Origin of the sequence: Micromonospora sp. NPDC005194, assembly GCF_040608335.1 — a bacterium.
In the GTDB taxonomy this organism is placed as follows: domain Bacteria; phylum Actinomycetota; class Actinomycetes; order Mycobacteriales; family Micromonosporaceae; genus Micromonospora.
Genome location: NZ_JBEXIA010000023.1, coordinates 1 through 111,236, shown reverse-complemented (window position 1 = coordinate 111,236; position 111,236 = coordinate 1). Strand labels below are relative to the sequence as shown.

The window sequence follows — 111,236 nt, the reverse complement described above, 5'->3', positions numbered from 1 at the left end:
CAGCCGCCTGACATCGTTGATCATGAAGTTACTGCCACGACACGCCGTGCGCGGTGGCAATAACTTCATGATCGACGCGGTGCTCCGACCGGCCGGCCCCGTTTGGCGCCGGAGTGGGGTGGGGGCTGGGCCGGGCAGGTGGATAGGGTTGGTGGGGAAGGGAGTCTGCTGGTGAGGGTTTTGGCGGCGATGTCGGGCGGGGTGGACTCGGCCGTGGCGGCGGCACGGGCGGTGGCGGCGGGGCATGACGTGACAGGCGTGCACCTGGCGCTGGCCCGAAACCCGCAGACGTACCGGACCGGGGCGCGCGGCTGCTGCACCCTGGAGGACTCCCGGGACGCCCGCCGGGCCGCCGACGTGATCGGCATCCCGTTCTACGTGTGGGACATGGCCGACCGTTTCCACGAGGACGTGGTCGACGACTTCGTGGCCGAGTACGCCGCGGGTCGTACGCCGAATCCGTGCCTGCGCTGCAACGAGAAGATCAAGTTCGCGGCGGTGCTGGACCGGGCGGTGGCCCTGGGCTTCGACGCGGTGGTCACCGGCCACCACGCCCGGCTCGGCCCGGACGGGCTGCTGCGCCGCAGCGTCGACGTGGCCAAGGACCAGTCGTACGTGCTGGCGGTCCTCACCCGCGAGCAGCTGGACCGGTCGATGTTCCCGCTCGGCGACTCGACGAAGGCGCAGGTCCGCGCGGAGGCCGCCGAGCGTGGCCTGGCGGTGGCCGACAAGCCGGACTCCCACGACATCTGCTTCATCGCCGACGGCGACACCCGCGGCTTCCTCGCCGGCCGGCTCGGCGAGGCGCCCGGCGACGTCGTCGACGCGAGCACCGGCGCGGTGGTCGGCAGTCACACCGGCGCGTACGCCTACACGGTGGGGCAGCGTCGCGGTCTGCACCTGGACCGACCCGCCCCGGACGGTCGGCCGCGCTATGTGCTCTCCATCACGCCCAAGACCAACACGGTGACGGTCGGTCCGGCCGAGGCGCTGGAGGTGTCGACGGTGCGGGCCACCCGCCCGGTGTGGACCGGTGGCCCCCGTCCGGCCGCGCCGGTCGAGTGCGAGGTGCAGTTGCGCGCGCACGGTGACGTGGTGCCGGCGACCGTCGACCTCGACGGCGACACGCTGCACGCCGAGCTGCGTCGGCCGGTCCGCGGTGTGGCCGCCGGTCAGGCCGTGGTGGCGTACCGGCCGGACCCGGCCGGCGACATCGTCCTCGGCTCCGCGACCATCACCGGCTGACCGGGCGATCTGCGCGTGGTCGCCGAGCGGCCGGCGCGGCCAGCGGGATAGCCTTCGGCCGTGACAGATCAGGCATGGCCCTGGCCGGCCGGCGCGGCGACCGGTATCGGCTCGCTGCCCGGCACCGACATCGCCGAGGCCCAGCGGGTCGTCCTCGGTGAGCTTCCCGAGCTGCCGCACCTGCCCGAGCTGCCGGCACGCGGCCCCGGGGCCGACCTGATCGGCCGCAGCGCCGGGCTGCTGGTGGAGCTGCCCGTCGAGCTGTACGCCGGGCGTTGGCGGGTCGCCCCCCGCCCCGGCCGTGACCTGCGCCGGGCCCGGGACCTGATGGAACGCGACCTGGACCAGCTCGCCGAGCAGGCCGAGGGGTACGCCGGCCCGATCAAGGTGCAGGCCGCTGGCCCCCTCACCCTGGCCGCTTCGCTGGAACTGCCGATCGGCGGCCGGCTGCTGCGTGACCCCGGCGCGGTCCTCGACCTCACCGGCTCCCTCGCCGAAGGGCTGCGCGGGCACGTCGCGGCGGTCGCCCGGCGGCTGCCCGGGGCCTCGGTCCTGCTGCAACTCGACGAGCCGTCGCTGCCGACCGTGCTGGCCGGGCGGGTGCCCACCGAGAGCGGGCTGGGCGCGTACCGGGCGGTGGAGTCCGCGGACGCGGCAGCTCTGCTGCGTACGGTCGTCGACGCGGTGGGCGTACCCACTGTGGTGCACTGCTGCGCCCCGCAGGTGCCGCTGGAGCTGATCCGTTCCACCGGCGCCGTCGCGGTCGCCCTCGACCTCGACCTGGTCACCGACCTGGACCCGCTGGGCGAGGCCATCGACGCGGGCCTCGGGCTGCTGGCCGGCGCCGCGCCGACCCGGCAGCCGTCGGCCGGTGGCGCACCGACCTCCGCGCAGATCGCCGATCGGGTACGCCAGATCTGGGACCGCCTCGGCTTTCCCCGTCGGCAGCTCGCCGAGCAGGTGGTCGTCACCCCGGCGTGCGGCCTGGCCGGAGCCACTCCCCAGTACGCCCGGGCGGTGCTCGCGGCCTGCCGGGACGCCGGTCGCCGGTTCACCGAGGAGTGACGTTTTTCTGTCGTACCCGGTGGGCAGGATGACGGTCATGATTGGACAGCTACGTTCAGTGGTGATCGACTGCCCCGATCCGCGGGCGCTGGCCGCGTTCTACTCCGAGCTGCTCGGCATCCCCCTGGTCGAGGGTGAGGGCGAGCCCGATGACGAGTGGGTGGTGCTGGGCGGCCCGCCCGGGCACCAGCCCCGCCTGGCGTTCCAGCGGGCGCTCAACCTGCGTCCGCCGGCCTGGCCGGACCCGGAGCGTCCGCAGCAGTTCCACCTGGACGTGACGGTGGACGACATCGACAGCGCGGAGAAGGCGGCGCTCGCGCTCGGTGCCCGGCGGCTGCCCGGCGAGGGCGAGGGTTTCCGGGTCTACGCCGACCCGGCCGGCCACCCGTTCTGCCTCTGCTGGGACTGAGCATGGCGTGGGTTGCGGCGGCCCGGCATCATGGCCGCCGTGATCCACTCCTCTCCGCTGCGCGCCTCCGGTTCGCTCTTCGGCCTCGCCTACGGTGACGCCCTGGGCAAGCCCACCGAGTTCCTGACCGTCGCCGAGATCCAGCGCCGCTACGGCCCGACCGGCCCGCGTGAGCTGACCGGCGAGCCGGCGCTGGTCACGGACGACACCCAGATGGCGCTGGCGGTGGGCTGGGCGCTGCACGAGGCGCCGTCGCTGACTCCGGAGGTGGTGGAGCCGCTGCTGCGACGGCGTTTCGTGGCCTGGTCGGTCAGTCCGGACAACAACCGCGCCCCCGGGATGACCTGCCTGCGCGCCTGCGCCGACCTGGCCCGAGGGCTGCCCTGGCAGGAGGCGACGATCGCCGACTCGAAGGGCTGCGGCGCCAACATGCGCGTGACGCCGGTGGGGTTGCTGGACGCCGACCTCGACACGCTGGCCGGGCTGGCCCAGTTGCAGGCCGGACTGACCCACGGCCACCCGACCGGGTTGGCCGCCAGCGAACTCACCGCGTACGCGGTCTTCGCCGTGCGTGGGGGCGTCCCGCTGGCGGAGCTTCCCGCGATTCTCACCGAGCGGGCGCGGTCCCAGCACCGCGTCTACCGCCGCGAGTGGCTGGGCGATCTCTGGCAGCGCCCGGGGGTCGACACGCCGGAGGAGTTCATCGCCCGCGGCTGGGACGAATGCCTGGTGGCGCTGCGCCGGCTGACCGTCGCCCTCGGCGAGCCGGACGACGGCGGCGACCCGTGCCGGGCCACGGGGGAGGGCTGGGTGGCCGAGGAGGCGCTGGCCACCGCTCTGTTCTGCGCCGTGCGCCACGCCGACGACCCGGTCGCGGCGCTGGCCCGGGGCGCGACCACCGCCGGCGACTCCGACTCGATCGCCGCCCTGGCCGGCGCCTTCGTGGGCGCGGCCACCGGGATGGCGGCCTGGCCGCCTGGCTGGGCCGACCGCATCGAGTACGCCGACCAGCTCGCCACCCTCGGCGCAGCCTGGGACTGACCGGCCGGGCGTGGCCTGGCCTGGCGTGGCGTGGCGTGGCCTGGCATGGCGTGGCCTGGCCCGGCGTGGCCTGGCGTGGCCCGGCGTGGCGTGGCCTGGCGTGGCGTGGCGTGGCGTGGCCTGGTCTGGTCTGGCCTGGCCTGGTCTGGCGTGGCGTGGCGTGGCGTGGCCGGGCCCGGTCCAGCCTGCCAGCATGGCCCGGCCTGTCTGCGGTGATCGACTCGGGTTCCTGGAAGGTGGGGTGTTGCGGCGGCTCGGACACCCCGGATTCCTGGAACCCGAGTGGATCATGGCCGGGGGGCCGGGGGGCCGGGGGGCCGGGGGCCGGGGGCCGGGGGCCGGGGTGGCCTGCGGCCTGTGGGCCGGTGTCAGCTGGTGGGCAGGTGGCGCAGGCTGCGGACCTTCCGCCACAGGTCGGCGTCACAGCGGCCGGCGCGGTCGGCGAAGTCGGCCGAGCTGATCCGGATCGGCTCGGTCAGGCTCAGGTAGCTGTCGTGCTCGGCGCCGGGGTCCCAGTCCCGGGTGGGAATCCGGACGTGGTCGTCGCGGTCGCTCTTGTCCTGACTGGTGATCTTCAGGACGTCGGCGCCCCGGGAGTCGGCGCGCAGCACCAGGCAGGGCCGCACCTTCGAGCCGCTGCCGTCGACGTACGGCACGTCGGCCCACCAGATCTCGCCGGCCGCCGGAGTGCCGGCCGCCCGATCGGTGTCGCGGGAGCGCGGCCTGGTGGCCGGTCGGTCGGTGCCGCGTGGCCGCGGCGGGGCGGGACGACGACCACCCGCGCGGGTCGGTGCGCCGCGACCAGGTCGGTCGGCCGAGCGTCGGCTGTTCGCCCGGTGCCGCCAGCTGTTCCACGCCCAGCCGGCGGCCACCGCCAGCAGGATCGCCGCCGCCCAGAGCAGCGCCTCGGTCATCGCCACCTCCGCGTCAGGGCGGCACGCCGGCCGCTTCGTTCGGCGATCCTCGCACGTCGCCGCCCCTGCCGCCCGACGACGACATCGCAACCCGACGACATCGCAGCCCGACGACATCCCAGCACGCAGCCGCACGGCCGCTCCCCGCGCGGCTGCGTCGACCGGTCGGCGGCCGGTACGGCGTGGGCGCTCCCGTGAGTTGGGCCGACGACCGGGCCCCTGCTCGGTGATCCACTCCAGATCGCCGGTGTGGGGGCATCCGGGTGCGCGGACACCCCCGTGTCGGCGACCTGGAGTCGATCAACGGCCCGCGAGTCCCGGCGTGCTCCCGGGCGACGCCGATCTGTTCGTTCGGCGGCCTTTGTGCCCGGGTCGGCAGCCTCTCCTCGGTGCCACCGACCGCGGGGTCGGCGAGTCCGGCGTTGGTTGCCACGTCATCGGCGTTCAGCGGCGTCGATCGTCGCCTCATCGCCGTCCGGGGCGACGCGCGGCACGGGAACGGGCTGCGTGGGGCGTCACCGGTGGCGCAGGTGGGCATCGGATTGTCACCCCGGACCGATACCGTGCCTTAGTAGCGTGATCAGGGAGGTCGCAGGCGTGTCCGAAGGTGGCGGGGTGTCCGAGGAGCAGATCGGTCAACAGGTCAGCCCGGCTCAGGAGGCGGCGGCCGGCGCGGAGCCGACGCCGCAGGCGCGGGAGCGGCACGCCACCCTCAGCCGTGAGCTGACCGAGCATCAATACCGCTACTACGTGCTCGACTCGCCGATCATCACCGACGCCGAGTTCGACAAGCAGTTGCGCGAGCTGGAGGCGTTGGAGGACGAGTTCCCGGCGCTGCGGACGCCGGATTCGCCGACCCAGCGGGTGGGTGGCACGTTCTCCACCGAATTCACCCCGGTCACGCACGCCGAGCGGATGCTCTCGCTCGACAACGCCTTCGCCGACGAGGAGTTGGCGGCCTGGGCCGAGCGGGTCGAGCGGGACGCGGGCGGGCCGGTGCCCTACCTCTGCGAGTTGAAGGTCGACGGTCTGGCGATCAACCTGACCTACGAGGCCGGCCGGCTGGTCCGGGCGGCCACCCGTGGTGACGGCCGCACCGGCGAGGACGTCACCGCCAACGTGCGCAGCATTCGGGACGTGCCCAGCCAGCTCGCGCCGTCCGCCGAGTTCCCGACGGTGCCCGAGCTGCTGGAGGTCCGGGGCGAGATCTACTTCCCGGTGGCCGCGTTCGCCGACCTCAACGCGAGCCTGGTTGAGCAGGGGCGGGCGCCGTTCGCCAACCCGCGCAACGCCGCCGCCGGCAGCCTGCGGCAGAAGGACCCTCGGGTCACCGCCTCCCGACCGCTGCGTCTCGTCGTGCACGGCATCGGCGCCCGCCGCGGGTTCCAGCCCACCGCGCAGTCGGAGTCGTACTCCGCGCTGAAGGCGTGGGGGCTGCCGACGAGCGACCGGTGGCGGGTCGTCCCGGATCTGTCCGGCGTGGCGGAGTGCATCGCCTACTACGCCGAGCACCGGCACGACGTCGAGCATGAGATCGACGGTGTGGTGGTCAAGGTCGACCCGGTCTCCATCCAGGGTCGCCTGGGCTCGACCAGCCGTGCCCCACGCTGGGCGATCGCCTTCAAGTACCCGCCGGAGGAGGTCACCACCAAGCTGCTCGACATCGACGTCAACGTGGGGCGCACGGGTCGGGTCACCCCGTTCGCCGTCCTCGAACCGGTGCGGGTGGCCGGCTCCACCGTCGCGCTCGCCACCCTGCACAACGCCCGCGAGGTCGAGCGCAAGGGTGTGCTGATCGGCGACACGGTGGTGGTGCGCAAGGCCGGCGACGTGATTCCCGAGGTGCTCGGCCCGGTGGTCGACCTGCGGCCCGCCGACGCCCGCCCGTTCGTCATGCCGACCACCTGCCCGGCCTGCGGCACCCCGCTCGCGCCGTCCAAGGAGGGCGACGTCGACATCCGGTGCCCCAACACCCGCAGTTGCCCGGCCCAGCTGCGCGAGCGGGTGTTCCACCTCGCCGGTCGTGGCGCGTTCGACATCGAGGTGCTGGGCTACAAGGGCGCGGCGGCACTGCTGGACGCGGAGATCATCGCCGACGAGGGTGACCTCTTCCAGCTCGACGCCGAGCAGCTGTCCCGGTCACCGTTCTTCGTCAACAAGGACGGCAGCCTCGGCAGCAACGCGGTCAAGCTGCTCGACAATCTGGCCGTCGCCCGGGAACGTGACCTGTGGCGGGTGCTGGTGGCGCTCTCCATCCGGCACGTCGGCCCCACCGCCGCCCAGGCGCTGGCCCGGCACTTCCGCTCGATGGAGGCCATCGACGCCGCCAGCGAGGAGGAGCTGTCCTCGGTCGACGGGGTCGGGCCGACCATCGCGGCCAGCATCCGGGAGTGGTTCGCCGTGGACTGGCACCGCGAGGTGGTCCGCAAGTGGGCCGAGGCGGGCGTACGGATGGCCGAGGAGGCCGTCGACGAGGGCCCGCGCCCGCTGGAGGGGTTGACCGTCGTGGTGACCGGCACCCTCGCCGGCTTCTCGCGGGACCAGGCCGCCGAGGCCGTGCAGACCAGGGGCGGCAAGGTCAGCGGGTCAGTCTCCAAGAAGACGAGCTTCGTCGTCGTGGGGGACAACCCGGGCTCCAAGGCCGACAAGGCGGCCACCCTCAAGGTGCCGGTGCTCGACGAGGACGGGTTCCGGGTGCTGTTGGAGGCGGGTCCGGACGCCGCACGGGACGTCGCCCGGGTGGAGGGCTGACCGCAGCGGCGTGCCGACGTGGCGGCCCGTCGCGTATACCAACTTAATTACGACTACGACCGATTCGTGACTGTCATACCGGGAAACCCGGGGCTGAGGGCGTTTCATTGGGTCACAGCGTGCTCATCGGCACGTCGACCGTTCCTCGGGAGGTGTGATGGAGGTCGCCGACCCGCGCAACTCCGTCCCACCTGGGCGGGTGACGCCGTTCACCGCCTTCGTCGTCGGCATCCTGGTGGTCGCGGCGCTGACCGCCACGGGTCCACTCACGACGCTCCCCGACGAGCTGCCCCGCCTGCCGGTGGCGTTCTGGACGATGGCCGCCCTCGCGGTGGTCTGCGACGCGCGCCCGTTCGTCCCGCCGGGGCGACGGCAGACCTCGGCGGTCTTCCCGTCCACCTGTTTCACCTTCGCGATCCTGCTCGGTTGGGGGCTCGGCCCGGCGGTGGCGGTGCAGGCCGTCGGGGTGATCGTCTCGGGTTGGCGGATGCGCCACGCCGCCTGGCGGACCGCGTTCAACGTCGGCCAGTACGCCTGCGCCCTCGCCGCCGCGTACGGCGTCATCCAACTCGGGCCGGGCACCGTCTTCGACGGCGGTCGCCTGCACGCCACCGACGTGGCCGCCGTCGGCGGGGCGACGCTGGCCTGGTTCGTCGTGAACTACGGCCTGGTGAGCTGGGCGGTGCGGCTGCGCTTCGGCGGCCGCTGGTGGCCCACCGTCCGCCAGGGCGTCGGTTTCGAACTGCTCTCCACCGGCTCGCTGCTGCTGCTCGCTCCGGTGCTGGTCGCCGCCGCCCGTCTCAGCGCGGCGCTGATCCCGCTGGTGCTGGTACCGCTCTTCGCCGTCTACCGGATGGCCCGGCTGACCGTCGAGCAGCAGCACCTCGCCGCCGCCGACCCGCTGACCGGGTTGCCCAACCGCAAGGCTCTGCTGGCCGAGGTGGCGGAGCAGGTGCACCTGCACGCCGAGCGGACCGCCCGCGGCGAGCCCGGCGGGCACCTGGCGCTGCTGCTCATCGACCTGGACCGCTTCAAGAACGTCAACGACGCGCTCGGGCACGCGGTGGGCGACCGGCTGCTGGTCGAGGTCAGCGCCCGGCTCACCGACGTGGAGCCTCGGCCGCAGATGATCGCCCGGCTGGGTGGGGACGAGTTCGCCATCGTGATGACCGGGCTGACCGACGTCAGCCAGGCGCGTGAGCTGGCCGACCAGGTGGTCGGGGTGTTGGCCGAGCCGGTGCCGTTGGACGGGCTGCCGTTGGACGTCGGCGGCTCGATCGGGATCGCCCTCTTTCCGGAGCACGGCGAGGACTTCGCCACCCTGATGCGGCACGCCGACGTGGCGATGTACGACGCCAAGCACCGCAACGACACGGTCGCCGTGTACGCCCCGGAGTCGGACCACAACTCGGCCGAGCGTCTCGGACTCCTCGCCGACCTCCGCCGGGTGCTGGAATCCGGCCCGTCGGCCGCCGAGCCGGGTGAGTCCGAGCGGACGGCAGACGTACCCCTCGCTGTGGAGGCCGAGGTGCGCGGCGGTGACGGTGCGGCGCTGCCCACTCCGGCGGCGGCCAAGGCCACGCCGCATCCGGGCGGTGCGCCGGTGATCGCGCCGGCGTCGTCGGCGGCCGGGCGGTGGTGGGGCCGCAGGCGGCGGGCCGGCGCCGAGCTGGTGGACGCCGATGAGCTGATCAACCGGATCGCCACCGGCGCCGACCCGATCCGGGGCCGCAACAGCCGCGCGGCGATCCCCGGCACCCGTTCCGGCCCGTTGCGGGACCGGCGTGCCGGCGGCCACGGGCGGTGGTCGCCGAACGGCGGTGCGGTGCCGCCGCCGGGCAGGGACCGTCCGGCGCGCGACGGCGGGTCGGTTCCCGAGGCCCAGGCGATCGGGTCGACCGGGTGGGTACGCGACGGCGGCGAGCCGGCCGACGACGCCGGTGAGATCACCATGTACTACCAACCGCAGATCGCCATCGCGACCGGCGAGGTCGTCGGCGTCGAGGCCCTGCTGCGCTGGCGGCACCCGCGCCGGGGCATGGTCGACCCGGAGGAGTTGATCCGGGTCGCCGAGCAGAGCGCGGTGATGCGGCTGCTCACCAGGCGAGTGGTGGACGACGTGGTGGAGCAGCTCGCCAAGTGGTCGGCGGCCGGCATCGGGCTGCGTGCGGCGCTGAACGTCAGCGTGCGCGATCTGCACACCGGCGAGATCGCCGACCAGATCGCCGACCGGCTGGCCCGCTACGGGGTGCCGGCCGAGCGGCTGCAACTGGAGATCACCGAGGGCGCCCTGATGGCCGACCCGCGCCGGGTGTTGGCCACCATCTCCCGGCTGCACCGCATCGGGGTGGCCATCGCGCTGGACGACTTCGGCACCGGCTACTCGTCCCTGCAACATCTGCGCCGACTTCCGCTGTCCGAGGTGAAGGTGGACCGGTCGTTCGTGCTCGGCATGGCCGAGGACGCCGACGACGCGGCGATCGTCCGGTCGATGATCGAGTTGGCGGGCGCGCTGGGGCTGCGGGTGGTCGCCGAGGGCGTGGAGGACGAGCGGACCTGGCGGATGTTGTACGCCGCCGGCTGCGACGCCGCCCAGGGCTGGTTCTACGCCCGTCCGATGCCCGCCGAGGAGCTGGTCACCTGGCTGGCCCGCTACCGGCCGGTCCGCCCGGCGGGTGGCCCGGAGCCGGAGGTCGGCCGCCGGTCGACCCGCTGACCCACCCGAGCAGCCGGCGGAGGGGGCGGAACAATAGACTCGCTCCGGTCACCGCGCGTCACGCCGCACGCGTCGCGCGGCCGGCACACCGCCCGACCAGCAGGACATCAGAAGGGGGCACGGATGGCCGCCATCTCCCGCGAGGAGGTCGCGCACCTGGCGCGCCTGTCGCGGCTCGCCGTCACCGAGGAGGAGCTGGACACCTTCGCCGGCCAGCTCGACGTGATCCTCCAGGCGGTCGCCCAGGTCGGCGAGGTCACCGCCGCGGACATCCCGCCGACCTCGCACTCGGTGCCGCTGACCAACATCTTCCGCGAGGACGTCGTCACGCCGTGCCTGACCCCGCAGGAGGCGCTGTCGGGCGCGCCGGACGCCGAGGACCAGCGGTTCCGCGTACCGCGGATCCTGACCGAGGACGTGGCCTCATGAGCGGACGTGCACGGGCGACTGGCGTCGCGAAGCGGAGCGGAGTGACGGCATGAGCGATCTGACCAGAATGACCGCGACGGAGATCGCCGCGCTGGTCGCCGGCGGCGAGACCTCCGCCGTCGAGGTGACCCGGGCACACCTGGACCGGATCGCCGCGGTCGACGAGCAGGTGCACGCCTTCCTGCACGTCGACACCGACGGCGCGCTCGCCGCGGCCCGCGCGGTGGACGAGCGCCGGGCCGCCGGCGAGGAGTTGGGCCCCCTGGCCGGGGTGCCGGTCGCGGTGAAGGACGTGCTCGCCACCCGTGGCGTGCCGACCACCGTCGGCTCGAAGATCCTCGAAGGCTGGCGCCCGCCGTACGACGCGACGATCGTGCAGCGGTTGCGCGAGGCCGGCACGGTGATGCTCGGCAAGACGAACATGGACGAGTTCGCCATGGGCTCCTCCACGGAATATTCGGCGTACGGCCCGACGCACAACCCGTGGGACCTGAGCCGGATCCCGGGCGGCTCGGGCGGTGGCAGCGCCGCCGCGCTGGCCGCGTACGAGGCGCCGCTGGCGATCGGCTCGGACACCGGCGGCTCGATCCGCCAGCCCGGCGCGGTCACCGGCACCGTGGGCGCGAAGCCCACCTACGGCGGCACCTCCCGCTACGGGCTGGTCGCCTTCTCGTCGTCGCTGGACACGCCCGGCCCGTGCGCCCGTACGGTGCTCGACGCGGCCCTGCTGCACCAGGTGATCGCCGGGCACGACCCGCGTGACTCCACCTCGATCCCGCAGCCGGTGCCGGACGTGGTGGCGGCGGCGAAGCTCGGCGCGACCGGCGACCTGACCGGCGTGCGGCTCGGCATCGTCAGCGAGTTCGTCGGCGAGGGCGCCGAGCCGGGCGTGATGGCCGCGTTCCGCGAGTCGGTGGACGCGCTGACCAAGATGGGCGCCGAGGTCGTCGAGATGTCCTGCCCGACGTTCGCGTACGCGCTGCCGGCGTACTACCTGATCGCCCCGAGCGAGTGCTCCTCCAACCTGGCCCGGTTCGACGGCGTCCGGTTCGGCCTGCGGGTCGGCGACGACGGAAACCGGTCGCTGGAGGAGGTCATGTCGCTGACCCGTGAGGCCGGCTTCGGCCCCGAGGTCAAGCGCCGCATCATGGTCGGCACGTACGCGTTGTCGTCGGGTTACTACGACGCGTACTACGGGCAGGCGCAGAAGGTCCGGACGCTGATCACGCGCGACTTCACGGCCGCGTTCGATCGGGTCGACGCGCTGATCTCGCCGACCACCCCGTTCACGGCCTTCCCGATCGGCGCCCGCACCGCCGACCCGTACCAGATGTACCTGGCCGACCTGTTCACCATCCCGACCAACCTGTACGGCGGGCCGGGCATCTCGGTGCCCTGCGGCCTCTCCGAGGGGCTGCCCGTCGGCCTGCAGGTGATGGCCCCGACGATGGCCGACGACCGGATGTACCGGGTCGCCGCCGCGCTGGAGTCCGCGGTCGGCACGTTCACCCCACCGGCACTGTGAGGCAGGAGCCCAGATGACGACGACGCTTCCCGCGTACGACGAGGTCGTCGCACGCTACGAACCGGTGATCGGCCTGGAGACCCACGTCGAGCTGGGCACGAACACCAAGATGTTCTGCGGCTGCCCGACGGACTTCGGCGGCGAGCCGAACACCCGGGTCTGCCCGGTGTGCCTGGGGCTGCCCGGCTCGCTGCCGGTGGCCAACAAGGCGGCCATCGAGGCGATCATCCGGATCGGCCTGGCGTTGAACTGCTCCATCGCGCAGTGGTGCCGGTTCGCCCGGAAGAACTACTTCTACCCGGACATGCCGAAGAACTTCCAGATCAGCCAGTACGACGAGCCGATCTGCGTCGACGGCTACCTGGACGTCGAGGTGGGCGGCGAGACGGTGCGCATCGAGATCGAGCGGGTGCACCTGGAGGAGGACACCGGCAAGACGCTGCACGTCGGTGGCGCGACCGGCCGCATCCACGGTGCGACCGAGTCGCTTGTCGACTACAACCGGGCCGGCATTCCGCTCGTCGAGATCGTCACCAAGCCGATCCCGGGCACCGGCGCGCTCGCCCCAGAGGTGGCCAAGGCGTACGTCACCGAGCTGCGCGACGTGATCCGCACGCTCGGGGTCTCGGACGTGCGGATGGAGGAGGGTTCGCTGCGCTGTGACGTGAACACCTCGCTCAACCTGCCGGGTCAGGAGTGGGGCACCCGCACCGAGACCAAGAACGTCAACTCGCTGCGCTCGGTGGAGCGGGCGGTCCGCTCGGAGATGCTGCGGCAGGCGTCGGTGCTGGACGCGGGCGGCCGGATCACCCAGGAGACCCGGCACTTCCACGAGGACACCGGCGACACCACCCCGGGGCGCTCGAAGGAGACGGCCACCGACTACCGGTACTTCCCGGAGCCGGACCTGGTGCCGATCGCACCGGACCCGGCCTGGGTCGCCGAGCTGAAGGCCGCCCTGCCGGAGCTGCCCCGGGTGCACCGGCGTCGGCTTCAGCAGCAGTGGGGCCTGTCCGACCTGGACATGCAGTCGGTGCTCAACGCCGGCGCGGTCGAGCTGATCGAGGCCACCGTGGCCGCCGGCACCACCCCGGCGGCGGCCCGCAAGTGGTGGCTCGGCGAGCTGTCCCGGCGGGCCAACGAGAGCGGCGTGGAGCTGGCCGACATCGGCGCCACCCCCGCGCAGGTCGCTGAGCTGCAGGGCCTGGTCGACGCGGGCAAGCTCAACGACAAGATGGCTCGTACGGTGCTGGAGGGCGTGGTCGACGGTGAGGGCTCGCCCACCGAGATCATGACCAGCCGTGGCCTGGAGGTCGTCTCGGACACCGGCGCGCTCACCGCCGCCGTGGACGAGGCGATCGCCGCCAACCCCGGCATCGCCGACAAGATCCGTAGCGGCAAGGTCGCGGCGGCCGGCGCCCTCGTCGGCGCGGTCATGAAGACCACCCGTGGTCAGGCCGACGCGAAGACCGTCCGTGAGCTGATCCTGGAGCGCCTCGGCGTCCAGGGCTGATCCGCCCGATCGAACACCGCTGGCGCGTGCTGTGCCAGCGGTGTTCGCCGTGCACACCGCATCCCCTCGCGAGGGCGTCAACGGCGACGCCCGGATGGAGCCACCGTGAACCAGCACGACCTCGATGTCCTCGACGAGATCCAGCGGCGGGTGCTCTGGCTCGCCACCCGGATCGTGGACGCCGCCAACCACGACCGGGCCACTGGCGACGGGGTGAAGGTCGGCGGCCACCAGGCGTCCAGCGCGTCCCTCGTCACGGCGATGACCGCGCTGTGGTTCGCGCACCTGGACGCCGAGGACCGCGTCGCCGTCAAGCCGCACGCCTCGCCGGTGTTCCACGCCATCCAGTACCTGCTGGGCAACCTGGACCGCTCCTACCTGCCCCGGCTGCGGGCCCGGGGCGGCCTCCAGTCGTACCCGTCGCGCACCAAGGACCCCGACGAGGTGGACTTCTCCACCGGCTCGGTGGGTCTCGGCGCGGCGGCGCCGCTCTTCGCCGCCGCCACCCGCCGCTACGTCGACGCGCACTTCGGCGCCCGGCCGCGCTCCCGGTTCGTGGCGCTGATCGGTGACGCCGAGCTGGACGAGGGCAACATCTGGGAGGCCGTCGCCGACCCGGCCACCACCGGGCTCGGCAACGTCATGTGGCTTGTCGACTTCAACCGGCAGTCGCTGGACCGGGTGGTGCCCGGCATCCGGATCAAGCAGTGGCGCGGTCAGTTCGAGGCGGCCGGCTGGCACGTCGTGGAGGTCAAGTACGGCCGCCGGCTCGCCGAGGCGTACGCCCGGCCGGGTGGCGAGGCGCTGCGCGACTGGATCGACGCGATGCCCAACGAGCAGTACCAGTCGCTGTTCGGGTTGGCCGGCCCGGCCCTGCGCAAGCAGTTCCTGGACGGTGCGCCGGCCGAGGTGGGCGCGTTCGTGGAGGGCATCGACGACGAGGAGCTGCGTCCGCTCGTCACCGACCTGGGTGGGCACGACCTGTCCGCGATGCTCGACGCGTACGCCCAGTGCGACGCGGTCACCGACCGGCCCAGCGTCGTCTTCGCGTACACCGTGAAGGGTTGGGGGTTGCCCATCGCCGGCAACCCGCGCAACCACTCGGCGCTGCTCAGCACCGAGCAGGTCGACACGCTGCGGGCCGCGCAGGGGTTGACCTCCGAGACCGAGTGGGACCGTCTCGACCCGGCGTCACCGGCCGGGATCCGGGCCGGCGCCCGCCGGGAGGCGCTGTCCCGCGCGCCGCGCGAGCGCGCGCTGGGGGTCACCGTTCCGGAGAGCACGGGAGTACGCGCCAACAAGCCGATCTCCACGCAGGAGGTCTTCGGTCGGGTGCTGGTGGATCTGGCGCGGGACCGGGAGGTCGGCCGTTACCTGGTGACCACCGCCCCGGACGTGGCCACCTCCACCAACCTGGCCGGGTTCATCAACAAGACCGGGGTGTTCGCCCCCACCGAGCAGCGTTCCTGGACCGAGGACCGGATGCTGCGCTGGACCGAGAGCCCCGCCGGGCAGCACATCGAGCTGGGCATCTCGGAGATGAACCTGTTCCTGCTGCTGGGCCAGCTCGGCCTGTCCTGGGACCTGTCGGGGCAGCCGCTGCTGCCGGTGGGCACCGTCTACGACCCGTTCGTGCTGCGCGGCCTCGACGCGTTCCTGTACGGCACGTACTCCGGTTCGCGGTTCGTGGTGGCCGGCACCCCGTCGGGCATCACCCTCGCTCCCGAGGGCGGCGCCCACCAGTCCACGATCACCGCGTCGGTCGGCCTGGAGCTGCCCGGGGTGACGTTCCTCGAACCGGCGTACGCGGGCAGCCTCGACTGGCTGCTCTGCGACGCCCTCGGGCAGATCGCGGGCGGGGCGACCCCGGCCGCGACGGCAGCGCCGACCGAGGACGGCGCGTACTACTTCCGGCTGAGCACCCGACCGCTGGACCAGGCGCCGTTCGAGGCGGCCCGGGCCCGGCTCGGCGACGCGGTGCTGCGCCGGCAGGTGGTCGCCGGGGCGTACCGGCTCGTCGACGCGCACCAGGCGTACCCGCATCTGGTCGACGCCCCGGTCGTGCAGCTCGCCGCGTCCGGCGCGGTGCTGCCGGAGGTGCTGGCCGCCGCGGCGGAGCTGGCCGAGGAGGGCGTCGCCGCGCACGTGGTGGACGTGACCTCGCTGGACCGGCTCTACCGGGCGTGGCAGCGCACCCTGCGGCAGGGCGTACGGACCGCGACCGTGCCCAGCGTGCCGGGCGCCCTGCGGTCCGCGTTCGCCGATCGGGTGCCGGTGGTGACCGTGCACGACGCGGCGTCGCACGCGATGGCCTGGCTCGGGTCGGCGCTCGGCGCCCCGGCGGTGCCGCTGGGGGTGGACGAGTTCGGCCAGTCCGGCAGTGTGGCCGACCTGTACGAGCTGCACGACCTGATGCCCGGCAGCATCGTCAACGCCGCCCTGGCCGCGCTCGCCCTCCGCTGACCTTGCCCTCCGCTGACCTTGCCCTCCGCTGACCCTCGCCCTTCGCTGACCTTGCCCTCGAGGGGTGCGCTCCGCTCGCTTGCCTGCGTGCGCCGGATCGCGTGCGCCAGCCTTCGTGTCTCACTGCCGCCGCCACTGAGAGTGAGGAGCGTCCGCCTGTCGATGGGGTTCTCTTCGCCCTTTGCTCTGCTTCAATATGCGCAACACCTTGCTGAGCTGCAGAAATTCGGGTGCGCGCAGCTGAGCGGAGTGACCCGACGTAACTGTTGCGTCCGTTGAAGCAGAGCAAAGGCTGCGCAGGCACCGTCGGGCTCGGCTCGGCTCGGCTCGGCTCGGGCTCGGGCTCGGCTCCGGCTCCGGCTCGGAGGGCTTGGCTCGGCTCGGGCCGGGCTCCGGCTCGGGCTCCACAGGCGGGTGGGCACCGCCGAGTCGGCGGGTGGGTAGGGGGCAGCTCGCGCTCAGCGGGTCGGGGTGGGGGTGACCGAGGCGGGCGCGCCGGCGCTCGGGTTCTGCACGATGTGGCGTTCCAGGTTGACCTGGGCCTGGCCGGTGCCGCCGACGGTGATGTCGTCGTACGCCTGGAGCATCTTCTGCTGGTCGAAGTAGAGCACTGTCATCGACAGCGGGGTCGGCTTCTCACCCTCCAGGCCGCGCAGCCCGGCCCCGCCGGTCGAGCCCTCCACGAACAGGGCGGTGGGCTGCTGACCGGGTGCCTGCGGCAGCTTGGAGACCTGCCGGGCGTGGGTGTGCCCGGCCAGCACCAGCGGGCAGGTGCCGGCCAGCGGCCCGGCCGACGCCGGGTCGTGCACCAGCGCGATGTTGACCGGCCGGGGTGAGCTGCGCACCGTCGCAGCGAGCTGCGTACCGACCCCGATCACCTGGTTGGCCACCTCCTGGGTCAGCCCGCTGCCGGCCGGTGAGGTGTTCTTGTCCGGGGTGAAGCGCGGGTCGCCGATGCCGGCGATGGTCAGCCCGGCGACCGTGGTGGTCGAGTTGTTCAGCACGATCGCGTTCGGCTGGCGGGCCACCGCCGCGGCGGTCTTGCCCGAGTCGTGGTTGCCGCGGATGAACACGTACGGCTTCTTGAGCAGGCTGATCGAGCCGACGAAGGAGGCCTCCGGCTCGCTGCCCCAGTCGGTGATGTCCCCGGTGTCGATGACCACGTCGATGCCGAACTGCTCCACCACCGTGCGGATCAGCTGCCAGCCGGTCGGGTTGAGGTGCATGTCGGAGACGTGCAGGACCCGGGTGGTGCCGGGTGCCGGCTCCAACACCGGCAGCGCCGACACCGTCGTGTAGAGCTGGCTGACGTTGCCGACGATGCGTTGCAGCTGCTCGGCGTACTTGGTGTAGTCGTTGGCGATGCGGCGGGCGTCGCCGACGATGGCGGGGGCGTTGACCAGCAGGCCCTCGTAGCGCGGCTCCTCGATCGCCTGGGGGCGCAGGGTCGCCGCGGCGGTGCCGAGGCTGCCGGCGGTGACCAGCAGCGCCAACCCGCCCGCCCAGGCGGTACGCCGCACATCGCGGAAGATCAACCCGGCCAGGATGAGAGTGACCAGCACCGCCGACGCGAGGGTCCGCAGGCCCAGCCGCATCACCCCGGAGCGGACGTCCTCCACTGCGCTCTGGCTGGCTCGGTTGATGCTCGCCGGGTCGTCGAGCAGCGCCTCGGTGCGCCCCTGGTCCAGCGCGCCCAGCCGCACGGTGAGGTGGGTCGGCCCGCTGTGGCTGTCGAGCAGCAGGGCGCCGAGCGGTGGCACGTCGATGGTCGTCCCGCCCTCGCGGGCCGGGGAGAGGGTGAGGTTGGCCCGGAACGGCCCGATGTCGGTGTCCACCCGACCACCGGCCAGCACCCCGAGCACCGCCCCGGCCAGGGCCACCACGAGCACGGCGAGGATCACGCCCGTACGCCGTACCGGTCCACCGGGCCGGCCGATCCGCCGGCGCGACGGCCGCGACGGCTCGCCGCCGGTCACCGGGTCGCCCCGGTCCTCGGCGTCGTCGTGCTGCTCGTCGCGTTGCCCGTCCATGCTGAGATTCTGACCTGCCCGCCCAAAGATCTTGGCAAACCTGCGCGGAAGGTGACGCAGGTCAGCTGCGACCGCCGTCGCCGCCGGCGAAGACCACCCGCAGGAGGCGGTCGTCGTCGGCCGCCGGATCACCCCGCCCGTCGTGGTTGGAGGTGCTCACCCAGAGCGAACCGTCCGGCGCGGCGGCCACCGCGCGCAGCCGGCCGTACCGGTTGGTGAGCAGATCGCTGGGCTGCCCGAGCAGCGTGCCGGTGTCGGTCAACTCCATCACCCAGAGCCGCTTGCCGCGCAGGCAGCCGGTGACCAGCAGCCGGTCCGTCGCGGCCAGCCCGGAGCAGGACGCGTCGGACGTCGCCCACTGCGTGATCGGGTCGGTGAACCGCTTGTCGCCGGCCCGCCCCTCGACCTCCGGCCAGCCGTAGTTGCCGCCCTTGGTGATCTGGTTGATCTCGTCCCAGGTGTTCTGGCCGAACTCGACGGCGTACATCCGCTTGGCGTCGTCCCAGGCGAAACCCTGCACGTTGCGGTGACCCAGCGACCAGACCGGGGAACCGGGGTACGGATTGCCCGGCGCGGGCTTGCCATCGGCGGTGATCCGCAGGATCTTGCCGCCGAGGCTCTTCGTGTCCTGCGCGTTGGGGCGCTCGCCCGCGTCGCCCGTGCTGACGTAGAGCTGGCCGTCCGGGCCGAAGCCCAACCCGCCACCGTTGTGCACGTTCGCCTTCGGGATGCCGGTGAGGATCGGGCTGGGTTGCCCGCCGAGTTGCAGGCGGGCGACCCGGTTGTCCTGCTCGGCCGTGTAGTAGACGAAGACCGTCCGGTCCCGGGCGTAGCCGGGGGAGACGGCGATGCCGAGCAGGCCACCCTCGCCCGCCGCCGCCACGTCGCTGATCGTCTGCACGACCCGGACCCGCAGCCCGTCCGGGCCGGAGTCCGGGCCGACCTGGAGAATCCGGCCGCTGTCCCGTTCGGTGACCAGCGCGCCGCCGTCGGGCAGGAACGCGATGGCCCACGGCACCCGCAGCCCCTTGGCCAGGACGGTTGCCACCGCCTGCTGGCCCGCGCCGCCAGGGCTCGCCGGCGCCGACGGGGTCGGCAGGTTGGGCGGCTCACCGGCCGGGTCGGGCTCCGGCTCGCCGAAGCTGCAACCCGTGGCGAGCAGCAGCGTCGCGCAGGACGCCGCGAGGACCACCCGGAGGCGGCGGACGCGAGGGTACGGGAGACGGGCTCTCACCCGGCCCAGGGTAGCCCGCCGGACTGCCCGGCCGGGCCCGCGACACGTGGGCCTCGGCTCGTGCCGCAACCGCTCAGCGGGCCCGGACGGCCAGCAGCGCCGTGTCGTCCTCGCGGTGCTGGATCGAGGCGAGCAGCAGGTCACACAGGTCGTCGAGGGGGACGTTGTCGGTGCCGGTCAACCGGTGCACCAGCTCGGCGAGCCCGTCGTCGATGGACCGGTCCCGACGCTCGATCAGCCCGTCGGTGTAGAGCAGCAGCGTGTCGCCGGTGGCCAGGCTGGTCGAGTGGCTGGTCCGCGGCGTGGGCCGGGCCAGGCCGAGCAAGGGCTCCGGTGTCGCTTCGAGGACCTCCACCGCACCGCCGGCCCGCACCACCAGGGCCGGCGGGTGCCCGGCGTTGCACCAGGTCACCTCGCGGACGCCGGAGCGCCGGCCACAGATGCGCACCAGCGTCGCGGTGGCCGCGATGGGCAGCCGCAGGCCACGGATGGCGCTGTCCAGGTGGCTCATCAGCGCTCCGACCGCGTCCGGCCGGCCGAACGCGTTGCCACGCACCAGGTTGCGTAGCTGGCCCATGGTCGCCGCCGCCTCGATGTCGTGCCCGGCCACGTCCCCGATAGCCGCGATCAGGTCACCATCGGGTTGCACGAAGGCGTCGTACCAGTCGCCGCCCACCTCCACCCGGTCGGCCGCCGGCTGGTAGCGGGCCGTCAGCTCCAGCTCCGTCACGAGCGGCAGCCGCGGCAGCATGCTGTGTTGCAGCACCTCGGCGACGTGCCGCTGCTCCCCGTACATCGAGCTGTTGCCGACGGACTGCCCGGCCCGGCGGCCGATGTCCACGGCGGTGAGCAGGTCGCGGTCGTCGAACTGCTGACGGTCGGGGGCGTTGACCAGGGTGATCGCGCCCAGCACGGTGCCCCCGACGGCCCGCACCGGCACGCTGAGGTAGGAGGCGATGCCCAGCCGCTCGGCGATCGCCGACATCTCCGGATCGGTGGTGCCCCGGGCCACGTCGGTCAGCGACGCCACGCCGCCGAGCCGCGGTTGGCCGGTGCGCAGCACCGCCCGGATGATGGACTCCTGGCTCAGCCCCGTCCGCAGCAGCTCGGCGAAACGGTCGACGTCCGGCGTCCGGGCCGGGTCGCGGTGCACCGCGACCACCTCCCGGGGCTGTCCGGATGGCCCGACCAGCGTGAGCAGGCACCAGTCGGCGAGCAGCGGCACCATGGTGGCGGCGAGCCGGCGCAGCGACGTGCCCACGTCCAGCGTGCCGGCGAGCGTCTCGCTCACCCCGGCCAGCAGCTCCAGCCGTTCATGCGCCCGGACGACCCGCCGACGCGCCTCCTGCGCGCCGTCCAGCGCGATCCGCAGTCGCAGCTCCGACGAGCAGGCGGCGGCGAGGTCGGCAAGCGTCCGCAGCTGCCCGGCGGTCCACGCCCGGGGCTTGTTGTCGATGGCGCACAGCGAGCCGAGCACCCGGCCGGAGAGGTCGGTCAACGGCATCCCGGCGTACGCGACGACGCCGAGGTCGTCGATGGCCAGGTTGTCGCGTACGCGGGGGTAGAGCCGGGCGTCCGGCAACACCATCGGCACCTCGATGTCCACCACGTGCTGGCAGAACGAGTGGCTCAACGGGGTCTGCCGCCGCTGCGACCACGGCTCCGGCGGACCCACCGCGCCCGGGAAGAACTGCCGGTCGGCGGAGACCAGGGAGACCAGCGCGACCGGAACCTCCAGCAGGTCACTGACCAGCCGGGCGAACCGGTCGAACGCCTCGTCCGGTACGGCGTCCAGGCCCGTGTCGGCCAGCGCACGCAGCCGCGCCGCGTCGCCGAGCGCCGGGGGTGGGGCGGTCGAACGTCGCGGGCTGGCGGGGGAGCCGTCGGTCATCGAGCACCTGTCTGCCGGGGCGGGGGCCGACCGGCCCTCCGACCCTTGGTTATACCTCGTCATGGCCGGGACCGAACATCGGTGTGCCGAGTCTCGCCCGCCCCGCCGCCGCGCGCCATCCCCCGTGACGCCGGATCGCCGCCGTGCCCGCACCGGCCGTCGCGCCGGAGGCTATCGTCGGCGGACGTGAAGGTATGGATCCCGCATCCGGCCGGCCTGAACCTCGTCGGCGAGCTGCCCCCGGACGTGACGGTGGAGGTCGCCGAAACCGCCGACCGGTTGCCGTCCGCCCCGGCCGACGTCCGTTTCTGGGTACCGCCGTTCCTGAGCGGGTCGGACGCGACCGCGCTGCTGCACCAGCTCCCCGATCTGGAGGCGGTGCAGCTGCTCTCCGCCGGGGCGGACGCCTGGGTCGGCCGGATGCCGGAGGGGGTCACGCTCTGCGACGCCCGGGGGGTGCACGACCCGTCCACCGCCGAGTGGGTGGTCACCGCGATCCTCGCCCAGCTGCGGGCCTTCGGAGCCTTCGCCCGCGCGCAGGCCGAGCGGCGGTGGGCGTACGACGGCAACGCGCCGACCGACGAGCTGACCGGCAAGCGGGTGCTGATCGTCGGGGCCGGCTCGATCGGCACGGCGGTGCGGGACCGGCTCGCGCCGTTCGAGGTGAGCTTCACCCTGGTCGCCCGGACGGCCCGGCCCGAGCAGGGGGTGCACGCCGTCGCGGAGCTGCCCCGACTGCTGCCCGACGCCGACGTGGTGGTCGTGCTGGTGCCGCTCACCGACCAGACCCGCGGCCTGATCGACGAGGACTTCCTGGCCGCGATGCCCGACGGGGCGTTGCTCGTCAACGCGGCCCGCGGTCCGGTGGCCCGTACCGAGGCGCTCGTCGCCGAACTGGCCACCGGTCGGATCTCGGCCGCGCTGGACGTCACCGACCCGGAGCCGCTCCCCGCCGACTCCCCGCTGTGGACGATGCCGAACGTGCTGCTCACCCCGCACGTGGCCGGGTCGGTGCGAGGGCTGCTGCCGCGCGCGTACCGGCTGGTCGGCGACCAGGTGCGGCGGTTCGCCGCCGGTCAGCCGCTGATCAACACGGTGGTCGACGGCTACTGACCGGGCCGCGCGGTCCGGCCCGGGCTCACGGGCCGGGTGTTTCGGCGGCCTCGTCCCGCAGTGTCTGGCCGGTGGCCGAGACCAGTCGGGGCAGGTCGGTGCCGCGGACCGCCGGCAGACCGACCTGCTGGCCGTCGTCGAGGCGGGCGACGACCCGCCCGCGCGCGTCGGTGGCCAGCTCGACGACCCGGTCCCAGTCGATCCGACGTTGCCCGAACAGCGCCCGCAGGCGCAGTTCCCGGGAGTCGGCGTCGGTGCCGGCCCGCCAGGCCCACACCCCGACGGCGAGCGGGACGAGCAGCACCGGCAGCAGGTACGCCCGGGCGTTGGCCAGCGGCAGGGCGCCGATGAAGGCGATGACGGCGGCGGCCAGGATGGCTTGGTTGTACCGGAAGCGGACCGTGTCGGGCGTACTCACCCTGCGATGATCCCACCCCTGGTCGACGCGGGTCGCGGCGGGCGGCGCACGGAGCCCCGGACGCCGTACAGTGACACGGGTCACTGCTTCAGGCCGGTGACCGACGCGTAACCAATCTGGTCGCCGGTCGTTCCCCACTGTTGGGCAGCGGACCCGCAACGTCCGCCGCCCCGCACCGCCGCACCGCCCCGTGCCCCCTCACGAAGGCGACCGCCGTGCTCCTCGCGTACCCGTTCCATGTTCTCGTCTCCCGCCGGGCGACCCCGGAGGTCGCCGTGTCCACGGCCGTGGCGCTGCTCGTCCTCGTCGGGGCCGCCGATCTGGTCCCGACCCCGGTGGTGATCGCGTTGTCCGGCGGCGCGGGCGCCACCCTCGCCGGCGTACGACTCTCCCGGCTCGCCAGCCACCGATCCAGCGAGCCGCCGTCCACCGACCCCCCGTGGCGGGCGGCCGCCGTACTGCTCGACGCGGCGGTGGTGGCGGCCGGGTGCGTCGCCGCCGCGCTGCCGCTGGTCGACGCCGGGCACCGCGCTGCCGCGCTGCTCGGATCGCTGACCGTGGCGGTCCTGTCCGTGGCCGGGCTGCTTCGGCTTCCGGCTCGTCCGCCGGGGGCGGCGCGGCTGCGAGGGCTGGTCGAGGCGACCGGCCCGACGCTCGTTCTGACCCTCGCCGGCTGGTTGCTGCTCCCTTTCGACACCCTGCCGGCACCGGCCCGGCTGGTCGCGGCGCTGGCGCTCGGAGGGCTGGGCATGGCCGCGCTCAGCGCGTTCACCGGGTCCGGGCGGCGCTCGGGCGGCGCGGTCTGCCGGGGCGGAGTCCTGCTCACCCTGGTCGGGCTGGCGCTGCTGACGGTCCTGCCACCCGTCCCGACGGGCCGGGCGGCGCTGCTGGCGGTGCCGCCGCTGGTGCTCGGGATGCTGCTGACCGCACTCGGCGCGAAGTCCGCGGTGGCGACGGCCAGCGCGCAGCCGGTGACCGGCCCGCCCGCCGCGACCTGGCCACGGGTGGTGCTTCCGGCGTCGGTGCTGCTGCTGGCGGCGGGCCTGCAGGTTGTATCCGGCCGCACTCCGGACCGGACGAGTGTGCTGCTCGCCCTGGCGGCGGTGCCACCACTGGTCCTGCGGGAGCTGCTGCGCGGCGGCGACGCGGGCGCCGGGGAGCGACACGCCGCGCACCGCCGACGCGCCGACCACGCGGTCCGGCGCCGCCGGTCGGCGCAACCGCCCTTTCCCGGTACGACCGAGGGTGCGCCCGCGCACGACAGGTGCCCCGACGCCGCGCCGTGGCCGTCCGACGGGGGCGCGACCGCCATCTCCGGCGTCGACGAAGCCTGGCCCCCCGACGGTGGTGCCGCCGCGACGACCGGCCTCGACGCGGGTGTCGCCTGGTCGACGTTCGACCACCGGTCCGGATCGGCCGGGGAGCGGGCGGCGCTGCTGGACGCCCTCGCCGCCATCGGCGACGTGCCCGCGCCGGCCGGTGCGCTGCTGCTGGTGGAGCTGCACGGTGCGGACGGGCTCGGCCCGGTGGCGCGCGAGGACGTGCTGGCCGAGGCGGTCCTGCGGGCCCGCGCGGTCGTCGGGCCCGACGACCTGGTGACCGGCTGCACCGGCACCGGCTTCGCGGTGGTCACCGGCGCCGGGCCGGTGCTGGCGTACGCGCTGGGCACCCGGCTGCTGACCGCGCTCACGCCGCCGTACCAACCGGCCGGGTCGGTGCTGCGCGTGCAGGCGAGCATCGGGCTGGCCGAGGTGAGTGGATCCGGACCGGCCGACGTGCTCCGTCAGGCCGAGCTGGCCCGGCGGCGGGCGGTGCAGCTCGGCCGGGACCGGGTCGAGTGGTACGACGCGTTCCTGGAGGAGCAGTTGGTGCGCCGGCTCGACCTGGAACGTGAGCTGCCCGGCGCGGTGGCGCGGGGCGAGCTGGACCTGGTCTATCAGCCGGTGCTCGACCTGACCGACCGGCAGCCGGTGGGCGCCGAGGCGCTTCTGCGCTGGCGCAGCCCGGTGCTGGGCACTGTGCTTCCGGCCGAGTTGCTGCCGGTCGCCGAGGATCTGGATCTGGTCGGCGAGTTCGAGTGGTGGGTGCTGGACCGGGCCTGCCGGCAGTTGGCCGACTGGTCGGCGGGCCCCCGTGAGCTGTGGATGGCGGTCAACGTGACCACCCGGGAGCTGACCGTCCCCGACTTCGTGCAGCGCACCGCCGCGGTGCTGGCCGCGTACGGGGTGTCGCCGGAGCGGCTGGTGGTGGAGGTGGCCGAGCCGAGGATCGGCGCTGACCTGTCGACGGTGGTGGCCCGGCTGGCGGGGCTCCGGTCGCTGGGCGTCCGCACCGCGCTTGACGACTTCCGGGCCGAGCATGCGTCCCTGGCGCAGCTGCGCCGCCTGCCGATCGACCTGCTGAAGGTGGGCCCCGAGCTGGTGGGGGCGCAGCCGGCGGGGCAGCCGCCGCTGATCGACGTCGTGGTCAGCGTGGGCGAGCGGTTGGGTGTGGAGATCGTCGCCGAGGAGTTGGAGTCACCGACCCAGGTCGAGGGGGCGCGTCGGGCCGGCTGCCGCTACGGGCAGGGCTTCGCGCTGGCCCGTCCGGCCACCGCCGAACGGGTCGAGGCGTACTTCGAGGAGTTCCCCTCGGCGTCCCGCTGAGTCACTGAACCGGTTCACTTCCCGCGTGGCGGCGCCGTGCTGCCGCGCGGGGTCAGCTGGGGGCTCTCGTCCTGCACGCGCGTCGCCGGCTGCCCCCCGATGACGGCGAGCAGGTGGCGGGCGGCGTGCGCGCCGTACGCGGGGATGTCGCGGCCCAGCGCCGTCAGGGGCGGGTGCACCAGCCGGCACAGTGGCGAGTCGTCCCAGGCCACGATGGACAGGTCGTCCGGCACGGTGAGGCCCATCTCCTGGGCGACCGAGAGCCCGGCGACGGCCATCACGTCGTTGTCGTAGATGACCGCCGTGGGCCGCGCGGCGGAGCTGAGGAGTCGGCGGGTGACCCGCCCACCCTCCTCGCCGCTGTAGTCGGAGAAGACGGTGACCGCCTCGGCCAGGCCGAGGCGCTGGCACACCGCCGCGAAGGCGTCGGTACGGATCTCGGTGTGTCGCAGGTCGGGCAGGCCGCCGACGCGGGCGATGCGGCGGTGGCCGAGCGCCACCAGATACTCCACCGCCTCGGTCAGCGCGACCGCGTCATCGGACCAGAGGCTGGCCAGCTCGCCGGTGCCGCCCGGCCCGCCGATCACCACGGCCGGCAGTTGGAGCTGTTGCAGGGCGGCGATGCGGCGGTCGTCGGTGTGCAGGTCGCAGACGAGCACCCCGTCCACCCGGCGCTCGCCCCACCAGCGCCGGTACACCGCGATCTCGGCGTCGTGGTCGGCCACCACCTGCAGGGTCAGCGCGTACGAGCGGGCCGAGAGTTCGGCCTCCACGCCACTGATCAGCGCCATGAAGAACGGCTCGACGCCCAGCGTCCGGGCCGGCCGGCACAGGGCCAGACCGACGGCGCCGGCGGTGGCGGCGGAGAGCGCCCGCGCGGCGCTGCTCGGGCTGAATCCGATCTCGGTCGCGATGGCGAGGATGCGCTGCCGGGTGGCCTCCGACACCCCGGGCTGCCCGTTCAGCGCGTACGACACGGCACCCTTGGACACGCCCGCGCGACGGGCGACGTCGGCGATTGTCGGCCGCTTCACCGGCGTGCTCCTCCACTCTCGCCCCGGGTCGGGGGTCGGCTGACTGCCACGGCCGGGGCCGGCCCGTGGCCCCCGTTGGCGGCCTCAACCTAGCGCAGCCGGCGTCGGCGACCGACGGCGACCGCGCATCGTCCCGAAACGGCTGCGGCCGGCGGAAGCTTGCCCGGTTCAGCGTACCCGTGCGGGAGGGCGCTGGGCTGTCCCGAGCCCGCCGGAAACTGTGGGAGAACGCGCTCCACCACGCATGATCGCGCTCCCACACGCCGCATTGCGCATCCACGCTCGTCGCGGTTCACCACCCGTTGACACTCCTGGAACCGGACCGTACGGTGACGGAACTTATCCGGTTCAGTCAACGTCTCTCGATGTCGGGAGCGTTTCCATACCTTCGGAGGGATGACATGAAACGGTCCTGGACCCGGTGGGCCCGCACGGTCGCCGCAGGTGCCGTCGGCCTCGCCCTGGTCGCCGCGTGCAGCGGCAGGAGCGGGCAGGAATCCGACGCGGCCGACGGGCAGGTCACCCTGAAAATCAACTTCTGGGGTGACTTCGGCCTTCAGGACCTCAAGACGAAGTACGAGGCCGCCAACCCCAACGTCAAGATCCAGCTCAACTCCGGCGAGTACAACGCCCAGCACGAGGACCTGCAGAAGAAGCTCGTCGCCGGCTCCGGCGCACCGGACATCGCGGCCATCGACGAGGGCTTCATGGTCCAGTTCCGCGGCCAGTCGGACAAGTTCGTCAACCTGCTCGACAAGGGTGCCGGTTCGTACGAGAGCAAGTACCTGCCCTGGAAGTGGAAGCAGTCGCTGTCGGCCGACGGCAAGACCCAGATCGGCCTCGGCACCGATACCGGCGGCCTGGCCATGTGCTACCGCACCGACCTGTTCAAGGCCGCCGGCCTGCCCACCGACCGCGACCAGGTATCCGCCCTCTGGCCCACCTGGGACAGGTTCATCGAGGTCGGCCAGCAGTACACCGGAAAGACCAGGAAGAAGTTCATCGACGCCGGCACCAACCTGTTCAACCCGATCCTCGGCCAGCAGCCCGTCGGCTTCTACAACGAGCAGGACCAGCTCCAGATGGAGCAGGGCCCGAAGGTCGCGTTCGACTACACCACCAAGGCCATCGACGCCGGGCTCTCGGCCAACCTGGTCAGCTTCCAGGCCGACTGGGACAAGGGCTTCACCAGCGGCGCCTTCGCCGTCCTCGCCTGCCCCGCGTGGATGCTCGGCCACATCAAGGACACCGCTCCCGGCACCCAGGGCAAGTGGGACATCGCCGCGGTGCCCGGCGGTGGCGGCAACTGGGGCGGCTCGTTCCTGACCGTCCCCAAGCAGGGCAAGCACGTCGACGAGGCGTACAAGCTGGTGGAGTGGCTGGTCCAGCCGGAGCAGCAGATCGAGATCTTCAAGAAGGTCGGCAACCTGCCCTCGCAGCCGGCCCTCTACAGCGACCCGGCCATCGCCGAGTTCAAGAACCCGTTCTTCACCAACGCGCCGGTCGGGCAGATCTTCCCGAAGATGGCGCAGGGCCTGACCCCGCAGTACCTGGGCAGGAAGAACGGCCCGACCCGGGTCGCGGTGGAGAACGTGATCCGCCGGGTGGAGAACAAGTCCCTCAGGTCCGACGCCGCCTGGGCGGAGGCGGTCAAGGAGGCCGAGAAGGCCAGCAGCTCCTGAGCCCGCTGCGGAGGCGGGCCGGACACGGCCCGCCTCCGCCCAGTCGTACCCCTGTCTCTTCGGCCCTGGAGTGCCCCGATGTCCACGACCCGCGCCGCGCCCGAGCCGTCGGCCCGACCAGCCGCCGGGCGGCCCGGCCACGACACCGGCCCGGCCCGCCCCCGACTCGCCTGGCGCGACCGGCTGCACCGGTTCGACTCGCGCTACATGCCGTACGTGCTGATCGCGCCCTTCTTCCTGCTCTTCCTGGCGTTCGGGCTGTTCCCGCTGATCTTCAACGGCGTGGTGGCCCTCCGGAACTACCGGCTGGACGACCCCGACGCGACCGGCTGGGCGGGGCTGGGCAACTTCCAGCAGCTGCTCGGCGACGAGGACTTCTGGAACGCCCTCTACAACACCTTCGGCATCTTCCTGCTGTCCTCGGTGCCCCAGCTGCTGCTCGCGCTGATCGTGGCGTCCCTGCTCAACCGGCGGCTGCGGGCGCAGACCTGGTGGCGGGTGGGCGTGCTGCTGCCGTACGTCACACCGATCGTCGCCTCGACGATGGTGTTCAGCGTCTTCTTCTCCCGCGACTTCGGGATGGCCAACTGGGCGCTCGGCCTGTTCGGTGTCGGCGGTGACGACCCGATCGACTGGCGGGCCGACAAGGTGCACTCCTGGATCGCCATCGCCACGATGGTCAACTGGAAGTGGATCGGCTACAACGCGCTGCTCTACCTGGCCGCCATGCAGTCCATCCCGCGGGACGTCTACGAGGCCGCGGCGGTCGACGGCGCCGGCCCGTGGCGGCAGCTCTGGCGGATCACCGTGCCGATGATCCAGCCGGTCGTCGTGTTCACCGTCATCCTGTCCACCATCGGCGGGTTCCAGCTCTTCGTCGAGCCCATGCTGTTCGACCTCCAGGCGCAGGCCGCCACCGGCGGGCCGAACGGCGAGTGGCAGACCATCGCCCAGCTGATCTACAAGGTCGGCTGGAAGGACCTGAATCTCGGGTACGCGGCCGCGATGAGCTGGGCACTCTTCCTGATCATCCTGGTCGTGGCCGGGATCAACACCCTGCTGACCAACCGACTCTCCGGAGGGCGATCCAGGTGAGCGCCGTCGACACCGCACCGCCCCGCCCGACGGCCACGAAGAGCCGCCGGCGGGCCGCCCTGATGGGCCGCGCCCCGCAGGAGACCCCGGCCGGCCTCGGCACGTACCTGCTGCTCGCCACCACCATGCTGTTCGCGGCGTTCCCGCTGTACTGGATGTTCGTCATCGCCACCAGCGACGACGAGGCGCTGGCGCAGCTCCCGCCGACGGTGATCCCCGGTGACCGTTTCCTCGTCAACCTCGACGAGGTCTTCTCCCTGCAGGACGTGTACTTCGCCGCGTCGCTGGTCAACAGCGTCATCGTCGCGACCGTGGTGACCGCCTCGATGCTGTTCTTCTGCTCGCTCGCCGGGTTCGCGTTCGCCAAGCTGCGCTTCGCCGGGAGCCGGTGGCTGATGCTGTTCGTGGTGCTCACCCTCACCGTGCCCAATCAGCTCGGCGTCGTCGCGCTCTACATCGTCATGGGCAAGCTGGGCTGGAACGGCACCCTGCTGGCCGTGATCGCGCCGGGCCTGGTCACCGCCTTCGGCGTCTTCTACATGCGGCAGTTCATCCTCAACACCGTGCCCGACGAGCTGATCGAGTCGGCGCGGATGGACGGGGCCACCACCATGCGGGTCTACCGCTCCATCGTCCTGCCGGCGATCCGGCCGGCCCTCGCGGTGCTCGGCCTGCTCACCTTCGTGGCAACCTGGAACGACTTCCAGTGGCCGCTGATCACCCTGAGCGGCACCGACTTCCCGACCTCGATGGTGGCCATCTCCGACCTGGCCAGCGGCAACTACGTCATCTACCGTCGGGTGCTCGCCGGGGCGTTCGTGGCGACCATCCCCCTACTGATCATGCTGTTTCTCGGTGGACGACAGATCGTCCGCGGAATCATGGAAGGCGCGGTGAAGTCTTGAGTCGACAGGCACTCCACGACGGCTGGACCCTGCGGGCGGCACCCGGAGCGCAGGTGCCGGCCGCGATCGCCGGGCAGGCCGTGCCGGCGACCGTGCCCGGTTGCGTGCACACTGACCTGCTCGACGCCGGGCTGATCCCCGACCCGTACCTCGACGACAACGAGCTGTCCCTGGCCTGGATCGGGCGCACCGACTGGCACTACCGAACGACCTTCCGCCGCCCACCCGGCGACCACGACCGGGTCGACCTGGTCTGTGCCGGCCTGGACACGGTCGCCGCCATCAGCGTCAACGGGGTCGAGGTCGGCCGTACCGAGAACATGCACCGCGGCCACCGCTTCGACGTCTCCTCGCTGCTGCGCGACGGCGACAACGACCTGGCCGTCGCGTTCGACTCCGCCTACCGCTACGCCGAGGCGCAGCGTGACCGCCTCGGCGACCGCCCCAACGCGTATCCGGAGCCCTTCCAGTTCGTCCGCAAGATGGCCTGCAACTTCGGCTGGGACTGGGGGCCCACGCTGGTGACCGCCGGCATCTGGCAGGACATCGGCCTGCACGCCTGGTCCACCGCCCGGCTGGCCACCGTCCGCCCGCTGGTCACCCTCGCCGGCCGTGACGGCCGGGTCGACGTGCACGTCGAGGTCGAGCGGGTCGCGGCCGTCCCGCTGACCGTGCGCGCCGCCGTCGGAGGCGTCAGCGCCGAGGTGGTCGTCCCGGCCGGGCAGCGCACGGCCGTGCTGAGCCTCACCGTCCGCGAGCCCGCGCTGTGGTGGCCACGGGGGTACGGCGAACAGGCCCGCCACCTGCTGGAGGTGACCCTGCACGCGCCGGACGGCGAGACCCTGGATGGCTGGTCGCGGCGGGTCGGCTTCCGCTCGGTGCGACTGGACACCACACCCGACGAACACGGCACCCCGTTCGTGCTGTCGGTCAACGACGTTCCGGTCGTCGTGCGCGGCGTGAACTGGATCCCCGACGACGTGTTCCCCACCCGGATCACGCGGGATCGGCTGGCCGGGCGGTTCGACCAGGCGATCGGGGCCAACGTCAACCTGCTGCGCGTCTGGGGCGGCGGCCGGTACGAGTCGGAGGACTTCTACGACCTCGCCGACGAACGCGGGCTGCTCGTCCAGCAGGACTTTCTCTTCGCCTGCGCCGCGTACCCCGAGGAGGAGCCGTTCGCCAGCGAGGTCGCCGCCGAGGCCGCCGAGCAGGTGACCCGGCTGACGCCCCACCCGTCGCTGGTCCTGTGGACCGGCAACAACGAGAACATCTGGGGCTGGCACGACTGGGACTGGCAGGAACCCCTGGCGGGCCGCACCTGGGGACGCGGCTACTACCTCGACGTCCTGCCCCGCATCGTCGGCGAGCTGGACCCGACCCGCCCGTACTGGCCGGGCAGCCCCTGGTCGGGCACCGAGACGATCCACCCCAACGACCCGGCGCACGGCACCACCCACATCTGGGACGTGTGGAACACCGACGACTACACGAAATACCGGGAGTACGTCCCGCGCTTCGTCGCCGAGTTCGGCTATCAGGCCCCACCGGCGTACGCCACCCTGCGCCGGGCGCTGAGCGACGAACCCCTCGCCCCCGACTCGCCGGGCATGGCGCACCACCAGAAGGCCGCCGACGGTGACGCCAAGCTCCAGCGAGGCCTGGACGCGCACCTGCCCGCCCCGGTGGACTTCGACGACTGGCACTACCTGACCCAACTCAACCAGGCGCGGGCCATCCAACTGGGGGTCGAGCACTTCCGGTCGCACCGGGACGTCTGCGCGGGCACCATCGTCTGGCAACTCAACGACTGCTGGCCGGTCACCTCCTGGTCGGCCGTCGACGGCGACGGCCGCCGCAAACCCCTGTGGTACGCGCTGCGCCACGCGTACGCCGACCGGTTGCTCACCGTGCAGCCCCGCGACGGCGGCCTGGCCCTGGTCGCGGTGAACGAGACAGCCGAGGCATGGAGCGCGCCGGCCACGGTCACGCGCGCCACCCTCACCGGGGAGCCGAGGGCGAAGACCTCGGTCGACCTCGACGTCCCGGCGTACTCGGCGGTGGTGCTGGCGCTGCCGGCGGAGCTGGCGCGGCCGGACGAGAGCCGCCGTGAGCTGCTGGTCGCGGAGGCTGGCGACGCCGTGGAGCGGGCGCTGTGGTTCTTCGCCGAGGACCGGGACGTGGAGTGGCCGGCGCCGGCCTGGGACGCGACCGTCGAACCGGTCGACGGCGGTCAGCGGGTACGGGTGACGGCGGGTACGGTGCTGCGCGACCTGACCCTCTTCCCGGACCGGCTGGACCCCGCGGCCACTGTGGACGAGGCCCTGGTCACGCTGCTGCCCGGCGAGACGGTCACGTTCACCGTGCGGTCCGGGGCTCCGCTGGACACCGTTGCGTTGACGGCGCGCCCGGTGCTGCGCTGCGTCAACGACCTCGCGTCGGCACGGACCTAGCCTGACCTAGCCCGATCGGCGGAGGTCACCGCCCGTGACCTCGGCCGGGGCGGATACGTCACTGAGCGGTATACCTCAGGGGAATGAATATTCCTCTGAGGTATACCGCTCAATGTCACGGCGACCCAGCCGAACGCATGCTGGACCAGATGCCAGGGCCGCGACCGAACGTCGAGGGCTCCGAGCGCTGTCACTGTCGCCGGAGCGCCAGCGCCAGCCGCCAAACCGCGGTTGAGGGGTTTGCGCCAGGCGGAGAGGCAAGCGTCTGCGCTCGTTCGATTGCGGCGTCGATGCCGTTACGAAAGTCGTCGAAGTCAAGCCTAGTTTTGTCCCAGTTGGGGAGGTGGCTACATCCGCGAGTACTACTGACGGCCCCGCGCTCAGGGCGCGGGGCTAGAGGTACTCGGCGGCTGTCCGCTCCACGTCTGCCATGAACTCCTCCAACTGCGTCTCGTCGGGATTGCGGTCTTGAAGCAGCTTGCCGAGGAAGACGATCTGCATCTGGAGCGCTGTTTCTGGGCTGAGATTGTCGATGAAGCCGACTTCACCGAGAGCCGCGCGGACGAGTCCTTCCATCTCCAGCGTGGGAAGCGATTGGGCTCCGGGGAACTGGGCGAGAGTCTCGGTCACAAAACGAGTGACTTCGGTGGGAGAGCCGCCACCGGCGAAGCGGTCGTTCACCGCGATGGCGAACGCCGCGCCGATCACCTGGTTACCGCTCTGCCAACCGGAAGTCTCCAACCCGTCCAGGAGTTGGTCCACCGTGCCCCAGTCACGCCTCACCATCGCGCGGATCAGATCGCTGAACTCCGCCTTTGCCCTCAAGAGCAGCTCACACCCGGCTGGCCAGGTCTGCCGCCTCGGCGAGGAGCCCGTCCAGATCTTCGTCCGAAGTGCCGCCGTGACCCAAAATGCGCAAGATCACCAGACCCTGGACCCTCCCGGCCATCTCAGGATCGATGTCCGTCTCGATGTTCGGGTTCAGTGCGGCGCCGATCAGCCGCTCGGCCGCGTTGGCGTCGATCTCTGGTGCGCCGGCCGGTGTGCTCGCTCGCATGTCGGCGACAAATCGCATGATCTCACCAGGGGCGGTCTGCTCGTTGAAGCGTCGGTTGACCGCGAAGTAGAAGACAGCACCGAGCAGGGTTGGAAAACCATCCCAGCCAAGCTCGTCGAGGCGGGCCTCGATCCGATCGTTGGCCTCGTGGTCGCCTCTGATCATCGTCCGGATGTAGTCGACCATTTCAGGGCTGCTCATCAGATCGCTTCCTTTCGCGGCGCTTCTTTGCCATGTTCCAGGCCCCTCGAAGTCCTACGACGACCGCGCCAGCAGCCATGATGACTGATGTGACGGGGTGCTCCAACTGGGGCCGGTCAGCCGGCGCGCCGGGGTTGGCGGGGGTCGACGTCGTGCTACCAGTCGAGCCCGAACCCTTCAGACTCTTCTGTAACTCGCGAAGGCCAGTGGTGATCGATTGCTCCGTCTGCTTGAGGGTGTCCTCGGAGTCATCCGCTTTCTTGACGTGACGGCGGAGGAACGCCTCTGCTTTGCTGCTGCGGCCTTCGGCTTCCTCCACCAGCCGTTCGCCTGATGGTGATGCGGCATCGTCTGGCCCGGATGACGCGGCGCCGGGGGCGATGGTGTTGATGTACCGGGTGATGTGCCGGGCGGCGTCGGCCAAGAGGCGGGCGTAGCGCCCGGCTTTGTCACGGGCGACCTCGGCCTCGGTGGCGGCCTCCCGCAACTGTCGGTCGCTGCTACCCCGCCGGACATCGTTCAAGAGGGCCAGGGCATGCTCCGCGTCCGTGCGGGCGCGTAAGGCCCTGACGGCGGCGGCGTCGAGCTGTCCGCGTACGACGAGAAGCTGCGCGACGAGTTCGCCGATGCTGCCGCTCATCCGAGTTGATTGAGGTAGCGGGTTGCGCGTTCCGCAGTGTTGACGAATCGGCGGCGGGTCGGCTCAACCTCGGCACTCGCGGCGGCGAGTGCCTGCTGGACGGCTCTCACGTCCTCGTCTCGGCTGCCGTTCAGGGTGGCTTCTGCCGCTGCGCTCGCTGCCTTCGCCCCGGCGGATGCCCTATCGAAGACGTCCCTCCCGTGAAGAGCCGCTTCGATGGCGGCACGCAGGGCTACCTTGACCTCGCCGACGCTCATCGTGAAGGTTCGGTGGTCAGCCGAGTACGCCGATGTAGCGGCGTGCCGCCTCCGCGCTGCCCTGCACCAGGGTCATGGCCTCGGCCAGACGCTGTTTGCTCTGCTCGCCCCGGGCGATGGCATCGGCGATGGTCGGGTGTCCGGTGCCGGCGGCGATGGCACGTAGCCGGGTCAGCATCTGCTCGGTGTTCTCGGCGGCGGCTCGGATCTGGTTGGCCGACACATTGCCCTGCTCGGCGGCCTGCATCAGCGCCGCCTTGACTTCCTCGATGCTGGCCATTCCGCCTCCATCTGCCGATCGCGCAACGAGTTCACGTTTGCGTGGTCGGACGGACACTATCGGAGATGAAGGTGGGTTGCAGCCCCGCTGCTCACAGGTGCTCTGCGGCCGTCCACGCCTTCCATCTCCAGTGAGGAGAGCGATTGAGCGCCGGAGAACTGGGCGCGAGTCTCGTTGCGAACCGGACCACCTGAATGGGGAAGCTCCCTCGAAAGATCCGAGCAACATCAGGGTTGTTGCTGCCTCACGCGCGCCGCAGGCAGCAACAACAGGGAAGTTGCTCGGATCTTGGTTCGTCGAGATGCTGGGGGATCCCGATTGGTCCCGCTTCTCGGGGCGGGTGCCGCTGCGTGACTATGCACGCTTGCGAGGCTTCGGTGGGTGTCCGGGCGGCCCCGGAACACCCACCGAAGCCTCAGCGGAAGGTGCTGTTTGCCTGGACGAAGGTGGCCCAGGCGGCGGGAGCGAAGGTGAGGGCCGGGCCGTGTGGGTCCTTGCTGTCGCGTACGGCGACGACTCCGGGCAGGTTGTCGGCGACTTCGACACACTCGCCGCCGTTGCCGCCGCTGCGGGTGCTCTTCCGCCAGCGGGCGCCGGTCAGGTCAACCATGGTGAACCTCCCCGATGACCTTATTGATCAGATGGAACGATTGTCCCTCATCAAGGCTGCGGCCGAGCAGCCCCGCCCAGACCTTCTCGTAGGCGGCGAATTCGGCGGGCCGGTCAAGGTACAGCGAGCCCGTCCACGATTCGCTGTAGACCACGGGCGGCTCGGGAGTGCTTCGGTTGCCGAGCGGAAAGTCCAGAAGAACGAACTCGCCGCCCACCGCGCCGTAGTGAGGGCCGGCAGCGAGCGGCAAGATCCGAATCGACACGTTTGGCAACCTGGTCATCGCCAGTAGGTGGTGGAGTTGCCCGGCCATGGTCTCGGCGTCGCCCACCGGCCGGAGGAGCACCGATTCGCAGAGCACCACCTGCACCTGCGGAGCCCGGGGCAGACGACGCGTCAGAAGAGACTGGCGTTGCAGGCGAAGCTCGACCGCGCGCTCCCGGTCGTCGTCGCTCATGTCGGGCTGGTCGATGCGGTAGATGCCCCGGGCGTAGTCCCGGCTCTGAAGGATGCCGGGCACGAGACTGTTCTTGTAGAAGCGGAGTCTGGACGCGGCGGATTCGAGCCCCACGTACAGCTCGAACCATTCCGGGACGGCGTCGCCGTACGCGTGCCACCAGCCCTTCGCTTTCGTCTCGCTGGCCAGCGAGGTCAGCGCGTGGGTCAGCCCGCCCGTTGCCCCGTACAGCTCGCACATTGCCCGGACGTCGACGCCACGCACCGAGCCGAGGCCGCTCTCGATCCGCCACACCTTCTGGCGGCTGCACTCCAGCGCCTCGGCGACCGCGTCGAGGGTCGCCCCCGCCTCGGTGCGCAGGTCACGCAGCGCCCTGCCGAGCTGGCGTCGGGGCACCGTCGAGCCCATGTCATCGGCCACCCGGCTCTCCTTTCTGTGTTGAGTTTTGCAACATCCCGGGAGCCGTTCTGCAACAGGGGAATGTTGCGCACAATTATCGGAACAGTGTGAGTGGACATTCATTGAGATGGTGCTTCCGACCTTACAAGATTGGTCCGACAACGGCGATGGACGCGCAATTCCCACGTCGGTGTATGGCGAACAATTTGTGAGGAAGGGTGGTGCTGTTTCGTGCGCGCGTTTCTCCGTCATCTCTGGGCCGAGCCGCCCCGGCCGGTCGGCAGACGCCAGCGCAGCCGGCGGACCCGCGAGGATATGGCGGCCCGCCGGTGAGCGCCCGGTGGGTGGGCGCACCTGCCGTTCACCGCCGCCGACCTGCCGGCCGCCCAGCATCTCGCCGGCACCCTGGCCCGATCGTTGAGCTTCTTGTCCGAGGTGGACGCCGGTGAGACAACGGTGTCGGCCGAGGACTCCCAGGGCGTACGCCATCGGGTCTTCTGCGACCTGCCGCTCGACGGCGGCCGGCGGTGTGTGCGGCGGGTGGAGCACGACGGTGACTGCGCGTCCCGGCGGCGCCGGTGACCCCCGTCGTCGTCACCTGCCCCGACTCGACCTGGCCCTCGTCGTGGGCATGGACGACCTGCGGCACAACTCCGGCGACCCGCTGCTGGCCGACGGGCTGAACTGGCCGGTCGACGTGAAACCGTGCCACGCCCCCGTCCGACCCGACCACCTGCCCAACCGGAGAGCCTCGCCGCCGCGCTCGCCTGGTGCGCCGAGTGCCTGGCCGACGCCGTCGCCGGGCCGCCCTCACCGACGCCGCCCAGCACGCCGGGCAAGTGGTCACCGTCCGCTTCACCCGTGCCAACTGCGTTGTGCACCGGCACGACGACGGCGGCGTACGCCTCCTCGCCGAAGCTCCCGACCTACGCGACCTGCGGTGGGCGTGAGGCATGTCGGCGGCCTTGATCGACACGAGATCGCCGATGTGGCGGTATCCACTCGACGGGATACCGCGACATCGGCGAAGTCGTGTTGATCAAGCGCAGGCGCGGGGCCTTACTCGGGGACGCGTCGGTAGGCGCCGTCGCTGGCTGAGGTGGCCATCGAGGCGTACGCGCGCAGCGCCGCCGACACCGGCCGCTGCCGGTTTGTCGGGGTGTACGGCTTGTCGCGCTTCTCCTCGGCCACCCGTCGCGCCTCCAGCTCGTCCTCCGCCACGTTGAGGGAGATCGACCGGCCCGGGATGTCGATGACGATCTCGTCGCCCTCGCGGACCAGGGCGATCAGCCCTCCGGAGGCGGCCTCGGGGGAGGCGTGCCCGATGGAGAGGCCGGACGTGCCGCCGGAGAAGCGGCCGTCGGTGAGCAGCGCGCACGAGCGGCCCAGCCCGCGACCCTTGAGGAACGAGGTGGGGTAGAGCATCTCCTGCATGCCGGGGCCACCCTTCGGGCCCTCGTAGCGGATCACCACGACGTCGCCGGCGACGACCTCCTTGGCGAGGATCGCCGTCACCGCGTCGTCCTGCGACTCGTAGACCTTCGCCGGGCCGCGGAAGGTCAGACAGTCGTCCGGCACGCCGGCGGTCTTCACGACGCAGCCGTCCGGGGCCAGGTTGCCGTGCAGGATGGCGAGGCCGCCGTCGGCGGAGTACGCGTGCTCGCGGTCGCGGATGCAGCCCTCGGTCGCGTCGGTGTCCAGCGTCGACCAGCGGTTGGTGGTGGAGAAGGGCTCGACGGTGCGGACCCCGCCGGGTGCGGCGTGGAACAGCTCGACCGCCGTCGGCGTCGGCGAGCCGCCGCGCACGTCCCAGTCGGAGAGCCACTGCGCCAGCGAAGGGGAGTGCACGGCGTGCACGTTCCGGTTGAGCTGCCCGGCCCGGTCCAGCTCGCCGAGGATCGCCGGGATGCCACCGGCCCGGTGCACGTCCTCCATGTGGTACTTCGGCGAGTTCGGGGCGACCTTGGCCAGGCACGGAACCCGCCGGGAGATGGCGTCGATGTCGGCGACACCGAAGTCCAGTTCCGCCTCGCGGGCGGCGGCGAGCAGGTGCAGCACGGTGTTGGTGGAGCCGCCCATCGCCACGTCCAGGGCGACCGCGTTCTCGAAGGCGGCCTTGGAGGCGACCGTACGGGGGAGCACGGAGTCGTCGTCGCCGTCGTACCACCGCTGGGCGATGTCCACGACGGTGCGGCCGGCCTCGACGAAGAGCGACCGGCGCGCGGCGTGGGTGGCCAGCGTCGAGCCGTTGCCGGGCAGGGCGAGCCCGATGGCCTCGGTGAGGCAGTTCATCGAGTTGGCGGTGAACATCCCGGAGCAGGAGCCGCAGGTGGGGCAGGCGGAGCGCTCGATCTCGCCGAGCTGCTCGTCGGTGACCGCCTCGTTCGAGGAAGCGATCATCGCGTCGATCAGGTCGATCTTGCTGTGCACGACGCCCTCGATCGCCGTCGTCTTGCCGGCCTCCATCGGGCCGCCGGAGACGAAGACGGTCGGGATGTTGAGCCGCAGCGCGGCCAGCAGCATGCCCGGGGTGATCTTGTCGCAGTTCGAGATGCAGACCAGGGCGTCCGCGCAGTGCGCGTTGACCATGTACTCCACCGCGTCGGCGATCAACTCGCGGCTGGGCAGGGAATAGAGCATGCCGCCGTGGCCCATCGCGATGCCGTCGTCGACCGCGATCGTGTTGAACTCCCGCCCGACGCCTCCGGCCTCGGCCACCGCGTCGGCGACCAGACCGCCCATGTCCTTCAGGTGGACGTGACCGGGCACGAACTGGGTGAAACTGTTGGCGATGGCGACGATCGGCTTTCCGAAATCGTCGTCGGTCATCCCGGTGGCCCGCCAGAGGGCCCGGGCGCCGGCCATCGTCCGACCGTGTGTGGAAGTCCTCGATCGCAGCTCAGGCATGTGTACCAGCATGACACCGCCGCCGCGTCAGGCATCCGGAGTATCCGCCGTGTCCCAACAGATGCACATCCGGTCTCCCACGGCGTGCACTCATCCGGCACTCTTGATGGCGTGCATCTCCCCCCGGGCATGGTCGCCGTCGCGGCGCTGAGCGGCGTGGTCGCAGCCGCGGCCACCGTGCTGCTGACCATGGTCGCGCGGCGGCGCAGCGGGCCGCGCCGGCCGGCGCACCTGCTGCTCGCGGCAGCCGCCGGGACGTCCCTGGCCAGCCTGTTGGTCGGTCTGGTGGCCGTGCTCTCCACCAACGAGCACTGGGCCCACGAGCAGAGCCAGCGCACCGGCTGGGCCACCGTGGCGGCGATCGGCACGGCGGTGAGCGGGCTGGCCTTCGCGGCCGGGCTGCTCCGGCTGCCGGGGGTCGCCGCCACCGCCGCGGGGACCGCCCGGCTCGCCCTGGACGGTCTGACCATGGCGGCGGCGCTGTGGTTCGTCGGCTGGGTGCTCTTCTCCGAGCCGACCCGGCTGCTCGGCGCCGCCACGCCGATGGCCTGCCCGGCGATCCTGGTGGCGACGGTGAGCGCGGCGCTCGGCGCCGGCCTCGCCGTGATCGTCGTCTTCCGGGCCGCCGCCCCGCGTCAGCGGCTGGCCGTGCTCGCGGCCGGGATCAGCGCGGTGAGCTGCGGCGGGCTGGGCCTCAGCGCCGGGCTCTGCCAGGCGGGGCCGACCATGGCGCTCGCCGGCGCGGCGGTGCTGGCCGCCGGTCTGCTGACCGTCGCGCTCGCCGTCCACCAGGCCGACCGGCCCGGGCACGTCGAGCTGGACCTGATCGGTCGCGACGGCGAGTACGCCATCGCCCCGATGCTGGCCATGGCGGCCTCGGCGATGTACCACCTCCTGCAGGACGGGCGGTTCACGGCGCCCGGCATCGTCGCCGGCAGCGTCGAGGGCTTCGCCCTGGTGGCCCGGCAGTACCTCACCCTCAAGGACGTCCGGGACTACGCCGGCCGGCTGGCCGAGCGGGAGGCGCACTTCCGTGAGCTGGCGCACACCGACCCCCTGACGTCGCTGGCCAACCGGCGAGGGCTGCTGCGGGCGCTGCACGACGGCGCGGCGGCCGGCACCCCGTGCGTACTGCTCGGTCTGGATCTGGACGGCTTCAAGAACGTCAACGACATGCGGGGCCACGACGTGGGCGACGCCGTGTTGGCCGAGGTGGGCCGCCGGCTGCGCGGCAACCTGCGCCCGGGTGACGTGGCGGCCCGGCTCGGCGGCGACGAGTTCGCCGTACTCATGCCGGCCCGACCGACCGAGGCGGACCGGGTGGCCGAGCGGCTGCTCGGCGTGCTCAACCGGCCGTACGACCAGCCGGAGGGCCCGGTCTTCCTGTCCGTGAGCATCGGCGTGGCCGGGTGGGCCGGCGAACCCGACGTGGAGCTGCTGCTGCGCCACGCCGATCTGGCGCTGCGCTACGCCAAGCAACGCGGCAAGAACCGGATCGAGCGCTACGACGCCGCGTACGACCAGTTGCTGCGCCGCCGCACCACGCTGGAGCACGAGCTGCGGGGCGCGATCGAGCGCGACGAGCTGCGGCTGGCCTTCCAGCCGGTGGCCTCGCTGCCGTCGGTGCGGCCGGTCGGCGCCGAGGCGCTGCTGCGCTGGCACCACCCCGAGCTGGGCAACATCCGCCCGGACGAGTTCATCCCGCTCGCCGAGGAGTGCGGGATGATCGCCACACTCGGCGCCTGGGTGCTGCACCAGGCCTGCTACCAGCTCTCCCGTTGGCTGACCGACGGGCATGACGTCTGGGTCTCGGTGAACGTCTCGCCGCGCGAGCTGCACGCCCCGGAGTACGTGGTCCAGGTCGCCGAGGCCCTGCGCGCCCACCACGTGCCGCCGCAGCGGCTGGTGCTGGAGGTCACCGAGCACGCGGTCGCCACCGACCTGGACGAGCTGATCCGGCGGCTGACCGCGCTGCGGCTGACCGGCGTACGGATCGCGCTGGACGACTTCGGTGCCGGCTACTCGTCCCTGGGGCAGCTGCGCCGACTGCCGATCGACATTCTGAAGATCGACCACAGCCTGGTCGCCGAGCACGAGCCGGTCCGCCCGGTGGGCCAGGACGGTCCGGCGTTCGCGCCCATGGTCGACATCGTGATGCGGCTGGGCCACCAGTTGGGCCTGGAGGTCATCGCCGAGGGGGTCACCACGCCGACCGAGTTGGCCGCGGTGGTCGCCGCGGGCTGCCGGTTCGGGCAGGGCGCGCTGTTCGGCTGGGGAGTGCCGGCCGAGCACCTGGAGGCGATGCTGGAGGCGGCCACCTCGCCGGGTGCGCGGCCCTCCCCGCTGCCCGCTCCGCGCCGGGTTGCCGGCGGGTCCGGGCAGGTCACGCCGTCTGGTGGTGGCGCGGTGTCAGCCGACTCGCCGCCCTCCGTCAACCAACATGTGGGATCAGTTGACTCATCGCGTGAGATGCGTCAGGCTTAGCCGCATGTCGTCGTACCGGTCGCTGCGAGTACTTACCTGAGCGCACTCTCCCTCATCGAGAGTGCGCTGGCCCCGTGCATCTGCACGAGGGCCGTTTTTATTGCCGTCGGAACCTGTCGCGACGGGCCCACGCCCGCCTCGCATCGCTGAACAAGCCCCAGCCACTCCAGCCGAAGGCCAGAACCACCATGACGAGACCCACGCCCGAGACCCTCGCCCACACCGCCCGGCGGGCCCGCGCGACCGCCGACCCGGCCGGCACCGTCGACCCCGCCGCCGCGCGCGCCGCGGCCACCCCGGCTGTCCCGGCCGTACGGACAGCCGCCCCGGCCCAGGTCTCCGGCGCCAGCTCGCTGGTGCGGTCCCTGGAGGCGCTCGGCGTCGACGTCGTCTTCGGCATCCCGGGCGGCGCGATCCTGCCGGCGTACGACCCGCTCTACGACTCCACCGTCCGGCACATCCTGGTCCGCCACGAGCAGGGCGCCGGGCACGCGGCCACCGGCTACGCGCAGGCCACCGGCAAGGTCGGCGTCTGCATCGCGACCTCCGGCCCGGGTGCGACCAACCTGGTCACGCCGATCGCCGACGCGTACATGGACTCGGTGGCGATGGTGGCGATCACCGGCCAGGTGGCCCGCCCGTCGATCGGCACCGACGCCTTCCAGGAGGCGGACATCCAGGGCATCACGCTGCCGATCACCAAGCACAACTTCCTCGTGCAGACCGCCGAGGAGATCCCGCAGGTGCTGGCCGAGGCGTTCCACCTGGCCAGCACCGGCCGGCCCGGCCCGGTGCTGGTCGACATCCCCAAGGACGTGCTCCAGGCGTCGACCACCTTCTCCTGGCCGCCCACCCTGGACCTGCCCGGCTACCGGCCCACCCTGCACCCGCACGGTAAGCAGATCCGGGAGGCGGCGCGGTTGATGGCCGCGGCCCGGCGGCCGGTGCTCTACGTCGGCGGCGGGGTGCTCAAGGCCGGCGCCACCGACGGGCTGCGCCGGCTGGCCGAGCTGACCGGCATTCCGGTGGTCACCACGCTGATGGCGCTCGGCGCGTTCCCCGACTCGCATCAGCAGCACCTGGGGATGCCCGGCATGCACGGCACGGTCGCTGCGGTCTACGGCCTGCAGAAGGCGGATCTGATCGTCGCGCTGGGCGCACGCTTCGACGACCGGGTCACCGGCAAACTGGACTCGTTCGCCCCGGACGCGGCGGTGGTGCACGCGGACATCGACCCCGCCGAGATCGGGAAGAACCGGCACGTGGACGTGCCGATCGTCGGCGACGCCAAGCACGTCATCGACGAGCTGATCGCCGCGGTCACCGCTGAACGGTCGGCGGGGCACACCGCCGACCTCGGTGACTGGTGGACGCAGCTGGACGACCTGCGCAACCGTTACCCGCTGGGCTACGACGAGCCGGTCGACGGGACCCTGTCCCCGCAGTACGTGATCAAGCGGCTGGGCGAGATCGTCGGCTCGGACGCGATCTTCGTGGCCGGGGTGGGCCAGCACCAGATGTGGGCGTCGCAGTTCATCTCCTACGAGAAGCCGTACACCTGGTTGAATTCCGGCGGTCTCGGCACGATGGGCTACGCGGTTCCGGCGGCGATGGGCGCCAAGGTCGGCAAGCCGGACACGGTGGTCTGGGCAGTGGACGGGGACGGCTGCTTCCAGATGACCAACCAGGAGTTGGCCACCTGCGCGTTGGAGGGCATCCCGGTCAAGATCGCCGTCATCAACAACGGCAATCTCGGCATGGTCCGACAGTGGCAGACGCTCTTCTACAACGAGCGCTACTCCAACACCGAGCTCGGCACCCACAAGCACCGCATTCCGGACTTCGTGAAGCTCGCCGAGGCCCTGGGCTGCGTCGGGCTGCGGTGCGAGAGCGCGGCTGACGTGGACAAGACCATCGCCGCCGCCATGGAGATCAACGACGCGCCCGTGGTGATCGACTTCGTGGTCGGCAAGGACGCGATGGTCTGGCCGATGGTCGCCGCCGGCACCAGCAACGACGAGATCATGTTCGCCCGTGGCGTCCGCCCGGTCTTCGACGAGGATGACATTTAATGACGATGCACACCCTGTCCGTGCTGGTGGAGAACAAGCCCGGCGTGCTCGCCCGGGTCTCCGGCCTGTTCTCCCGGCGCGGGTTCAACATCGACAGCCTCGCCGTCGGCGAGACCGAGAACCCGGACGTCTCCCGGATCACCATCGTGGTCAACGCGGAGTCGTCCCCGCTGGAGCAGGTCACCAAGCAGCTGAACAAGCTGGTCAACGTACTCAAGATCGTTGAGCTGGATCCGCAGGTCTCGGTTGCCCGCGAGCTGCTGCTGGTGAAGGTTCGCGCCGACCGGTCCGCGCGGTCGCAGGTGCTGGAGACGGTCAACCTGTTCCGTGCCCGGGTGGTCGACGTCGCACCGGACACGCTGACCATCGAGGCCACCGGCACACCGGACAAGCTCGACGCGCTGCTGCGCGACCTCGAGGCCTTCGGCATCAAGGAAATGGTCCAGTCCGGGCTGGTGGCCATCGGGCGCGGCTCGCGTTCGATCACCGCCGGCCCCGCGCTGCGCGCCGCCTGACCCATCCGCACAGACCACGACGGGCCACTCAGGCCGTCGTACGAAAGGGAAGTTTCTCATGAGCGTTGAGGTGTACTACGACGATGATGCCGACCTCGGCCTGATCCAGGCCAGGAAGGTCGCGGTGATCGGCTACGGCAGCCAGGGTCACGCCCACGCGCTGTCGCTGCGGGACTCGGGCGTCGACGTGGTGATCGGTCTGCCGGAGGGCTCGAAGAGCCGTCCCAAGGCCGAGGAGCAGGGCCTGCGGGTGCTCACGCCGGCACAGGCCGCCGCCGAGGCCGACGTGATCATGGTGCTGGCGCCGGACACCGCCCAGCGCAAGCTCTACACCGAGTCGATCGAGCCGCACCTCGCCCCGGGCAAGGCGCTCTTCTTCGGTCACGGCTTCAACATCCGGTACGGCCTGATCAAGCCCCCGGCCGAGGTGGACGTGGCGATGGTCGCACCGAAGGGCCCGGGTCACCTGGTCCGCCGCCAGTACGCCGACGGCAAGGGCGTGCCCTGCCTCGTCGCCGTCGAGCAGGACGCCAGCGGCAACGCGCTCGCGCTCGCCCTCGCGTACGCCAAGGGGATCGGTGGCACCCGGGCCGGCGCGATCAAGACCACCTTCACCGAGGAGACCGAGACCGACCTCTTCGGCGAGCAGGCGGTGCTCTGCGGCGGTGCGGCGGCCCTGGTGCAGACCGGCTTCGAGGTGCTCACCGAGGCGGGTTACGCCCCCGAGGTGGCCTACTTCGAGTGCCTGCACGAGCTGAAGCTGATCGTCGACCTCATGTACGAGGGCGGCATCGCGAAGATGCGGTACAGCATCTCCGACACCGCCGAGTACGGCGACCTGTCCCGTGGCCCGCGCATCATCGACTCCCGGGTCAAGGACGAGATGCGCAAGATCCTGGGCGAGATCCAGTCCGGCGAGTTCGCTCGCGAGTGGGTCGCCGAGGACGAGGCCGGCCGGCCGAACTTCAAGAAGTGGCAGGCCGAGGGTGCGGCGCACCCGATCGAGGAGACCGGCAAGAAGCTGCGCGGCATGATGAGCTGGGTCGACCGCCCGATCACCGAGACCGCCTGATCGCTCGGCCAGACGACAGTCTCCGACGGCCCCGGGCCGCGCTCTCCCCAGCGCGACCCGGGGCCGTCGGCAATGCGCCGACGCCGGTAGCGGCCTCGGCACGTGCTCGGGTGGGAGTGTCGCTGGTGAGCCGTATACCTGGGAGTCATATTCATACCTCTGAGGTATGTCGCTCACCGCAGTGGTAAGCCCGACCCGTGCGCACGGCGCGCGACGGCGGTTTCGCTGTGGTGAACGGGTGATGTCCATCGCTCGACCGCGCGTGTGAGGGCACTCACCCTGAAGACCCGAACACGCCGGCCAGCGCGGCCCCTACGATCGCGGGTAGGTGCGCTGAGCCGGCACCTGACGGCCACGGCACGGATCAGCGTGGGGCGCAGTGCGGCGCCCCGCCGCCCGGGCCGATCGCAAACACGACCTCTACGAGGACCGATGAATCCTGTCGTACTGATCGCCGAAGAACTCGCCCCCGCCGCCATCGAGGTGCTCGCCCACGACTTCGACGTCCGGCACGTCGACGGCACCGACCGTCCGGCCCTGCTCTCGGCGCTCTCCGAGGCCGACGCCGTCATCGTGCGCAGCGCGACCCAGATCGACGCCGAGGCGATCGCCGCCGCGCCGCGACTCAAGGTGGTCGCCCGGGCCGGCGTCGGGCTGGACAACGTCGAGGTGCCGGCCGCCACCGCCCGGGGCGTCATGGTCGTCAACGCGCCCACCTCCAACATCGTGTCCGCCGCCGAGCAGGCCGTCGCACTGCTGCTCGCCGTGGCCCGTAACACCGCGAGCGCCAGCTCCGCGCTCAAGGCGGGGGAGTGGAAGCGGTCGAAGTACACCGGTGTCGAGGTGCAGGGCAAGACCGTCGGCGTGGTCGGGCTCGGTCGTATCGGGGTGCTCTTCGCGTCTCGCATCGCCGCCTTCGGCACCCGGCTGATCGCGTACGACCCCTACATCCAGCCGGCCCGCGCGGCGCAGCTCGGCGTCCGCCTGGTCGGGTTGGACGAGCTGCTGCGCGAGAGCGACTTCATCTCCATCCACCTGCCCAAGACGCCGGAGACGGTGGGCCTGATCGGTGAGAAGGAGCTGGCGATCGTCAAGCCCGGCGTCCGCATCGTGAACGCCGCCCGCGGTGGCCTGGTGGACGAGCAGGCGCTCGCGAACGCCATCGCCGAAGGCCGGGTCGCCGGCGCCGGCGTGGACGTGTACTCCAAGGAGCCCTGCACCTCCTCGCCGCTGTTCGCCTTCGACAACGTGGTGGCCACCCCGCACCTGGGGGCCTCGACGCACGAGGCGCAGGACAAGGCGGGCCTGGCGGTGGCCAAGAGCGTGAAGCTGGCGCTGCAGGGCGAGTTCGTCCCGGACGCGGTGAACGTCCAGGCCGGCGGCGTGGTCGCCGAGGACGTCCGGCCGCTGCTTCCGCTTGCCGAGAAGCTGGGCCGCGCGTTCACCGCCGTCGCTGGTGGGGTCGCCGCCAGCGTCGCCGTCGAGGTGCGCGGCGAGATCGTGGGCCACGACGTGTCGGTGCTCAAGCTCGCCGCGACGAAGGGCCTGTTCAGCTCCGTGGTCGAGGAGCAGGTCACCTACGTCAACGCCCCGCACCTGGCCGCCGAGCGCGGCGTCGAGGTCACGCTGGACAGCCTGGCCGAGACGGCCGACCAGCCCACCCTGGTGACGGTGCGCGGCGCTCTGCCGGACGGCCGGACGGTAAGCGTCTCCGGTACGGTCACCCACTCGGGCACCCGCGACGTCCCCCGGCTGACCGAGGTGGACGGTTTCGACGTGGAGATCGCCGCGGAGGGCATCCTGCTCTTCCTGCGTTACGCCGACCGGCCGGGCGTCGTCGGCACCGTCGGCACCCTGCTCGGCGAGTCGGGCATCAACATCGCCGCGATGCAGGTGGCCCGGCGTGAGGCGGGCGGCGAGACCCTGATGACGCTCACCGTCGACCAGGCGCTCGGCGCCGACCTGCTCACCTCGGCGGCCGACTCGATCGGCGCGACCGCCGCCAGCGCGGCGGACCTGCGCGACGAGTAGTCGGCGGTCACGCCACCGGCCGCGCACGACCGGCCGTGGCGGCACAGACGGCAGCACCACGGGGGGCCCGGCGACGCGCCGGGCCCCTCTGTCGTACCCCGGGGGCGGGGGGATGCCCGGCCCTCGGGGCGCCCCGCGGCCGGCATGCCCGGCCCGCCCCGCCCGGGGGTCAGTGGGGCAGTCGGGCCGGGGGCGGGTAGACCGAGCCGTCCTGCGGGTCGAAGAGCATCAGCCCGTGCTCCCCGGCCAGTCGCTCGATGTCCAGCAGCACCTGGTCCGCGCAGGTCGGGTGCAGGTTCAGCTCGACGTGGTCGTGGGCGGCGTGCAGCGGCGCCACGGCCCACGGGCTGTCCGGACCGGGGTGCCGGTCCGGATAGGACGCGGTGATCGCCCGGTAGAAGCCGACAACGCGCGGGTCCGGGTAACGGTCCACGTGCCGCCCCTGCCGGCAACCGTCGACCGCTGCCCGCACGTCCTCGGGCGTCGCCCCGTCCTCCAGGGCCCACACACTCAGATCGAAACTCACGGCGGACAGCGTGCCATCCGTCGTTCACCATGTCGAAACTGCCTCGCCGCAGGCCAATCGCCGACCCGCCGCTTTCCGGTCGGGAGAGTCCGCTGTGGAGACTCTTGCGTCGAGTTGCGTCGATTCGCTAGCGTACGACTGCGGTTACTGGCCGCAGGTCGCGACGCCGGCCCGTCTTCGGGTGGCGCGGCCGACGTCCGGCCCGACCGGTCCGCACCCCTCGATTGTGCGAGCCACGCGCACTCGTCGCTGATCGGCCCCCACGGCCGTTGCCGAGGCCGTGGGGGCCGATCGCAGCGGCCCGACCAGCCGACCATCCGGGCGGCCGAGGTGCGAATCGAGCCGGAGTTCCGTGCGACGGGTTCAGCGCCGGTGGGCGAAGAGCGCGCGATAGTCGGAGCCGCCACGGAACCAGGCCAGGCCGGTGGGCCCGGCAGCGTAGAGCGCGGTGGCGTACGCGTCGGCGACCGTCAGGTCCGGGCCGACGACCGTCGCGGCGACGAGCTGGTTGGCCGGCTCGCCGGTGTGCGGGTCGACCACGTGCCCCTGACGCCCGGTCACCCCAGAGGTGCCGACGGCCCCCGCGGTCATCTCCAGCACCAGTGGCGCGCGCTCGGGTGCCGTCGGGTGGTGCACCGCCACCCGCCACGGCCCGCCGTGCGGCGCCCGGCCGCGGACCACCAGGTCGGCGCCGGCGAGTACGGCGTAGTCGTGGATGCCCGCGGCGCGCAGCCGGGCGGCGGCACGTTCCACGGCCCAGCCGCCCAGCAGGCCGCCCGGGTCGAAGCCGCCGGGCACCGCCCAGGCGTCGAACCAGCCGTCGGTGGCGGCCCGCATGGCCGTGCAGCGGTCCACCAGGTCGGCCAGCGGGGGGTACGACTCCGGGTTGATCTCTCCCCGCCGCAGCATGGAGACCAGGCTCTCCGGGCGGTTCGGGCCGTAGGTCAGGTCGACGGCGCGCAGCTCCGCGACGCTGTCCCGCAGCGCCTCGCCGACGCCTCGACGGCCGAGCCACTCGGGGGCGTTGAGCAGCAGGGTGTACTCGGCGGTCGCGGTGCGTACGGTGTGCTGCACGGCGATCCGGCCATCGGTGGCGGCGGTCGGGTCGATCCGGTGCCGGCGGCTGCCGAGCCGCAGGTCCGGCCGGCGGTTCCGGAACGCCGAAGGATCCGGCCAGCGGGTCCGCGGCTGCTCGTCGATGCGCATGGCACCTGCCCCCTCGCAGTTGACGTCGCGTCGTCACGACCACCGTTCGCGGGCCCCCTGACCCGCTGCCCCCACCGTAGGCAGCGGAGATGATCGCCCCATGAATCCCAGCTGAGAGGGTGTTGTGCATCCGGCTGTCCCAAATGTTGGAAGCATCGTACCGGGTTGCGGGACACCGACGTACCGTTGCCGAGACGGGGCAGTCGAGCGTGGGGAGTACGGGCGTGGCGCGGATCGCTGTGGTGGCCGGGGACGGCATCGGGCCCGAGGTGGTCGCGCAGGCTCGGAAGGTCCTCGACGCGGTGCTCCCCGGCGTGCAGGCCACCGAGTACGACCTCGGCGCCGCCCGCTGGCATCGTACCGGCGAGGTGCTGCCCGACTCGGTGCTGACCGAGCTGGCCGGGCACGACGCGATCCTACTCGGCGCGGTGGGTGACCCCACGGTTCCGCCGGGTGTCCTGGAACGAGGCCTGCTGCTCAAGCTCCGGTTCGCCTTCGACCAGTACGTCAATCTGCGCCCGTCGCGGCTCTGGCCCGGCGTCGCCGGTCCGCTGGGAAACGTGAAGCCCGGCGAGGTCGACCTGGTGGTGGTGCGCGAGGGCACCGAGGGGCTCTACGCCGGCGCCGGCGGCTCCCTGCACCGCGACACGCCCGCCGAGGTCGCCACCGAGGAGAGCCTCAACACCCGACACGGCGTGGAGCGGGTCATCCGTGATGCGTTCGCCCGCGCCGACCGCCGGGAGCGGCGCAAGGTCACCCTGGTGCACAAGACCAACGTGCTGACCCACGCCGGGTCGCTGTGGGCGCGCGCCTTCGAGGCGGTCGCCGCCGAGCACCCGGACGTCACGACGGAATACCAGCACGTCGACGCGGCCGCGATGTTCCTGGTGACCCAGCCGCAGCGCTACGACGTGGTGGTCACCGACAACCTGTTCGGCGACATCCTCACCGACATCGCCGCCGCGGTCACCGGCGGGATCGGGCTGGCCGCCAGCGGCTGCATCAACCCCGAGGGCGCGTACCCCTCGATGTTCGAGCCGGTGCACGGCTCGGCGCCGGACATCGCCGGGCAGGGCGTCGCCGACCCGGTGGCCGCGGTGCTCTCCGTCGCGCTGCTGCTGGAGCAGCTCGGGCACGCCGAGGCGGCGGCCCGGGTCAACGCGGCGGTCGCCGCCGAGCTGGCCGGCCGCACCCCGGGCTCGGCGCTGCGCACCGCCGAGGTCGGCGACCGGCTCGCCGCCCACGCCGTAGCCTGACCGCTCCGACCCGCCAGGGTCACCGGCGGCATCCGCCGGTCCGGGCAGTCCACCCGGTCCCGAGCGGCCCTACCCGCTGAACGACCGTTCGGGGTAAGTTTCTGGCACAACCATGTCGGTGTGCGATCCCGCATGCCGTTGTTCCCCAGGGAGGTCAGCGCGATGAGCGGTGGTGACAAGCTCGACTTCGAGATCCGTCCGAATCCCGCGCCGGTATCCGCCGCCGACCGGGCCGCCCTGCTGGCCAACCCGGGTTTCGGCCGCGTCTTCACCGACCACATGGTCACCGTGCGGTACGCCGACGGCAAGGGCTGGTACGACGCCCGCGTGGAGGCGCGTGGGCCGATCCCGATGGACCCGGCCAGCGCGGTGCTGCACTACGCGCAGGAGATCTTCGAGGGGCTGAAGGCGTACCGGACCGCGGACGGCGGCGTGACGATGTTCCGGCCGGACGCCAACGCCGCCCGGTTCGTCGAATCGGCGCAGCGGATGGCGATGCCGGCGCTGCCGCCCGAGGTGTTCGTCGACTCGCTGCACAAGCTCATCGAGATCGACCGGGAGTGGATCCCCACCGGCGAGGACGGCAGCCTCTACCTGCGGCCGTTCATGTTCGCCAGTGAGGTCTTCCTCGGCGTCCGCCCGGCCAACGAATACCTCTACATGGTGATCGCCTCGCCGGTCGGTGCGTACTTCAGCGGCGGGGTCAAGCCGGTCACGGTCTGGGTCTCTCCGGACTACACCCGGGCGGCGCCCGGTGGCACCGGCGCGGCCAAGTGCGGCGGCAACTACGCCGCGTCGCTGGCGGCCCAGGCCGAAGCCATCGACGCCGGCTGCGACCAGGTGGTCTTCCTCGACGCGGTGGAGCGCCGCTTCGTCGACGAGCTGGGTGGCATGAACGTCTTCTTCGTCTACGACGACGACTCGGTGGTCACCCCGCCGCTGACCGGCACGATCCTGCCGGGCATCACCCGGGACGCGATCATGACGCTGGCCGGTAAGGCCGGGCACCGGGTGGAGGAGCGGCCGGTCACGTTCGCCGACTGGCAGGCCGACGCGGCCAGCGGCCGGCTCCGCGAGGTCTTCGCCTGCGGCACCGCCGCGGTGATCACCCCGATCGGTCAGGTGCGCTTCCCCGACGGCGAGTTCCTGATCGGGGGCGGCGAGCCCGGCCGGGTCACCATGTCGCTGCGCCAGCAACTGGTCGACATCCAACGGGGCAAGGCCGCCGATCCGCACGGCTGGGTGCACCAGGTCCTCTGACGTCCCGCGCTGACCGGCCCGTTCCCACGGGCCGGTCAGCGCGGCCCGCTAGACCTCGTCGAGCAGGTGGTCGCGCAGGGCCGCGAGCTGCTCGTCGGTCACCCCGGCGTGGCGCAGGTACGCCTCGATCGAGCCGTGCCCCTCGCGCAGCTCGTCCAGGAACATCTGCATGGCCTCGGCGGGTGACGCCAAGAACGGCGCGGGCACCTCGGCCCCGTTCGGCATGGTGGCGGCCAGCCAGGCACTGAACCGGGCCGACGCCTCGCTGCTCAGCGCGTAGTCGGCGGTGATGTCGGCGTCGTCGACGCCCAGGACGGCGAGGGTGAGGGCGCAGACGATGCCGGTGCGGTCCTTGCCGGCCACGCAGTGCACCACCACCGGGGCATTCGCGGAATCCGCGATCAGTCCGATCGCCTCGGCCAGCCCCGCGGTGCCGGTCTGGGCCAGGTCGGCGTACCGGTCGGCGAGGTAGCGGGCCAGGTCGGTGCCCTTCTCGTGCGGCGTACCCGACCAGTCCTCGTGCTCCGGGTGGATGTGCCGGTAGGTCAGCCCCTGGTAGGCCGGCACCCGACCGTCGCGCTCCACCTCGGTGGGGCGGCGCAGGTCGATGACGGTGCGGATGCCGATCGCGGCGAACGCGTCCCGGTCCTGCTCGTCGAGGCGGTGCAGGGAGTCGGAGCGGTAGAGACGACCCCGGCGCACGGTGCGGCCGTCGTGGCCGGGGTAGCCACCGACGTCGCGGAAGTTGAAGGTCGCGGGCAGCGGGATGTGTCGTGTGTCCTCGGTGGCGTCCACGGTCACACGGTAACGGCCGGTGGGCTTTTCGCCCCACCGGCCGTTGGGTCCGATCGGTCAGCGCGCGGTGCCCGGCGGCAGCGCGCCGTACGTCTCGTCGTAGTAACCGCCCAGCTGGTCCCGGTACGTCGGGTCGCTGTGGCTGGTCTCGTCGTACTCCGGGGCGGCCTTGATCTGGTCCCGGGTGCGGTCGACGGAGACGGTGCGCTGGTCGTGGTCGACCTGGTTGACGGTGCCGGCGGGCAGCATCACCTTCTTGCCGAAGATCCACGGCCCGGTGTCCACGACCAGGTAGCTGCCGCCGACCTCGTGACTGGCGCTGTCGATCTTGCCGACTCCGCCGTCGGTGGCCTCGACCTTGTAGCCGACCAGGTCGGCGTCGGCCACTCCGGCCGCGTCCCGGTAGCGCCAGGGGTCGAAGGTGCCGGTCGGTGAACCGCCCGCCACGGCGCCCTGATCACCGCCGTGCAGCGGGTCGGGCCCGGCGTGGGCGGCGTGCGGGTCGATCCTGTCCATGCCGTTCACTCCTGACTGTCGCCGATCGTCTCTCGGCGTCGCTGGGTGCGTCCCCGCAGGAGCTACCCGGCGGTCGGGGTCCGGAAACGGCGACGGGCCGACGCCGTGGCACGGCGTCGGCCCGTCGGGGCGTACCTGGCTCAGGCCAGTGCCGCCTCGGCGTCCAGGGTGACCGCCGCGGCGTGCACCACGGCGGAGATGCGCAGGGCCTCGTGCACCTGCTCCCGGGTGAAGCCACTGCCGCGCAACGCCTTCTCGTGCGACTCCAGGCAGACCCCGCAGCCGGTGACCGCGGAGACGGCGAGGCACCACAGCTCGAAGTCGCCCTTGTCGACACCCGGTCGGGCGATGATCTGCATCCGCAGTCGGGCCGGCATCGAGGCGTACTGCTCGTCGCCGATCAGGTGCTTGGCCCGGTAGTAGATGTTGTTCATCGCCATGATGGCCGCGGCGCCCTTGGCCGCCTCGACGCCCTGGGGCCCGAGGTGCTCGACCGCCTCGGCGGCGATCTCGCGCAGCACCAGCGGGTTGCGGGCGGCGACCGCGCAGGCCAGCGCCGTGCCCCACGCCTGCGTCGGGGTCAGCGTCGACGTGCCGACGGTGGAGCCCAGGTTGAGCTTGATGTCCTTGGCGTACTCGGGCAGGGCCGCTTTGATCGCATCCAGGCCCACGATCAGACCCCGGCGCCGGCGAGCAGCGCGTTGGCGTCGAGGGTCTCGCCGCCCTTGTTCCAGTTGCACGGGCACAGCTCGTCGGTCTGCAGGGCGTCGAGCACCCGCAGCACCTCGGAGACGTTGCGGCCGACCGAGCCGGCGGTGACCATGGCGAACTGGATCTCGTTGTCGGGGTCGACGATGAACGTCGCGCGCTGGGCGACGCCGTCCGCGCCGAGGATGCCGCACGCCTCGGACAGCTCGCGCTTGATGTCGCTGAGCATCGGGAACGGCAGCTCCCGCAGGTCCGGGTGGTCCTTGCGCCACGCGTAGTGGACGAACTCGTTGTCCACCGACGCGCCGAGGACCTGCGCGTCCCGGTCGGCGAACTCGCCGTTGAGCCGGCCGAACTCGGCGATCTCCGTCGGGCAGATGAAGGTGAAGTCCTTCGGCCAGAAGAAGACCACCCGCCACTTGCCCTCGTGGGACTTGTGGTTGATCGTCTCGAATGCCTTGTCGGCGTCGAGCGACACGCAGGCGGTGAGTTCGTACTCGGGGAAGCGGTCACCGACAGTGAGCACATGTCCTCCTTGAGAGCGGCACGAGGGCCGGTAACTGGATCGTTTCCAGATGCTCCCGTACGCGTGTTTCTGCCGGTCAGTGGTCAGGTGACTTGTGAAGTCGATCACGAGCGGCGCGACCGGCACGGACGGCCACGTTCCGTCACCATCCCGCGATGTGGATAGGTTCTCCCAAAACCAGGGGACGGTGGCAGAATAAAGGCCGTGACCAGCACCATCCTGATTATTGCGACCTAGCGCGCCGGCTCTCCCTCCGCCGAGCGCGCAGACCTCCCGCATCCGCGGGAGGTCTTTTTGTTGCTCCGAGAAAGGATCCTGATGACGTTCCAGGTCTTCGACACGACATTGCGCGACGGCGCCCAGCGCGAGGGGCTCACCTACTCGGTGGTCGACAAGCTGGCGGTGGCCCGGCTGCTCGACGAGTTCGGTGTCGGCTTCATCGAGGGCGGCTGGCCGGGCGCGGTGCCCAAGGACACCGAGTTCTTCCGCCGGGCGCGCGCCGAACTGACTCTGCGGCACGCGGTGCTCGTCGCGTTCGGCGCGACCCGCAAGGCCGGCCTCGCGGTCGCCGACGACCCCCAGGTGCGTGCTCTGCTGGACGCGCAGACCCCGGCCGTCGCGCTGGTTGCCAAGGCCGACATCCGCCACGTCGAGCGTGCGCTGCGCACCACCGGCGCGGAGAACCTGGCGATGATCCACGACACCGTCAGCCACCTTGTCTCCGAGGGGCGCCGGGTGTTCGTCGACGGCGAGCACTTCTTCGACGGCTACCGCCACGACCCGGCGTACGGCGCGGCAGTGGTGCAGACCGCGCTCGCCGCGGGCGCCGAGCGGATGGTCCTCTGTGACACCAACGGCGGCATGCTGCCGTCCCAGGTGACCGCCGCGATCGTCGACCTGACCAGCCGACTCGGCGTCGACCCCGCGCTGTTCGGCATGCACGCGCAAAACGACACCGCGTGCGCCGTGGCCAACACGATCGCCGCCGTCGAGGCCGGTGTCCGCCACGTGCAGGGCACCGCCAACGGGTACGGCGAGCGCCCCGGCAACGCCGACATCTTCGCGGTCGTCGCCAACCTCCAGCTCAAGCTCGGCATGCCCGTCCTACCGGAGGGCTGCCTGGCGCAGATGGTGCGGGTCTCGCACGCCATCGCCGAGATCGCCAACATCGCCCCCGACACCCACCAGGCGTACGCCGGGGCCGCCGCCTTCGCCCACAAGGCCGGGCTGCACGCGAGCGCGATCAAGGTCGACCCGTTGCTCTACAACCACGTGGACCCGTCGGTGGTGGGCAACGACATGCGGATCCTGGTGACCGAGATGGCCGGTCGGGCCAGCGTCGAGCTCAAGAGCCGTGAGCTCGGCCTGGACCTGACCGACCGTCCGGAGGCGCTGACCCGGGTCACCAAGCGGGTCAAGGAGCTGGAGGCCGACGGCTGGTCCTTCGAGGCGGCGGACGCCTCCTTCGAGCTGCTGGTCCGCTCCGAGCTGCCGGAGGGCGGCCCGGCCCGGCCGTTCACCCTGGAGTCGTACCGGGTGCTGGTCGAGCACCGGGAGGACGGCGCGGTCGTCTCCGAGGCGACCGTGAAGATCCGGGTACGCGGCGAGCGGGTGATCGCCACCGCGGAGGGCAACGGCCCGGTCAACGCCCTGGACGAGGCGCTGCGGGTGGGGCTGGCGCGGCACTATCCGCGGCTTCGCGAGTTCGAGCTGGCCGACTACAAGGTGCGCATCCTGGAGGGCAGCCACGGCACCGGCGCCGTCACCCGGGTGCTCCTGGAGACAGCCGACGACAGCGGCCGCGACTGGACGACGGTGGGCGTGCACCCCAACGTCGTCGAGGCCAGTTGGCATGCCCTGGTCGACGCCCTCACCTACGGCCTGGCCCCCGCCTCCGCCACGACGCCAACTCCCTGACCTCCGCGATCCTGCACGGTGTGTCGACGGTCTGCGGCTTGTGCCCCGGACGTCGGGACGGGTCGGTAGGGGTCAGGCCGCGGGCAGGCGGAGGGTGGCCAGGACGGGGCGGTGGTCGCTGCCGGCCAGGTCGAACACGGTCACCTTGTCGGCGGCGATGCGGCGGTCGACAAGCACGTGGTCGATCGTGACCGGGGGGATGAGGTCACCGTCGTACGGGCCCCACGTGCCGGTCAGGCCCTCGCCGGTGGCGTCCGCGGCGTCGACGTAGCCGGTGCGCAGCAGTGCGCGCAGCGGCCCGTGGTCCAGGGTGGAGTTGAAGTCCCCGGCGAGGATCCGCAGGCCGCCGCCGGGGGTGGCCGGTGGCTGGGCGACCAGGTCGGCACGCCAGGCGCCGACCTGGTCCAGCGCGGACGGCGCCGCGGGGTGGGCCGACTCGACCCGTACCGGCGGGCCACCGGGGACGGCGAGCGTGCCGAACGCCTGGGTGAACCCCCAGCCACCGCGGTTGTTGCGGATGCCGGCGTCGCTGATCGGCCACCGCGAGTAGAGCGCGGACCCGGGCGTGCCGACGTGCGCGTTGAGCTGCCGGTAGGGCAGCAGCCGGTCGAGGCCGAGCCGGTCCAGGCTCGCCTGCGCCTCCGGAGTGAACTCCTGCACGGTGAGCACGTCGACCCGGTGCTGCCGGACCAGCTCGACAAGCGCCCCCGTGTCGGCGGCCCCGGCGAGCAGGTTGGCCGTGAGCAGCCGGATCGTCGGGCCGGTCGCCGCCGGCTGTGGCGCGGCCAGCGCCCGGGGCGCCACCACGCCGAGCAGTGCCACCGCGGCCAGGGCCGCGACCGCCGCCGGCCACCAGCGCCGCAGGGCGACCGTGAGGCCGAGGGCCAGCACGCTGAACCCGGCGACGTACGGAGTGAAGGCGAGCGCCTGCACAAGCGGCCCCCGGTCCAGCCCGGCCAGCCGCACGGTGGCCCAGGCGGCCGTGGGCCCGACGGCCGCCCAGCAGAGCGCCGTGCCGATCGGCAGCCGACGGCGGGTGGGTGCGGGTGGCACGTCGATGATCACGGCGCTCAGCCTAGCGGTCGGCGTCGCGCATATTTCGTGAATGCCGATGGGCTCACCTTTCACAATTATCTGACGGGTGGAATACACCGCCATAATGCGAGGTCAACTATTGACGTCAAGCTTTTTGCGGTGCTACGTTCCACCTGGTCAAAACGACGCAACGCTGAGTAGTAATCCCAGTTCAAGATGGGTATAGATCGTCCAGAAACCGAATCTCCCGGGGCTCTCAGCGCCGCCGTACATCTCATTTTCGGCAGTTATCCGTCCCGCCCCGCGGGTCGGCCGAATTCACCCGGTCACACAAGGGGGACCTGTCATGAACACATCCTTCCGACGTAAGGCGGCGGCGGTCACGTTCGCTGTCCTGGCGCTCACCCTGGCCGGTGGCGGGATCGCCATCGCCCAGCCGTCGGCGAAGGCACCGCAGGAGGCCGTCCAGCCGGCGTCCCGCGCCACGGGCGACGCCCAGCAACCGCCGGTCACGGCCCAGTCGGCCCGCAGCGCCAAGGCTGCGCTGGAGGCCGGCAAGGCCAGCACGCTGGCGACCGCCAACTTTTACACGGTCGTCAACGCCAACGGCACCAAGGCCCGCGGCGACGGCACGGTCATCAAGTTCGGCCCCGGCCAGTACGAGGTGCAACTCGGCGTGAACGTCTCGACCGGCGCCTTCCTGGCGACCATCTCGCGGTCCGACTCCTGCTGCATCCCGCCCGCTGGCGAGATCTCCGTCGCGCCCCGCCTCGGCACGCCCAACTCGGTCTTCATCCAGACCCGCAACTCGTCCGGCACCCCGGCCGACCGGGGCTTCACCCTGCTCACGCACACCTTCTGACCGAACCGACCGGACCGGCCCCCATGCCCGCGCGTGCGGGCCGGTCCACGTCCCGGCCCGGGCGTCCCGCTTCGGCCTGCTCGTGCCGGTGCTCCTCTTTCGGGCGACCCATCCCCGTGCGGACCACAACGGCCCGGTCCGGCCCCGACAATCCCACGTTTGCCGGGGCCCCGGCCCGGGAAGCAAGCACCGTGACGGACATCTCGGACACCCTGGCCAGCCTGCCCACCTCGGTCGATCCCGAGCCGACCGGCGCCGAGCTGGAACAGACCCTCTTCGAGGTCAAACGCGTGATCGTCGGGCAGGATCGGCTCGTCGAACGTCTGCTCACCGCACTCATCGCCAACGGGCACTGCCTTCTGGAGGGCGTGCCCGGCGTGGCCAAGACCCTCGCGGCGCAGACTCTCGCCACCGTGGTCGGCGGCACCTTCTCCCGGATCCAGTTCACCCCGGACCTGGTCCCCTCCGACATCGTCGGCACCCGGATCTACCGGGCCTCCAAGGAGACCTTCGACATCGAGCTGGGCCCGATCATGGCCAACCTGGTGCTCGCCGACGAGATCAACCGGGCGCCGGCCAAGGTCCAGTCGGCGCTGCTGGAGGCGATGGCCGAACGGCAGGTCTCCATCGGCGGGCGCAGCTGGCCGGTGCCGACGCCGTTCCTGGTGCTGGCCACCCAGAACCCGATCGAGTCCGAGGGGGTCTACCAGCTCCCCGAGGCGCAGCGCGACCGGTTCCTCATGAAGGTGGTCGTCGACTATCCCAGCGACGCCGACGAACTGGCCATCCTCTACCGGATGAGCACCGACCGGCCCAGCGCGCGTCAGGTGCTCGACCCGCAACGCCTGCGACTCCTGCAGACGCACGCCGAGCGGGTCTTCGTCCACCACGCCCTGGCCGAGTACGTGGTCCGGCTGATCCTCGCCACCCGCGACCCGGGCCGGTTCGGGCTGGCTGAGATCGCGCCGCTGCTGGCGTACGGCGCCAGCCCACGGGCGACGCTCGGTCTGGTCGCCGCCGCCCGCGCGCAGGCGCTGCTGCGGGGACGGGAGTACGTGTTGCCCGAGGACGTCCGGGAATTGGCGGTGGACGTCCTCTCCCACCGGCTGGTGCTCTCCTTCGACGCCGTGGCCGACGGGGTCTCGGCCGAGAGCCTGGTCCGGCGGCTCGTGGAGGCGGTGCCGCCGCCCCGGGTGGCCACCGGGCACCCCCAGCAGACCCCCGACCTGGCGGCGGCGTGAGACGCGCCGGCCGCACCTCGGTGGCCACGCCGCCCGACCCGGGCCTGGCCGAGCTGACCCCCGACCAGCGGCTGCGCCGACTGGAACTGACCGTCACCCGGAGACTCAACGGTCTGCTGCACGGCCAGTACCGTGGCCTGCTCCCCGGGCCGGGCAGCGAACCCGCCGGCAGCCGCGAGTACCGGCCGGGGGAGGACGAGGTCCGCCGGATGGACTGGGCGGTGACCGCCCGGACCGCCGTGCCGCACGTCCGACAGGTCGACGCCGACCGGGAACTCACCACCTGGCTGCTCGTCGACGCCAGCGCCAGCATGGAGTTCGGCACCGCCGAGCTGGACAAGCGGGAGCTGGCGGTGGCCGCCGTGGCGGCGGTGGGTTTCCTGACCGCAGGCATCGGCAACCGGTTGGGCGCCCAGGTGCTGGGCGCCGACGGGGTACGACGCTTTCCCGCCCGCAGCGGGCGTACCCATCTGCTCGGTCTGCTCCGCGCGCTGCTGACCGCGCCGCGCGCGACCGAGCCCGACGACCGGCCCCGGTCCCGGCTGGCGACCCCGCAGCCGGTCGCGGCGGCGGAGTTGGCGGACGGGCTGGACGCGGTGCACCGGGTCGCCAACCAGCGCGGGCTGGTCGTGGTGGTCTCCGACTTCCTCGACGGCCTGCCCGACGACCCCGACGAGCCGCCGCCCTGGGAGCGGACCCTGCGTCGGCTGTCCGCCCGCCACCAGGTGCTGGCGATCGAGGTGACCGACCCGCGCGAACTGGAACTTCCCGACGTCGGCCTGATCACGCTGGTCGACCCGGAGACCGGCCGTCGCCGCGAGGTGTGCACATCGGACCGCCGCCTGCGGGAGCGCTACGCCGCGGCCGCCGCCGTCCAGCGTGACCAGGTCCGCCAGGCGTTGCGCCGGAGCGCGGCGACACACCTGGCGCTGCGCACCGATCGGGACTTCAGCGCCGACATCGTCCGACACGTGCACGCCCAGCGGCGGATGGCCGCGGCGCCGGCCGGAGCCGTCCGGGGAGGTGCCGCGTGACCTGGGAGTCCCCGTTGCGGCTCTGGCTGCTGATCGGCGTGCTCGCGCTGGTCGGCGCGTACCTGGTGATGCAGCGCAGACGCAGCCAATACGCCGTCCGCTTCACCAACCTGCGGCTGCTGGACCGGGTGGCACCCGTTCGTCCGGCCTGGCGCCGGCACGTTCCGGCCGGACTGTTCCTGGCCATGCTGGCGCTGCTCGTGGTCGGCTTCGCCCGGCCCACCGCCGAGGTCCGGGTCCCCCGGGAACGCGCCACCGTGATGGTGGCCGTCGACGTGTCCACCTCCATGCTGGCCACCGACGTGGAGCCGGACCGGCTGGCGGCGGCCAAGCAGGCGGCCCGACGTTTCGTCGAGGGTCTGCCCGACGAGTTCAACGTGGGGCTTGTCGCGTTCGCCGGCAGCGCCGCCGTCCTGGTGCCGCCCGGCACCGACCGGGACGCCCTGGACGAGGGCATCGGTCGCCTCGCCGAGGGGGTGACCGGGGTGCAGGGCACCGCGATCGGTGAGGCCATCAACACCTCGCTCGGCGCGGTCAAGAGCCTGGACAGCGAGGCCGCCAAGGAGCCACCGCCGGCCCGGATCATCCTGCTCTCCGACGGAGCCAACACGTCGGGGATGGACCCGATGGAGGCGGCGGCGGAGGCGGTCGCGGCGAAGGTGCCGGTGCACGCGATCTCCTTCGGCACACCGTCGGGATTCGTGGACCGGGGCGGACGGCCGATCCAGGTGCCGGTCGACGGGCAGACCCTCAAGGCGGTCGCCGACGAGACCGGCGGAATGTTCCACGAGGCCAGCACCGTCGACGAGTTGCGCGCCGTCTACGACGACATCGGCAGCTCGGTCGGCTACCGCACCGAACGTCAGGACGTCTCGGCCCGGTTCATCGGCCTCGGACTGGTGTTCGCGATGGGTGCCGCCGCTGGCTCGATGCGCTGGTTCTCCCGACTGCCCTGATCCACCGCGCCGACGTCGACCGTGAGGAGTACGCATGGCAGTGCAGACCGGACTGGGCGAACCGCGCGGTCCCTGGTTCATCTCGCCGGAGCTCGACCCGGACGGGCGCGGGTGGTGGGACGCGCCCGGCTCGGGGCGGGACCCCGGCGGGCGACGCCCCGGCCGGCTGCTCGCCGCGTTGGCGATCGTGGCGGTGTCGGCCGTCTCGGGCGCCCTGGCCGGCGGCGTGGTGGCCAGCCGGGACGGCGCGGGGCCGTCCGCGGCGTCCGCCGCACCGGTGCCGGCGGAGTTGGTCACCGCCGCCGAGCGGACCGTGCCCGGTGTGGTGTCGGTGCTCGCCGGCGGCGCGAACGGCGCTTCCGCGACCGGCTCCGGGTTCGCCATCGACGACCAGCAGCACCTGGTCACCAACGACCACATCCTGGCCAAGGCCGGTGGTGGGCCGGTCACGGTGGAGCTGCCCGACGGCCGCCGGTACGAGGCCGAGGTGATCGGCAGGGAGCCGCGCAGCGACCTGGCGGTGCTGAAGGTGCCACCGTCGGCAGGCCTCGCCCCGTTGCCGCTGGCCAAGCCGGGCGCCACCCGGGTCGGTGAGCCGGTACTGGCGGTGGGCTCACCGCTGGGGCTGTCCGGGACGGTCACCGCGGGCATCGTCAGCGCGCTGGACCGCCAGGTGCGGTTGGGCAACAACCGGCACCGCGCGGTGCAGACCGACGCGTCGATCAACCCCGGCAACTCGGGCGGGCCGCTGGTCAACGCCCGAGGCGAGGTGGTCGGGGTGAACACCGCGATCGCCACCATCGACGGCAACGGGTCGATCGGCATCGGCTTCGCCATCCCGATCGATCAGGTGCAGCAGACCGCCGACACGATCATCGGCAAGGGCGGCTGAGCTGCCCGGACGGCCCGTCGGGTCGCCTCCATTGTCGGATATCCGGCCACACGTCATCGGGCCATGGAAATATGACGCTCGATATGGATACTGGCGGAGGTGGAGCGTCCTCTTCTCACGGTCCTCCTGCTGGTGGGCCTGGTCATCGGATGTGCGGTGGGGTCGGCGTACGCCCGGGCGCGACGCGGGTGGACCGATTACCAGACCGCGAAGAAATCGGTGCCCGGCGCTCGCCGCGGCGCGTGGGTGCTGATCCGCGGGGTCGCGCTGAAGGCCGCGGTGATCGGGTTGCTGCTGTTCGGCGCCGTGGCGTACGCCGCGGTCGGTTCGGACGACGAGACCGCCGGTCCGGCGCCGAGCCCGTCCACCACGCAGAGTGAGCCTCCGCGCCGGTGACCCGGGGCGGGCTGCGGCGGGCTAGCCTCGGGGCGTGGACGACGGACTGCGGGTGACCGATCGGTGGGTCGTCCCCGCCGGGGAGCTGCGGGAGCGCTTCTCCCGCTCGTCCGGCCCCGGCGGGCAGGGCGTGAACACCGCCGACTCCCGGGTCGAGCTGAGCTACGACCTGGCCAACTCTCCGGCCGTGCCCGAGTCGCTGCGGGCGCGGGCGCTGGCACGGCTCGCCAACCGACTGGTGGACGGTGTGCTGACGATCGCGGCCAGCGAGCACCGGGCGCAGCTTGCGAACCGGGAGGCGGCCCGCGAGCGGATGCTTGCGCTGTTGCGCGAGGCCGCCGCCCCGCCCCCGCCGCCGCGTCGGGCGACCAGGCCGTCCCGGGGCGCCAAGGAACGTCGGCTGGCCGAGAAGAAGCGCCAGTCGCAGCGCAAGCGCGACCGCCGCGTCGACGGCGAGTAGTCATCGTCACCGAGCCGTGTGAGTGACCCCTCTGACTGGCGAGTGACAGAATCTGGAATCTGTCAGCCGAAGTGTGTATGGTCGGCAGGTCACCCAGGAGAGGAACCCCCCATGGACACCCGCACCCTCGGCACCTCCGGCCCCACCGTCTCCGCGCTCGGGCTCGGCCTGATGGGCATGTCGGACCTCTACGGCCCCGCCGACGAGGCCGAGAGCATCGCCACCATCCACGCCGCACTGGACGCCGGCATCACCCTGCTCGACACGGGCGACTTCTACGGGATGGGCCACAACGAGATGCTGCTGCGGGAGGCGCTGCGCGGCCGCAACCGGGACAACGCGGTGATCAGCGTGAAGTTCGGCGCGCTGCGCGACGTCGACGGCGGTTGGAACGGCAACGACGTCCGACCCGTCGCGATCAAGAACTTCCTGGCGTACACGCTGCGCCGGCTCGGCACGGACCACGTCGACATCTACCGCCCCGCCCGGCTCGCCCCGGACGTGCCGGTGGAGGAGGTCGTGGGCACCCTGGCCGAGCTGGTCAAGGCGGGTCACGTCCGGCACATCGGCCTGTCCGAGGTGAGCGCCGAGACGCTGCGCCGGGCGCACGCCGTGCACCCCATCAGCGACCTCCAGATCGAGTACTCGATGATCTCCCGCGCCCCCGAGGCCGAGATCCTGCCGACGGCGCGTGAGCTGGGCGTCGGGATCACCGCGTACGGGGTGCTCTCCCGAGGGCTGATCAGCGGCCACTGGACGGCGGGGCGGGAGACCGCCGGCACCGACTTCCGCAGCCACCTGCCGCGCTTCGCCGGCGCGAACCTGGACCGCAACCTCGCCCTCGTGGACGCGCTGCGCGCCATCGCCGAGGCGCGGGGCGTCACCGTGGCGCAGATCGCCATCGCCTGGGTGCTCGCCCGGGGCGAGACCGTCGTACCCCTGATCGGCGCCCGCCGCCGGGACCGGCTCACCGAGGCCCTCGGCGCCGCCGCGGTCACGCTGACCGAGACGGACCTGGCCGCCATCGAGGCCGCCGTCCCCGCCGACGCGGTGGCCGGCAGCCGGTACGACGAGGCGCAGATGGCGTTCCTGGACAGCGAGCGGTCATGACGACCCGGTCGTGGCGCGACCGCCGGCCGGGGGTCGCGCCACGACCGGCGGCGCGGTCAGGGAGGCTGGGACGATGAGCGACACCACCGCCCTGACCGCCGACCGCATCCTCGACACCGCCGAGGAGGTGCTGCGCCGGTACGGCCCGGCGAAGGCCACCGTGCTGGACGTCGCCCGCGCGCTGGGCGTCAGCCACGGCAGCGTCTACCGGCACTTCGCCAGCAAGGCCGCGCTGCGCGAGGCGGTCGCCGAACGCTGGCTGGCCCGGGTCTCCACCCCGCTGATCGACGTCGCCACCGGCACCGACCCGGCCCCCCAGCGGTTGCGCCGGTGGCTGGCCGAGCTGAGCGGCACCAAGCGGCGGATGGCCCGCGAGGACCCGGAGCTGTTCGACAACTTCCACCAGCTCGCCACGCTCTCCGAGGGGGCGGTCGCCAACCACCTGGAGGTTCTCGCCGGTCAGCTCAGCCTGATCGTCGCGGACGGAGTGGCCGCCGGCGAGTTCACCGTGCCCGACCCGGCGGTGGCCGGCCGTGCGCTGCTGCAGGCCACCGCGCGGTTCCACCACCCGTCGCACCGGACGGAGTGGAACGAGCCCGGCCTCGACGACGATTTGGCCGCGGTGGTCGCGCTGCTTCTCGACGGCCTGCGAGCCCGCTCGCGCTGACGCCGGGCCGGGCGACGGCACGGGCCAGCCGCCCGACCGCGCAGGGCCGTCGACGGTCAGCCGGGGACGGCGGCCAGCAGCCGGTCGCGGAGCACCGCCGCACGGTCGGCGAACCCGCGCTGCGCCGCGGCGTACTCCGCCCGGCCCTCCGGGGTCTCCACCCGTACCGGAGGGTGACCGAGGGCCGCCAGGTCGTACGGGCTGGCCCGCATGTCCAACGTGCGGATCTCCCGGGCCAGCTCGAAACAGTCCGCGACCAGCTCGGAGGGCACCAGCGGCGACAACTTGTACGCCCACTTGTAGAGGTCCATGTTGGCGTGCAGACAGCCCGGCTGCTCGTGCGCGTGCTGCGTCTCCCGGGTTGGGGTGAGCAGGTTCAACGGCCGGGCCGGCGGGGTGAAGAACCGGAACGCGTCGAAGTGGCTGCACCGCACCCCGCGCTCCTCGACGACCGCGGCGGTCCGCTCCGGATCCAACCGCAACGGCCAGGCGTTGTGCCGCAGTTCCTCGCGGGTCTGCCGGTACACCATCGCCCACTCGTGCATCCCGAAGCAGCCGAAGTGCGCCGGTCGTCCGGCCGTGGCCGCCAACAGCGAGCGGATCCACGCGATCGACTCGCCGCGCCGCCCGCGTACCGCCTCGGTGTCGAGGGTGACCCCGGCGGTGGTGGCGCGGTAGTCCCGGCCGAACTCGGCCGGGTCCGCGTCGCGCAGCTCGACCCCCGCGCCCGGGTGCCAGCGGCGCAGCTGCGCCGGCCGGTGCGAGTAGTAGGTGAACAGGAAGTCGGCCACCGGGTGCCGCTCACCCCGACGTCGCCGGGCCAGGTGCGGCGTGAGCCACCCGTCCACCCGCTCCTCGTGGGCCCGGCGGCGCTCACGCCAGGCCGCCACGTCGAGCACGGCGGGGGCGAGGGCGGCGGTCACGGACCCCAGGGTACGACCGCCGCCCCGTCGCCGGTCAGGGCGTGTGCACCCGGACGCCGGCGGAGAACACGCCGCTGCGCAGCTCCAGCTGCTGAGGCGGGTCCCGCCCGTCGACGGTGAACACCAGCGGGAGCACCACCCGACTGCCCGCGGCCACCGGGTTGGCGAAGACGTCCCGACCCAGGTTGGCCGCCCGGGTGGCCGGCTCGTCCGTGCTCACCCACCGGCCACCCGGCAGGTAGGCGCGTTGCAGCTGGCCGTGCCAGGGCTGCGGGGTGCCGGTGACGTTGCGCACACCCACGGTGGCCTGGCAGCGCCGACCCCCGGCGGGTGCCGCGCCGGTCCCGCTGGCCGCGTCCGCCGCGCCACAGGTCATCCGGTAGACGGTGAACTCGAACGCGGACTCCTGCAGCGGCACGCCCACCGGCCCGGAGACCCCGGTGCCCATCCACGCGCCGCTGGTCGGCTGCTTCTGGGTGTCGATGGACGACACCTGCCGGGTCGCCGTCCAGCCGGCCGTGCCGATCACGCCCGCCAGCACCACCACCGCCGCGCCGACCAGCAGCCAGACCGGCGGCGTACGCCGCCGTCGGCGCGGGCCGGGAGTCGCCGGACGTGGGTAGATCGTCCCGCGTCCATCGTCCGGCGTCGCGTTGGTGGCCAGGGCGGCGGCGGTCACCCGCCGTCCGCGCCGTCCGCGCCGTCGACGCCACACCCACGCCACGAGGGCGCTGAGCAGCAGCAGAACGCCCAACCCGGCGAGCAGCACCGGATACCGCCGCCAGGGCGGGGCCGCGGTGACCTCGGCCGCCGGACCTGCGGCCCCCTGCCAGGTGGCGGTGGCGCAGTCGTACGGCCGGCTGCCGTCACTGGTGAACGCGCAGGCCGGCGCCGCCAGCGGCTGGCCCGGCGCGACCGCGGTCAGCGCGGTGCCCAGCGTGGTGGTGCTGTGCGCGGGCAGCCGCAACCGCCAGGTCACCTCGGCCGTGGACCCGCCGGAGCGGCTGGACCGCCCGCCCCCGCTGATCGCGGTGGGCGACGACCCGGACGGCAGCTCCTGGCGCACCGTCGTGTCGAGCGGCGAGTTGCCCACATTCCGGACGTGGATCCGGTACCGGGGCGCCGGGCTGCTCTCCGACGCGACCGCCACCGTGACCGGAGGCGGGGGCGCGGACACCGGCACCCGCGACGGCGGTGCCACCGCCGGTGGCGCCGAGGGCGGGGTGGGCTCCGCGCTCGCCGCCACGGGCACCCGCGCGGCCACCGCCACCGCCGACGGCGCCGGGCTGACGGACGCGGGCGGCGTGACCGCCGTCGCTCCGGGCGCTGGTGCCGTCGGACGTGGCGTCGGCGCGGCTGGTCGTGGCACGGGCGCGGCTGGTTGTGGCGTGGCGGCCGCTGGTCGTTGCGCGACCGCCGCCTCCGGGGCCGCCGCGGGCAGGGCCGGCACGGCGGCGAGGATGCCGAGGCAGTGTACGAACACCGCGAGGGCTCTGTGGTGTCGTGTCGATGCAGGCATACGAACGAACCTCCGGAGCCGACGCTAGGGGTGCGCGCCCTCCGTGCGGGTACGAAGTCGAGAAACCCGCCCCGGCCGCCCAGACCTGCGCTAAGGTGCCGCGACGCTGACGGGTTGCGCACACCCGACGGCCCGTTGTGGCCGGTGAACGGGTCGGCGGGGCTAGATTGGCCGGGTGCGTATCGCTCGTTTCGCTCATGCCAAGGGAATGTCGTTCGGAGCCGTCGAGGGCGAGCCGGAGGCCGGGCCGCAGGGCCTGACCATCGCCGAGATCGAGGGTCACCCGTTCGGCCAGCTCTCCTTCAGTGGGGCCCGCTGGGCCCTTTCCGACGTCCGGCTGCTCTCGCCGATCCTGCCCAGCAAGGTGGTCTGCGTGGGCCGCAACTACGCCGACCACGCCGCCGAGCTCGGCAACGAGGTGCCCAAGGAGCCGTTGCTCTTCCTCAAGCCGTCCACCTCGGTGATCGGTCCCCGGGACGCCATCCGGTTGCCGATCTTCTCCAAGCAGGTCGAGCACGAGGCGGAGTTGGCGGTCGTGATCGGCGCGCCGGGCGCCCGCCGGGCCGACCGGGCCGCCGCCGAACGTGCCATCTTCGGCTACACCTGCGCCAACGACGTGACCGCCCGGGACCTGCAGCGCTCGGACGGGCAGTGGACCCGCGCCAAGGGCTTCGACTCGTTCTGCCCGATCGGTCCGTGGATCACCACCGGGCTGGACGTCTCCGACCTGGAGATCCGCTGTGAGGTGGGTCGCAACCCCGACGAGATGGAGGTACGCCAGCTCGGCCGCACGAAGGACATGGTCTTCGACGTGGCCGGCCTGGTGTCGTACATCTCGCACGTGATGACCCTGCTGCCCGGCGACGTGGTGCTCACCGGCACTCCGGCGGGGGTTAGCCCTCTCGTCGAGGGGGATACGGTCACCGTGCGGATCGAGGGCATCGGCGAGCTCAGCAACCCGGTGGTCCCCGTCGCCTGATCCGTCCGATGCCCCTGTTTCCGCAGCTCACGGGCGGTTCGGGGGGATCGGATTTGGCCTGTCGGCACCGGGAGGGTAATGTTCACTCCCGGCGCCGCAAGGGGCCAATGGGGTATGGGGTAATTGGCAGCCCGACTGATTCTGGTTCAGTTAGTCTAGGTTCGAGTCCTGGTACCCCAGCGCAGCTGGGATTCGCGAGAATCCCGGACGCTGGATTCTGACGGAGTTCGACTCCGCCCCTCCGGGGGCGGAGAGTGGTCTCTGGTAGAGTGCAGCTCCTCCGCCCGCGAGGGTGGGGGAGCGAAAGTGGTTCTGGCCCCGTCGTCTAGTGGCCCAGGACGCCGCCCTCTCAAGGCGGTAGCGCCGGTTCGAATCCGGTCGGGGCTACATCTGTGCACAACCCGTCTCACCTTGGTGAGGCGGGTTGTTTCGTTGCTACGCACGGCCGTCCACGGTGCCCAGACCCCACGCTCGCCCCGACGGACGGTGCCGCTAGACTACAGCGGCACCGCCTGCGAAGGCGGTGAACAGGAAGTTCTGGCCCCGTCGTCTAGCGGCCCAGGACGCCGCCCTCTCAAGGCGGTAGCGCCGGTTCGAATCCGGTCGGGGCTACAGATCAAAGGCTCACCTCGCTCCGCGAGGTGAGCCTTTCCCGTTCCCACCCCCACCCGCCCGGCCCTCGCCCGGCCTCCCACCTCCCCGTTGATCATGAAGTTATTGCCCTCCGCCACGGCGTGTCCGGGCAATAACTTCATGATCAACAAAGGAGGGGGCGGGGGTGGGGTTAGAGGCCGGAGAGGCGTTGGCCGGCTCTGACGACTGCCATGGCGTGGCGTTCGCCGGGGCGGCGGCCCAGGCGTTCGATCGGGCCGGAGATGCTGACCGAGGCGATCACGCGGCCGGTGCGGTCGCGGATCGGGGCGGAGACGCTCGCCACACCGGCCTCCCGTTCGGCCACGCTCTGCGCCCAGCCGCGGCGGCGGACCTCGGCCAGGGTGCGGCCGGTGAACTTGCTGCGCGGCAGCAGCGGCATCACCGCCTCCGGAGGCTCCCAGGCGAGCAGGATCTGGGCCGCCGAGCCGGCCGTCATCGGCAGCACCGAGCCGACCGGAACGGTGTCCCGCAGGCCGCTGGCGCGCTCCGCCGCCGCCACGCAGATCCGCTCGTCGGCGCGGCGCAGGTAGAGCTGCGCGCTCTCGCCGGTGGCGTCGCGCAGCGCGGCCAGCAGCGGCTCGGCGGCGGTCAGCAGGACGTCCGGAGCGGCGTTGGCCAGCTCGCCCAGCCGGGGCCCGGGACGCCAGCGCCCCTGGGTGTCCCGAACCAGCATCCGATGGATCTCCAGTGCCTGTGCCAGCCGGTGCGCGGTGGCCCGGGGCAGCTTCGTGCGTTCAACGAGTTCGGCCAGGCTGGCGCCGTCGACACAGGCGGCCAGGATGACCACCGCCTTGTCGAGAACGCCGACACCGCTCATACTGTGTCCCACAAGCCGAAACTTACCTCCCAGAATTTAGGATGTCCAGATGGTGGGAGTCACTCCTGAGCCGAGGACCCTGGCCGAGAAGGTCTGGGACGCGCACGTCGTACGGTCCGCCGCTGGTGAGCCGGACCTGCTCTTCATCGACCTGCACCTGCTGCACGAGGTGACCAGCCCGCAGGCGTTCGACGGGCTACGGCTCGCCGGGCGCCGGGTGCGTCGTACCGACCTGACCCTCGCGACCGAGGACCACAACACCCCGACCGGGTACGCCGATCCGGCGTTCCGGCTCCGCCGCGGTGACCTGCTCACCATCGCGGACCCGACGTCGCGTACGCAGATCGAGACGCTGCGCCGCAACTGCGCCGAGTTCGGCGTGCGGCTGCACCCGCTCGGCGACGAGAACCAGGGCATCGTGCACGTCATCGGCCCGCAGCTCGGGGTCACCCAGCCCGGCATGACGATCGTGTGTGGCGACTCGCACACCGCCACCCACGGCGCGTTCGGCGCGCTCGCCTTCGGCATCGGCACCAGCGAGGTGGAGCACGTGCTGGCCACCCAGACGCTGCCGCAGAGCCGGCCGAAGACCATGGCCGTCAACGTCACCGGCCAGCTCGCCCCCGGCGTCACCGCCAAGGACCTGGTGCTCGCGCTGATCGCCCAGGTCGGCACCGGTGGTGGGCGCGGGCACATCGTCGAGTACCGCGGCGACGCCATCCAGGCCCTCTCCATGGAGGGGCGGATGACCATCGCCAACATGTCGATCGAGTGGGGCGCCAAGGCCGGCATGATCGCGCCGGACGAGACGACCTTCGCGTACCTCAAGGGTCGGCCGAACGCGCCGCAGGGCGCGGACTGGGACGCGGCGCTGGCCTGGTGGCGGACGCTGCCCACCGACGAGGGCGCGCGCTTCGACGCCGAGGTCACCCTGGACGCCAGCCGGATCACGCCGTTCGTCACGTGGGGCACCAACCCCGGGCAGGGCGCGCCGCTGAGCGCGCCGGTGCCCGACCCGGAGGAGTTCACCACCGACTCGGAGCGCGCTGCCGCCCGCCGTGCGCTGGAGTACATGGATCTGCGCCCCGGCACCCCGCTGCGGGAGCTGCCCATCGACGTGGTCTTCGTGGGTTCCTGCACGAACGGCCGCCTGGAGGATCTGCGGGCCGCGGCCGACGTGCTGCGCGGCCACCGGGTCGCCGACTCCGTCCGGATGCTCGTGGTGCCCGGCTCCGCCGCCGTTCGGGAGGCCGCCGAGGCCGAGGGGCTGGACAAGGTCTTCGCCGACGCCGGCGCCGAGTGGCGGTTCGCCGGCTGCTCGATGTGCCTGGGCATGAACCCCGACACGCTCAAGCCCGGCGAGCGCTCCGCGTCCACCTCCAACCGGAACTTCGAGGGCCGGCAGGGCCGGGGCGGTCGTACCCACCTGGTGTCCCCGCCGGTCGCCGCCGCCACCGCCGTGGTCGGGCGGCTGGCCGCCCCCGCCGATCTGTAGAAGGGACCGAGGAGATGGACAAGTTCACCACCCACACCGGTACCGCCGTGCCGCTGCGCCGGTCCAACGTGGACACGGATCAGATCATCCCGGCCGTGTACCTCAAGAGGGTGACCCGCACCGGCTTCGCCGACGGGCTGTTCAACGCGTGGCGGGAAGACCCGGCATTCGTGCTCAACGATGAATCCTATTCCGGTGCGTCGATCCTCATCGCCGGTCCCGAGTTCGGCACCGGCTCCTCCCGGGAGCACGCCGTCTGGGCGCTACGGGACTGGGGCTTCCGCGCCGTGGTGGCCCCGCGCTTCGGTGACATCTTCCGGGGCAACGCACTCAAGGAGGGCCTGCTGCCGGTCGAGTTGGAATTGAAAGCCGTCGAGGAGTTGTGGGATCTCGTCGAGGCCGACCCGACCACTCCGGTGACCGTCGACCTGACCGCCCGACAGCTCCGGGCCGGGGACGCGACCTGGTCGTTCCCACTGGACGACTTCAGCCGGTGGCGGCTGTTGGAGGGCCTGGACGACATTGGACTCACCCTCCGGCACGCCGATGACATCGCCTCCTACGAGGCGTCTCGACTGCCGTTCCTGCCCTCGGTGGCATAGCCGTACGCCCACCCGCACATCGGATTTCGCCCCCACCGGTCCAACCGGTGGGGGCGAATCCGTTACGACACAAGGGCTTTTTTCCACCGAATGTTTGTGTCCAGGCAGCGCAGGGCATACGGTGCGCGCAGAATGGCTCGCGTCGAGTCAGTTGCACAATCGGGAGGAAGTCGTGAACAAGGCCGAGCTCATCGAGGCGCTCGCCGTTCGCCTGGGGGACCGGAAGACGGCGACGGCCGCGCTCGACGCGGTCCTCACTGAGGTCCAGGCAGCGGTCACCAAGGGCGAGAAGGTGGCGATCACCGGATTCGGAGCATTCGAAAAGCGTGTGCGTGGCGCACGAACAGCGCGCAACCCGCGTACCGGCGAGGCGGTGAAGGTCAAGAAGACGTCCGTCCCGACCTTCCGCCCCGGCGCCGGGTTCAAGGAGATGGTGGCCAGCGGCAAGGTGCCGAAGGCCACGGTGGCGGCGAAGAAGACCGCCGCCGCCACGGCCAAGACCGCCGGCGCCAAGGCGGCGGGCACCAAGGCCACCGCCACCAAGGCGGCCAGTAAGAAGACCGCCCCGGCCAAGGCGAGCAAGACCACCACCGCCGCCGCCACCAAGGCGGCCAGCAAGAAGACCGCCCCGGCCAAGGCGAGCAAGACCACCACGGCGACCAAGACGGCCGCCAGCAAGAAGACCGCCCCGGCGAAGAAGACCGCCGCGGCGACCAAGTCCGCCACGGCGAAGAAGACCACCGCGGCGGCGAGCAAGAGCACGGCGGCCAAGAAGGCGCCGGCGAAGAAGGCTCCGGCCAAGAAGGCGGCCAGCAAGCGCTGACCGACTGTCCGCCCAAAGGGCGTCCACCCTCGCGGTGGGCGCCCTTTGCGCGTGCCGGGCCGTTGACCCGGCCGGGCCGTACGCGCAGAATCGCCGTGCCGGCCCCCCTTGAGGACCGGTCCGCCGACGAAATGGGGCGCCGGTGCGCTATCGCCAGCTCACCACCGGATCGCTCGCGCTGGGCGTCATTCTGCTCATCGACGTGCTGCGTGTCTGGCTGCCCGGCATCATCACCATCTTCGGGCAGGCCGCGTCCACCCCGGCCGAGTTGATGGGCGCGTTCGCGCTCGGCTGGTTCGTTCTGGCGATGGCCGCGCCGGCTCTGGTCCGGCGGGTGGGCGCCCGCCGGGTCACCGTCGTCGCCGCCGTGCTGCTCGCCGTGGCCCGGCTCGCGCTCACCAGCGCCCCCGGCGGCCGTCCGCAGCTCTGGTTGGCCACCGCCGGTCTGCTCGCCGGTCTGGTCTGGTTGGTGGGTGTCGCCGGCGGCACCGACCGTCCGGTGCCGGGACTGGCCCTGGGGCTGGCGGTCAACGCCGCCATCCACGCGCTGCTGGACACCTACGACCTCGTCTGGCGGGGCGGCTGGGTGGCGTGGCTGCTCAGCGCCGTCGCGGTGGTGCTGTTCCTGCTCGGCACGACGCTGCCCACCGCGCCGCCCGGCCCCGGTGGCGCCCGATCGTGGCTGCTGGCCGGGCCGGTGCTGCTGCTGGCCGGCATGGTGGCCCTCGCGCCGGCCCTGGCCCAGGCCGGGATGTCGTACCTGGTCGCGAGTGGCGACGTCGCTCGCTCACCGCTGTTCGGCCTGGCGCCGGTGTCGGTGGCGGTCGCCGGGTTCCTGCTGGCCGCGCTGGCGGGCCCGACCCGGGGGTGGGGCCGGCCGCTCGGGCCGGCGGCCCTGCTGGTGGGCGTGGTGCTCTTCGCCCTCGACAGTGGCGACCTGCTCGTCGCGGCCATCCTGCTCACCGCCGTCGGACTCGGCGCCTGCCTCGCCCTCACCGACGCTCCGGGTCGCGCCGACGCCGACGGCGCCGCCCACGCCGCCGTCGACGCTGACGCTGGCGGTGAGGGCGCGACGGGCACGGACGACAGCCGCCGAACGGCGGCCCGCCGGGGGTACGCCGTCGCCGCCGGCATGCTGCTCTTCGTGCTGGGGGCGGTGGGTTACTACTCCGCCTACGACCTGGGCTACCCGAACGCGGTGGTGCCGGTGGTGGTGGCCGGGGTGGTCGCCGCCGTGGCCCTGGCCGCCCGTCCGTCCGGCCACCGGCGTCCCGGCCCGCTTCCGCCGCTGCGGACCGCCGGCGGGGTCGCCGCGCTGGCTCTGCTCGCGCCGCTGCTCGCCGACGAGGTGGCGGTGGCGAGCAACCGGGAGGGTCCGCCGGAGCGGTTGACCGTGGTGGCGTACAACATCCGGATGGGCTTCGGGCTGGACGGCCGGTTCGACCTGGCCGGGCTGACCGCGGCGATCGACCGGCAGCGGCCCGATGTGGTGCTGCTCAGCGAGGTGGACCGGGGCTGGCTGCTCAACGGCGGCCACGACACGCTGGACCTGCTGTCCGACCGGCTCGGCATGCCGTACGTGTTCGGGCCGGCCGCCGACCCGGTCTGGGGTGACGCGGTGCTCAGCCGGTGGCCGGTCACCGACCCACGGTCCCGGCCGCTGCCGTCTCTCGGGGCGCCCACCGGAGCGCAGGCTCTCGCCGTCACCCTGGACCTCGGCGACGGTGTCCGTGCCGCCGTGGTGAGCACCCACCTGCAACCGCCACCCGACGCGGGCCCGGTGGCGCAGGCTCGCGCGGTGGCCGACTTCGCCACCGGGTACGCGGCCGGCCGGCCGCTCGTGGTGGCCGGCGACCTGAACACCGAGCCGGGCGACGAGGCTTTCGAGCAGTTCACCGCGGCCGGGCTGGTCGACGCGTTGGCGGTCGCCCGTCCGCTGGCGACGAGCCCGGCCGACGATCCACGCCAGCAGATCGACCACGTCTTCGTCTCGCCCGGCCTGACGGCGACGAATCCGGTCGCGCCGCGCGGCGAGGCCAGCGACCACCTGCCGGTGGCGGTGACCCTCACCCTGCCGTCCCGCTGACCCCGCGCCGGGATCGCCGATGCTGCGGTATCTGGCCAGCCGGACACCGCCACGTCGGCGACCTGAAGGGGGGATCAACCGCCGAAGCGCCGGGCGGGCCTCACAGGCGGTCGGCCGCGAGCAGCCGCTCGCCGCTGAAGGCCAGCAGCCAGCCGCCGCCCTTCGGGGTAATGAAGTCCTCGTCGGCGCGGCCGGTCAGCTGCTCCAACGCGCCCGGCAGCACCTTGCCCTGGCTGCACACCGCCACCTGCCCGCCGGCGCAGGCCAGCTCCAGCAGTTGGGCGGCGGTGGCCAGCACCCGCTCGTCCTGTTGCTGACCCGGCTGCGGCTCGTCCAGGTCGCCGCAGATCTCGATGGGCAGGTCGAGCAACGTGGCGGCCGGGTCCAGGGTCTGCACGCAGCGGCGCGGCGAGGCCGACAGGAGCCGGGCCGGGCGCACCAGGGCGATCAGCGGCGCCAGCGCGTACGCCTGGGCCCATCCCTCGCGATCGAGCGGGCGGGCGGTGTCCGGGCCGGACCAGGTGGCCCGCTTGCCGGCGTGCCCGTGCCGGACCACCGCGACGGTCGCGGTCACCGGCGGCAGCGCGGCGAACCCGGCGAGCACCTCGGCGTCGTGCGGATAGCTGACCAGGCGGATCGCGTCGTCCACGGCCAGCCACCGGATGTCGTCGACCTCGGTGCCCGGCTGGAACCCGCCCTCGGCGACCGCGAGCATCGACCAGTAGTCGACCAGCTTGGCCTGCCCCTCGCTGCGGTAGCGCACCGACGGCAGCCGCACCTGCGGTACGCCCCGCACGTCGGCCTCCTCGGCCACCTCCCGGACCGCCGCGACCAGTGGATGCTCGCCCGGTTCGAGCTTGCCCTTGGGCAGCGTCCAGTCCCCGTAGCGCGGGCGGTGCACGACGCAGACCCGTACGCCGTCGGCGGTCGGTCGCCAGCAGACCCCGCCGGCAGCGCGGATGCCCGTCACGGCAACCATCTGGTCCGCCGTCGCCGGGTGGCCCGGTGCCACGCGGCGGGGAACCGGGCCCGCATCAGGCGGACCGTGTCGCGTTCCCGCTCGGCCAGCCGCCCGGCGGTGACCGCCAGTTCGTGGTCGGCCGGTCGGTCGGCGGCGAGGGCGAGCCAGGTCTCGGCGGCCACCGCGGCGTCCTGGTGTTCGCCGAGCACGTCCTGGACGCGGGCCAACGCGCGGGCCAGCCGCCGCGCGTCCTTGCCGACGGCCGGGACCACTGCGGTGACCGCGTAGCGGGCCTGCTTGCCCTCCTTGCGGACGGCGTGCCAGCGGTCGTCGGGGGCCAGCGGGTCGAGCCCGTCCACGCCGTCGGGGCCGGTGAGCTGCCGCCACGGGCGGGCCACCAGCTTCGGTAGCGTGCGCGCCGCCGGGGCGGCCGCCCGTCGGGTGAGCCGGGGCGCGCGGGCGGCCAGCACCAGCGCGTCCACCAGGGCCAGGTAACGCGGCGAGCGCAGCGCCTCGTCGATGGCGGCGAGCGCCTGCCGCTGCCGCTGCGCGAGCGCCTCGTCCAGTCGGTCCACCGCGCCCGTGTCGAGCGGGCTGAGCGGGTCGGCGGTCGCGGTGCGCCGCAGTCGGTCGCGGAGCACCTCGGCGTCGCGCGCCCCGCCGAGCACCCCGGCCAGCCAGCGCAGCTCGTCGCGCAGGGGCCGGGCCCAGCTGCGGCGCACGAGCGGCCGGAAGGTGCGCAGGTCGCTGCGCAGCCGTCGGCAGGCCACCCGCATCTGGTGTACGGCGCTGTCGCCGCCGTCGGTCGAGGTGCGCAGCCGCACCAGCGGGTCGTGCGCCAACAGTCGGCCCACCTCCTTGCGGACCGCCTCGGTGACCATGTCCCCGGCGGTCGGGTCGGCCGTCAGTCCGCCCGGCCCGACCAGGTCGGGTTCGGCCTGCGCCACCGTCCCCAGCGCCCGTACGTGCTTCGGGGTGAACGAGCCGGCCCGGGCCCCGGCCTCGCACAGCACCTCGCCGATTCGTTCCAGCAGCTTGCGGTCGCCGGCCTTGCGCTCCACCTCCACCTCGCGGAACGCGCCGGTGGTGGCGCCGGCGTCGTCGAGGACTGTCACCCGGTCGTCCACCACCTCGGCGAGCACCGTTCCGGCCCGGTCGCACACCTCGTGAGCGTGCCGGACGGTGCGTACCACAGTCACCGGCGCCAGCGACGCGCCCCGATGCAGGACGGTGACCAGCTCGACCAGCTCCGGCGGCGGCTGCCCGACCGGCCCGGGACGGGAGATCTCGTGCCGGACGCCGGGCGTGCCGGTGGGCAGCTTCACCGTCCACGGCAGCTCGTCACCCTTGCGGTGGCGCAGGGACGCCCCGGCGCGGGCCAGCCGCAGGTCGACCGTGTCGAGGTAGCGGGCGACGAGCGTCACCGGCGGCAGCGCCCGGACCCGGCCGCCGGCCGGAAACGTGGCGGACAGGTCCGGCAGCACGAAGGTGTCGTCCACCTCGTACTTCTGCTCCTCCTCGACCATCAGCTCAGCCTATGCCGCGAACGGTCAGCCGGCCGTGCCACCGACGCGGCGCAGCAGCAGATCCTGCAGGTGCACCCGGGCCGCGTCGTCACCGTCGGTACGCCGCGTCCAGGTGCCGTCGCCGGCCAGCTCGAACGCGTCCACGTCCGGGCTCATCGCGGCGGTCAGCACGTAGTCCAGCTCGGCGCGGGCGACCGGATCGCTCACCTGCACCAGCGCCTCCACCCGCCGGTCCAGGTTGCGGTGCATCAGGTCCGCCGAGCCCATCCAGAACTCGGCCTCGCCGTTGTTGCCGAAACGGAAGACCCGGGAGTGCTCCAGGAACCGGCCGAGGATCGAGCGCACCCGGATGTTGTCCGACAGCCCAGGCACCCCCGGACGCAGCGTGCACATGCCCCGGATGAGCAGGTCGACGTGCACGCCGGCCTGGGACGCCCGGTACAGCGCGTCAGTCACGCCCTCGTCGACCAGCGAGTTGACCTTGAACTGGACCAGGCCGGGCATGCCCAACCGGACGTGCGCGATCTCCCGTTCGATGCGTTCGATGAGGCCGCTGCGGATGCCCTGCGGGGCGACCAGCAGCCGCCGGTACGCGGTCTGCCGGCTGTAGCCGGTCAGCACGTTGAACAGGTCGGTGAGGTCCGCCCCGATCTCCGGGTCGGCGGTGAGCATGCCGAAGTCCTCGTACAGGCGGGCGGTCTTCGGGTGGTAGTTGCCGGTGCCGATGTGGCAGTACCGGCGGATCTGGTTGCCCTCCTGCCGGACCACCAGGGCGGTCTTGCAGTGTGTCTTGAGCCCCACCAGGCCGTACACCACGTGGCAGCCGGCGCGTTCCAGGGTGCGGGCCCAGCCGATGTTGGCCACCTCGTCGAAGCGGGCCTTCACCTCGACCAGCACCACCACCTGCTTGCCGGCGGCGGCCGCGTCGACGAGCGCGTCCACGATCGGCGAGTCACCGCTGGTGCGGTAGAGGGTCTGTTTGATGGCCAGCACGTTGGGGTCGGCGGCGGCCTGCTCGATGAAGCGCTGCACGCTGGTGGCGAACGAGTGGTACGGGTGGTGCACCAGGATGTCCCCGTCGCGCAGGGTGGAGAAGACGCTGCGCGGCACCTCGCCCTCGGCGAGCCGGGGATGCGTGGCCGGCACGAACGGCGGGTCCTTGAGATCGGGGCGGTCGGCCTCGCCGTACACCTGCCACAGCGCGGAAAGGTCCAGCAGGCCGGGCACCCGCAGCACGTCCTGGTCGTCCATGTCCAACTCGCGGACGAGCAGCTCCAGCATGTGGTCGGAGATCGACGCGGCGACCTCCAGGCGGACCGGCGGGCCGAACCGGCGGCGGGCCAGCTCCCGTTCGAGGGCCTGGAGCAGATCCTCGTCGCGGTCCTCGTCGACCTCCACCTCGGCGTTGCGGGTGACCCGGAACAGGTGGCACTCGACCACCTGCATGCCGCTGAACAGCTGACCCAGGTGCACCGAGATCAGGTCCTCCACCGGCAGCATCCGCACGCCCGGCTGGTCCCGGTCGACCCGTACGAAGCGCGGGACGTTGTTGGGCACCTTCACCCGCGCGAACAGCTCGGACCCGCCGTCCGGGTCCCGGACCGCCACCGCCAGGTTCAAGGACCGCCCGGAGATGTACGGGAACGGGTGCGCCGGGTCCACCGCGAGTGGAGTGAGCACCGGGAAGATGTGCTCCCGGAAGTAGGTGCGCAGCCGCTCCCGCTCGGGGTCGCCCAGGTCACCCCAGCGCAGTATGCGGATGCCCTCCTCGGCCAGCCGGGGCAGGACGTCGTCGACGAAGCAGGCGGCGTGCCGGGCGACCAGCTCGGCGGTCCGTTCGGCGATCAGCTCCAGCTGTGTGCGCAGGGGCAGCCGGTCGCCGCCGCGCACCGGCAGGCCGGCGGAGAGCCGCCGCTTCAGGCCGGCGATCCGCACCATGTAGAACTCGTCGAGGTTGCTGGCGAAGATCGCCAGGAACTTGGCCCGCTCCAGCAGGGGGGCGCGCTGGTCCTCGGCGAGGGTGAGCACCCGCGCGTTGAAGTCGAGCCAGGACAGCTCCCGGTTGAGGAAGCGGTCCTCCGGCAGCGGGGGAGCAGCCGGTGGCTCGTCGTCCCCCGCACCGCCCGCGGCGAGGCCGGTGGCGAGGCCGCCGGAGGTGCCGGGCAGGGCCGCGCCGGTCGCCGGGCCGTCCGTCTCCGTGGGCGGCACGCCGGGTTCGATGACCTCGTCGAGCCCGGAGGACGCCGCGCCCGGGTCGTCGGCGAGCGTGTCGGCACGGGCGGCGCCGGCCCGTTCGGCCCGGGACGGGCGGAAACGGCCGTCGGTGCCGCGAACGCGGGCGCCGTTGCGGGGGTCGGTGGCGGGAGGGGTGACCGGATGCTCGCGAGGGGTGCTCACCCGCTCATAATCACCCGATTAGAGTTAACGCAAAATGAACTTGGCCCCGCCAGCTCAGTGCATCGTCGGCAATGTCACCCGGACGACCTCGCCGTCGGGATCGGTGTCGATGCGCACCCGCTGGCCGAGCCGGAGCAACCGCAGGCCGGAGGCGTCGAACGCCCGGGCGGGAAAACGCAGCTCGGTGCCGTCGTCGAGCAGTAGGACACCGCTGCGTGTCGCCGCGTCGTAACTGGCCACCGTGCCCTGCATGCTCGCACCGTACACCGGCCGGGTCGGCTTGTTCAGCGCGCCGGTCAGCCGGCGGCGAGCAGCGCCGCGGTGCGTGGGCCTAGCCCCAGCCGGGCGGCGGCGGCCAGGTCCTCGGCGGTGTCCACGTCCCGCCGCAGGCTGGGCCAGTCACCGGTCAGCGGCAGCGCCCCACTCGCCGCGTGCGCCGCCGCCGAGCCGACCCCGAACCGTGGGTCGAGGTCGACGCCCGGCGGCCCGGCGAGCAGCACCGTCCCACCGCCGGGGGCGTCCGCCACGAACCGGCGTACCCCCTCGGTGTCGTGCTGCGCCGCGCGCAGCGCGTCGGCCAGCTCGGCCGGGCGCAGGGCCGGCAGGTCGGCGGTCAGCCCGGCCACCCACCGCCCGGGGATCTGTGCCGCGCCGTGCCGGAAGGCGGCGTTCAGGCCGGCGTCCGGCACGTCGGGCACCGTCCGCGCCCCGGCGGCCCGCGCCGCGGCCGCCACCCGGGTGTCGTCGGTCACCACCAGGGCCTCGGCGACCGCCGGGCAGGCCAGCACCGCGCGGAGCGTGTCGGCCGCCAGCGCCAGCGCCAGCTCCTCATGCGGTACGCCGGGCAGCGCGCCCCGCAGCCGGCTCTTGGCCGCGGTCAGACGCTTCACCGGCACCACCACGGCCCACCTCGGCTGACTCACGTCCGCAATCCTGCCAGCCGGACGACGGGACCCTCGCTGGCCGTACCGGGGGCGAGCAGGCATGATTTCCGCTGCGGGTGTCGCGGGTGTGGCTCGCGGCGGGTCGGGGCGCGACGAGGAGGCACAGTGGCACGGCGGAGGCTGGGGTTCTGGCAACGGTTCGCCGTGGGGCTGGTGAAGCCGGTGATGACCGTCTGGACCCGGCGGACCTGGCGCGGCCAGGAGCACCTCGCCCGTGACGGCGGAATGATCATCGTCGCCAACCACATCTCGCACGCCGACCCGTTGGTCTCCGCGCACTTCATCTACGACTCCGGGCGGTGGCCGCAGTACCTGGGCAAGGCCAGCGTGTTCCGGGTGCCGGTGATCGGCTGGATCCTGCACCGCTGTCTGCAGATCCCGGTCGAGCGCGGCAGCGTGGACGCGGTCCGCTCGCTGGACAAGTCGGTCGCCGCGCTCGACGAGGGTGGCGCGGTGGTGATCTACCCGGAGGGCACGACCACCCGACAGCCGGACCTGTGGCCGATGAAGGCCAAGACCGGCGCGGCCCGGCTGGCGCTGGCCACCGGCGCCCCGGTGGTGCCGCTGGTGATGTGGGGTCCGGAGCGGATCTTCGACCCGCGGACCAGCCGGCTGAACCCCCGCCCCCGGATCCCGGTGACCGTGGTGGCCGGCGAGCCGGTCGACCTGAGCCGCTGGGCGGGCGCCCCACCGACCCGGGAGACCCTCGAGGAGATGACGGACGCCATCATGCTGCGGCTGCGGGACATGCTCGTCGAGATCCGTGGTGGCACACCGCCGCCGCTGTGGGAACGGCCGGCCCGACCGTCCGTCGAGCGCCACCCCGGTGAAGCGGCATGAGCGGCCACGTCGCGGTGCTGGGCGCCGGCTCCTGGGGCACCGCCTTCGCGAAAATCCTGGCCGACGCGGGGCGGGACGTGACCGTGTGGGCCCGCCGCGTCCCGGTGGCCGAGAGCATCCGCGCCGAGCGTCGCAACCCGGAGTACCTGCCGGACCTGCTGCTGCCGGCCCGGGTCACCGCCACCACCGACGCCGCCGAGGCGATCAGCGGCGCCGAGGTGGTGGTGCTGGCCGTGCCCTCGCAGACCCTGCGCGGCAACCTCGCCGAGTGGGCCGGGCACCTGCACCCGGACGCCACCCTGGTGTCGTTGATGAAGGGCATCGAACTCGGCACCACCAAGCGGATGAGCGAGGTCATCGTCGAGACCGCCGGGGTGGCCGCCGATCGGGTGGTGGTGGTCTCCGGCCCGAACCTCGCCCCCGAGATCGCCGCCGAGCAGCCGGCCGCCACGGTGGTCGCCGGCACCAACGCCGACCGCGCCACGCTCGTGCAGTCGTCGATCCGGACGCCGTACCTGCGGCCGTACACCAACGACGACGTGATCGGCTGCGAGCTGGGCGGCGCGGTCAAGAACGTGATCGCGCTGTCGTACGGCATCGCCACCGCGATGGGCTTCGGCGACAACACCCGGGCCATGTTGATGACCCGAGGGCTGGCCGAGACGGCCCGCCTGGGTGTGGCCCTCGGGGCGGACCCGATCACCTTCGCCGGCCTGGCGGGCATGGGCGACCTCGTCGCGTCCTGCTCGTCCCCGCTGGCCCGCAACCGCACCTTCGGCGAGCACCTGGGCCGGGGCGAGACGCTGGAGCAGGCCCAGGCCGCGACCCGACAGACCGCCGAGGGCGTCAAGAGCTGCCTCGCGATCCGCGATCTGGCGCGGGCGCACGGGGTGGAGATGCCGATCACCGAGCAGGTCGAACGGATCTGTCACGAGGGGATGGACCCGCGGCTCGCCGTGGACACCCTGATGAGCCGGACCGCCAAGCCCGAGTCGTACGAGTGAGGAACCGATGAGCGAACTGGGAGACGGCACCCGCTGCGTGCGCGCCGGCCTGCCCGAGCCGGCGCCGGGTGATGCGTTCCTGCCGGGTCCGGTCTTCGCCGCGCCGTACCACCTCGACCCGTGGCAGGGGCCGGACGCGTCGCCGAACGGCTACGGCCGCCCCGACAACCCGACCCGGCGGCTGTTGGAGGCCGCCGTGGGCGAGTTGGAGGGCGGTGACTGCCGGGTCTTCGCCAGCGGTCAGGCCGCCATCACCGGGACGCTGCTCACCCTGCTGCGCCCGGGGGACACCGTGGTGCTGCCCTCCGACGGCTACTTCCCCGTCCGGGCGTTCGCCACCGCCGTGCTGGAGACGATCGGCGTACGGGTGCTCTTCGTGCCGACCGTGGGGCCGTACCCGTCCTTCGAAGGCGTCCGGCTGGTGCTGGTGGAGACCCCGGCCAACCCGGGTCTGGACGTGGTCGACGTGGCCGCCCTGGCGGAGCGGGCACACGCCGCCGGCGCCCTGCTCGCGGTCGACAACACCACCGCCACCCCGCTCGGGCAGCGCCCGCTGGACCTCGGCGCCGACCTGGTGGTGGCCTCCGGCACGAAGGCGCTCACCGGCCACTCCGACCTGCTGCTGGGCTACCTGGCCAGCCGGTCCGCCGAGGTGATCGAGGCGGTGACGCTCTGGCGTACCGGCACCGGTTCGATTCCGGGAGCGTTCGACGCCTGGTTGGCGCACCGGTCGCTGGCGACCCTCGACCTGCGGCTGGCCCGGCAGAGCGCGAACGCCGCAGCCGTCGCCGACCTGCTGGCGGGCCGGCCGGACGTGACCGGTCTGCGCTGGCCGGGGCTGCCGGACGATCCCGCCTACGCGGTGGCCTCGGCGCAGATGCGCCGGATGCCCGGGGTGCTCTCGTTCGACCTGGGCGACGCCGACCGGGTGGCCCGCTTCGTCGAGGCCGCCCGGCTGGTGGCGGCGGCCACCTCGTTCGGCGGTCTGCACACCACGGCGGACCGGCGGGCGCAGTGGGGGGACGACACCGCCCCCGGCTTCGTCCGGCTCTCCTGCGGTGTGGAGGACACTCCCGACCTGGTGGCCGACATCGCCGCCGCCCTGGACGCCGCCGGGCCGGTCTGAGCTTCGTGGCAGAGCCGTCCTTCACCGACCGCACCACCCTCGTGGGCCGGCTGCGCGCCGCCGGCTGCGTCTACGCCGAGGACGAGGCGGAGCTGCTGCTGGCCGCCGCAGACTCCCCGGCGACGCTGGCCGACCTGACCGCCCGGCGCGTCGCCGGCAAGCCGCTGGAGTACCTGCTCGGCTGGGCCGAGTTCTGCGGTCTGCGGATCGCCGTCGACGCGGGCGTCTTCGTGCCGCGCGGTCGGACGGCCCTGCTGGTCGAGGCCGCCGTCGAGCTGACCGGCCCGGCGCCGGCCGTGGTCGACCTCTGCTGCGGCTCCGGGGCCACCACTGTCGCGCTGGCCCGCCGGCTCGCGCCGCGCTGGCTGGCCGCCGCCGACATCGACCCGGCCGCCGTGGCCTGCGCCCGCCGCAACCTCGCCGGGCTACCCGCCGAGGTGTACGAGGGTGACCTGTTCGCTCCGCTGCCGGCGCACTGGCGGGGGCGGCTCGACCTGGTGGTGGCCAACGCCCCGTACGTGCCGACCGAGGCGGTGGCGCTGATGCCGCCGGAGGCGCGGCTGCACGAGGCCCCGGTTGCGCTCGACGGCGGGCCGGACGGGCTCACCGTGCTGCGCCGGGTGGGCGTCGACGCGGCGCACTGGCTGGTGCCCGGTGGGCACCTGGTGGTCGAGGCTGGCGAGACGCAGACCGACGCGCTGTGCGCGGCGTTCCACGCAGCCGGACTGTCGCCGACCGTACGACACGACGAGGACCTGGACGCCACTGCGGTAATCGCCCGCCGCCCAGGCTGATCCGCCCCCCCATCAGCGCTGCGGCGGAGATGCCTGGTCGACCGACCCACTTGTTCGCGTCCTTTGCTCTGCTTCAACCGGCGCAACACTCGCGGCCGATTTCCGTTGCGCGGAGTGAAGCAGAGCAAAGGACGCGCGACAGCAGTCCGGGGCACCGGGGACAGCAACTCAGGATGTCACCGGAGCTCGGCTGATACCCCAACCCAGTTTCGGTGGGCGGGCGTGGCGGGGGAGCGGGGTTGGCACTAGCCTCGGCTCACACTCATGAGGGCGGGAGGCGGTTGCGGTGGGCAGCGCAGGTGTGCCGGTGGTCGTCGGCCTGGACAACGGCGGCACCAGCAACAACGCCACAGTCCTGACGGTGGACGGCAGGTTCCTGGTGGACGGGCTGCTGGAGATCCCGAGCGAGGTGCGCGACGGGCCGGACGCGGCGATCGAAGCGCTGGCCCGGGCGCTGGACGGGGCTCTGGCGCAGACCGGCGTCCCTCGTGACCTGGTTCGGGCGGTCGGCTTGGACACGCCCGGCCCGGCCAGCGCCACCGGCGTCATCTCGTCGCGCGGCTCGACCAACTTCTCCCAGCCGGCCTGGCGTGGTTTCGACGTGCGGGGCGCGTTGGAGCGGCGGCTCGGCCTGCCGGTGATCTACCACAACGACGGCAACGCCGCCGCGCTCTACGCCCACCACGTGTACTTCGGCGACGAGGCGATGGCGCGATCGTCGGTCTCGGCAATCGTCGGCACGGGCCTCGGCGGCGGGGTGGTGGAGAGCGGCAAGGTGATCGCCGGCGCCGCCGGCATGGCCGGCGAGCTGGGTCACGTGCACATCCCGCTGAACGGGTTGCTCGGCCCGGGCCAGCCGGAGCCCACCTGCGCCTGCGGCTTCACCGGCGACGTCGAGAGCGTCGCCTCGCTGACCGGCATCGAGCGCAACCTGCTGCCGTACTGGCTGACCCGCCACCCCGACCACCCGCTGGCCGCCGAGCCGGCGGCGCGGGCGGCAAAGCTCGTGCGGGGCTACGGCGAGCGGGGTGACGCGCTGGCCCGGGACCTCTTCACCCAGCAGGCGATGGCGCTGGGCCGCCTGTTCACCGTGGCGGCCAACTTCACCGATCCCCACGCGTACTTCGTGGGGGGCGGGGTGGTGGAGGCGGCGCCGGAGTTCCGCGACTGGTTCCTGGCGACGGTCCGCGAGCACACCGTCCTCCGGGAGGAGCAGGCCGCCGTGGCCACCTTCGCGCTGGTTCCGGACCGCGACATGGCCGGTGCCAGGGGTGTGGCGATCGCCGCCCTGGAGGCGCTGCGCGCCGTGCCGGAGCCCCGCCCGCTGGTCGCCTGAGTTCTCTCCCGCTCGTCGGCCGTGCCCGCTCGCCGGAGCGTCCCCTTCCCCGCCCGCGCCCCGCTGACCGGCGGTGACAGCCCGGTCAGCGGGGCGCGGGGGCGGGGTGGTCGCGCTCCGGTCAGCCGCGCGGCGGGGCCTGGGCAAAGGCGGTCCAGGCCGCCGGGGGGAACAGCAGGGCCGGACCGGCCGGGTCCTTGGAGTCGCGGACGGCCACCAGCTGGGGGATCGTGGCCACCTCCACGCAGGCGCCCTCATCGCCGCTGCGGCTGCTCTTGCGCCACGCCGCCGTGGCCAACGCCGCTGTGATCGTCGGTGTCATCGGTCCTACCGTCCCTTCAGGACTGACAGGAGCATCGCCCGGCTGTCCGCCGGGCTGAGCGCCACGCTGCGCAGATGCTCCATGATCTTGGTGCAGGTACGCGTCTCGCCCGCGCGGTCGAGGATCATCTGACCGGCGACCGTCTCCACCGACGCGATGATGGGGTCCTCCGGGTCGGCGAACTCCAGGATGTGCAGCGAGCCCCGGGTGCCCCGGTGGTAACCGGCGGAGAGCGGGATCACCTGGACGGTGATGTTCGGCAGTTCGGCCATCTTGACGAGGTGCCGTAGCTGGCCGTTCATCACCGACTGGTCACCGACCGGGCGCAGCAACGCGCCCTCGTCGATGATCGCGTCGAGGATGGGTGGGGTGTCGGCGGTGAGCCGCACCTGGCGGTCGAGTCGGACCTTGACCCGCTGCTCCACCAGCTCGTCGCCGAGGGTGTGCGGGCCGCCGCGCATCACGCCGCGGATGTAGTCCGCGGTCTGCAGCAGGCCGGGCACCACCGAGGGCTCGAAGTTGGCGATGGCGGTGGCCTCCGCCTCCAGGGCGATGAAGTCGATGGTGCGTGGGTCGAGCAGGTACGAGTACGACACCCACCAGCCCGGCTTGCGGGCGTCCTTGGCGAGCTGCACCGCGGCGGCCACCTCCTCGGAACCCACTCCGTACGAGGTGAGCAGGGCGCGCACGGTGGCCGGGTTGATCAGCGTCTGGGCGTTCTCGTAGCGGGAGAGGGTGCTGCGGGTGCTGTTGATCTCATCCGCGGCGGTCTCCAGCGTCAGCCCGGCGGCTTCCCGGTATTGACGCAGGGCGATGCCGAGTCGGCGGGCGCGGGCGGTCTTCGGGGCCATGCATCGATGGTCGCACACATTTATGGGAACGGGTACATGAGAGAAGGTGGATGAGAGTTGCATTCATGGCTGTAGACGTGTCAATCTGTCATCGCGTCCTCACCGCCGGTTGTCGTGGCGACGGTGGTGGTGAGCGACCGGAGGGGATAGGGCGCGCGGCGATCGGGTTTCTCCCCCGTACCCGATCGTCGCGTGCCGTCCGTTGCAGCCCGCCGGAAGGAGACGACGTGCATACCGGTTCGAAGTCTCTCGCCCCGCAGCGCGAGGGTCGGCGATGACCCGCTTTCTGGTCGTTCTCACCGACGTGCGTCCCGTCGAGGGCATCGACCGCAACGAACGCGTCGCTCCCGAACGCCGCCGCCAGGTGGTCGGCGCCAGCAGCAGGGAGGCCGCCGACCGGATCGCCGGAGCCTTCATGGCGCTGGGCATGGTGCGGGCCGGGCGGCAGCGGGTCAAGGTGATCGCGGTCGGCCGCCGGCACGCCGGGGACTGACCGGCCTCGAACATTCCGTCACGCACCGTATATGCTCTGTTGACCGATTGCCGTGTCGCTTCGGGGCTCGCCGGGTATCGCCGCGCCTGATCGCCACGCACAGTAAGGTCAACCGGGTGAGCGCCACCGGCGAGCACGACCAGCCGCAGTCGCGTACGAAGAGGTGACCGGAGTGACCACCCCAGGCAAGACCCGCGTGGCGATCGTCTTCGGCGGCCGCAGCCCGGAACACGGCATCTCCTGCGTCAGCGCCGGCAGCGTGTTCGCCGCACTCGACCCGGACGAGTACGAGGTGGTGCCCGTGGGCATCACCCGCGCCGGCCAGTGGGTGCTGACCAGCGGGGACCCCGCCCAGCTCGCCATCAACGCCCGCCAGCTCCCGGAGATCACCGCCGAGTCCGGCGAGGACATCGTGCTGCGCGCCGACCCGACCGGGAACGGGCTGATGGTGCTCGACCCGACCGAGGGCCCCCGGGCGCTGGCCGACGTGGACGTGGTCTTCCCGGTCCTGCACGGCACGTACGGCGAGGACGGCACCATCCAGGGCATGCTGGAGATGGCCGGCATCCCCTATGTGGGGGCGAACGTGTTCGCCTCCGCCGCCGCCATGGACAAGGAGTTCACCAAGAAGCTCTGCGCGGTCGAGGGCATCCCGGTCGGCGCGTACGCGGTGCTGCGCAACGGGATGACGCTGAGCGAGCAGGACAAGGAGCGGCTCGGCCTGCCGGTCTTCGTCAAGCCGTCCCGCGCCGGCTCGTCGTTCGGCATCACCCGCGTCACCGACTGGGCCGAGCTGGACACGGCGGTCGCCACCGCCCGGCAGTTCGACCCGAAGGTCATCATCGAGGCCGCGATCGTCGGCCGCGAGATCGAGTGCGGCGTGCTGGAGGGCGAGGCAGGCGGGGCCCCCGAGGCGTCCGTGCTGGCCGAGGTGCGGGTCGTCGCCGACCACGACTTCTACGACTTCGAGGCCAAGTACCTCGACGACTCCTGCGAGTACGACATCCCGGCCGGCCTGCCGGACCGGGTGACCCGCCAGGTGCAGGAGTACGCCGTCCGCGCGTTCTCCGCGCTGGACTGCGCCGGCCTGGCCCGGGCCGACTTCTTCGTCACCCCCGAGCTGGACGTCTACCTCAACGAGATCAACACGATGCCCGGGTTCACCCCGACGTCGATGTTCCCCCGGATGTGGGCGGCCTCCGGCCTGGAGTATCCCAAGCTGGTCAACCGGCTGATCCGTACCGCCCAGCGGCGCGGCGTCGGCCTGCACTGAGCAGCCGGCCCCGACGCGCGGCCCGCCGTACGGGCCGCGCGTCAGCGGATCAGCGCTGGCAGCCGGCGGGGATGGCGCCGCCCGAGGGCACCGACGCCACGATCGCGCTGGAGATCGGCGAAACCCACTGCAGCGGCTGCTCGTACGAGCGCGGGATGCGAACGGTGACCGGCGTCTCCCGGTCGACAGTGGTGAGCACGGTCACGTCGGTCTCCTCGACGGGGTGCCAGCAGACCCGGTTGACCGTCCAGACCTCGTCGGTGGCCGGGACGGTCGGCTCGGCGCCTCCGCAGGCCACGGTGAGCGCGGGGTCGCCGTACGCGGCGTTCTGCTCCGGGCCCGCCGTGACCGGGCGCTGGGCCAGGTCACGGATGGTCTGCGGCAGTTGGGAGAGCAGCGCGCGGCAGACCGTGGCCGGACGCTCGGCCAGCGCCGGGGCGGCCATCTCGACCGGAGCGGTGGACTGCGCCCGTGCGGTGCTCGCCGAAGGGCTCGGCGCGGCGGCGGGCGTGTCCGGGGCGAGCTTGGCGAAGGCCAGCACGGCCACCAGCAGCGTGATCGGCAGCGCGATCAACGTGGCCAGCAGGGCGGCGCCCCGGATGGTCCGGTCCCGGCCGGCCGGCGCGTCGGCGCCCGGGTCGGCGCTGTCGCGGATACCGTCAGCCGGCTCGGGCGTCCCGTCGACCGGCTCACGCGTCCCGTCAGCCGGCTCGTGCTTCCCGTCGTCGTCCAGAGCAGCCGAGGAGGTCGTCATCTCGTCCACTTACAGCCGCACCACCGAACACGTGAGGGTGCGCGTGATGCCGGGCACCATCTGCACCTTGCTGACGATGAGTTTGCCGAGCTCGTCGACGGTGTTCGCCTCGGTGAGGACGACCACGTCGTACGGCCCGGTGACGGCGTCGACGCGTACCACGCCGGCGATGTCCGCGATGAGACCCGCCACGTCACGTGCGCGGCCGACCTCGGTCTGGATGAGGATGTACGCCTGTACCACGACTCGACCTCCGTCCGTCGCCGCCCGGGAGCGGCCCGAAGGGTGAAACTACCTTACGGACCAGGTCTGATCCCTATCGGTGGTCAAGGAGCAGCGGTGAGCGAGCGCGGCGGTGCCGGGCAGTACGGGCCGAACGCCGGCGGTGGCGCCAGCGTGGCCGGGATCGGCGAGTTCGGGCTGATCGGGCGGATCACCGCCCGGTTGGCGATGGGCCCGACGACCCTGCTCGGCCCGGGTGACGACGCGGCGGTGGTGGCCGCGCCGGACGGCCGGGTGGTCGCCTGCACGGACGTGCTGGTCGACGGGCGGCACTTCCGGCGGGACTGGTGCTCGGCGCGCGACGTCGGTCACCGGGCCGCGGCGGCCAACCTGGCTGACGTCGTGGCGATGGGCGCCACCCCGACCGCCCTGCTGGTCGCCCTCTGCATGCCCGCCGACCTGGAGACGAGCTGGGCGGAGGGCCTGGCCGACGGGTTGGCCGCGGAGGCCGCCACGGTCGGCGCGAGCGTGGTCGGCGGGGACATGTCGGCGAGCCCCACCCTGACCATCGCGGTCACCGCGCTGGGTGACCTCGGCGGCCGGGCGCCCGTGGTGCGCTCCGGCGCCCGCCCCGGGGACGTGCTGGCCCTGGCCGGCCGCATCGGGTACGCGGCGGCCGGGCTGACCGTGCTCACCCGGGGCTTCCGCACCCCCCGACTGCTGGTCGAGGCGTACCGACGGCCGCAGGTCGCCTACCCGGCCGGGCCGCAGGCCGCCCAGCTCGGCGCGACCTCGATGATCGACGTCTCGGACGGGCTCCTCGCCGATCTCGGGCACGTGGCGCAGGCCAGCGGTGTGGCGATCGACGTGCGCCGCGACGCGTTCGAGGTGCCCCGGCAGATGGCCGACGCCGCGCGGGCGCTCGGCGTCGACCCGTACACCTGGATTCTGGCCGGTGGCGAGGACCACGCGCTGGCCGCGACCTTCCCCGCGACGGTGGCGCTGCCGCCGGAGTGGCGGCCCATCGGCCTGGTCACGGAGGGTGCCGGAGTGACTGTCGACGGCGGCGCCTACGACGGGCCGCGGGGCTGGGACCACTTCCGGTGACGCCGCGCGCCCGCCGTATCCTGAACACCGTGAGTGAGATCGAGATCCGAGTGGTGCGGTTCGACGCGCCGGTGGCGCAGCAGTTGATCCGGGCCGCGCTGGCCGACCTCGGTGCCCGCTACGGAGGCACCGGCGACGACACCCCGGTCGCCGCGAGCGAGTTCGAGCCGCCGGACGGCGCGTTCCTCGTCGCCTACCTGGCCGGTGAGCCGGTCGGCTGCGGTGGCTGGCGCAGCCACGGTGCGGACACCGCCGAGCTGAAGCGGATGTACACCGCCCCGGCGGCCCGCGGTCGCGGCGTGGCGCGGACGGTCCTCGCGGCCGTCGAGCGCTCGGCCCGCGAGCAGGGCCGCAAGCGGATGGTCCTGGAGTGCGGCGACAAACAGCCCGAGGCGATCGCCATGTACGTGTCCGCCGGTTATGACCGGATCCCGAACTTCGGCTTCTACAAGGACGCGGAGGGCTGCCTCTCCTTCGGCCGCACGCTCTGAGCGGTCGCCGCCCACCCGGGGGCGGACACGACAGAGCCGGCGGACCGCAGGGGGCCGCCGGCTGAGCCGAACGAGAAGAGTTGGTGCTGCCGCGTCAGGCGCGGGTGACCTTGCCGGCCTTGATGCACGAGGTGCAGACCTGCAACTTCTTGGTGTTGCCGCCACCGGCCGGGGTACGCACCGACTGGATGTTCGGGTTCCAGCGGCGGTTGGTCCGCCGGTGCGAGTGGGACACGTTGTGGCCGAAGCCCGGTCCCTTGCCACAGACGTCGCACACGCTAGCCACGGGATACTCCTGGGATTGAAACGTTCATGAGGTCGCCGGCAGGCGCTGCCCGGGCAACCTGGTCAGGTTACCCGATGACCCGCCGACCCGGCCAACCGACCCGGTCGGGCGGTCGTGCACGGCCCGGCCCGGGCCTGCTGGTGGGCCGGTGGGCCGGCCCGGCGGCAACCGTACCGGAGGCGTCGACCCGGCCCGGGAGCGCCGTCGGACCGGGCGCGGACGGACACGCCGGACGAGTCCGACGCGTGTCGGTGCGCAACAGTAGGCTTCTGGCCGTGCTGGACACCCTCGACGCCGCCGCGGTCCGCCGCTGGTGTGCGAGCGGGCTGGCCGCGCTCAAGCGCCACCAGGGCGAGATCGACGAGCTCAACGTCTATCCGGTGCCCGACGGTGACACCGGCACCAACCTGGTGCTCACCCTCACCTCGGCCCAGCAGGCCCTGTCGATGGACCTGGACACCCTCCCCGACAGCGGCCCCACCGCCCACGGGCACGCGCTGCGGCTGATGGCCCAGGGCGCGCTGCTCGGCGCCCGGGGCAACTCGGGGGTCATCCTCTCGCAGATCCTGCGCGGCTTCGCCGACGCCGTCGTGGCCGTGCCGGTGGTGCGCGGGCAGGCCCTGGCCGTCGCGCTGCGGGCCGCGACCGCCGCCGCGTACACGGCGGTCGGCCGTCCCGTGGAGGGCACCCTGCTCACCGTCGTCGCCGCGGCCGCCACCGGCGCCGAGCAGGTGGGCAGCGACGACCTGCCCGCGGTGGCCCGCGGCGCGGCGCGGGCGGCGGCCGAGGCCCTGGCCCGTACGCCCGAGCAGCTGCCGGCCCTGGCCCGCGCGGGGGTCGTCGACGCGGGCGGGCGAGGGCTCTGCGTCCTGCTCGACGCCCTGGTCGAGGTGCTCACCGGGGAGGGCGCCACAGGGCTCGCGCCGCCGCCGCGCACCGCCCGCCCGGCGGCCACCGTCGCGCGGGAGACCGGCTCCGAGGAGTACGCCTACGAGGTGCAGTTCCTGCTCGACGCCCACGCCGACGCGGTGGCCGTGCTGCGCCGGACCCTGGAGGCGCTGGGTGACTCGCTGGTCGTCGTCGGTGACGGGCGTGAGCCGGGCAGCACCTGGAACGTGCACGTGCACGTCAACGACGTGGGCGCGGCGGTCGAGGCGGGGGTCGCCGCCGGCCGCCCGTACCGGATCTCGGTGACCCGCTTCGCCGACCAGCCGAAGCCGTCCGCCGGCCCGACCGAGGACGGTCGGGCCGCCGTGGTGGTGGCCACCGGCCGCGGGATCGCGGAGCTGTTCGCCGCCGAGGGCGCGACTGTGGTGCCCGGCAATCCGTCCACGGGTGAGCTGCTGGACGCCGTGCGCAGCACCCGGGCGGCCCGGGTGGTGGTGCTGCCCAACGACCCCAACACGGAGGCGGTCGCGAGCGCGGCGGCCCGCGAGGCGCACCGGCACGGCATCAAGGTGAGCGTGGTGCCGACCCGTTCGCCGGTGCAGGCCCTCGCGGCCCTGGCGGTCCGCGACGGCACCCGTCGCTTCGAGGACGACGTGATCGCGATGGCCGAGGCGGCCGGCGCCTGCCGCTACGCCGAGGTCTGCCACGCCAGTCGGGAGGCGCTGACGGTCGCCGGCCCGTGTCGCCCCGGTGACGTGCTGGCGCTTGTCGAGGGGGAGGTGCACCTGATCGGCACCGACCTCACCGACACCTGCGCCGCAGTGGTCGACCGGATGCTCGGCGGCGGCGGGGAGCTGGTCACCCTGCTGGCCGGGGTGGACGCCCCCGCCGGGCTCACCGATGCCGTCCGCGCGCACGTCGCGCGGCGCTGGCCGTTCGTCGAGGTGCAGGCGTACCCGGGCGGCCAGCCGTTCTATCCGCTCCTGGTGGGGGTCGAATGAGCGAGCCGGCCACGGTGGACACCCCGTTGAAGAAGCTCGTCGGGGACAAGACGGCCAAGGCGTTGGCCGCCCACCTCGATCTGCACACCGCGGGTGACCTGATCTACCACTTTCCGCGTCGCTACGACGAGCGTGGCGAGCACACCGACATCCGGTCGCTGGACGTCGGTGAGCAGGTCACCGTGCTGGCCCAGGTGCAGCGCACCGCCGTACGGCCGATGCGCCAGCGCCGGGGCAACCTGCTGGAGGTGACCGTCGGCGACGGCTCCGGCGGCCTGCTGACGCTGACGTTCTTCGGCAACCAGGCGTGGCGCGAACGGGAGCTGCGTCCGGGCCGGTGGGGGCTGTTCGCCGGCAAGGTCACCGAGTTCCGGAGCAAACGCCAGCTCAACGGCCCGGAGTACGTGCTGCTCGGCGAGGGCGGCGAGGGCGAGGCGGCGGTCAGCGACGAGATCGAGGAGTTCGCCGGCGCGCTGATCCCCGTGTATCCGGCGGCGGCGGCCGTCCCGACCTGGGTGATCGCCCGCTGCGTACGGGTCGTGCTGGACACGTTCACCCCGCCGGAGGATCCGCTGCCGTCCTCCGTCCGCGCCAGCCGCAACCTCGTCGACCTGGGCCCCGCGCTGCGGGAGATCCACCGGCCGTCCACCAAGGAGGCGCTGCACCGGGCGCGGCGACGACTCAAGTGGGACGAGGCGTTCGCCGTCCAGCTGACGCTGGTGCAGCGCAAGCACCGGGCCGCCGACTGGCCGGCCCGGCCCCGCCCACCACGCACGGGTGGGCTGCTGGACGCCTTCGACGCCCGACTGCCGTACGAGCTGACGGCCGGTCAGCGCGAGGTCGGCGTGGAGATCGCCACCGACCTCGCGGCCGCGCATCCGATGCACCGGTTGTTGCAGGGCGACGTCGGCTCGGGCAAGACGGTGGTGGCGTTGCGGGCCATGCTCCAGGTGGTCGACGCGGGCGGGCAGGCCGCGTTGCTGGCCCCCACCGAGGTGCTGGCCGCGCAGCATCACCGGGGCATGCTCGACCTGCTCGGGCCCCTCGGGCGGGCCGGTGAGCTGGATTCCGCCGAGCACGCGACCCGGGTGGAGCTGGTCACCGGCTCGCTGGGCGCGGCAGCCCGCCGACGGGCGCTCGGCGAGGTGGCCAGCGGCAACGCCGGCATCGTGCTCGGCACCCACGCGCTGCTCTACGAGGGGGTGGACTTCGCCGACCTGGGCCTCGTGGTGGTCGACGAGCAGCACCGCTTCGGCGTGGAGCAGCGCGACGCGCTGCGCGCCAAGGCCGACCAGCCGCCGCACACGCTGGTGATGACTGCCACCCCGATCCCGCGCACGGTGGCGATGACCGTCTACGGCGACCTGGAGGTGTCCACTCTCTCCCAGCTGCCCCGGGGCCGGTCGCCGATCGCCTCGCACGTGGTGCCGGCCGCCGAGAAGCCGGCCTTCCTCGACCGGGCGTGGCGCCGGCTGCGCGAGGAGGTGGCCGCCGGCCACCAGGCGTACGTGGTGTGCCCGCGAATCGGTGACGGCCCGACGTCCGACGAGGAGCCGCCACCCGAGGACGACAACGGCCGCCGGCCGCCCCTCGCCGTGACCGAGGTGGCCCCGCTGCTGGCCGAGGGGCCGTTGCACGGGCTGCGGATCGGGGTCCTGCACGGCCGGCTGCCCGCCGACGAGAAGGACGCGGTGATGCGTTCCTTCGCGGCCGGTGACCTGGACGTGCTGGTGGCGACCACGGTGATCGAGGTCGGCGTCGACGTGCCGAACGCCACCGTGATGATCGTGCTGGACGCCGACCGGTTCGGTGTCTCCCAACTGCACCAGCTGCGTGGTCGGGTCGGCCGGGGTGCCGCCGCCGGGCTCTGCCTGCTGGTCAGCGAGGCCGCCGAGGGCTCGTCGGCGCGGGAACGGCTGGACGCGGTGGCGTCCACCAGCGACGGCTTCAAGCTCGCCGAGCTGGATCTGGAGCAACGCCGCGAGGGTGACGTGCTGGGCGCCACCCAGTCCGGGCACCGCTCGCACCTGCGGCTGCTGTCCCTGAAGCGCGACACCGAGCTGATCCGCGACGCCCGCGCCGAGGCGATCACCCTCGTCGAGGAGGACCCGGAGCTGATCCGCAACCCGGCGCTGGCCGCGTCGGTGGCGGCGCTGGTGGACGAGGACCGCGCGGAGTACCTGGAGAAGGGCTGAGCGCTCGTCGCTGACCGGTTTCGCGGAAACCGGGGTGTCCCGACCACGGTGACACCCCGGTTTTCTGGTTTCCGAGCCGATCTCCTGCACAGACCGAGGGCGCGCCGACCGGGTGGTCGACGCGCCCTCGGGCTTCAGCGCAGGTCAGGTCAGGCGGTGAAGGTCACCCGACGCCGACGGGCGATGACGAAGAGCACCGCGCCCGCGATCAGCAGGGCGATCGCGCCGGCGGCGATGCCGCCCGCCGCCGCACCGGTGACCGGGAGGCCCGGCTCGTCCTCGCCGCCGCCACCGCTACCGCCGCAGTTGCCCTCCGGCGTGTAGATGGCCTCGAGCTCCAGGTCCATGTCCGGCAGGGCGACGATCGCCGTCTTGTCCTTGCCAGCCTTGAAGGTCACCGTCTCCGACGCGTCGGCCGCGACCGTACGGGTCTCGGTCTTGTCGCCGTAGGTGAACGTGGTCTTCACCGGCAGGCCACCCTCGGGGTTGGTCACGGTGAGGGCGAACTCCTTGCAGTCGGCCTTGGTGGTGACGGCCGGCAGCGGGCAGTCCTCGGGGCGCTGCCACGAGTACGTGCCGTTCTCGATGACCTTGCCGTCGACCAGCACCTCGATCTTGCCGGCGTCGGCGGCGGGCACCACGATGCTGCTGTCGGCCTTACCCGGCGCGACGGAGACCTTCTTGGTGAAGCCGTTCTCGCCCTTGACCTCGAACTCGACGGCGTACTTGCTGATCTTGCCGTCGTTGCTCAGCGAGACGGCGACCGAACCGTCGCACTTGGACGCGAAGGTCGAGGCCGGGGTGACGCAGCTCTTGCTGCCGCCGTTGTACCAGCCCTGCGGGCCCTTGGACCGGTTGCCCGGAGCGCCCGGCGAGCCGAGCTTCTTGTTGTCGTAGCGCTTGCCGCCGTCGACGATCTCGTCGATGACCTGGTCCTTGTCGCCCCAGATGAGGTCGACCTGGGTGTGGCAGTCCGGGATCTCGACGTTAAGCGTGATCTCGCTCTGCTTGGCGCTGACGAAGTCGCTGTCCGGCGTGCCGTAGACGTACTGCGGGGTGGCGAACTGCGGCCGGGGCGCGAAATAGGACACCAGCGTGAAGTACTGCTTGCCGTCGCCGCAGAGCGGCAGGTCACCGTCGAGCTTGACGGTGGCGGTGCCCTTCGGACCGTCGAACGTGTGGCTGAACGTGGCCTTGTTGACGTCGACGCACTTCGGTGCCGGCGCGCAGGACCTGTCAGCGGCGAGGGTGATGCTCTTGGCCCGGGTGTCCTCGGCGGCCTTGACGTCCCCCACCCACCATTCGGCGTGCACCTCGAGGCTGGCGGTCGTCGTGTTGCCCGGCACCCGTTGAACGGCCTCAACAGTCGCGCTTCGGGGGAGGAGGTAGCCCTGCAGCGGCACCTCCTTCGCGCCCTGCATGAGCGCGTTCACCGGAGTCCCCGGATTAGTGGTCACCTTCTGGAGCGTCGCGTCCTTGTCGGCCTGACTGTTCTTCACCGACCACGTGATCAGACGCTCGCCGGTCTGCCGGTCGCAGCCGACCTTGGCGCTGATCTCGGTGTGGTGTGCGCTGGCTGGGGTGGCCACCGCGGCGACCCCGGTGAGGCCGACGAGGGCGGCTCCCAGGATGGCCAGCGGTCGCCGGAGCGACAGCTTGGGACGGATCACGGGTACTCCTGGAGTGCTGAAGCGTTGGGGGTGTGGCACGAGAGTGACAGTGGACGGTCGCTGCACGTCCGATCGGAGAGGCGCCCTCCCGAGCCGTGGGCCGGCGGGTTGGCCGTCGGCACCCGGCAGACCCTAGCGATATCGCCGCGCGTGATACAGCGCTCAGGATTTGCTAAGAATGATGTTATGAACTTGAGATCATTGATATACGAGAAGTGATCACGTGATTCTCCTGGCGGTACCGACCGTGTCGAGAGCGGCCCCGAAGGGTCGCGTAGCGTCGGGGTCATGAGCAGGAGGAAACGGTGACCCGGATCGTGGCCGGGACGCTCGGTGGCCGGCGGATCGCCGCGCCGCCCGGCGCCGGCACCCGACCCACGTCCGACCGGGTCCGGGAGGCGCTGTTCAGCGCTGTCGAGTCCGAGGTCGACCTCGACGGCGCCCGCTTCGCCGACCTGTACGCCGGATCCGGCGCGGTCGGGCTGGAGGCGCTGTCCCGGGGCGCCCGACACGTCCTGCTGGTCGAGTCCGATCCGCGGGCGGCCCGGGTGATCCGGGAGAACGTGGCGACCCTGCGAGCCGGCCCGGCCGTACGGCTGGTCGCCGGCAAGGTGGCGACCGTGCTGGCCGCTGGCCCGGACGGCGGCCCGTACGACGTGGTCTTCGCCGACCCGCCCTACGCCGTGCCGGACGCGGAGATCACCGCGCTGCTGACGACGCTTGTCGACGGCGGCTGGCTGGCGCCCGACGCGCTGGTGGTGGTGGAGCGGTCCCGCCGCACCAGGCAGTTCGAGTGGGTGGAGGGGATCACCCCCGAGCGCAGTCGCCGGTACGGCGAGACCACCCTTTGGTACGGTCGCCGATCATGAGACGTGCGGTGTGTCCCGGCTCGTTCGACCCGGTCACCAACGGACACCTCGACATCATCGGCCGCGCGAGCCGGCTGTTCGATGAGGTGATCGTCGGCGTGCTGATCAACCAGTCGAAGAGCGGCCTGTTCACCGTCGAAGAACGGATCGAGATGCTCCGCGAGGTGACCGCCTCGTACGGCAACGTGCGGGTCGAGTCCTTCCGGGGGCTGCTCGTCGACTTCTGCCGCGCCCAGCAGGCGAGCGTGCTGATCAAGGGGCTGCGGGCGGTCAGCGACTTCGACTACGAGTTGCAGATGGCCCAGATGAACATCGGGCTGGCCGGGGTCGAGACGCTCTTCATGCCGACCAACCCGCTCTACTCGTTCCTCTCCTCCAGCCTCGTCAAGGACGTGGCCAAGTGGGGCGGCGACATCTCCGCCCACGTCCCGGACCCGGTCCGCGAGGCCCTCCAGTCCCGCCTGGGCCCCCCGCCCCTGACCTGACCCGGCCGATCTCGCACGTACCGTTCCCGGTTCGCCCCCTTTCGCGCTGCTTTGCCGCCACCGAAAGTGCAAGGTCGGCGCGGGGGAGGGAGTGCGGGGGGCGGGGAGTGACCATGTCGCGACTCGCCGGGTTGGGGTGAGTGGGGCGGCGGTGGGGCGGGCACGACATGATTGGTCGAGCAGGAACCCGGCCGTGGCCCGCATCATGGAGGTCGGCCGACGAACGACAGGAGTGAGGTACCGGTGGACCCGCTCGATCGCATCGACGAACTGATCGCCATGGTGGAGCAGGCGCGCTCCGTCCCGATGTCGCGCAACAACTGCATGGTCGACCGGGGCGAGATGATCGCCGCCCTGGACGAGATGCGCGCCGACCTCCCCGCCGACCTGCGTCGAGCCGCCGCGCTCCTGGAGGAGCGCGACAAGATCATGGACGCCGGCAAGCGCGAGGCGGACCGGATCATCAGCGAGGGTGAGGCAGAACACGCCCGCCTCGTCTCCGTGAACGAGATCACCGTATCGGCCGAGCACGAGGGCGCCCGGATCATCGCCGAGGCCCGCGCCGAGGCGCAGCGCCTGCGCGAGGAGGTCGACGACTACGTCGACACCGCGCTGGCCAACTTCGAACAGTTCCTCACCCGGGCTCTCGCCTCGATAGAGCGGGGCCGCGACAAGATGCACGCGCTGCGGGAGATCGGCACCTTCGGTGGGGATGAGGCGGAACGCCCGCTACCCTTCTGAGCGGCACTTCACCAGCCGACATTCTCGCCACAGGCGTCCCCCCGGTTCGACGGTCCGGCGGTCGCCCAGGTAACCTTTTTTGTCGGCCTCTCACCGGCCGGAGTCTGACTATGCCCAAGCACTCGCCATCGACACTCGACCCCAGGTCGCCGCTGGTCCTCGACACGAGGGACCTGCCGCGTCGCCCTGGCGCGTTGCGTGAGGTCCAGCGGGTCGTGCCGGCACCGACGGACCTCGGTGTGGAGTTGATCGGCGTGCCGGAGGGCGCGGACCTTGACCTCGATCTGAGGTTGCAGTCGGTGTCCGAGGGTGTGCTCGTCTCCGGGACCATCACCGGTCCCATCCGGGGCGAGTGCGGGCGTTGCCTGCGCGAGATCAACGAATCGATGGCCGTGACGATCCAGGAGCTGTACGCGTACGAGAACAGCACCACGGACGCCACGACCGACGAGGACGAGGTGGGCCGGATGCAGGGCGATCTGATCGACCTGGAGCCGGCGCTGCGGGACGCGTTGGTGCTCACGCTGCCGACCAACCCGCTCTGCCGGGAGGACTGCCCTGGACTGTGCCCCGAATGCGGGGCGCACTGGGACGATCTGCCGGCCGACCACAGTCACCAGCAGATCGACCCGCGTTGGGCGGGCCTGTCGCAACTGACCCGTACAGAGGAGTAAGAACCGTGGCCGTCCCCAAGCGCAAGATGTCGCGCAGCAACACCCGGTCCCGCCGGGCGAACTGGAAGGCGACCGTGGTCGCGACCGTCGCGTGCCCGCAGTGCAAGTCCCCGAAGCTGCCGCACGCCGCCTGCTCCGTCTGCGGCACCTACAACGGCCGCCAGGTTCTCGAGGTCTGACCTGGACGCCGAGTGACGCCCCCGACCCCAGGTCGGGCGGCGCGCGCACCCTGGCAAACGCCCGGTGCCCCGGCTCCCTCCGACGCCGGCCGGCCCAATCCGGCCGGCGTACCGATGGAGCCGGGCACCGCGCGGATCGCCGTTGACCTCCTCGGCGGGGACGACGCTCCCGCCGTCGTGGTTGACGGCGCTCTGCGGGCCGTGCGCGCCGATCCCGATCTGCACCTGCTGCTCGTCGGCCCGACCGAGGTCGCCGACGCGCTGATCGCTGCCCTCGCCCCGCCCGAGCGGGCCCGGATCACGGTCCGACCGGTCCGAGCCGCCGTCGGCATGGCCGACCATCCCAGCGCGGCCCGCTCGGAGAGCACCGTCCGAGCCGCCGTCACCGCCGTCCGCGACGGCACCGCCGACGCCCTCGTCTCGGCCGGCGCGACCGGCGCCACGGTCACCGCCGCCGTGCTCGGGCTCGGACGCTGGCCGGAGATCCGCCAACCCGCCCTGGTCGCCACCCTGCCCGCGGTCGCCGGGCCGGTGGTGCTGCTCGACGTCGGCGGTTCGCTGGAGCCCCGCCCCGCCACCCTGGCCCGGCACGCCGTGCTCGGCGCCGCGTACGCCGCGGTGGCCCACTCGGTCGTCGCGCCGCGGGTCGGCCTGCTCTCAGTCGGCACCGAGGCCGGCAAGGGCGACCGGGTACGCCGTGCCACCGACCCCCTGCTCGCCGTCGAACCGCTGCCCTGCGGGGCACGCTACGTCGGCCTGGTCGAGGGGTACGACGTGACTCTCGGCGCGCGCGCCGATGTGGTGGTGACCGACGGCTTCACCGGTAACGTGCTGCTCAAGGCGATCGAGGGCGCGTACGCGATGGCCGGCGGCCCGCCCGTCGTCGGCGGCGCGCCCCGGGCCGCCGCCCTGCTGGGCGTCGCCGGGACGGTGGTCGTCTGTCACGGCTCCGCTCGCGCCGACGACGTCGCCTCCGGCATCGCTCTCGCCGCCCACCTGTGGCGACGGCGTGCCACCGAACTGGTCTCCGCGTTGCTCGACGGCGACGCCGCGACGGACCGCACCGACCGCTCCACCGACACCGAGGTACGCACATCATGAGCAACGACAAGCGGCGGCGGGCGTCCGTCGGTCACCTGGAAGCCGCGTTCGGCGTCAGCCTGGAGCCGGACCTGCTGGAACGCGCGCTGACCCATCGCTCGTACGCGTACGAGAACGGTGGCCTGCCGACGAACGAGCGGCTGGAGTTCCTCGGTGACTCGGTCCTCGGCGTCGTGATCACCACGGCGCTGTTCCACAACCACCCGGACCTGCCCGAGGGGCAGTTGGCGAAGCTGCGGGCGAGCGTGGTCAACATGCGGGCGCTCGCCGACGTGGCCCGCGGCCTGGGCCCGGACGGCCTCGGCGCGTACCTGCTGCTCGGCAAGGGCGAGGAGACCACCGGTGGCCGGGACAAGGCGAGCATCCTCGCCGACACCCTGGAGGCGCTGCTCGGCGCCATCTACCTCCAGTACGGGCTGGACACCGCCGGGATCGTGATCCACCGGCTCTTCGACCCGCTGATGGCCGAGTCGGCCGGCCGGGGCGCCGCCCTGGACTGGAAGACCAGCCTCCAGGAGTTGACCGCCGCGCTCAGTCTCGGCGTGCCCGAGTACCGGATCGAGGGCACCGGACCGGACCACCTCAAGACGTTCACCGCCTGGGTCGTGGTGGCCGGCAACCGGTACGGCGGCGCGGAGGGGCGCAGCAAGAAGGAGGCCGAGCAGCGGGCCGCCGAGGCGGCCTGGCGGATGCTCACGGACCAGCACGAGCAGAACGCCCAGCAGGACCAGCAGAACAGGTCCGACCAGGACGAGTCGTTCGGGCCGCCCGACAGCGCCGAGCAGGCGGCCCGGGCCGAGGTGGCCGACCACCTGGCGCAGGCCATGCCGGCCGACGTGGCGGAGCAGCAGACCCCGCCCGAGCGGCAGACGTCCGCCAACGGCGGCGGCCCGACCGAGGCCCGCGACGCCGAGGCCCCGAGTGGCCACGAGACGGGTGTACGTCGTGCCTGAGCTGCCCGAGGTGGAGACCGTCCGGCAGGGGCTGGCCCAGTGGGTCACCGGCCGGCGGATCGCCTCGGTCGAGGTCCGACACCCGCGCGCCGTCCGGCGGCACGTCCCCGGCGGCGCGCACTTCGCCGACGTGCTCGCCGGCCGGACCATCGTGGACGTGCGCCGACGCGGCAAGTACCTGTGGCTCCCGCTGGACAGCGGCGACGCGGTGATCGGGCACCTCGGCATGTCGGGCCAGTTGCTGCTCCAGCCGCCCGGCACCCCCGACGAGACCCACCTGCGGGTCCGGTTCCGGTTCGCCGACGACGGGCCCGAGCTGCGCTTCGTCGATCAGCGCACCTTCGGCGGGCTCGCGGTCAGCGAGGGCGGCGCGGACCTCCCCGCGGAGATCGCGCACATCGCCCGCGACCCGATGGACCCGGAGTTCTCCGACGCGGCGTTCGTCGCCGCGCTGCGCCGGCGGCGGACCGAGGTGAAACGGGCCCTGCTCGACCAGACGCTGATCTCCGGCGTGGGCAACATCTACGCCGACGAGGCGCTCTGGCGCGCCGGGCTGCACGGCGCCCGCCCCACCGACGCGCTGACCGGCCCGGCCGCGCAGCGCCTGCTCGGTCACGTCCGCGATGTGCTCGCTGAGGCGATCAAGGAGGGCGGCACCAGCTTCGACGCCCTCTACGTCAACGTCAACGGCGAGAGCGGTTACTTCGACCGGGAACTGAACGCCTACGGCCGGGAGGGCGAGCCGTGCCGGCGGTGCGGTGCGCCGATCCGCCGCGAGTCGTTCATGAACCGCTCCTCGTACAGCTGCCCGCGCTGCCAGCCCCGGCCTCGGGGTGCCCTTCGGGGATGACCCGGAGTCGGCTCCGGGTCGGCACCGGCGGGTCGCGGCCGGACGCTCCGGGCCACACCCCGGCGTACGCCCGAATCGCGGGTTGATGCCCGTCCGGCGGGCCCGCCGCCCTCGACGGACCGACTCCGGGGCGGACGGGGGCCGTGCCCCGATGTGACCGCCTCGTCACGCCCCTAACGTCAGCACCGTTGACAGGGGGTCGACGTGACAGGGGGACGCGAGATGGGCAACAGACCGGTGACCGTGCGGATGGCGCGGTGGAGCGCCGAGCATCCGTGGCGGGCGATCGCGTTGTGGGTCGTGTTCGTGGCGGTGTGTTTCGTCGGCGGCAACGCCGCCGGCCTCACCGAGGCCACCAGCGGGGACCAGGCGATCGGCGAGGCCGGACGGGCCAGCATCATCGTGGACGACGGGGCCTTCGACGACCCGGCCGTGGACAACGTCCTGATCACCTCCCGGGGTGGCGCCCTGGACCCGGCGGCGGCGAAGGCGGCCGCCGCCGACGCGGCCGCCCGGCTGCGGACGGTCACCGGGGTCGCTGAGGTTGGCCCGCCGATCACCGCGCACGACGGTTCCGCGCTGCTGCTGCCGATCACCATGGCCGGCGACCCGGAGACGGCGTCGGACCGGGTTCAGCCGCTGCGCGACGTCACCGCCACCGTGCAGGGCGCGCACCCGCAGCTCCGCGTCGAGCAGGTCGGCGGGCCGTCGATCGGCCAGGCGCTCGACGACACCCTGGGCAAGGACTTCGAGCGTGCCGAGCTGCTGAGTCTGCCGGTCACCCTGGCCATCCTGATCATCGCGTTCGGCGCGTTGATCGCGGCCAGCGTGCCGGTGCTGCTGGCGCTCTCCTCGGTCGCCGCCGCGATGGGCCTGTCCACCCTCGCCTCGCACCTCGTGCCGGCCACGGACACCACGTCACCGGTGATCCTGCTGATCGGCATGGCGGTGGGGGTCGACTACTCGCTGTTCTACATCCGCCGGGAGCGGGAGGAACGGGCCAAGGGCCGCTCCGGCCTGGACGCGGTGGAGATCGCCGCGGAGACCTCCGGGCACGCCGTGGTGGTCTCCGGCTTCGCCGTGATCATCGCGATGGCCGGGCTGTTCCTCGCCGGCGACGTGGTCTTCTCGTCCCTGGCCGTCGGCTCGATCCTGGTGGTCGCCGTCGCGGTGACCGGCTCGCTGACCGTGCTGCCGGCCCTGCTGGCCAGGCTGGGCCGCTGGGTCGACCGGCCCCGGGTGCCGCTGCTCTGGCGGCTGACCGCGCCGCGCACCGGCCGGCACGGCGAGCCGCGTACGCCCCGGCTCTGGCCGGCGGTGCTCCGGCCCGCGCTGCGCGCCCCGGTGGCGACGCTCGTCATCTCGGTCGGCCTGCTGCTCGCGCTGGCCGCGCCGGCGCTCGGCATGAAGCTGAAGTTCCCCGGAATGGAGGACCTGCCGCGCACCACGCCCGCCATGCAGGCGTACGACCGGCTCACCGCGGCTTTCCCGAGCACCGGCACCAGCCACGTGGTGGCCGTCCGGGCGCCGGCCGAGCAGGCCGACCGGGTCAACGCGGCCCTCACCGACCTCGCCGCCCGCGCCGGCGGTGACCCGTTGTTCGCCCCCACCGAGGCGGACGGCCCGAAGATCAAGGTGTCGGCCGACCGGCGGGTGTCGGTGCTGGACGTCGCCACCCCGTACGCCAGCCGGGACGACCGGTCGGTGCGGTCGCTGGAGAAGCTGCGGGCCGACCTGGTCCCGGCCGAGCTGCGGGGGATCCCCGGGATCGAGTACGCGGTCGGCGGGGGCGTGGCCGACAGTGAGGACTACGCGTCGCACGTCCGCGACAAGCTGCCGCTGGTGATGGGCTTTGTGCTGGTGCTCACGTTCCTGGTCATGGCCTTCACCTTCCGTTCGGTGGTGGTGGCGGCCAGCTCGATCGCGTTGAACCTGCTCTCCGCCGGCGCCGCGTACGGGTTGCTGGTCCTGGTCTTTCAGGGGGAGTGGGCCGAGGGGCTGCTCGGCTTCACCTCGATGGGCGCGATCGTCTCCTGGCTGCCGCTGTTCCTGTTCGTGGTGCTCTTCGGCCTCTCGATGGACTACCACGTCTTCGTGGTGAGCCGGATCCGCGAGGGGGTCCGGGCCGGCATGTCCAACCGCGACGCGGTGTCGTACGGCATCACGTCGTCGGCCGGGGTGGTGACCAGCGCGGCGATCGTCATGGTCGGGGTGTTCTCGATCTTCGCCACGCTGAGCACGATCGACATGAAGCAGCTCGGCATCGGCCTGGCGGCGGCGATCCTGCTGGACGCCACGATCATCCGGGGAGTGGTGCTGCCCGCCCTGATGACCATGCTCGGCGACGCGAACTGGTGGGCCCCGCGCTTCCTGCGGCGACGCCCGGCGCCCGCGCCCACCGACCCGCCGGCCCCCGCGCCGGAGCTGGTGCCCGTCTCCTGAGTAGCCGGTCGTCTCTCGTGCCGGGCCGCGACTCGCGGCCCGGCACGTGCCGTCCGGGCGACACCGTGCGGCCTCGCTGAGACCGACGTCGGTGCCCCCGTTCGCGACCGCGGACGGGGGCACCGACGTCTGCACCCCCAGCGCGATCGGGCGTCACGGCAGCGCGCAGGGTTCCCGCCATGCGTCCAACGCCCGGTCCTTGCGTATCGACGCGAAGCCGTAGCCGACCGTGGTGACGCAGAAGTCGTCGGTCGACCCGGTGTACTCGACGTGGAAGACCGGCTTGCCCGCGTCCACGAACGGCAGCAGCTTGGCGCACTGGTCCAGCCGGACGCACTCCTCGTTGACCACGAAGTCGAAGTCCGGCGCCAGCGCCGCGAGCTGCGGCACGTCGTTGACCAGCCCGGGGGAGAGGTCCAGTGTGCGGGCCAGCTGGGCCAGCCGGCGGTTGAACAGCAGTTGGTCGTCGAAGCCGAGGGGGAAGCCGCTGCGGTGGACGTACCCGTCGGCGTCGGAGAGGGCGACCGCGCCGAAGCCCTTGCCCCGGCACAGCCGGAACCGGTCGGCCAGCACCGGCTCCAACGCGTCCCACCCCCGTACGTCCAGCCACCGGCTGCCGGGCTGTGGGCCGGCCGCACCCTGCACGGCGGCGGGCACCCGGCTGGCGTCCGGGTCGGTCGAGCGCAGCGAGCCGACGGGCACCTGGCAGATCAGCCGTCGGTCACGGGCGCGTAGTTCGGCCGTCTGCGCGGCGGTGGTGGCCACCGGGTCGAGCAGGAAGACGTCGGCGTCCACCGTCGGGTCGAGCGGGCCGTCGAGTTGCCACTGCCACTGCCAGTGACGGGCCTGGGTGGCCGGCCACGGGGTGGGCGCGCCCGGCGGGATCAGCTCGCGGCGGCACCCGTACGCCGGCACCACCAGGATGAGCGCGACACCGGCCGACACGATCCTGCGCAGCGGGCGTGCGACGGCACGTCGCCGCAGCCGGATCCGCATCGGCAGCTCCCGGGTCCTGGGCGGCTGGTCGCCGCCCACACCGGCACGCCGCCCCCACGTCCGGTCCGGCGTGCCTCACCGGGTCCAACGAGCGCGGGGGCGTGGGCGACGCGCCCTCAGCGCGGCGCCGCGAAGACCTGCGTCCAGTACGGCCCGTTGCTGCTGGCGATGCCGACGCCGATCTCGGTGAACGCGCAGTTGAGGATGTTGGCCCGGTGCCCCGAGCTGTTCATCCAGGCGTCCATCACGGCGGCCGGCGTCTTCTGGTTCCACGCCACGTTCTCGCCGTAGGTGCGCCAGGCGTAGCCGACGCGGCCCAGCCGGACGCCGGTGTTGCTGCCGTCGCTGCCGGTGTGCGACATGTTCTGGTGGTCGGCCTGGTCCTGGCTGTGCCGCTGCGCGGCGGTCATCAGCTTGTCGTCGACGCTCAGCGCCTTGCAGCCGGCCTTGGCCCGCTCGGCGTTGACCAGGTCCACCACCTCCTGGGCCTGGGCGCTGACGGTGCCGCTGCCGCCTCCGGAGCCGCTGGTGCTGCTCGGGGCCTTGCTGCGCTCGGCGCTGCGCCGGGACGTGGCGGTGGTCCGCGACGCGGCCGGGGTGGGCTTGACCACCTTGCTCGGCGACGGGCTCGGCCGTGCCGGGCTGGGCGAGCTGGTCGGGGAGGGGGCGACCAGGGCGTCACCTGCCGGCTCGTCGGTCGGGCCGTTCCCGCCGGGCATCGCGAGCGCGCCGACGCCGACGCTCACCACGAGGGTGGCTGCCGCGGCGGCGCCGCCGATCATCAGCGGACGACGCCAGCGCCGGGGTGAGCGGTGCCGTCCGCTGCCGGTCCGTCCGTTGCCGGCGGCCTCCGTGCTCCAGCCGCCGGTGGTCTCCGCGTCGGACTCGGTACGCCAGCCGTCGCTGACCTCGGTGGGCCGGGCGTCGTCGTGCCAGCCGCCGGTCGCTTCCTCACCTCGTCCGAGGCCCGGCCATTCGGTGGTCGGTGCCTCCACGGGCGCGGGCTGCCAGCGGGCGGTGGGCTCCGCGCGGTGCCACTCGTCGCCGGGCTGGTCGGGGTCGTCGCCGAACAGGTAGGTCGAGCGGGGCTCCGGACGGTCGCGCAGCCAGTCCGGCTCGTCGGTCGGCCGCTCGGCGCGCCGGGGGGCGCCGTTCGGGTCCATCGGGTCGGTCCAGCCGTACACGGCTCTGCCTCCACGGGGTCGGTTGCGGGCCGGGGTGACGCTACGACTCGCCCGCGACCTGCGGCAACGTGGCTAAGGAAGAGTTAAGAGGAAGTCGGACGTCCAGGCGCTGACTTCCCCGAATCCCGGCGTACAGTAAAGGAGTCCGGACAGAGCGTGTCCGTGCCTTGCGGCAGCCCCCCGACAAGTGGACAGGTCGACGTGGAGATGATCTACGGCCTGCGAGAACTTGACGGAGGAGGGGTTTGCGGCTCAATATATAGGTGTCGCCAGTCGCGCCCGGTCATGCCCAGATACACCTGGAATGACAGCCGCGTACAAAATTGGGCGCGCGTTGGCCGGCCTTTCCGGCAGCGCATATCAAGGAGTCAGCATGGCGAAGGCCCTCTACGGCCACGTAGGTGCAGCGCCCGACCGGCGTCTGCTCGACGAGGTCACCCGACTGCGTGCCAGGGTTCAGGCACTGGAGTTCGAGATCACGCGTCTGCGTGCCGACAATGATCGGCTCGCGGCGGCTGCGGCGGAAGCGGACGACCTGCTCCGTCTCGCCGAGCCGGCGCTGACCTGATCTTCGGGGCGGAAAACTGAATCGCAGCACCACCGCAAAAATGCGCGCCGACACCTCTGTGCCGGCGCGCAACGCTGTCCGGCACCTTTCGTGCCCGACCATTTGTGATCTTGTAACCGGCTCCGTGATAACCGCAGCACAGTTTCACCGAAACAAGCCGGGCGGCGGGCCGATCATGAGCGTTGTTTGTCTTTCTCGGCCCTGCCGTTACACCAGCGCGGTCGGCCCGCGGTCACCGTCCGCGCCGCCCGCCGGGACCACCCGGGGCGGGTCGCGTGCCGGGTCGGTCCCGCCATCGGGTTAGTCTGCGGGTTCACCCAGGTCCGCGCAGCCGGCGACGGTACGGCGGCCACCGGACGAGGATCGAGTAGGTGTATCTCAAGAGCCTGACGGTGAAGGGCTTCAAATCCTTCGCCTCCGCCACGACGTTGAAGCTGGAGCCGGGGATCACCTGTGTGGTGGGCCCGAACGGCTCGGGCAAGTCCAACGTCGTCGACGCCATCGCCTGGGTCCTCGGCGAGCAGGGCGCCAAGGCCCTGCGTGGCGGCAAGATGGAGGACGTCATCTTCGCCGGCACCGCCGGCCGGGCGCCGCTGGGTCGCGCCGAGGTCACCCTCACCATCGACAACACCGACGGCGCGCTGCCCATCGAGTACACCGAGGTCTCCATCACCCGCCGGATGTTCCGCTCCGGCGAGAGTGAGTACGAGATCAACGGCAACACCTGCCGGTTGCTCGACATCCAGGAGCTGCTGTCCGACTCCGGCATCGGCCGGGAGATGCACATCATCGTCGGTCAGGGCCGGCTCGACGGCATGCTGCACGCCAAGCCCGAGGACCGCCGGGCGTTCATCGAGGAGGCGGCCGGCGTCCTCAAGCACCGCAAGCGCAAGGAAAAGGCGCTGCGCAAGCTCGACGCGATGCAGGTGAACCTCAACCGGCTCACCGACCTCACGGCCGAGTTGCGCCGCCAGCTCAAGCCGCTGGGCCGGCAGGCGGAGGTGGCCCGGCGTGCCGCCACCATCCAGGCCAACCTGCGCGACGCCCGGTTGCGACTGCTCGCTGACGACCTGGCCACGCTGCGGACCACCCTCGACCGGGAGATCGCCGACGAGACCGCGTTGCGGGAGCGACGCGAGCAGATCGAGGGCGAGCACACCGAGGTGCAGGGCCGGCTCGGCGAGTTGGAGGGCGCCCTCGCCGAGGACGCGCCGCTGCTCGCCGCCGCGCAGGACACCTGGTACAAGCTCTCCGCCCTGCAGGAACGCTTCCGCTCGATCGAGCAACTGGCCCGCGAGCGGCTGCGGCACCTCAGCGCCACCGGCGACGACGAGCGGCCCGGCCGCGACCCCGACCAGCTGGAGGCCGAGGCGGAACGCGTCCGTGAGCAGGAGGAGGAGCTGCGCGCGGCGCTCACCGACGACCAGATCAGGCTGGCCGAGGCGGTCGAGCACCGCCAGGAGCTGGAACGGCAGCTCGCCGCCGCCGAGCGGGAGCTGGTGGCCGCCGCCAAGGCCATCGCCGACCGGCGCGAGGGCATGGCCCGGCTCACCGGCCAGGTCAACTCGGCACGAGCCCGGACCACGAGCGCCGGTGAGGAGATCGAACGCCTCGCCGTCGCGCACGCCGACGCGCTGGGCCGCGCCGAGCAGGCGCAGGCCGACCTGGACGCGGTGGCCGCGCAGTCCACCGAGGCGGACCGGGACAACGCCGACCTGGACGCCCGGCACGCCGAGGCGGTCGCCGTCCAGGACCGGGCGCAGGCAACGGTCCGGTCGCTTACCGACGCCGAGCGGGCCGCCGAGAAGGACGCCGCCACCTGGAAGGCCCGCGAGGAGGCGCTCGCCCTGGGGCTGCGGCGCAAGGACGGCGCGGGAGCGCTGCTCGCCCGCGCCGGCGACGTGCCCGGCCTGCTCGGTAGTCTCGCCGGGCTGCTCACCGTCGCGCCGGGGCACGAGGCCGCGCTGGCCGCCGCGCTCGGGGGACTCGCCGACGCGGTCGCCGTCAGCGGGGTGGACGAGGCCGTCGAGGCGATGCGGCTGTTGAAGATCTCCGACGCCGGTCGCGCGGGCCTGCTGGTCGGCAGCCCGGCGGGGCCCGGCATGACGGGCTCGGCCGACGCGCTGCGCCCGAAGCTGCCCGACGGCGCCCGCTGGGCCCCCGACCTGGTGGAGTGCACGCCCGACATTCGTCCGGCGGTGCACCGGGCGCTGCGCGACGTGGCGCTCGTCGACGACCTCGCCGCCGCGGCCGAGCTGGTCGCCGGCAACCCCGAGCTGCGGGCCGTCACCCCGGACGGGGACGTGGTCGGGGCGTACGCGGCGGCCGGCGGATCGGCCAAGGCGCCCAGCTACATCGAGGTGCAGGCGGCCGTCGAGGAGGCCCGCACCAATCGGCTCGCCGCCGAACGGGCCGGCGCCGAGCTGCGCGACCAGCTCGTCGAGGCGCGTGCCGAGGTCGCCGCCGCCAAGGAGGCCGTGCAGCACGCCGCCGCCGAGAAGCGCGAAGCGGAGAGCCACCGCAACGCCGCCGCCCGCCGGCTCGCCGAGCTGGGCGCGGCCGCCCGCTCGGCCAAGGCGGAGACCGACCGGCTGGGTGAGTCCCGGGCCCGCGCCGAGGCGGCCCGGCAGCGGGATCTCGCCACGCTCGACGAGCTGGAGGAGCGGCTGCGGCTGGCCGAGGAGACCCCGGTCGACGCCGAGCCCTCCACCGAGGAGCGGGATCAGCTCGCCGCCATGGTGCCGCAGGCCCGGCAGAACGAGATGGAGGTCCGGCTCGCCGTGCGTACCGCCGAGGAGCGGGTCTCCTCGATCGCCGGCCGGGCCGACTCCCTCGCCCGGCAGGCCACCGCGGAGCGGGCCGCCCGCGAACGCGCCGCGGCCCGGCGGGCCGCGCGCAC

At 72.7% G+C, this 111,236-nt stretch carries 97 protein-coding genes, 3 tRNA genes and 1 pseudogene; 65 read left to right on the top strand and 36 right to left on the bottom strand.

Annotation, left to right across the window (positions count from 1 at the left end; all coding sequences use genetic code 11):
- Positions 1-171 precede the first annotated feature (171 nt).
- From mnmA to ABZU53_RS20405, 4 genes are read left to right on the top strand one after another with little or no spacing between them, the layout of a single operon-like run.
- Positions 172-1,245, top strand: a complete 1,074-nt coding sequence (gene mnmA, locus ABZU53_RS20420) for a tRNA 2-thiouridine(34) synthase MnmA (protein WP_354861221.1) — start codon at positions 172-174, stop codon at positions 1,243-1,245.
- A 60-nt stretch (positions 1,246-1,305) separates the two neighbouring features.
- The gene (locus tag ABZU53_RS20415) at positions 1,306-2,310 is read left to right on the top strand and encodes a methionine synthase (protein WP_354861223.1); all 1,005 of its coding nucleotides are present in this window, start codon (positions 1,306-1,308) and stop codon (positions 2,308-2,310) included.
- A gap of 37 nt (positions 2,311-2,347) precedes the next feature.
- Positions 2,348-2,719, top strand: a complete 372-nt coding sequence (locus ABZU53_RS20410; protein ID WP_354861225.1) for a VOC family protein — start codon at positions 2,348-2,350, stop codon at positions 2,717-2,719.
- 30 nt (positions 2,720-2,749) lie between these two features.
- Entirely contained in the window at positions 2,750-3,760 is a 1,011-nt protein-coding gene (locus ABZU53_RS20405) for an ADP-ribosylglycohydrolase family protein (RefSeq protein WP_354861227.1), read from the top strand.
- Between the two features lie 368 nt (positions 3,761-4,128).
- Here the strand turns inward: ABZU53_RS20405 and ABZU53_RS20400 are convergent, their stop codons facing one another.
- Positions 4,129-4,674 carry a type II toxin-antitoxin system PemK/MazF family toxin gene (locus tag ABZU53_RS20400; RefSeq protein WP_354861231.1) on the bottom strand — a complete coding sequence of 182 codons (546 nt, stop codon included), beginning with the start codon at positions 4,672-4,674 and terminating at the stop codon, positions 4,129-4,131.
- A 615-nt stretch (positions 4,675-5,289) separates the two neighbouring features.
- Between ABZU53_RS20400 and ligA the strand changes: the two genes are divergently transcribed.
- From ligA to ABZU53_RS20370, 6 genes are all read left to right on the top strand, one after another.
- On the top strand, positions 5,290-7,425 hold the full coding sequence (ligA, locus tag ABZU53_RS20395) for an NAD-dependent DNA ligase LigA (RefSeq protein WP_355067026.1): 2,136 nt from the start codon (positions 5,290-5,292) through the stop codon (positions 7,423-7,425).
- 157 nt (positions 7,426-7,582) lie between these two features.
- A complete protein-coding gene (locus tag ABZU53_RS20390; RefSeq protein WP_355067025.1) occupies positions 7,583-10,141 on the top strand; it encodes an EAL domain-containing protein in 2,559 nt (852 codons plus the stop codon).
- Positions 10,142-10,264: 123 nt separating this feature from the next.
- Positions 10,265-10,570 carry an Asp-tRNA(Asn)/Glu-tRNA(Gln) amidotransferase subunit GatC gene (gatC, locus tag ABZU53_RS20385; RefSeq protein WP_354861239.1) on the top strand — a complete coding sequence of 102 codons (306 nt, stop codon included), beginning with the start codon at positions 10,265-10,267 and terminating at the stop codon, positions 10,568-10,570.
- Positions 10,571-10,619: 49 nt separating this feature from the next.
- Complete coding sequence (gene gatA / locus ABZU53_RS20380) at positions 10,620-12,095, top strand: Asp-tRNA(Asn)/Glu-tRNA(Gln) amidotransferase subunit GatA (protein ID WP_354861241.1); 1,476 nt, start codon at positions 10,620-10,622, stop codon at positions 12,093-12,095.
- 13 nt (positions 12,096-12,108) lie between these two features.
- On the top strand, positions 12,109-13,608 hold the full coding sequence (gene gatB, locus ABZU53_RS20375; RefSeq protein ID WP_354861243.1) for an Asp-tRNA(Asn)/Glu-tRNA(Gln) amidotransferase subunit GatB: 1,500 nt from the start codon (positions 12,109-12,111) through the stop codon (positions 13,606-13,608).
- A 105-nt stretch (positions 13,609-13,713) separates the two neighbouring features.
- Positions 13,714-16,071, top strand: a complete 2,358-nt coding sequence (locus tag ABZU53_RS20370) for a pyruvate dehydrogenase (protein ID WP_355067024.1) — start codon at positions 13,714-13,716, stop codon at positions 16,069-16,071.
- 458 nt (positions 16,072-16,529) lie between these two features.
- On the opposite strand, the gene ABZU53_RS20365 is transcribed toward ABZU53_RS20370, so the two are convergent.
- From ABZU53_RS20365 to ABZU53_RS20355, 3 genes are all read right to left on the bottom strand, one after another.
- Entirely contained in the window at positions 16,530-18,101 is a 1,572-nt protein-coding gene (locus ABZU53_RS20365; protein WP_355067023.1) for a metallophosphoesterase, read from the bottom strand.
- 61 nt (positions 18,102-18,162) lie between these two features.
- Positions 18,163-19,335, bottom strand: a complete 1,173-nt coding sequence (locus ABZU53_RS20360) for a PQQ-dependent sugar dehydrogenase (protein WP_354861248.1) — start codon at positions 19,333-19,335, stop codon at positions 18,163-18,165.
- 73 nt (positions 19,336-19,408) lie between these two features.
- Positions 19,409-21,226: a SpoIIE family protein phosphatase gene (locus ABZU53_RS20355; protein ID WP_355067022.1), complete on the bottom strand. Its 1,818-nt coding sequence runs from the start codon at positions 21,224-21,226 to the stop codon at positions 19,409-19,411.
- 186 nt (positions 21,227-21,412) lie between these two features.
- Here ABZU53_RS20355 and ABZU53_RS20350 point away from each other — a divergent pair, with 186 nt between their 5' ends.
- Complete coding sequence (locus ABZU53_RS20350; protein ID WP_354858676.1) at positions 21,413-22,339, top strand: 2-hydroxyacid dehydrogenase; 927 nt, start codon at positions 21,413-21,415, stop codon at positions 22,337-22,339.
- A 25-nt stretch (positions 22,340-22,364) separates the two neighbouring features.
- On the opposite strand, the gene ABZU53_RS20345 is transcribed toward ABZU53_RS20350, so the two are convergent.
- Positions 22,365-22,757: a PH domain-containing protein gene (locus tag ABZU53_RS20345; protein WP_354858679.1), complete on the bottom strand. Its 393-nt coding sequence runs from the start codon at positions 22,755-22,757 to the stop codon at positions 22,365-22,367.
- Positions 22,758-22,972: 215 nt separating this feature from the next.
- Between ABZU53_RS20345 and ABZU53_RS20340 the strand changes: the two genes are divergently transcribed.
- Complete coding sequence (locus tag ABZU53_RS20340) at positions 22,973-25,402, top strand: GGDEF domain-containing phosphodiesterase (RefSeq protein ID WP_355067021.1); 2,430 nt, start codon at positions 22,973-22,975, stop codon at positions 25,400-25,402.
- 14 nt (positions 25,403-25,416) lie between these two features.
- On the opposite strand, the gene ABZU53_RS20335 is transcribed toward ABZU53_RS20340, so the two are convergent.
- Positions 25,417-26,436, bottom strand: a complete 1,020-nt coding sequence (locus ABZU53_RS20335; RefSeq protein ID WP_354858684.1) for a LacI family DNA-binding transcriptional regulator — start codon at positions 26,434-26,436, stop codon at positions 25,417-25,419.
- 401 nt (positions 26,437-26,837) lie between these two features.
- On the opposite strand from ABZU53_RS20335, the gene ABZU53_RS20330 reads away from it, so the two are divergent.
- From ABZU53_RS20330 to ABZU53_RS20315, 4 genes are all read left to right on the top strand, one after another.
- Positions 26,838-28,118, top strand: a complete 1,281-nt coding sequence (locus ABZU53_RS20330) for an extracellular solute-binding protein (RefSeq protein ID WP_355067020.1) — start codon at positions 26,838-26,840, stop codon at positions 28,116-28,118.
- Positions 28,119-28,196: 78 nt separating this feature from the next.
- Positions 28,197-29,213 (top strand): sugar ABC transporter permease, encoded by a 1,017-nt coding sequence (locus ABZU53_RS20325; RefSeq protein ID WP_355067019.1) that lies wholly within the window; start codon positions 28,197-28,199, stop codon positions 29,211-29,213.
- 62 nt (positions 29,214-29,275) lie between these two features.
- Positions 29,276-30,118: a carbohydrate ABC transporter permease gene (locus tag ABZU53_RS20320; protein WP_354858738.1), complete on the top strand. Its 843-nt coding sequence runs from the start codon at positions 29,276-29,278 to the stop codon at positions 30,116-30,118.
- Positions 30,115-32,571, top strand: coding sequence for a glycoside hydrolase family 2 protein (locus ABZU53_RS20315; protein ID WP_355067018.1), 2,457 nt, complete (start codon positions 30,115-30,117; stop codon positions 32,569-32,571). Before ABZU53_RS20320 ends, ABZU53_RS20315 begins: the two co-directional genes overlap by 4 nt.
- A 393-nt stretch (positions 32,572-32,964) precedes the next feature.
- On the opposite strand, the gene ABZU53_RS20310 is transcribed toward ABZU53_RS20315, so the two are convergent.
- From ABZU53_RS20310 to ABZU53_RS20285, 6 genes are all read right to left on the bottom strand, one after another.
- Positions 32,965-33,396 (bottom strand): hypothetical protein, encoded by a 432-nt coding sequence (locus tag ABZU53_RS20310; RefSeq protein ID WP_355067017.1) that lies wholly within the window; start codon positions 33,394-33,396, stop codon positions 32,965-32,967.
- 7 nt (positions 33,397-33,403) lie between these two features.
- Positions 33,404-33,829 carry a hypothetical protein gene (locus ABZU53_RS20305; RefSeq protein ID WP_355067016.1) on the bottom strand — a complete coding sequence of 142 codons (426 nt, stop codon included), beginning with the start codon at positions 33,827-33,829 and terminating at the stop codon, positions 33,404-33,406.
- The gene (locus ABZU53_RS20300) at positions 33,816-34,469 is read right to left on the bottom strand and encodes a hypothetical protein (RefSeq protein WP_355067015.1); all 654 of its coding nucleotides are present in this window, start codon (positions 34,467-34,469) and stop codon (positions 33,816-33,818) included. The genes ABZU53_RS20305 and ABZU53_RS20300 overlap by 14 nt, the downstream gene beginning before the upstream one ends.
- A gap of 273 nt (positions 34,470-34,742) precedes the next feature.
- The gene (locus ABZU53_RS20295) at positions 34,743-35,006 is read right to left on the bottom strand and encodes a hypothetical protein (RefSeq protein ID WP_355067014.1); all 264 of its coding nucleotides are present in this window, start codon (positions 35,004-35,006) and stop codon (positions 34,743-34,745) included.
- 415 nt (positions 35,007-35,421) lie between these two features.
- Positions 35,422-35,616 carry a DUF397 domain-containing protein gene (locus ABZU53_RS20290; protein ID WP_355067013.1) on the bottom strand — a complete coding sequence of 65 codons (195 nt, stop codon included), beginning with the start codon at positions 35,614-35,616 and terminating at the stop codon, positions 35,422-35,424.
- Entirely contained in the window at positions 35,609-36,493 is an 885-nt protein-coding gene (locus ABZU53_RS20285; RefSeq protein WP_355067012.1) for a helix-turn-helix transcriptional regulator, read from the bottom strand. The genes ABZU53_RS20290 and ABZU53_RS20285 overlap by 8 nt, the downstream gene beginning before the upstream one ends.
- A 333-nt stretch (positions 36,494-36,826) precedes the next feature.
- Between ABZU53_RS20285 and ABZU53_RS20280 the strand changes: the two genes are divergently transcribed.
- Positions 36,827-37,054 carry a hypothetical protein gene (locus ABZU53_RS20280; protein ID WP_355067029.1) on the top strand — a complete coding sequence of 76 codons (228 nt, stop codon included), beginning with the start codon at positions 36,827-36,829 and terminating at the stop codon, positions 37,052-37,054.
- 197 nt (positions 37,055-37,251) lie between these two features.
- Complete coding sequence (locus ABZU53_RS20275) at positions 37,252-37,422, top strand: hypothetical protein (RefSeq protein WP_355067011.1); 171 nt, start codon at positions 37,252-37,254, stop codon at positions 37,420-37,422.
- A gap of 109 nt (positions 37,423-37,531) precedes the next feature.
- On the opposite strand, the gene ilvD is transcribed toward ABZU53_RS20275, so the two are convergent.
- Entirely contained in the window at positions 37,532-39,379 is a 1,848-nt protein-coding gene (gene ilvD, locus ABZU53_RS20270; RefSeq protein WP_355067010.1) for a dihydroxy-acid dehydratase, read from the bottom strand.
- Positions 39,380-39,490: 111 nt separating this feature from the next.
- Here ilvD and ABZU53_RS20265 point away from each other — a divergent pair, with 111 nt between their 5' ends.
- The 5 genes from ABZU53_RS20265 to serA all read left to right on the top strand — a co-directional run bounded on the left by ABZU53_RS20265 (position 39,491) and on the right by serA (position 47,553).
- Positions 39,491-41,863, top strand: a complete 2,373-nt coding sequence (locus ABZU53_RS20265) for an EAL domain-containing protein (protein WP_355067009.1) — start codon at positions 39,491-39,493, stop codon at positions 41,861-41,863.
- Positions 41,864-42,051: 188 nt separating this feature from the next.
- Entirely contained in the window at positions 42,052-43,935 is a 1,884-nt protein-coding gene (locus ABZU53_RS20260) for an acetolactate synthase large subunit (RefSeq protein ID WP_354858697.1), read from the top strand.
- Positions 43,935-44,450, top strand: a complete 516-nt coding sequence (ilvN, locus tag ABZU53_RS20255) for an acetolactate synthase small subunit (RefSeq protein WP_088946549.1) — start codon at positions 43,935-43,937, stop codon at positions 44,448-44,450. The genes ABZU53_RS20260 and ilvN overlap by 1 nt, the downstream gene beginning before the upstream one ends.
- A 58-nt stretch (positions 44,451-44,508) precedes the next feature.
- A complete protein-coding gene (gene ilvC / locus ABZU53_RS20250) occupies positions 44,509-45,522 on the top strand; it encodes a ketol-acid reductoisomerase (protein ID WP_355067008.1) in 1,014 nt (337 codons plus the stop codon).
- A 432-nt stretch (positions 45,523-45,954) separates the two neighbouring features.
- Positions 45,955-47,553: a phosphoglycerate dehydrogenase gene (serA, locus tag ABZU53_RS20245; protein WP_355067007.1), complete on the top strand. Its 1,599-nt coding sequence runs from the start codon at positions 45,955-45,957 to the stop codon at positions 47,551-47,553.
- Positions 47,554-47,722: 169 nt separating this feature from the next.
- Here the strand turns inward: serA and ABZU53_RS20240 are convergent, their stop codons facing one another.
- Positions 47,723-48,079, bottom strand: a complete 357-nt coding sequence (locus ABZU53_RS20240) for a hypothetical protein (protein WP_234581292.1) — start codon at positions 48,077-48,079, stop codon at positions 47,723-47,725.
- Positions 48,080-48,442: 363 nt separating this feature from the next.
- On the bottom strand, positions 48,443-49,285 hold the full coding sequence (locus tag ABZU53_RS20235) for an FAD:protein FMN transferase (RefSeq protein ID WP_355067006.1): 843 nt from the start codon (positions 49,283-49,285) through the stop codon (positions 48,443-48,445).
- A gap of 224 nt (positions 49,286-49,509) precedes the next feature.
- Between ABZU53_RS20235 and ABZU53_RS20230 the strand changes: the two genes are divergently transcribed.
- On the top strand, positions 49,510-50,541 hold the full coding sequence (locus ABZU53_RS20230) for a 3-isopropylmalate dehydrogenase (RefSeq protein ID WP_355067005.1): 1,032 nt from the start codon (positions 49,510-49,512) through the stop codon (positions 50,539-50,541).
- Between the two features lie 162 nt (positions 50,542-50,703).
- A complete protein-coding gene (locus ABZU53_RS20225) occupies positions 50,704-51,801 on the top strand; it encodes a branched-chain amino acid aminotransferase (RefSeq protein ID WP_355067004.1) in 1,098 nt (365 codons plus the stop codon).
- 48 nt (positions 51,802-51,849) lie between these two features.
- Here the strand turns inward: ABZU53_RS20225 and ABZU53_RS20220 are convergent, their stop codons facing one another.
- The 4 genes from ABZU53_RS20220 to ABZU53_RS20205 all read right to left on the bottom strand — a co-directional run bounded on the left by ABZU53_RS20220 (position 51,850) and on the right by ABZU53_RS20205 (position 54,346).
- Entirely contained in the window at positions 51,850-52,596 is a 747-nt protein-coding gene (locus ABZU53_RS20220) for a tyrosine-protein phosphatase (RefSeq protein ID WP_355067003.1), read from the bottom strand.
- A 57-nt stretch (positions 52,597-52,653) separates the two neighbouring features.
- On the bottom strand, positions 52,654-53,112 hold the full coding sequence (locus ABZU53_RS20215; protein ID WP_355067002.1) for a PRC-barrel domain containing protein: 459 nt from the start codon (positions 53,110-53,112) through the stop codon (positions 52,654-52,656).
- 140 nt (positions 53,113-53,252) lie between these two features.
- Positions 53,253-53,783 (bottom strand): carboxymuconolactone decarboxylase family protein, encoded by a 531-nt coding sequence (locus tag ABZU53_RS20210; protein WP_354858710.1) that lies wholly within the window; start codon positions 53,781-53,783, stop codon positions 53,253-53,255.
- Between the two features lie 2 nt (positions 53,784-53,785).
- A complete protein-coding gene (locus ABZU53_RS20205; RefSeq protein WP_355067001.1) occupies positions 53,786-54,346 on the bottom strand; it encodes a peroxiredoxin in 561 nt (186 codons plus the stop codon).
- Positions 54,347-54,664: 318 nt separating this feature from the next.
- Between ABZU53_RS20205 and cimA the strand changes: the two genes are divergently transcribed.
- The gene (cimA, locus tag ABZU53_RS20200) at positions 54,665-56,263 is read left to right on the top strand and encodes a citramalate synthase (protein WP_354858716.1); all 1,599 of its coding nucleotides are present in this window, start codon (positions 54,665-54,667) and stop codon (positions 56,261-56,263) included.
- A gap of 72 nt (positions 56,264-56,335) precedes the next feature.
- Here cimA and ABZU53_RS20195 read toward each other — a convergent pair whose 3' ends face one another.
- On the bottom strand, positions 56,336-57,322 hold the full coding sequence (locus ABZU53_RS20195; RefSeq protein ID WP_355067028.1) for an endonuclease/exonuclease/phosphatase family protein: 987 nt from the start codon (positions 57,320-57,322) through the stop codon (positions 56,336-56,338).
- Between the two features lie 322 nt (positions 57,323-57,644).
- On the opposite strand from ABZU53_RS20195, the gene ABZU53_RS20190 reads away from it, so the two are divergent.
- From ABZU53_RS20190 to ABZU53_RS20150, 9 genes are all read left to right on the top strand, one after another.
- A complete protein-coding gene (locus ABZU53_RS20190; protein WP_354858719.1) occupies positions 57,645-58,160 on the top strand; it encodes a hypothetical protein in 516 nt (171 codons plus the stop codon).
- Positions 58,161-58,351: 191 nt separating this feature from the next.
- Complete coding sequence (locus tag ABZU53_RS20185; RefSeq protein ID WP_354858720.1) at positions 58,352-59,401, top strand: MoxR family ATPase; 1,050 nt, start codon at positions 58,352-58,354, stop codon at positions 59,399-59,401.
- The gene (locus tag ABZU53_RS20180; RefSeq protein WP_354858722.1) at positions 59,398-60,435 is read left to right on the top strand and encodes a DUF58 domain-containing protein; all 1,038 of its coding nucleotides are present in this window, start codon (positions 59,398-59,400) and stop codon (positions 60,433-60,435) included. Before ABZU53_RS20185 ends, ABZU53_RS20180 begins: the two co-directional genes overlap by 4 nt.
- A complete protein-coding gene (locus ABZU53_RS20175) occupies positions 60,432-61,391 on the top strand; it encodes a VWA domain-containing protein (RefSeq protein ID WP_354858724.1) in 960 nt (319 codons plus the stop codon). Before ABZU53_RS20180 ends, ABZU53_RS20175 begins: the two co-directional genes overlap by 4 nt.
- 34 nt (positions 61,392-61,425) lie before the next feature.
- The gene (locus tag ABZU53_RS20170; RefSeq protein WP_355067000.1) at positions 61,426-62,283 is read left to right on the top strand and encodes a trypsin-like peptidase domain-containing protein; all 858 of its coding nucleotides are present in this window, start codon (positions 61,426-61,428) and stop codon (positions 62,281-62,283) included.
- Positions 62,284-62,382: 99 nt separating this feature from the next.
- Positions 62,383-62,679 carry a hypothetical protein gene (locus ABZU53_RS20165; protein WP_354858729.1) on the top strand — a complete coding sequence of 99 codons (297 nt, stop codon included), beginning with the start codon at positions 62,383-62,385 and terminating at the stop codon, positions 62,677-62,679.
- A 34-nt stretch (positions 62,680-62,713) separates the two neighbouring features.
- Complete coding sequence (arfB, locus tag ABZU53_RS20160) at positions 62,714-63,139, top strand: alternative ribosome rescue aminoacyl-tRNA hydrolase ArfB (RefSeq protein WP_354858732.1); 426 nt, start codon at positions 62,714-62,716, stop codon at positions 63,137-63,139.
- A gap of 111 nt (positions 63,140-63,250) precedes the next feature.
- Positions 63,251-64,249, top strand: a complete 999-nt coding sequence (locus ABZU53_RS20155) for an aldo/keto reductase (RefSeq protein ID WP_355066999.1) — start codon at positions 63,251-63,253, stop codon at positions 64,247-64,249.
- A 73-nt stretch (positions 64,250-64,322) separates the two neighbouring features.
- Entirely contained in the window at positions 64,323-64,916 is a 594-nt protein-coding gene (locus ABZU53_RS20150; RefSeq protein WP_354863245.1) for a TetR family transcriptional regulator, read from the top strand.
- A gap of 56 nt (positions 64,917-64,972) precedes the next feature.
- On the opposite strand, the gene ABZU53_RS20145 is transcribed toward ABZU53_RS20150, so the two are convergent.
- Both ABZU53_RS20145 and ABZU53_RS20140 read right to left on the bottom strand, forming a co-directional pair.
- Positions 64,973-65,839 carry a 3-methyladenine DNA glycosylase gene (locus tag ABZU53_RS20145; RefSeq protein WP_354863246.1) on the bottom strand — a complete coding sequence of 289 codons (867 nt, stop codon included), beginning with the start codon at positions 65,837-65,839 and terminating at the stop codon, positions 64,973-64,975.
- Positions 65,840-65,873: 34 nt separating this feature from the next.
- Positions 65,874-67,358, bottom strand: a complete 1,485-nt coding sequence (locus ABZU53_RS20140) for a hypothetical protein (protein WP_355066998.1) — start codon at positions 67,356-67,358, stop codon at positions 65,874-65,876.
- Positions 67,359-67,533: 175 nt separating this feature from the next.
- Here ABZU53_RS20140 and ABZU53_RS20135 point away from each other — a divergent pair, with 175 nt between their 5' ends.
- The 4 genes from ABZU53_RS20135 to ABZU53_RS20120 all read left to right on the top strand — a co-directional run bounded on the left by ABZU53_RS20135 (position 67,534) and on the right by ABZU53_RS20120 (position 68,949).
- A complete protein-coding gene (locus ABZU53_RS20135; RefSeq protein ID WP_234591312.1) occupies positions 67,534-68,337 on the top strand; it encodes a fumarylacetoacetate hydrolase family protein in 804 nt (267 codons plus the stop codon).
- A 108-nt stretch (positions 68,338-68,445) separates the two neighbouring features.
- Positions 68,446-68,517 (top strand) — tRNA-Gln (locus tag ABZU53_RS20130).
- A 134-nt stretch (positions 68,518-68,651) separates the two neighbouring features.
- Positions 68,652-68,724, top strand: a tRNA-Glu gene (locus ABZU53_RS20125).
- A gap of 152 nt (positions 68,725-68,876) precedes the next feature.
- Positions 68,877-68,949 (top strand) — tRNA-Glu (locus tag ABZU53_RS20120).
- A gap of 172 nt (positions 68,950-69,121) precedes the next feature.
- Here the strand turns inward: ABZU53_RS20120 and ABZU53_RS20115 are convergent.
- Positions 69,122-69,808: an IclR family transcriptional regulator gene (locus ABZU53_RS20115; RefSeq protein ID WP_007456408.1), complete on the bottom strand. Its 687-nt coding sequence runs from the start codon at positions 69,806-69,808 to the stop codon at positions 69,122-69,124.
- Between the two features lie 49 nt (positions 69,809-69,857).
- Between ABZU53_RS20115 and leuC the strand changes: the two genes are divergently transcribed.
- The 4 genes from leuC to ABZU53_RS20095 all read left to right on the top strand — a co-directional run bounded on the left by leuC (position 69,858) and on the right by ABZU53_RS20095 (position 74,814).
- Positions 69,858-71,303 carry a 3-isopropylmalate dehydratase large subunit gene (gene leuC, locus ABZU53_RS20110; RefSeq protein WP_355066997.1) on the top strand — a complete coding sequence of 482 codons (1,446 nt, stop codon included), beginning with the start codon at positions 69,858-69,860 and terminating at the stop codon, positions 71,301-71,303.
- Positions 71,304-71,317: 14 nt separating this feature from the next.
- Positions 71,318-71,905 carry a 3-isopropylmalate dehydratase small subunit gene (leuD, locus tag ABZU53_RS20105; RefSeq protein ID WP_354860107.1) on the top strand — a complete coding sequence of 196 codons (588 nt, stop codon included), beginning with the start codon at positions 71,318-71,320 and terminating at the stop codon, positions 71,903-71,905.
- A gap of 172 nt (positions 71,906-72,077) precedes the next feature.
- Positions 72,078-72,728, top strand: a complete 651-nt coding sequence (locus ABZU53_RS20100) for an HU family DNA-binding protein (protein ID WP_355066996.1) — start codon at positions 72,078-72,080, stop codon at positions 72,726-72,728.
- A 142-nt stretch (positions 72,729-72,870) separates the two neighbouring features.
- Positions 72,871-74,814: an endonuclease/exonuclease/phosphatase family protein gene (locus ABZU53_RS20095; protein ID WP_355066995.1), complete on the top strand. Its 1,944-nt coding sequence runs from the start codon at positions 72,871-72,873 to the stop codon at positions 74,812-74,814.
- Between the two features lie 100 nt (positions 74,815-74,914).
- Here the strand turns inward: ABZU53_RS20095 and ABZU53_RS20090 are convergent, their stop codons facing one another.
- From ABZU53_RS20090 to cofC, 5 genes are read right to left on the bottom strand one after another with little or no spacing between them, the layout of a single operon-like run.
- Positions 74,915-75,793, bottom strand: a complete 879-nt coding sequence (locus ABZU53_RS20090; RefSeq protein WP_355066994.1) for an NUDIX hydrolase — start codon at positions 75,791-75,793, stop codon at positions 74,915-74,917.
- Positions 75,781-77,301: a CYTH and CHAD domain-containing protein gene (locus ABZU53_RS20085; protein ID WP_354860101.1), complete on the bottom strand. Its 1,521-nt coding sequence runs from the start codon at positions 77,299-77,301 to the stop codon at positions 75,781-75,783. The genes ABZU53_RS20090 and ABZU53_RS20085 overlap by 13 nt, the downstream gene beginning before the upstream one ends.
- A gap of 24 nt (positions 77,302-77,325) precedes the next feature.
- Positions 77,326-79,698 (bottom strand): RNA degradosome polyphosphate kinase, encoded by a 2,373-nt coding sequence (locus tag ABZU53_RS20080; RefSeq protein WP_355066993.1) that lies wholly within the window; start codon positions 79,696-79,698, stop codon positions 77,326-77,328.
- Between the two features lie 54 nt (positions 79,699-79,752).
- Entirely contained in the window at positions 79,753-79,950 is a 198-nt protein-coding gene (locus tag ABZU53_RS20075; protein WP_354860096.1) for a cold-shock protein, read from the bottom strand.
- Between the two features lie 44 nt (positions 79,951-79,994).
- Positions 79,995-80,621 (bottom strand): 2-phospho-L-lactate guanylyltransferase, encoded by a 627-nt coding sequence (cofC, locus tag ABZU53_RS20070; RefSeq protein ID WP_355066992.1) that lies wholly within the window; start codon positions 80,619-80,621, stop codon positions 79,995-79,997.
- A gap of 126 nt (positions 80,622-80,747) precedes the next feature.
- Between cofC and ABZU53_RS20065 the strand changes: the two genes are divergently transcribed.
- The 5 genes from ABZU53_RS20065 to ABZU53_RS20045 all read left to right on the top strand — a co-directional run bounded on the left by ABZU53_RS20065 (position 80,748) and on the right by ABZU53_RS20045 (position 85,742).
- Positions 80,748-81,482, top strand: coding sequence for a lysophospholipid acyltransferase family protein (locus ABZU53_RS20065; RefSeq protein WP_355066991.1), 735 nt, complete (start codon positions 80,748-80,750; stop codon positions 81,480-81,482).
- Complete coding sequence (locus ABZU53_RS20060) at positions 81,479-82,486, top strand: NAD(P)H-dependent glycerol-3-phosphate dehydrogenase (RefSeq protein ID WP_355066990.1); 1,008 nt, start codon at positions 81,479-81,481, stop codon at positions 82,484-82,486. Before ABZU53_RS20065 ends, ABZU53_RS20060 begins: the two co-directional genes overlap by 4 nt.
- Positions 82,487-82,493: 7 nt before the next feature.
- Complete coding sequence (locus ABZU53_RS20055) at positions 82,494-83,612, top strand: cystathionine gamma-lyase (protein ID WP_355066989.1); 1,119 nt, start codon at positions 82,494-82,496, stop codon at positions 83,610-83,612.
- A gap of 5 nt (positions 83,613-83,617) precedes the next feature.
- Positions 83,618-84,406: a putative protein N(5)-glutamine methyltransferase gene (locus ABZU53_RS20050; RefSeq protein WP_355066988.1), complete on the top strand. Its 789-nt coding sequence runs from the start codon at positions 83,618-83,620 to the stop codon at positions 84,404-84,406.
- A 286-nt stretch (positions 84,407-84,692) separates the two neighbouring features.
- Positions 84,693-85,742: an ROK family protein gene (locus ABZU53_RS20045; RefSeq protein ID WP_355066987.1), complete on the top strand. Its 1,050-nt coding sequence runs from the start codon at positions 84,693-84,695 to the stop codon at positions 85,740-85,742.
- A gap of 121 nt (positions 85,743-85,863) precedes the next feature.
- Here the strand turns inward: ABZU53_RS20045 and ABZU53_RS20040 are convergent, their stop codons facing one another.
- Together ABZU53_RS20040 and ABZU53_RS20035 are read right to left on the bottom strand one after the other, a co-directional pair.
- Entirely contained in the window at positions 85,864-86,064 is a 201-nt protein-coding gene (locus ABZU53_RS20040) for a DUF397 domain-containing protein (protein ID WP_355066986.1), read from the bottom strand.
- 5 nt (positions 86,065-86,069) lie between these two features.
- Entirely contained in the window at positions 86,070-86,915 is an 846-nt protein-coding gene (locus ABZU53_RS20035) for a helix-turn-helix transcriptional regulator (RefSeq protein WP_354860077.1), read from the bottom strand.
- Between the two features lie 274 nt (positions 86,916-87,189).
- Between ABZU53_RS20035 and ABZU53_RS20030 the strand changes: the two genes are divergently transcribed.
- Together ABZU53_RS20030 and ABZU53_RS20025 are read left to right on the top strand one after the other, a co-directional pair.
- Positions 87,190-87,408, top strand: coding sequence for a hypothetical protein (locus ABZU53_RS20030; protein ID WP_354860075.1), 219 nt, complete (start codon positions 87,190-87,192; stop codon positions 87,406-87,408).
- Positions 87,409-87,580: 172 nt separating this feature from the next.
- The gene (locus tag ABZU53_RS20025; RefSeq protein ID WP_354860072.1) at positions 87,581-88,681 is read left to right on the top strand and encodes a D-alanine--D-alanine ligase family protein; all 1,101 of its coding nucleotides are present in this window, start codon (positions 87,581-87,583) and stop codon (positions 88,679-88,681) included.
- Between the two features lie 49 nt (positions 88,682-88,730).
- On the opposite strand, the gene ABZU53_RS20020 is transcribed toward ABZU53_RS20025, so the two are convergent.
- On the bottom strand, positions 88,731-89,444 hold the full coding sequence (locus ABZU53_RS20020) for a DUF3515 family protein (RefSeq protein WP_354860070.1): 714 nt from the start codon (positions 89,442-89,444) through the stop codon (positions 88,731-88,733).
- Positions 89,445-89,678 (bottom strand): Lrp/AsnC ligand binding domain-containing protein, encoded by a 234-nt coding sequence (locus ABZU53_RS20015; protein WP_007456453.1) that lies wholly within the window; start codon positions 89,676-89,678, stop codon positions 89,445-89,447.
- Between the two features lie 96 nt (positions 89,679-89,774).
- Between ABZU53_RS20015 and ABZU53_RS20010 the strand changes: the two genes are divergently transcribed.
- Together ABZU53_RS20010 and ABZU53_RS20005 are read left to right on the top strand one after the other, a co-directional pair.
- Positions 89,775-90,764, top strand: coding sequence for a thiamine-phosphate kinase (locus tag ABZU53_RS20010; RefSeq protein ID WP_355066985.1), 990 nt, complete (start codon positions 89,775-89,777; stop codon positions 90,762-90,764).
- 29 nt (positions 90,765-90,793) lie between these two features.
- A complete protein-coding gene (locus ABZU53_RS20005) occupies positions 90,794-91,255 on the top strand; it encodes a GNAT family N-acetyltransferase (protein WP_354860064.1) in 462 nt (153 codons plus the stop codon).
- A 94-nt stretch (positions 91,256-91,349) separates the two neighbouring features.
- On the opposite strand, the gene rpmB is transcribed toward ABZU53_RS20005, so the two are convergent.
- Positions 91,350-91,541, bottom strand: coding sequence for a 50S ribosomal protein L28 (rpmB, locus tag ABZU53_RS20000; RefSeq protein WP_007456456.1), 192 nt, complete (start codon positions 91,539-91,541; stop codon positions 91,350-91,352).
- 275 nt (positions 91,542-91,816) lie between these two features.
- Here rpmB and ABZU53_RS19995 point away from each other — a divergent pair, with 275 nt between their 5' ends.
- Positions 91,817-93,430, top strand: coding sequence for a DAK2 domain-containing protein (locus tag ABZU53_RS19995; protein ID WP_355066984.1), 1,614 nt, complete (start codon positions 91,817-91,819; stop codon positions 93,428-93,430).
- A complete protein-coding gene (recG, locus tag ABZU53_RS19990; protein ID WP_355066983.1) occupies positions 93,427-95,625 on the top strand; it encodes an ATP-dependent DNA helicase RecG in 2,199 nt (732 codons plus the stop codon). The genes ABZU53_RS19995 and recG overlap by 4 nt, the downstream gene beginning before the upstream one ends.
- A 149-nt stretch (positions 95,626-95,774) precedes the next feature.
- Here recG and ABZU53_RS19985 read toward each other — a convergent pair whose 3' ends face one another.
- A complete protein-coding gene (locus tag ABZU53_RS19985) occupies positions 95,775-97,295 on the bottom strand; it encodes a cell wall anchor protein (RefSeq protein WP_355066982.1) in 1,521 nt (506 codons plus the stop codon).
- 305 nt (positions 97,296-97,600) lie between these two features.
- On the opposite strand from ABZU53_RS19985, the gene rsmD reads away from it, so the two are divergent.
- From rsmD to ABZU53_RS19940, 9 genes and pseudogenes are all read left to right on the top strand, one after another.
- Positions 97,601-98,164 carry a 16S rRNA (guanine(966)-N(2))-methyltransferase RsmD gene (rsmD, locus tag ABZU53_RS19980; RefSeq protein ID WP_355066981.1) on the top strand — a complete coding sequence of 188 codons (564 nt, stop codon included), beginning with the start codon at positions 97,601-97,603 and terminating at the stop codon, positions 98,162-98,164.
- Positions 98,161-98,649, top strand: a complete 489-nt coding sequence (coaD, locus tag ABZU53_RS19975) for a pantetheine-phosphate adenylyltransferase (RefSeq protein WP_354860053.1) — start codon at positions 98,161-98,163, stop codon at positions 98,647-98,649. Before rsmD ends, coaD begins: the two co-directional genes overlap by 4 nt.
- 243 nt (positions 98,650-98,892) lie before the next feature.
- On the top strand, positions 98,893-99,390 hold the full coding sequence (locus ABZU53_RS19970) for a hypothetical protein (protein WP_234590503.1): 498 nt from the start codon (positions 98,893-98,895) through the stop codon (positions 99,388-99,390).
- 110 nt (positions 99,391-99,500) lie between these two features.
- Positions 99,501-100,064, top strand: a complete 564-nt coding sequence (locus ABZU53_RS19965; protein ID WP_139587729.1) for a YceD family protein — start codon at positions 99,501-99,503, stop codon at positions 100,062-100,064.
- Positions 100,065-100,069: 5 nt separating this feature from the next.
- Positions 100,070-100,243: a 50S ribosomal protein L32 gene (rpmF, locus tag ABZU53_RS19960; protein ID WP_030335284.1), complete on the top strand. Its 174-nt coding sequence runs from the start codon at positions 100,070-100,072 to the stop codon at positions 100,241-100,243.
- Between the two features lie 114 nt (positions 100,244-100,357).
- Positions 100,358-101,344, top strand: a complete 987-nt coding sequence (locus ABZU53_RS19955; protein ID WP_354863221.1) for a phosphate acyltransferase PlsX — start codon at positions 100,358-100,360, stop codon at positions 101,342-101,344.
- Positions 101,341-102,057: pseudogene (rnc, locus tag ABZU53_RS19950) on the top strand (ribonuclease III); the annotation flags it as partial. The gene ABZU53_RS19955 and the pseudogene rnc, both read left to right, overlap by 4 nt.
- A 232-nt stretch (positions 102,058-102,289) precedes the next feature.
- Entirely contained in the window at positions 102,290-103,147 is an 858-nt protein-coding gene (gene mutM, locus ABZU53_RS19945) for a bifunctional DNA-formamidopyrimidine glycosylase/DNA-(apurinic or apyrimidinic site) lyase (RefSeq protein ID WP_355066980.1), read from the top strand.
- A gap of 222 nt (positions 103,148-103,369) precedes the next feature.
- Positions 103,370-105,589, top strand: a complete 2,220-nt coding sequence (locus tag ABZU53_RS19940; protein WP_355066979.1) for an MMPL family transporter — start codon at positions 103,370-103,372, stop codon at positions 105,587-105,589.
- 153 nt (positions 105,590-105,742) lie between these two features.
- Here ABZU53_RS19940 and ABZU53_RS19935 read toward each other — a convergent pair whose 3' ends face one another.
- Positions 105,743-106,585: an endo alpha-1,4 polygalactosaminidase gene (locus ABZU53_RS19935; protein ID WP_354856428.1), complete on the bottom strand. Its 843-nt coding sequence runs from the start codon at positions 106,583-106,585 to the stop codon at positions 105,743-105,745.
- A 116-nt stretch (positions 106,586-106,701) separates the two neighbouring features.
- A complete protein-coding gene (locus ABZU53_RS19930; RefSeq protein ID WP_355067027.1) occupies positions 106,702-107,748 on the bottom strand; it encodes a CAP domain-containing protein in 1,047 nt (348 codons plus the stop codon).
- A 394-nt stretch (positions 107,749-108,142) separates the two neighbouring features.
- Between ABZU53_RS19930 and ABZU53_RS19925 the strand changes: the two genes are divergently transcribed.
- The gene (locus ABZU53_RS19925) at positions 108,143-108,337 is read left to right on the top strand and encodes a hypothetical protein (RefSeq protein ID WP_007456482.1); all 195 of its coding nucleotides are present in this window, start codon (positions 108,143-108,145) and stop codon (positions 108,335-108,337) included.
- A gap of 371 nt (positions 108,338-108,708) precedes the next feature.
- Positions 108,709-111,236 (top strand): chromosome segregation protein SMC (smc, locus tag ABZU53_RS19920; RefSeq protein WP_355066978.1); only part of this gene is annotated, 2,528 nt, incomplete at its 3' end.

What these genes read in the sequence shown, in the direction of transcription:
- ABZU53_RS20410 (WP_354861225.1), top strand. Translation starts at nt 2,348, where the DNA reads ATGATTGGACAGCTACGTTCAGTGGTGATCGACTGCCCCGATCCGCGG.
- ABZU53_RS20405 (WP_354861227.1), top strand. Translation starts at nt 2,750, where the DNA reads ATGGCCGCCGTGATCCACTCCTCTCCGCTGCGCGCCTCCGGTTCGCTC.
- ABZU53_RS20400 (WP_354861231.1), bottom strand. Translation starts at nt 4,674, where the DNA reads ATGACCGAGGCGCTGCTCTGGGCGGCGGCGATCCTGCTGGCGGTGGCC.
- ABZU53_RS20390 (WP_355067025.1), top strand. Translation starts at nt 7,583, where the DNA reads ATGGAGGTCGCCGACCCGCGCAACTCCGTCCCACCTGGGCGGGTGACG.
- gatC (WP_354861239.1), top strand. Translation starts at nt 10,265, where the DNA reads ATGGCCGCCATCTCCCGCGAGGAGGTCGCGCACCTGGCGCGCCTGTCG.
- gatA (WP_354861241.1), top strand. Translation starts at nt 10,620, where the DNA reads ATGAGCGATCTGACCAGAATGACCGCGACGGAGATCGCCGCGCTGGTC.
- gatB (WP_354861243.1), top strand. Translation starts at nt 12,109, where the DNA reads ATGACGACGACGCTTCCCGCGTACGACGAGGTCGTCGCACGCTACGAA.
- ABZU53_RS20365 (WP_355067023.1), bottom strand. Translation starts at nt 18,101, where the DNA reads ATGGACGGGCAACGCGACGAGCAGCACGACGACGCCGAGGACCGGGGC.
- ABZU53_RS20355 (WP_355067022.1), bottom strand. Translation starts at nt 21,226, where the DNA reads ATGACCGACGGCTCCCCCGCCAGCCCGCGACGTTCGACCGCCCCACCC.
- ABZU53_RS20330 (WP_355067020.1), top strand. Translation starts at nt 26,838, where the DNA reads ATGAAACGGTCCTGGACCCGGTGGGCCCGCACGGTCGCCGCAGGTGCC.
- ABZU53_RS20325 (WP_355067019.1), top strand. Translation starts at nt 28,197, where the DNA reads ATGTCCACGACCCGCGCCGCGCCCGAGCCGTCGGCCCGACCAGCCGCC.
- ABZU53_RS20320 (WP_354858738.1), top strand. Translation starts at nt 29,276, where the DNA reads ATGGGCCGCGCCCCGCAGGAGACCCCGGCCGGCCTCGGCACGTACCTG.
- ABZU53_RS20305 (WP_355067016.1), bottom strand. Translation starts at nt 33,829, where the DNA reads ATGAGCAGCCCTGAAATGGTCGACTACATCCGGACGATGATCAGAGGC.
- ABZU53_RS20300 (WP_355067015.1), bottom strand. Translation starts at nt 34,469, where the DNA reads ATGAGCGGCAGCATCGGCGAACTCGTCGCGCAGCTTCTCGTCGTACGC.
- ABZU53_RS20295 (WP_355067014.1), bottom strand. Translation starts at nt 35,006, where the DNA reads ATGGCCAGCATCGAGGAAGTCAAGGCGGCGCTGATGCAGGCCGCCGAG.
- ABZU53_RS20290 (WP_355067013.1), bottom strand. Translation starts at nt 35,616, where the DNA reads ATGGTTGACCTGACCGGCGCCCGCTGGCGGAAGAGCACCCGCAGCGGC.
- ilvD (WP_355067010.1), bottom strand. Translation starts at nt 39,379, where the DNA reads ATGCCTGAGCTGCGATCGAGGACTTCCACACACGGTCGGACGATGGCC.
- ABZU53_RS20260 (WP_354858697.1), top strand. Translation starts at nt 42,052, where the DNA reads ATGACGAGACCCACGCCCGAGACCCTCGCCCACACCGCCCGGCGGGCC.
- ilvN (WP_088946549.1), top strand. Translation starts at nt 43,935, where the DNA reads ATGACGATGCACACCCTGTCCGTGCTGGTGGAGAACAAGCCCGGCGTG.
- ilvC (WP_355067008.1), top strand. Translation starts at nt 44,509, where the DNA reads ATGAGCGTTGAGGTGTACTACGACGATGATGCCGACCTCGGCCTGATC.
- serA (WP_355067007.1), top strand. Translation starts at nt 45,955, where the DNA reads ATGAATCCTGTCGTACTGATCGCCGAAGAACTCGCCCCCGCCGCCATC.
- ABZU53_RS20235 (WP_355067006.1), bottom strand. Translation starts at nt 49,285, where the DNA reads ATGCGCATCGACGAGCAGCCGCGGACCCGCTGGCCGGATCCTTCGGCG.
- ABZU53_RS20225 (WP_355067004.1), top strand. Translation starts at nt 50,704, where the DNA reads ATGAGCGGTGGTGACAAGCTCGACTTCGAGATCCGTCCGAATCCCGCG.
- ABZU53_RS20215 (WP_355067002.1), bottom strand. Translation starts at nt 53,112, where the DNA reads ATGGACAGGATCGACCCGCACGCCGCCCACGCCGGGCCCGACCCGCTG.
- cimA (WP_354858716.1), top strand. Translation starts at nt 54,665, where the DNA reads ATGACGTTCCAGGTCTTCGACACGACATTGCGCGACGGCGCCCAGCGC.
- ABZU53_RS20190 (WP_354858719.1), top strand. Translation starts at nt 57,645, where the DNA reads ATGAACACATCCTTCCGACGTAAGGCGGCGGCGGTCACGTTCGCTGTC.
- ABZU53_RS20170 (WP_355067000.1), top strand. Translation starts at nt 61,426, where the DNA reads ATGGCAGTGCAGACCGGACTGGGCGAACCGCGCGGTCCCTGGTTCATC.
- ABZU53_RS20155 (WP_355066999.1), top strand. Translation starts at nt 63,251, where the DNA reads ATGGACACCCGCACCCTCGGCACCTCCGGCCCCACCGTCTCCGCGCTC.
- ABZU53_RS20150 (WP_354863245.1), top strand. Translation starts at nt 64,323, where the DNA reads ATGAGCGACACCACCGCCCTGACCGCCGACCGCATCCTCGACACCGCC.
- ABZU53_RS20140 (WP_355066998.1), bottom strand. Translation starts at nt 67,358, where the DNA reads ATGCCTGCATCGACACGACACCACAGAGCCCTCGCGGTGTTCGTACAC.
- ABZU53_RS20115 (WP_007456408.1), bottom strand. Translation starts at nt 69,808, where the DNA reads ATGAGCGGTGTCGGCGTTCTCGACAAGGCGGTGGTCATCCTGGCCGCC.
- leuC (WP_355066997.1), top strand. Translation starts at nt 69,858, where the DNA reads ATGGTGGGAGTCACTCCTGAGCCGAGGACCCTGGCCGAGAAGGTCTGG.
- leuD (WP_354860107.1), top strand. Translation starts at nt 71,318, where the DNA reads ATGGACAAGTTCACCACCCACACCGGTACCGCCGTGCCGCTGCGCCGG.
- ABZU53_RS20090 (WP_355066994.1), bottom strand. Translation starts at nt 75,793, where the DNA reads ATGGTTGCCGTGACGGGCATCCGCGCTGCCGGCGGGGTCTGCTGGCGA.
- ABZU53_RS20085 (WP_354860101.1), bottom strand. Translation starts at nt 77,301, where the DNA reads ATGGTCGAGGAGGAGCAGAAGTACGAGGTGGACGACACCTTCGTGCTG.
- ABZU53_RS20075 (WP_354860096.1), bottom strand. Translation starts at nt 79,950, where the DNA reads ATGCAGGGCACGGTGGCCAGTTACGACGCGGCGACACGCAGCGGTGTC.
- ABZU53_RS20060 (WP_355066990.1), top strand. Translation starts at nt 81,479, where the DNA reads ATGAGCGGCCACGTCGCGGTGCTGGGCGCCGGCTCCTGGGGCACCGCC.
- ABZU53_RS20055 (WP_355066989.1), top strand. Translation starts at nt 82,494, where the DNA reads ATGAGCGAACTGGGAGACGGCACCCGCTGCGTGCGCGCCGGCCTGCCC.
- ABZU53_RS20040 (WP_355066986.1), bottom strand. Translation starts at nt 86,064, where the DNA reads ATGACACCGACGATCACAGCGGCGTTGGCCACGGCGGCGTGGCGCAAG.
- ABZU53_RS20035 (WP_354860077.1), bottom strand. Translation starts at nt 86,915, where the DNA reads ATGGCCCCGAAGACCGCCCGCGCCCGCCGACTCGGCATCGCCCTGCGT.
- ABZU53_RS20030 (WP_354860075.1), top strand. Translation starts at nt 87,190, where the DNA reads ATGACCCGCTTTCTGGTCGTTCTCACCGACGTGCGTCCCGTCGAGGGC.
- recG (WP_355066983.1), top strand. Translation starts at nt 93,427, where the DNA reads ATGAGCGAGCCGGCCACGGTGGACACCCCGTTGAAGAAGCTCGTCGGG.
- coaD (WP_354860053.1), top strand. Translation starts at nt 98,161, where the DNA reads ATGAGACGTGCGGTGTGTCCCGGCTCGTTCGACCCGGTCACCAACGGA.
- ABZU53_RS19965 (WP_139587729.1), top strand. Translation starts at nt 99,501, where the DNA reads ATGCCCAAGCACTCGCCATCGACACTCGACCCCAGGTCGCCGCTGGTC.
- ABZU53_RS19955 (WP_354863221.1), top strand. Translation starts at nt 100,358, where the DNA reads ATGGAGCCGGGCACCGCGCGGATCGCCGTTGACCTCCTCGGCGGGGAC.
- ABZU53_RS19940 (WP_355066979.1), top strand. Translation starts at nt 103,370, where the DNA reads ATGGGCAACAGACCGGTGACCGTGCGGATGGCGCGGTGGAGCGCCGAG.
- ABZU53_RS19935 (WP_354856428.1), bottom strand. Translation starts at nt 106,585, where the DNA reads ATGCGGATCCGGCTGCGGCGACGTGCCGTCGCACGCCCGCTGCGCAGG.
- ABZU53_RS19930 (WP_355067027.1), bottom strand. Translation starts at nt 107,748, where the DNA reads ATGGACCCGAACGGCGCCCCCCGGCGCGCCGAGCGGCCGACCGACGAG.
- ABZU53_RS19925 (WP_007456482.1), top strand. Translation starts at nt 108,143, where the DNA reads ATGGCGAAGGCCCTCTACGGCCACGTAGGTGCAGCGCCCGACCGGCGT.